This window comes from Kocuria oceani, assembly GCF_029524215.1.
Lineage (GTDB): Bacteria > Actinomycetota > Actinomycetes > Actinomycetales > Micrococcaceae > Kocuria > Kocuria oceani.
The window spans coordinates 1-111,904 of the sequence record NZ_JARAMH010000004.1 but is presented as its reverse complement, the minus strand read 5'-3'; the positions used below and the strand labels follow the sequence as shown (position 1 = coordinate 111,904).

The 111,904-nt window shown below is 73.9% G+C and carries 106 protein-coding genes, 2 tRNA genes and 1 riboswitch (1 of these 109 cut by a window edge); of the genes, 43 read left to right on the top strand and 65 right to left on the bottom strand.

The features are described 5' to 3' along the window. Together PU704_RS05845 and dnaK are read right to left on the bottom strand one after the other, a co-directional pair. Positions 1-108: the beginning of a nucleotide exchange factor GrpE gene (locus PU704_RS05845; RefSeq protein ID WP_047804443.1), read on the bottom strand. It extends 528 nt beyond the left edge of the window; only the first 108 of its 636 coding nucleotides appear in the window; its start codon is at positions 106-108; the stop codon falls past the left edge of the window. Positions 109-110: 2 nt separating this feature from the next. Beyond that, positions 111-1,967, bottom strand: a complete 1,857-nt coding sequence (dnaK, locus tag PU704_RS05840; protein WP_277550608.1) for a molecular chaperone DnaK — start codon at positions 1,965-1,967, stop codon at positions 111-113. A 338-nt stretch (positions 1,968-2,305) separates the two neighbouring features. Here dnaK and PU704_RS05835 point away from each other — a divergent pair, with 338 nt between their 5' ends. The 4 genes from PU704_RS05835 to PU704_RS05820 all read left to right on the top strand — a co-directional run bounded on the left by PU704_RS05835 (position 2,306) and on the right by PU704_RS05820 (position 6,492). Further along, complete coding sequence (locus PU704_RS05835) at positions 2,306-4,300, top strand: BCCT family transporter (protein ID WP_277550607.1); 1,995 nt, start codon at positions 2,306-2,308, stop codon at positions 4,298-4,300. 85 nt (positions 4,301-4,385) lie between these two features. After that, on the top strand, positions 4,386-4,922 hold the full coding sequence (locus PU704_RS05830; protein ID WP_277550605.1) for a low molecular weight protein-tyrosine-phosphatase: 537 nt from the start codon (positions 4,386-4,388) through the stop codon (positions 4,920-4,922). Then, positions 4,919-5,512, top strand: coding sequence for a uridine kinase family protein (locus PU704_RS05825; RefSeq protein ID WP_277550604.1), 594 nt, complete (start codon positions 4,919-4,921; stop codon positions 5,510-5,512). The genes PU704_RS05830 and PU704_RS05825 overlap by 4 nt, the downstream gene beginning before the upstream one ends. A gap of 29 nt (positions 5,513-5,541) precedes the next feature. Further along, positions 5,542-6,492, top strand: coding sequence for an aminotransferase class IV (locus PU704_RS05820; RefSeq protein ID WP_277550603.1), 951 nt, complete (start codon positions 5,542-5,544; stop codon positions 6,490-6,492). Here the strand turns inward: PU704_RS05820 and PU704_RS05815 are convergent. The 10 genes from PU704_RS05815 to PU704_RS05770 form a co-directional block, all read right to left on the bottom strand. Beyond that, entirely contained in the window at positions 6,479-7,276 is a 798-nt protein-coding gene (locus tag PU704_RS05815; protein ID WP_277550602.1) for an energy-coupling factor transporter transmembrane component T family protein, read from the bottom strand. The two genes, PU704_RS05820 and PU704_RS05815, sit on opposite strands and share 14 nt — an antisense overlap. Then, a complete protein-coding gene (locus PU704_RS05810) occupies positions 7,273-9,039 on the bottom strand; it encodes an ABC transporter ATP-binding protein (RefSeq protein ID WP_277550601.1) in 1,767 nt (588 codons plus the stop codon). The genes PU704_RS05815 and PU704_RS05810 overlap by 4 nt, the downstream gene beginning before the upstream one ends. Continuing rightward, positions 9,036-9,656, bottom strand: coding sequence for an ECF transporter S component (locus PU704_RS05805; protein WP_047804448.1), 621 nt, complete (start codon positions 9,654-9,656; stop codon positions 9,036-9,038). Before PU704_RS05805 ends, PU704_RS05810 begins: the two co-directional genes overlap by 4 nt. 88 nt (positions 9,657-9,744) lie before the next feature. Further along, a riboswitch (TPP riboswitch) is annotated at positions 9,745-9,866 on the bottom strand. A gap of 232 nt (positions 9,867-10,098) precedes the next feature. After that, the gene (locus PU704_RS05800; protein ID WP_047804449.1) at positions 10,099-10,377 is read right to left on the bottom strand and encodes a DUF4235 domain-containing protein; all 279 of its coding nucleotides are present in this window, start codon (positions 10,375-10,377) and stop codon (positions 10,099-10,101) included. A 57-nt stretch (positions 10,378-10,434) separates the two neighbouring features. After that, positions 10,435-10,932, bottom strand: a complete 498-nt coding sequence (gene mnhG / locus PU704_RS19990) for a monovalent cation/H(+) antiporter subunit G (protein WP_338130216.1) — start codon at positions 10,930-10,932, stop codon at positions 10,435-10,437. Between the two features lie 5 nt (positions 10,933-10,937). Continuing rightward, a complete protein-coding gene (locus tag PU704_RS05790) occupies positions 10,938-11,210 on the bottom strand; it encodes an MrpF/PhaF family protein (protein ID WP_047804451.1) in 273 nt (90 codons plus the stop codon). Then, positions 11,207-11,926: a Na+/H+ antiporter subunit E gene (locus PU704_RS05785; RefSeq protein WP_338130215.1), complete on the bottom strand. Its 720-nt coding sequence runs from the start codon at positions 11,924-11,926 to the stop codon at positions 11,207-11,209. The genes PU704_RS05790 and PU704_RS05785 overlap by 4 nt, the downstream gene beginning before the upstream one ends. Next, on the bottom strand, positions 11,923-13,563 hold the full coding sequence (locus PU704_RS05780; RefSeq protein WP_277550600.1) for a Na+/H+ antiporter subunit D: 1,641 nt from the start codon (positions 13,561-13,563) through the stop codon (positions 11,923-11,925). The genes PU704_RS05785 and PU704_RS05780 overlap by 4 nt, the downstream gene beginning before the upstream one ends. Beyond that, positions 13,560-14,087, bottom strand: coding sequence for a Na(+)/H(+) antiporter subunit C (locus tag PU704_RS05775; protein WP_277550599.1), 528 nt, complete (start codon positions 14,085-14,087; stop codon positions 13,560-13,562). The genes PU704_RS05780 and PU704_RS05775 overlap by 4 nt, the downstream gene beginning before the upstream one ends. Continuing rightward, on the bottom strand, positions 14,084-17,194 hold the full coding sequence (locus PU704_RS05770) for a Na+/H+ antiporter subunit A (RefSeq protein ID WP_277550597.1): 3,111 nt from the start codon (positions 17,192-17,194) through the stop codon (positions 14,084-14,086). Before PU704_RS05770 ends, PU704_RS05775 begins: the two co-directional genes overlap by 4 nt. A 272-nt stretch (positions 17,195-17,466) precedes the next feature. Here PU704_RS05770 and PU704_RS05765 point away from each other — a divergent pair, with 272 nt between their 5' ends. Then, a complete protein-coding gene (locus PU704_RS05765) occupies positions 17,467-18,816 on the top strand; it encodes an MFS transporter (RefSeq protein WP_277550595.1) in 1,350 nt (449 codons plus the stop codon). A gap of 142 nt (positions 18,817-18,958) precedes the next feature. Here PU704_RS05765 and dcd read toward each other — a convergent pair whose 3' ends face one another. After that, the gene (gene dcd, locus PU704_RS05760) at positions 18,959-19,534 is read right to left on the bottom strand and encodes a dCTP deaminase (RefSeq protein WP_047804492.1); all 576 of its coding nucleotides are present in this window, start codon (positions 19,532-19,534) and stop codon (positions 18,959-18,961) included. A gap of 124 nt (positions 19,535-19,658) precedes the next feature. Between dcd and PU704_RS05755 the strand changes: the two genes are divergently transcribed. The 7 genes from PU704_RS05755 (at position 19,659) to PU704_RS05725 (ending at position 26,058) form a co-directional block, all read left to right on the top strand. After that, positions 19,659-19,729: transfer RNA gene (locus PU704_RS05755), tRNA-Gly, on the top strand. Between the two features lie 168 nt (positions 19,730-19,897). Further along, positions 19,898-20,344 (top strand): aspartate 1-decarboxylase, encoded by a 447-nt coding sequence (panD, locus tag PU704_RS05750; protein WP_277550593.1) that lies wholly within the window; start codon positions 19,898-19,900, stop codon positions 20,342-20,344. A 111-nt stretch (positions 20,345-20,455) separates the two neighbouring features. After that, positions 20,456-21,382, top strand: coding sequence for an AEC family transporter (locus PU704_RS05745; protein WP_075873148.1), 927 nt, complete (start codon positions 20,456-20,458; stop codon positions 21,380-21,382). A gap of 212 nt (positions 21,383-21,594) precedes the next feature. Continuing rightward, positions 21,595-22,917 carry an extracellular solute-binding protein gene (locus PU704_RS05740; RefSeq protein WP_277550592.1) on the top strand — a complete coding sequence of 441 codons (1,323 nt, stop codon included), beginning with the start codon at positions 21,595-21,597 and terminating at the stop codon, positions 22,915-22,917. After that, positions 22,914-23,906 carry a carbohydrate ABC transporter permease gene (locus tag PU704_RS05735; protein ID WP_062735166.1) on the top strand — a complete coding sequence of 331 codons (993 nt, stop codon included), beginning with the start codon at positions 22,914-22,916 and terminating at the stop codon, positions 23,904-23,906. The genes PU704_RS05740 and PU704_RS05735 overlap by 4 nt, the downstream gene beginning before the upstream one ends. Before the next feature lie 6 nt (positions 23,907-23,912). Further along, positions 23,913-24,746, top strand: coding sequence for a carbohydrate ABC transporter permease (locus tag PU704_RS05730; RefSeq protein ID WP_062735167.1), 834 nt, complete (start codon positions 23,913-23,915; stop codon positions 24,744-24,746). Positions 24,747-24,798: 52 nt separating this feature from the next. Next, the gene (locus tag PU704_RS05725) at positions 24,799-26,058 is read left to right on the top strand and encodes an ABC transporter ATP-binding protein (protein ID WP_277550590.1); all 1,260 of its coding nucleotides are present in this window, start codon (positions 24,799-24,801) and stop codon (positions 26,056-26,058) included. Between the two features lie 78 nt (positions 26,059-26,136). Here PU704_RS05725 and PU704_RS05720 read toward each other — a convergent pair whose 3' ends face one another. Continuing rightward, on the bottom strand, positions 26,137-26,787 hold the full coding sequence (locus PU704_RS05720; RefSeq protein ID WP_277550589.1) for a hypothetical protein: 651 nt from the start codon (positions 26,785-26,787) through the stop codon (positions 26,137-26,139). A 281-nt stretch (positions 26,788-27,068) separates the two neighbouring features. Here PU704_RS05720 and PU704_RS05715 point away from each other — a divergent pair, with 281 nt between their 5' ends. Next, positions 27,069-28,049 (top strand): zinc ribbon domain-containing protein, encoded by a 981-nt coding sequence (locus PU704_RS05715; RefSeq protein ID WP_277550588.1) that lies wholly within the window; start codon positions 27,069-27,071, stop codon positions 28,047-28,049. 138 nt (positions 28,050-28,187) lie between these two features. Here PU704_RS05715 and PU704_RS05710 read toward each other — a convergent pair whose 3' ends face one another. The 12 genes from PU704_RS05710 to PU704_RS05655 form a co-directional block, all read right to left on the bottom strand. Then, positions 28,188-30,083, bottom strand: coding sequence for an NHL domain-containing thioredoxin family protein (locus PU704_RS05710; RefSeq protein WP_277550587.1), 1,896 nt, complete (start codon positions 30,081-30,083; stop codon positions 28,188-28,190). A 40-nt stretch (positions 30,084-30,123) separates the two neighbouring features. After that, entirely contained in the window at positions 30,124-32,286 is a 2,163-nt protein-coding gene (locus PU704_RS05705; protein ID WP_277550586.1) for a bifunctional copper resistance protein CopD/cytochrome c oxidase assembly protein, read from the bottom strand. Between the two features lie 307 nt (positions 32,287-32,593). After that, positions 32,594-33,172 carry a copper resistance CopC family protein gene (locus PU704_RS05700; protein ID WP_277550585.1) on the bottom strand — a complete coding sequence of 193 codons (579 nt, stop codon included), beginning with the start codon at positions 33,170-33,172 and terminating at the stop codon, positions 32,594-32,596. A 171-nt stretch (positions 33,173-33,343) separates the two neighbouring features. Further along, complete coding sequence (locus tag PU704_RS05695; protein WP_277550584.1) at positions 33,344-33,979, bottom strand: hypothetical protein; 636 nt, start codon at positions 33,977-33,979, stop codon at positions 33,344-33,346. 334 nt (positions 33,980-34,313) lie between these two features. Then, the gene (locus tag PU704_RS05690) at positions 34,314-34,598 is read right to left on the bottom strand and encodes an HU family DNA-binding protein (protein WP_047804493.1); all 285 of its coding nucleotides are present in this window, start codon (positions 34,596-34,598) and stop codon (positions 34,314-34,316) included. Between the two features lie 72 nt (positions 34,599-34,670). After that, positions 34,671-34,976, bottom strand: coding sequence for a 30S ribosomal protein S14 (gene rpsN, locus PU704_RS05685; RefSeq protein WP_277550583.1), 306 nt, complete (start codon positions 34,974-34,976; stop codon positions 34,671-34,673). 4 nt (positions 34,977-34,980) lie between these two features. After that, positions 34,981-35,148 carry a 50S ribosomal protein L33 gene (gene rpmG / locus PU704_RS05680; protein ID WP_017832642.1) on the bottom strand — a complete coding sequence of 56 codons (168 nt, stop codon included), beginning with the start codon at positions 35,146-35,148 and terminating at the stop codon, positions 34,981-34,983. Position 35,149: 1 nt separating this feature from the next. Further along, the gene (rpmB, locus tag PU704_RS05675; protein ID WP_047804470.1) at positions 35,150-35,386 is read right to left on the bottom strand and encodes a 50S ribosomal protein L28; all 237 of its coding nucleotides are present in this window, start codon (positions 35,384-35,386) and stop codon (positions 35,150-35,152) included. A gap of 258 nt (positions 35,387-35,644) precedes the next feature. After that, positions 35,645-36,544: an SGNH/GDSL hydrolase family protein gene (locus PU704_RS05670; protein ID WP_277550582.1), complete on the bottom strand. Its 900-nt coding sequence runs from the start codon at positions 36,542-36,544 to the stop codon at positions 35,645-35,647. Between the two features lie 42 nt (positions 36,545-36,586). Beyond that, a complete protein-coding gene (malQ, locus tag PU704_RS05665; RefSeq protein ID WP_277550581.1) occupies positions 36,587-38,797 on the bottom strand; it encodes a 4-alpha-glucanotransferase in 2,211 nt (736 codons plus the stop codon). Between the two features lie 57 nt (positions 38,798-38,854). Beyond that, a complete protein-coding gene (locus PU704_RS05660) occupies positions 38,855-39,901 on the bottom strand; it encodes an NAD(P)-dependent alcohol dehydrogenase (protein WP_277550580.1) in 1,047 nt (348 codons plus the stop codon). A 71-nt stretch (positions 39,902-39,972) separates the two neighbouring features. Further along, positions 39,973-40,965, bottom strand: coding sequence for an LLM class flavin-dependent oxidoreductase (locus PU704_RS05655; RefSeq protein ID WP_277550579.1), 993 nt, complete (start codon positions 40,963-40,965; stop codon positions 39,973-39,975). A 135-nt stretch (positions 40,966-41,100) separates the two neighbouring features. Here PU704_RS05655 and PU704_RS05650 point away from each other — a divergent pair, with 135 nt between their 5' ends. After that, positions 41,101-41,817: an HAD family hydrolase gene (locus PU704_RS05650; protein ID WP_075873138.1), complete on the top strand. Its 717-nt coding sequence runs from the start codon at positions 41,101-41,103 to the stop codon at positions 41,815-41,817. Between the two features lie 34 nt (positions 41,818-41,851). On the opposite strand, the gene PU704_RS05645 is transcribed toward PU704_RS05650, so the two are convergent. Further along, complete coding sequence (locus tag PU704_RS05645) at positions 41,852-42,697, bottom strand: HpcH/HpaI aldolase/citrate lyase family protein (RefSeq protein ID WP_047804475.1); 846 nt, start codon at positions 42,695-42,697, stop codon at positions 41,852-41,854. A 120-nt stretch (positions 42,698-42,817) separates the two neighbouring features. Continuing rightward, positions 42,818-43,897, bottom strand: coding sequence for a glutathione S-transferase family protein (locus tag PU704_RS05640; RefSeq protein WP_277550577.1), 1,080 nt, complete (start codon positions 43,895-43,897; stop codon positions 42,818-42,820). A gap of 184 nt (positions 43,898-44,081) precedes the next feature. Here PU704_RS05640 and PU704_RS05635 point away from each other — a divergent pair, with 184 nt between their 5' ends. After that, positions 44,082-44,759: a hypothetical protein gene (locus PU704_RS05635; protein WP_277550576.1), complete on the top strand. Its 678-nt coding sequence runs from the start codon at positions 44,082-44,084 to the stop codon at positions 44,757-44,759. 59 nt (positions 44,760-44,818) lie between these two features. Further along, the gene (locus PU704_RS05630; protein WP_277550574.1) at positions 44,819-45,301 is read left to right on the top strand and encodes a MarR family winged helix-turn-helix transcriptional regulator; all 483 of its coding nucleotides are present in this window, start codon (positions 44,819-44,821) and stop codon (positions 45,299-45,301) included. Positions 45,302-45,688: 387 nt separating this feature from the next. Here PU704_RS05630 and PU704_RS05625 read toward each other — a convergent pair whose 3' ends face one another. Then, on the bottom strand, positions 45,689-46,594 hold the full coding sequence (locus tag PU704_RS05625; protein WP_277550573.1) for a LysR substrate-binding domain-containing protein: 906 nt from the start codon (positions 46,592-46,594) through the stop codon (positions 45,689-45,691). Between the two features lie 178 nt (positions 46,595-46,772). Between PU704_RS05625 and PU704_RS05620 the strand changes: the two genes are divergently transcribed. Continuing rightward, positions 46,773-47,387 (top strand): flavin reductase family protein, encoded by a 615-nt coding sequence (locus tag PU704_RS05620; protein ID WP_277550572.1) that lies wholly within the window; start codon positions 46,773-46,775, stop codon positions 47,385-47,387. A gap of 10 nt (positions 47,388-47,397) precedes the next feature. Here PU704_RS05620 and PU704_RS05615 read toward each other — a convergent pair whose 3' ends face one another. Further along, positions 47,398-49,104, bottom strand: coding sequence for a long-chain-fatty-acid--CoA ligase (locus PU704_RS05615; protein ID WP_277550571.1), 1,707 nt, complete (start codon positions 49,102-49,104; stop codon positions 47,398-47,400). Between the two features lie 74 nt (positions 49,105-49,178). Between PU704_RS05615 and PU704_RS05610 the strand changes: the two genes are divergently transcribed. The 5 genes from PU704_RS05610 (at position 49,179) to PU704_RS05590 (ending at position 54,289) form a co-directional block, all read left to right on the top strand. After that, the gene (locus PU704_RS05610) at positions 49,179-50,195 is read left to right on the top strand and encodes a hypothetical protein (RefSeq protein ID WP_277550570.1); all 1,017 of its coding nucleotides are present in this window, start codon (positions 49,179-49,181) and stop codon (positions 50,193-50,195) included. Positions 50,196-50,331: 136 nt separating this feature from the next. Further along, complete coding sequence (locus PU704_RS05605) at positions 50,332-51,048, top strand: LuxR C-terminal-related transcriptional regulator (protein ID WP_047804482.1); 717 nt, start codon at positions 50,332-50,334, stop codon at positions 51,046-51,048. Between the two features lie 33 nt (positions 51,049-51,081). Then, positions 51,082-52,377 carry a sensor histidine kinase gene (locus PU704_RS05600; RefSeq protein WP_277550568.1) on the top strand — a complete coding sequence of 432 codons (1,296 nt, stop codon included), beginning with the start codon at positions 51,082-51,084 and terminating at the stop codon, positions 52,375-52,377. Then, positions 52,374-53,387: a hypothetical protein gene (locus tag PU704_RS05595; protein ID WP_075873132.1), complete on the top strand. Its 1,014-nt coding sequence runs from the start codon at positions 52,374-52,376 to the stop codon at positions 53,385-53,387. Before PU704_RS05600 ends, PU704_RS05595 begins: the two co-directional genes overlap by 4 nt. Before the next feature lie 128 nt (positions 53,388-53,515). Further along, positions 53,516-54,289: a DNA-3-methyladenine glycosylase I gene (locus PU704_RS05590; protein ID WP_277550567.1), complete on the top strand. Its 774-nt coding sequence runs from the start codon at positions 53,516-53,518 to the stop codon at positions 54,287-54,289. Here the strand turns inward: PU704_RS05590 and PU704_RS05585 are convergent. The 5 genes from PU704_RS05585 to PU704_RS05565 form a co-directional block, all read right to left on the bottom strand. Then, entirely contained in the window at positions 54,255-55,484 is a 1,230-nt protein-coding gene (locus PU704_RS05585; protein WP_277550566.1) for an aminotransferase class I/II-fold pyridoxal phosphate-dependent enzyme, read from the bottom strand. The genes PU704_RS05590 and PU704_RS05585 overlap by 35 nt on opposite strands. A 497-nt stretch (positions 55,485-55,981) precedes the next feature. Continuing rightward, positions 55,982-57,580 carry a dihydrolipoamide acetyltransferase family protein gene (locus PU704_RS05580; RefSeq protein ID WP_277550565.1) on the bottom strand — a complete coding sequence of 533 codons (1,599 nt, stop codon included), beginning with the start codon at positions 57,578-57,580 and terminating at the stop codon, positions 55,982-55,984. 85 nt (positions 57,581-57,665) lie between these two features. Next, complete coding sequence (locus PU704_RS05575; RefSeq protein ID WP_277550564.1) at positions 57,666-58,649, bottom strand: alpha-ketoacid dehydrogenase subunit beta; 984 nt, start codon at positions 58,647-58,649, stop codon at positions 57,666-57,668. Further along, positions 58,646-59,962, bottom strand: coding sequence for a thiamine pyrophosphate-dependent dehydrogenase E1 component subunit alpha (locus PU704_RS05570; RefSeq protein WP_277550563.1), 1,317 nt, complete (start codon positions 59,960-59,962; stop codon positions 58,646-58,648). The genes PU704_RS05575 and PU704_RS05570 overlap by 4 nt, the downstream gene beginning before the upstream one ends. A gap of 56 nt (positions 59,963-60,018) precedes the next feature. Further along, positions 60,019-61,182: a histidinol-phosphate transaminase gene (locus PU704_RS05565; RefSeq protein WP_277550562.1), complete on the bottom strand. Its 1,164-nt coding sequence runs from the start codon at positions 61,180-61,182 to the stop codon at positions 60,019-60,021. 167 nt (positions 61,183-61,349) lie between these two features. Between PU704_RS05565 and purB the strand changes: the two genes are divergently transcribed. Further along, a complete protein-coding gene (gene purB, locus PU704_RS05560) occupies positions 61,350-62,777 on the top strand; it encodes an adenylosuccinate lyase (RefSeq protein WP_277550561.1) in 1,428 nt (475 codons plus the stop codon). A 91-nt stretch (positions 62,778-62,868) separates the two neighbouring features. On the opposite strand, the gene PU704_RS05555 is transcribed toward purB, so the two are convergent. Next, the gene (locus tag PU704_RS05555) at positions 62,869-63,132 is read right to left on the bottom strand and encodes a DUF3892 domain-containing protein (protein WP_277550560.1); all 264 of its coding nucleotides are present in this window, start codon (positions 63,130-63,132) and stop codon (positions 62,869-62,871) included. A 320-nt stretch (positions 63,133-63,452) separates the two neighbouring features. On the opposite strand from PU704_RS05555, the gene PU704_RS05550 reads away from it, so the two are divergent. Beyond that, positions 63,453-64,160, top strand: a complete 708-nt coding sequence (locus tag PU704_RS05550; RefSeq protein ID WP_075871323.1) for an AfsR/SARP family transcriptional regulator — start codon at positions 63,453-63,455, stop codon at positions 64,158-64,160. Between the two features lie 76 nt (positions 64,161-64,236). Here the strand turns inward: PU704_RS05550 and PU704_RS05545 are convergent, their stop codons facing one another. From PU704_RS05545 to PU704_RS05510, 8 genes are all read right to left on the bottom strand, one after another. Beyond that, positions 64,237-68,304 (bottom strand): Pls/PosA family non-ribosomal peptide synthetase, encoded by a 4,068-nt coding sequence (locus PU704_RS05545; protein WP_277550559.1) that lies wholly within the window; start codon positions 68,302-68,304, stop codon positions 64,237-64,239. Positions 68,305-68,701: 397 nt separating this feature from the next. Then, positions 68,702-69,604: an FAD:protein FMN transferase gene (locus tag PU704_RS05540; RefSeq protein WP_277550558.1), complete on the bottom strand. Its 903-nt coding sequence runs from the start codon at positions 69,602-69,604 to the stop codon at positions 68,702-68,704. Between the two features lie 124 nt (positions 69,605-69,728). Continuing rightward, positions 69,729-70,682: a glycerophosphodiester phosphodiesterase gene (locus tag PU704_RS05535; protein WP_277550557.1), complete on the bottom strand. Its 954-nt coding sequence runs from the start codon at positions 70,680-70,682 to the stop codon at positions 69,729-69,731. 160 nt (positions 70,683-70,842) lie between these two features. Continuing rightward, positions 70,843-71,634: a di- and tripeptidase gene (locus PU704_RS05530; protein ID WP_075871327.1), complete on the bottom strand. Its 792-nt coding sequence runs from the start codon at positions 71,632-71,634 to the stop codon at positions 70,843-70,845. A gap of 105 nt (positions 71,635-71,739) precedes the next feature. Next, complete coding sequence (locus PU704_RS05525) at positions 71,740-72,714, bottom strand: acyl-CoA thioesterase (RefSeq protein WP_047802934.1); 975 nt, start codon at positions 72,712-72,714, stop codon at positions 71,740-71,742. Positions 72,715-72,749: 35 nt separating this feature from the next. Continuing rightward, positions 72,750-74,579 (bottom strand): pyruvate kinase, encoded by a 1,830-nt coding sequence (locus PU704_RS05520; protein ID WP_277550556.1) that lies wholly within the window; start codon positions 74,577-74,579, stop codon positions 72,750-72,752. Further along, positions 74,576-75,838 carry an endonuclease/exonuclease/phosphatase family protein gene (locus PU704_RS05515; RefSeq protein WP_380112899.1) on the bottom strand — a complete coding sequence of 421 codons (1,263 nt, stop codon included), beginning with the start codon at positions 75,836-75,838 and terminating at the stop codon, positions 74,576-74,578. Before PU704_RS05515 ends, PU704_RS05520 begins: the two co-directional genes overlap by 4 nt. A 76-nt stretch (positions 75,839-75,914) precedes the next feature. Next, positions 75,915-76,268 (bottom strand): hypothetical protein, encoded by a 354-nt coding sequence (locus tag PU704_RS05510; protein ID WP_075871329.1) that lies wholly within the window; start codon positions 76,266-76,268, stop codon positions 75,915-75,917. Positions 76,269-76,490: 222 nt separating this feature from the next. On the opposite strand from PU704_RS05510, the gene PU704_RS05505 reads away from it, so the two are divergent. Further along, positions 76,491-77,156: a cyclodeaminase/cyclohydrolase family protein gene (locus tag PU704_RS05505; protein ID WP_277550555.1), complete on the top strand. Its 666-nt coding sequence runs from the start codon at positions 76,491-76,493 to the stop codon at positions 77,154-77,156. On the opposite strand, the gene PU704_RS05500 is transcribed toward PU704_RS05505, so the two are convergent. After that, positions 77,122-78,639, bottom strand: a complete 1,518-nt coding sequence (locus PU704_RS05500) for an MDR family MFS transporter (RefSeq protein WP_277550554.1) — start codon at positions 78,637-78,639, stop codon at positions 77,122-77,124. The two genes, PU704_RS05505 and PU704_RS05500, sit on opposite strands and share 35 nt — an antisense overlap. 92 nt (positions 78,640-78,731) lie before the next feature. Between PU704_RS05500 and PU704_RS05495 the strand changes: the two genes are divergently transcribed. Together PU704_RS05495 and PU704_RS05490 are read left to right on the top strand one after the other, a co-directional pair. Further along, positions 78,732-79,502 (top strand): spermidine synthase, encoded by a 771-nt coding sequence (locus tag PU704_RS05495; RefSeq protein WP_277550553.1) that lies wholly within the window; start codon positions 78,732-78,734, stop codon positions 79,500-79,502. Positions 79,503-79,610: 108 nt separating this feature from the next. After that, a complete protein-coding gene (locus PU704_RS05490) occupies positions 79,611-80,009 on the top strand; it encodes a DUF779 domain-containing protein (protein ID WP_380113002.1) in 399 nt (132 codons plus the stop codon). Here PU704_RS05490 and PU704_RS05485 read toward each other — a convergent pair. The 5 genes from PU704_RS05485 to PU704_RS05465 form a co-directional block, all read right to left on the bottom strand. Further along, a complete protein-coding gene (locus PU704_RS05485; protein WP_277550552.1) occupies positions 79,984-80,385 on the bottom strand; it encodes a YqfO family protein in 402 nt (133 codons plus the stop codon). The genes PU704_RS05490 and PU704_RS05485 overlap by 26 nt on opposite strands. Then, on the bottom strand, positions 80,375-81,346 hold the full coding sequence (locus PU704_RS05480) for a cation diffusion facilitator family transporter (RefSeq protein WP_277550551.1): 972 nt from the start codon (positions 81,344-81,346) through the stop codon (positions 80,375-80,377). The genes PU704_RS05485 and PU704_RS05480 overlap by 11 nt, the downstream gene beginning before the upstream one ends. Before the next feature lie 67 nt (positions 81,347-81,413). After that, entirely contained in the window at positions 81,414-81,752 is a 339-nt protein-coding gene (locus tag PU704_RS05475) for an acylphosphatase (RefSeq protein ID WP_082157305.1), read from the bottom strand. Continuing rightward, the gene (locus tag PU704_RS05470) at positions 81,749-82,231 is read right to left on the bottom strand and encodes a pyridoxamine 5'-phosphate oxidase family protein (RefSeq protein WP_047802939.1); all 483 of its coding nucleotides are present in this window, start codon (positions 82,229-82,231) and stop codon (positions 81,749-81,751) included. Before PU704_RS05470 ends, PU704_RS05475 begins: the two co-directional genes overlap by 4 nt. Positions 82,232-82,449: 218 nt before the next feature. Then, entirely contained in the window at positions 82,450-83,109 is a 660-nt protein-coding gene (locus PU704_RS05465) for an SDR family oxidoreductase (protein ID WP_277550550.1), read from the bottom strand. Positions 83,110-83,286: 177 nt separating this feature from the next. Between PU704_RS05465 and PU704_RS05460 the strand changes: the two genes are divergently transcribed. Continuing rightward, positions 83,287-83,454: a hypothetical protein gene (locus PU704_RS05460; protein ID WP_156266881.1), complete on the top strand. Its 168-nt coding sequence runs from the start codon at positions 83,287-83,289 to the stop codon at positions 83,452-83,454. Positions 83,455-83,508: 54 nt separating this feature from the next. Here PU704_RS05460 and PU704_RS05455 read toward each other — a convergent pair whose 3' ends face one another. The 3 genes from PU704_RS05455 to PU704_RS05445 all read right to left on the bottom strand — a co-directional run bounded on the left by PU704_RS05455 (position 83,509) and on the right by PU704_RS05445 (position 84,745). Further along, the gene (locus PU704_RS05455; protein ID WP_062735208.1) at positions 83,509-83,841 is read right to left on the bottom strand and encodes a cupin domain-containing protein; all 333 of its coding nucleotides are present in this window, start codon (positions 83,839-83,841) and stop codon (positions 83,509-83,511) included. Continuing rightward, positions 83,829-84,146 (bottom strand): hypothetical protein, encoded by a 318-nt coding sequence (locus PU704_RS05450; protein WP_277550549.1) that lies wholly within the window; start codon positions 84,144-84,146, stop codon positions 83,829-83,831. The genes PU704_RS05455 and PU704_RS05450 overlap by 13 nt, the downstream gene beginning before the upstream one ends. A gap of 98 nt (positions 84,147-84,244) precedes the next feature. Beyond that, positions 84,245-84,745, bottom strand: coding sequence for a pyridoxamine 5'-phosphate oxidase family protein (locus tag PU704_RS05445; protein ID WP_277550548.1), 501 nt, complete (start codon positions 84,743-84,745; stop codon positions 84,245-84,247). 207 nt (positions 84,746-84,952) lie between these two features. Between PU704_RS05445 and PU704_RS05440 the strand changes: the two genes are divergently transcribed. After that, positions 84,953-85,795, top strand: coding sequence for an SDR family oxidoreductase (locus PU704_RS05440; protein WP_277550547.1), 843 nt, complete (start codon positions 84,953-84,955; stop codon positions 85,793-85,795). On the opposite strand, the gene PU704_RS05435 is transcribed toward PU704_RS05440, so the two are convergent. Further along, positions 85,753-87,051, bottom strand: a complete 1,299-nt coding sequence (locus tag PU704_RS05435) for a cytochrome P450 (protein ID WP_277550546.1) — start codon at positions 87,049-87,051, stop codon at positions 85,753-85,755. The genes PU704_RS05440 and PU704_RS05435 overlap by 43 nt on opposite strands. Before the next feature lie 44 nt (positions 87,052-87,095). Here PU704_RS05435 and PU704_RS05430 point away from each other — a divergent pair, with 44 nt between their 5' ends. Beyond that, positions 87,096-87,224: a hypothetical protein gene (locus PU704_RS05430; RefSeq protein WP_277550545.1), complete on the top strand. Its 129-nt coding sequence runs from the start codon at positions 87,096-87,098 to the stop codon at positions 87,222-87,224. Positions 87,225-87,385: 161 nt separating this feature from the next. Here PU704_RS05430 and PU704_RS05425 read toward each other — a convergent pair whose 3' ends face one another. Beyond that, a complete protein-coding gene (locus tag PU704_RS05425; protein ID WP_277550544.1) occupies positions 87,386-87,871 on the bottom strand; it encodes a hypothetical protein in 486 nt (161 codons plus the stop codon). A gap of 87 nt (positions 87,872-87,958) precedes the next feature. Continuing rightward, a complete protein-coding gene (locus PU704_RS05420) occupies positions 87,959-88,945 on the bottom strand; it encodes an alginate O-acetyltransferase AlgX-related protein (RefSeq protein WP_277550543.1) in 987 nt (328 codons plus the stop codon). A 189-nt stretch (positions 88,946-89,134) separates the two neighbouring features. Between PU704_RS05420 and PU704_RS05415 the strand changes: the two genes are divergently transcribed. The 3 genes from PU704_RS05415 (at position 89,135) to nhaA (ending at position 93,293) form a co-directional block, all read left to right on the top strand. Then, complete coding sequence (locus PU704_RS05415; RefSeq protein ID WP_277550542.1) at positions 89,135-90,055, top strand: ABC transporter ATP-binding protein; 921 nt, start codon at positions 89,135-89,137, stop codon at positions 90,053-90,055. Continuing rightward, complete coding sequence (locus PU704_RS05410; protein ID WP_277550541.1) at positions 90,052-91,656, top strand: ABC transporter permease; 1,605 nt, start codon at positions 90,052-90,054, stop codon at positions 91,654-91,656. The genes PU704_RS05415 and PU704_RS05410 overlap by 4 nt, the downstream gene beginning before the upstream one ends. 212 nt (positions 91,657-91,868) lie before the next feature. Continuing rightward, entirely contained in the window at positions 91,869-93,293 is a 1,425-nt protein-coding gene (gene nhaA / locus PU704_RS05405) for a Na+/H+ antiporter NhaA (RefSeq protein ID WP_277550540.1), read from the top strand. Between the two features lie 86 nt (positions 93,294-93,379). Here the strand turns inward: nhaA and PU704_RS05400 are convergent, their stop codons facing one another. Next, positions 93,380-93,922, bottom strand: a complete 543-nt coding sequence (locus PU704_RS05400; RefSeq protein ID WP_277550539.1) for a type 1 glutamine amidotransferase domain-containing protein — start codon at positions 93,920-93,922, stop codon at positions 93,380-93,382. A gap of 389 nt (positions 93,923-94,311) precedes the next feature. Between PU704_RS05400 and PU704_RS05395 the strand changes: the two genes are divergently transcribed. From PU704_RS05395 to PU704_RS05380, 4 genes are all read left to right on the top strand, one after another. After that, a complete protein-coding gene (locus PU704_RS05395) occupies positions 94,312-95,175 on the top strand; it encodes a sulfite exporter TauE/SafE family protein (protein WP_277550538.1) in 864 nt (287 codons plus the stop codon). Positions 95,176-95,346: 171 nt separating this feature from the next. Then, positions 95,347-95,745, top strand: a complete 399-nt coding sequence (gene trxA, locus PU704_RS05390; RefSeq protein WP_277550537.1) for a thioredoxin — start codon at positions 95,347-95,349, stop codon at positions 95,743-95,745. A 194-nt stretch (positions 95,746-95,939) separates the two neighbouring features. Continuing rightward, complete coding sequence (locus tag PU704_RS05385) at positions 95,940-96,143, top strand: hypothetical protein (RefSeq protein ID WP_277550801.1); 204 nt, start codon at positions 95,940-95,942, stop codon at positions 96,141-96,143. 4 nt (positions 96,144-96,147) lie between these two features. Next, the gene (locus tag PU704_RS05380) at positions 96,148-96,651 is read left to right on the top strand and encodes a metallophosphoesterase family protein (RefSeq protein WP_047802952.1); all 504 of its coding nucleotides are present in this window, start codon (positions 96,148-96,150) and stop codon (positions 96,649-96,651) included. A gap of 36 nt (positions 96,652-96,687) precedes the next feature. On the opposite strand, the gene PU704_RS05375 is transcribed toward PU704_RS05380, so the two are convergent. Together PU704_RS05375 and PU704_RS05370 are read right to left on the bottom strand one after the other, a co-directional pair. Beyond that, positions 96,688-97,257: a hypothetical protein gene (locus tag PU704_RS05375; RefSeq protein WP_047802953.1), complete on the bottom strand. Its 570-nt coding sequence runs from the start codon at positions 97,255-97,257 to the stop codon at positions 96,688-96,690. Positions 97,258-97,483: 226 nt separating this feature from the next. Next, complete coding sequence (locus tag PU704_RS05370) at positions 97,484-97,780, bottom strand: DUF1540 domain-containing protein (RefSeq protein WP_047802954.1); 297 nt, start codon at positions 97,778-97,780, stop codon at positions 97,484-97,486. A gap of 277 nt (positions 97,781-98,057) precedes the next feature. Here PU704_RS05370 and PU704_RS05365 point away from each other — a divergent pair, with 277 nt between their 5' ends. Beyond that, positions 98,058-98,840 carry a cyclase family protein gene (locus PU704_RS05365; protein ID WP_277550536.1) on the top strand — a complete coding sequence of 261 codons (783 nt, stop codon included), beginning with the start codon at positions 98,058-98,060 and terminating at the stop codon, positions 98,838-98,840. Next, positions 98,837-100,507, top strand: a complete 1,671-nt coding sequence (locus PU704_RS05360; RefSeq protein ID WP_277550535.1) for a thiamine pyrophosphate-binding protein — start codon at positions 98,837-98,839, stop codon at positions 100,505-100,507. The genes PU704_RS05365 and PU704_RS05360 overlap by 4 nt, the downstream gene beginning before the upstream one ends. Positions 100,508-100,540: 33 nt before the next feature. Here PU704_RS05360 and PU704_RS05355 read toward each other — a convergent pair whose 3' ends face one another. After that, entirely contained in the window at positions 100,541-101,863 is a 1,323-nt protein-coding gene (locus PU704_RS05355; RefSeq protein WP_277550534.1) for a hemolysin family protein, read from the bottom strand. Between the two features lie 129 nt (positions 101,864-101,992). On the opposite strand from PU704_RS05355, the gene PU704_RS05350 reads away from it, so the two are divergent. Further along, positions 101,993-103,210, top strand: coding sequence for a glycerophosphodiester phosphodiesterase family protein (locus PU704_RS05350; protein ID WP_277550533.1), 1,218 nt, complete (start codon positions 101,993-101,995; stop codon positions 103,208-103,210). A 133-nt stretch (positions 103,211-103,343) separates the two neighbouring features. Next, entirely contained in the window at positions 103,344-104,216 is an 873-nt protein-coding gene (locus tag PU704_RS05345; RefSeq protein ID WP_277550532.1) for an FRG domain-containing protein, read from the top strand. Between the two features lie 23 nt (positions 104,217-104,239). Here PU704_RS05345 and PU704_RS05340 read toward each other — a convergent pair whose 3' ends face one another. After that, positions 104,240-104,452 carry a hypothetical protein gene (locus PU704_RS05340; RefSeq protein WP_047803740.1) on the bottom strand — a complete coding sequence of 71 codons (213 nt, stop codon included), beginning with the start codon at positions 104,450-104,452 and terminating at the stop codon, positions 104,240-104,242. An 81-nt stretch (positions 104,453-104,533) separates the two neighbouring features. Beyond that, positions 104,534-105,691, bottom strand: coding sequence for a mannose-6-phosphate isomerase, class I (manA, locus tag PU704_RS05335; RefSeq protein ID WP_277550531.1), 1,158 nt, complete (start codon positions 105,689-105,691; stop codon positions 104,534-104,536). A gap of 74 nt (positions 105,692-105,765) precedes the next feature. On the opposite strand from manA, the gene PU704_RS05330 reads away from it, so the two are divergent. Continuing rightward, positions 105,766-107,166, top strand: a complete 1,401-nt coding sequence (locus tag PU704_RS05330) for a phosphomannomutase/phosphoglucomutase (RefSeq protein ID WP_277550530.1) — start codon at positions 105,766-105,768, stop codon at positions 107,164-107,166. Positions 107,167-107,256: 90 nt separating this feature from the next. Here PU704_RS05330 and PU704_RS05325 read toward each other — a convergent pair whose 3' ends face one another. The 3 genes from PU704_RS05325 to PU704_RS05315 all read right to left on the bottom strand — a co-directional run bounded on the left by PU704_RS05325 (position 107,257) and on the right by PU704_RS05315 (position 111,021). After that, positions 107,257-108,444: a globin domain-containing protein gene (locus tag PU704_RS05325; RefSeq protein ID WP_277550529.1), complete on the bottom strand. Its 1,188-nt coding sequence runs from the start codon at positions 108,442-108,444 to the stop codon at positions 107,257-107,259. Between the two features lie 57 nt (positions 108,445-108,501). Beyond that, the gene (locus PU704_RS05320) at positions 108,502-108,993 is read right to left on the bottom strand and encodes an RrF2 family transcriptional regulator (RefSeq protein ID WP_277550528.1); all 492 of its coding nucleotides are present in this window, start codon (positions 108,991-108,993) and stop codon (positions 108,502-108,504) included. 162 nt (positions 108,994-109,155) lie between these two features. Continuing rightward, the gene (locus tag PU704_RS05315) at positions 109,156-111,021 is read right to left on the bottom strand and encodes a phosphoenolpyruvate carboxykinase (GTP) (RefSeq protein ID WP_277550527.1); all 1,866 of its coding nucleotides are present in this window, start codon (positions 111,019-111,021) and stop codon (positions 109,156-109,158) included. 287 nt (positions 111,022-111,308) lie between these two features. Here PU704_RS05315 and PU704_RS05310 point away from each other — a divergent pair. Then, a tRNA-Arg gene (locus PU704_RS05310) sits at positions 111,309-111,384 on the top strand. The last annotated feature ends 520 nt before the right edge of the window (positions 111,385-111,904 follow it).

The following is a 111,904-nucleotide window of genomic DNA, read 5'->3' as shown; positions in this document are numbered from 1 at the left end:
GGAGCCGGGACCGGAGTCCTGCGCGGCCTGCTCGTCGGGGTTCCCGGCGGAGTTCTCGAAAGCGTTCTCCGCCGGGTTCTCGTCGGGTCCTGGCGTGGGATCGGGCATGCTCACTTCTTCTCGTTCTCGTCGTCGACGACCTCGGCGTCGACGATGTCCTCGTCGCCTGCCGCGCCGGTGGCGCCGGCGCCGGGGGCGCCCTCGGCGCCGTCGGCCTGCGCCTGCGCGTAGAGGGCCTCGCCGAGCTTGGTCTGGGACTGCTGGAGCTTGTCGTAGGCCGACTTCACGGCCGCCTCGTCCTCACCCTCGAGCGCCTGCTTCAGGGCGTCGACGTCGGCCTGAACCTCGGACTTCACGTCCTCGGGCAGCTTCTCGTCGTTGTCCTTCAGCAGCTTGTCCACGGAGTACGCCTGCTGCTCCGCGTTGTTGCGCAGGTCGGCGGCCTCCCGGCGCACCCGGTCCGCCTCGGCGTTGGCCTCGGCGTCCTTGACCATGCGGTCGATGTCCTCCTTGGAGAGGGAGGACCCACCCGTGATGGTCATCGACTGCTCGGTGCCCGTGCCCTTGTCCTTGGCGGAGACGTGGACGATGCCGTTGGCGTCGATGTCGAAGGTGACCTCGATCTGCGGCATCCCGCGCGGGGCGGGGGCGATGCCGGTCAGCTCGAAGGTGCCCAGGTTCTTGTTGTCCCGGGTGAACTGGCGCTCTCCCTGGAAGACCTGGATGGACACGGAGGGCTGGTTGTCCTCGGCGGTGGTGAAGGTCTCGGACCGCTTCGTGGGGATGGCCGTGTTGCGCTCGATGAGCTTGGTCATCACGCCGCCCTTGGTCTCGATGCCCAGCGACAGCGGGGTCACGTCGATCAGCAGCACGTCCTTGCGGTCGCCCTTGAGCACACCGGCCTGGATCGCGGCGCCGACGGCGACGACCTCGTCCGGGTTCACGCCCTTGTTCGGCTCCTGGCCGGCCAGGCGCTGCACGGTCTCGGCGACCGCGGGCATGCGGGTCGAGCCGCCCACGAGGACCACGTGGTCGATGTCGGACACGGAGATGCCGGCCTCGGCGATGACGTCCTTGAACGGCTTCTCGGTGCGCTCGAGCAGGTCCCGGGTCAGCTCCTCGAACTTGGCGCGGGTGAGGCGCTCGTCCAGGTGCACCGGGCCCTCGGGGGTCACGGAGAGGTACTGCAGGGAGATGTTGGTGCTGGTCGCGGAGGACAGCTCCTTCTTGGCCTGCTCCGCGGTCTCCTTCAGCCGCTGGAGGGCGATCTTGTCCTTGGACAGGTCGGCGCCGGTCTTGGACTTCACCTGCGACAGCAGCCAGTCGACGATGCGCTGGTCCCAGTCGTCGCCGCCCAGCCGGTTGTCACCGGCGGTGGCGCGGACCTGGATGGTGGAGAAGTCGTCCTCGTCCTTGCCGACCTCGAGCAGGGAGACGTCGAAGGTGCCGCCACCGAGGTCGAAGACGAGGATGAGCTCGTCCTCCTTGCCCTTCTCCAGGCCGTAGGCCAGGGCCGCGGCGGTCGGCTCGTTGACGATGCGCAGCACGTTCATGCCCGCGATCTCGCCGGCCTCCTTCGTGGCCTGGCGCTCGGCGTCGTTGAAGTACGCCGGGACCGTGATCACGGCGTCGGTGACCTTGTCGCCCAGGTAGGACTCGGCGTCGGTCTTCAGCTTCATGAGGATGCGCGCCGAGATCTCCTGCGCGGTGTAGTTCTTGCCGTCGATCTCCTTCGACCAGCCGGTGCCCATGTGGCGCTTGACCGAGGCGATGGTGCGGTCGACGTTGGTGACGGCCTGGCGCTTGGCGATGTCGCCGACCAGGGTCTCGCCGTCCTTGGAGAAGGCGACGACGGACGGGGTGGTCCGGTTGCCCTCGGCGTTCGCGATGACGGTGGGCTCGCCGCCCTCCAGCACGGACACCACGGAGTTGGTGGTGCCGAGGTCGATTCCTACTGCACGAGACATGGAGTGTTCTCCTTCGGGTCGAGCTGAACCGGGCGGGCCGTGGTGGCCCCGTTGAGGTCCCGGAGGTCTCAGGTCTTGAGTTTTCCTGGCTCAAGTCTGCCATGCGACCGGCCGGTGTCAAGTCGACTTGAGTCGACTCGACTCAATTTCTCTGCGGTGCTTGGCGTGAGAGCTGGCCCGCCCCCTGCTGCCGGGAGAGCTCTCCGGTAGACTGGGCTGCTGCGCCCGGGCCTCCGGGCCCTCCTCGACATCCCCGGGCCCGCCCCCGGGTCCGCCCCGCACGCCCACGCTCGCATCCCGACACGACACCGCACGCACCCGACACCGCAGGAGCCTCCGTGAGCACCACACCACCCCATACGCCGCAGTCAGAGAGCCCGAACGGCTCACCCCACCGGCCGAAGCCGCGCGAGGTGCTGCGGGAGATCAACTACCCGCACGGCATCCACCCCGCGCTGGTCCCCGGCATCGCCGTGGAGGACCAGAAGCTGCGATACGGCACGGACAAGGTGGTCTTCCTCGTCACCGCCGCGCTGATCGTGGCGTTCATCGCGTGGGGCGTGCTCTCCACCGAGTCCCTGACCGCCGCCTCCACCGCGGCTCTGGGCTGGGTGACGGGCAACGCCGGCTGGTTCTTCACCGCGCTGTCCACGGCCGCCGTGCTGTTCATGCTCGTCGTCGGCTTCAGCCGCACCGGCCGCATCCCGCTGGGCATGGACGACGAGAAGCCCGAATACTCCTTCTTCTCGTGGCTGGCCATGCTCTTCGCCGCCGGCATGGGCATCGGCCTGATGTTCTACGGCGCCTCCGAGCCGCTGAGCCACTTCGGCGCGGGCGTCCCTGGCTTCGGGGCGGATCCCGGGTCGGAGGAGATGACCGTCTACGCCCTCGTCCAGACGGCCTTCCACTGGGGCCTCAACCCCTGGGCCATGTACGCCGTGGTCGGCTCAGCCGTCGCCTACGGCGCCTACCGCCGCGGCCGTCCCCCGCTCATCAGCCGCATCTTCGTGCCGCTGATCGGCCAGCAGCGCGCCGAGGGCGGCCTGGGCCGGCTCATCGACGTGTTCGCCATCTTCGCGACCCTCTTCGGCACCGCGGCCTCCCTGGGGATCGGCGCGCTGCAGATCTCGCGGGGCCTCGAGATCGTGGCCGGGTGGGGCCCGCTGGGCAACGGCGGCCTGATCGCGGTCATCGCCGTGCTCACCGCCGCCTTCGTGGTCTCCGCCGTCTCCGGTGTGGCCCGCGGCATCCGCTACCTGTCCAACACGAACCTGCTGCTGGCCTTCCTGCTGGCCCTGTTCGTGTTCGTGGCCGGGCCCACCGTCCTGATCCTGGACCTCGTGCCGGCCGTGTTCAGCACGTACCTGCAGGAGTACCTGTGGATGACCGGGCAGACCGGCGGCTGGGGCGAGGACTCGACCGCCTTCGCCGGCGGCTGGACCGTCTTCTACTGGGCGTGGTGGCTGTCCTGGTCCCCGTTCGTCGGCATGTTCATCGCCAAGATCTCCCGTGGCCGCACGCTGCGCCAGTTCGTGACCGTGGTGCTCGTGGTGCCCTCCTCGATGTGCGTGCTCTGGTTCGTGGTCATCGGCGGCACCGCCATGTACCTGCAGCGCACCGGGACCGACCTCGCGGCCGCCGGCGGCCAGGAGGCCGTGCTGTTCGGGATGCTCGACGCCCTGCCCCTGGGCGCCATCACGTCGGTGCTCGCCATGGTCATCATCGGCATCTTCTTCGTGACCAGCGCGGACTCGGCGTCCATCGTCATGGGCACCCTGTCCCAGCGCGGTCGGCCCGAGCCCAACCGCTCCATCGTCGTGTTCTGGGGCCTGTCCCTGGGCGGCATCGCAACGGTCATGATGCTCGTGGGCGGCGACGACGCCCTGACCGGGATGCAGAACCTCGTGACTGTCTCGGCCCTGCCGTTCGCGGTGATCGTCGCCTTCCTGATGGTCTCCTTCTACAAGGACCTGCGCAGCGACCCCGCCACGATCCGGCACGAGTTCGCCGTCACGGCCGTGCGCAAGGCCGTGATCCATGGCATCGAGGAGCACGGCGACGACTTCGCCCTCCAGGTGGAGCACGCCCCGGGCGCCCGCGCCGCCGGCGAGACGTTCGACTCGCACGACCCCGCCGTGACCGACTGGTACCGGCGCGTCGACGAGAACGGCCAGGAGATCGACCTCGCCGCGGAGACCGGATCGCGTGCGGCCCCGGACGGAACGGTCCTGAACCCGGACGGATCCCGCCAGCACCCCGATCGGTCGCACCCGGAACCGGAACCGGCACCGGACGCGGATCTTCCGCTCCGTCAGGACCGGGACCGGACCTGACCTCCCGGGACGAGAAGTGCGGCCGTCGCCTCCGGGCGGCGGCCGCACTTCTCGTCCCGGCCCCGTCCGGCTTAGACTGCCCGCTATGTATTCGATCGTGGCCGTGTGCACCGGCAACATCTGCCGCTCGCCCATGGCGGAGCTCGCCCTGCGCCGCGCCTTCGAGGCCGCCGGTCTGGGCGAGCGCGTGCGCGTCGACTCGGCCGGCGTGAGCGACGAGGAGCTCGGCAACCCGGTCGACCCGCGGGCCGGGGACCTGCTGCGCCGCGAGGGGCTGGACGCCTCCGCGCACGCCGCCCAGGTCTTCGACCCGGCCCGTTTCGCGGACCGCGACCTCGTGCTCGCCCTGGACCTCGTCCACTGGCGGCGCCTGCGCGCCCTCGCCCCCGACGCTCCCGCCGCCGAGAAGGTGCGCCTGCTGCGGGAGTTCGACCCCGCCGTCGCCGGCTCCGAGCACACCGAGCTGGGCATCTACGACCCCTGGTACGGGGGCGCCGAGGACTTCGAGACCACGTACGGCATGATCGCCGCCGCCGTGCCGGGGGTGGTCCGCGCCGTCGCCGGGGAACTGGACGCCGGCCTCCCCGGCACCGGCCGCGCCCGGGACGCCGGACACGCGTGATCGACATCGAGCTGGAGGTGGACGCCGCGGTCGCCGCGGCCCACCCGGCCGGCACCAACCTGGCCCGGCTGCTCCCCACCCCCACCCGGCGTCCCTGGCTCATCGGCATCGACGGGCGCTCGGGCGCGGGGAAGACCACCCTGGCCGAGCAGCTCGCCGAGGTGCTCCGTCCCGTGCGGGACGTGACCCTCTTCCACATGGAGGACCTCTACCCGGGCTGGGACGGTCTCCGCCCCGGCACCCGGACCTACGTGGAGGAGGTCCTCACCCCTCTCCGCGCCGGCCGGGACGCCGAGTGGAGCGCCTGGGACTGGGTCACCGGGTCCCCGGGCACCCCCCGCCTGACACGCGTCGCGGAGGTCGTCGTCCTGGAGGGCGTCGGGGCCTGCTCGGCCGCCGCCCGGGCCCTGCTGGACGTCTCGGTCTGGGTCGAGCTGCCCACCGCGCTGCGCTACGACCGGGCCCTGAGCCGGGACGGCGCCTACTACGCCGAGCACTGGGAGCAGTGGGCCGCCCAGGAGGACGCCTACCTGGCGGAGGACCACGTCTGGGAGCAGGTCGACGTCCTGCACCCCGGCCCCGTCCACTGAGCGGGCGCCCGCACCGACAGGAGACAACCGTGACCAGCACCGTCGTCGTCCTCGACGCCGCACACCCGGAGGGGGTCCTCGCCGACCCGGCCGTCCCGCTCGTGCGCGTCGACGACCAGGGACTCACCCGCGGGGACGGGGTGTTCGAGAGCCTGCGCGCCGTCGACGGGCGGGTGCAGAAGTTCGCCGTCCACCACCGGCGCCTGTCCGCCTCGGCGCGCCTGGCCCGGCTCCCCGTGCCCTCGGCGCAGGTGCTGCGGCAGGCCGTCGAGCTGGGGCTCGCCCACGCGGCCCCCGGCGGGGACGGAGGGCTGGGCGCCGAGCACAGCGTCAAGGTGGTCGTCAGCCGCGGCACCCCCGAAGCCGGCCCGTGGTCGTGGGTGGCCGTGAGCCCCGTACCGGAGTCCACCTTCCGGCAGCGCCGGGAGGGAGTCTCCGCGGTGCTGCTGCCCCGCGGCCACGACCCGGCGCAGGACGCCGCGTATCCGTGGCTGCTGCCCGGCGCCAAGACCCTGTCCTACGCGATCAACATGGCCGCCCTGCGCCATGCCCGTTCCCTCGGCGCGGACGAGGCGATCTTCACGGCCCCGGACGGCCGGGTCCTGGAGGGCGCCACGTCCTCCGTGGTCTGCGCCCGCGTTCGCGAGGGCGTCCGCACCCTCGTGACCCCGGAGCCCTCGCAGGGAATCCTCCCCGGCACCACACAGGCCACGATCTTCGACGCCGCCCGGCGCGACGGCTGGGAGCTGGGCCACGGGCCCCTGCAGTCCACCGACCTCCTGGCGGCGGACGCCCTCTGGCTCGTCTCCAGCGTGCGGCTCGCCGTACCGGTGCGCCGGCTCGACTCCCACCCGCTGCCCGTGGACCCGGAGCTCACCCGCCTCGTGACGGGCTGGGTGGCCCGGGCCCGACGGGTGGGACACGCGAGCCGGCCGGACGGGCACCTACGGGCGCGGCGCCCCGGCCTCAGGCCCAGATGAACCGGTGCGTCCCGAGCAGGACGGAGACCACCGGTCCCGCCACGGCCACGGCGGCGCACCCCGCCAGCACCACGGCGTCCCGCCAGGAGTGTCCCGGAACCCGGGCCCACGTGCGCGGGCCCGCGCCGAAGCCGCGCGCCTCCATGGTCACCGACAGCCGCGTGGCACGGCGCAGGGACTGGACCAGCAGGGTGAACGCCTGCCCGCCGAACTCCCGCAGCACGCCCACCGGGCCGTGCCCCGAGCCGGCGCCGCGGGCCCGGCGGGCCATCGCCAGCGTGGACCACTCGGTGAGCATCACGCCCACCAGGCGCAGTGCCGCCAAGGAGGCCAGCACGAACCGGGCGGGCAGCCGCAGCGTCTGGGCCAGTCCGTCGGCGAGGTCCGTCGGATCCGTGCTGAGCACGACGAGCAGGCCCGACAGCGCCAGCGCGAGCCCACGCAGGGCGATCGCCGCGCCCGCGGCGACCGACCCGGCCGAGAGCTCGGTGATCCCCAGGTCGAGCAGCACGGGCCCGGAGTCCTCGGCGAGCAGCGCCGTGCCCCACCCGCTCACGAGCGCCGCGAGCAGCAGGGGCCAGGCGCGCAGCAGCTGCGCCGGCGGGCGCCGTCCGGCCAGCGTCAGCAGCAGCACCTCGCCCAGCAGCACGATCCCCGACGTCACGGGATCCGCGCTGAGCAGCAGCGTCACGGTCAGGGCCAGGGCACCGGCCAGCTTCACCACGGGATGGGCGCGGCCCAGCAGGGAGGCCCGGGCCGCCGGGCCGATCACGGGCGCGCTCACCGGACCTGCTCCGTGGCCGGCCGGAGCCCCGGCACGGGCGTGCCCGGCTCCACCACGACGCCCTGTGCGGGCGCACCGGACTCCACCACGGCACCGCGTCGAGGAGCACCCGGCTTCAGCACGACGCCCCGTCCAGGAGCACCGGACTCCACCACGGCGCCCCGTGCGGGAGCGACCGGCTCCGGCACGATCCCGGGGGCGGACGTTCCCAGCTCCAGCACCTCGGCCCCGAGCGCCCGCACGAAGTCCTCGTCGTGGGTGACCGCGAGCACGGCCGTGCCGGCATCCACGACCTCCAGGAGCAGGTCCACGAGCTCGGCCCAGGTCAGGGCGTCCTGGCCGAACGTGGGCTCGTCGAGCACCAGGACGTCCGGATCGGTGGCCAGCACCGTGGCCACCGACAGCCGCCGCTTCTCACCGCCGGAGAGGGTGAAGGGGTTCGCGTCCGCCAGGTGGGTCAGCCGCAGCCGGTCGAGCAGCTCTCCCGTGCGACGGTCCCGGTCGGCCGCCGGGGTGCCCGCCAGACGGGGGCCGAGCTCGAGCTCGGCCCGCACGGTGGCGCGCAGGAACTGGTGCTCGGGCTCCTGGAAGACCGTCCCGACGCGGGCCACCAGGTCCGGTCCGGCCCACTCCAGCGGGTCCGGTCCGGCGCCGCGGGCCAGGGCCGGGTGCGCGGTCACGGTGCCGCGCACGGGCGCCAGCAGGCCCGCCAGCGTGAGCGCCAGGGTCGACTTCCCGGCGCCGTTGGCGCCCGTCACGGCCAGTGCCCGGCCACGGAGCAGGTCCACTCCCACGCCGGTCACCGCGGCCGGGAGGTCCCGGCCCGCCGCGGCATCGCTCAGCGCCCGGCCCCGCCGCCGCGCCCGGCGCCGGGCGCGCAGCTGCCGCGCGGAGGGCTGGGTGCGCGAGACGGCCAGCGCGGCCGCGCTCAGCAGCGGCTCCGCGTCTCCCCGGGGACGGGCGGGCGCGCGGGTGGGCGGGACCCGCCCGGGAACCCAGACCCCGGCGCGGCTCAGCTCGTCGGCGGCCTCCCCCAGGACCTGCGCCGGGGACCCGTCGTGCGTGATCCCCCCGTCGCGGCCGAGCACGACGACACGGTCCACGACGTCGGCCCACACCGCCACGCGGTGCTCCACGACCACCAGAGTGGCCCCGCTGCGGTCCAGGCAGCGTGCCACCGCGTCCCGGACCTGCCGCACCCCTGCGGGGTCCAGGTTCGCGGTGGGCTCGTCGAGCAGGAGCAGCCCCGGGCTCATCGCCACGGCACCGGCGAGCGCCAGGCGTTGCTTCTGCCCGCCGGACAGGGCGGCGGTGGGATGGTCGAGCGGCAGGGTCAGCCCCACGTCGTCGAGGGCGGCGCGGACCCGGGGCCAGATCTGTTCCCGGGGCACGGCGAGGTTCTCGAGGCCGAAGGCGGTGTCGTCCCCGATACGGGACAGGACCACCTGGGACTCGGGGTCCTGCTGCACGAGCCCGGCGCGTCCCCGTGCCCGGTCCGGGTCCGTGCCGTCGAGCAGCAGCTCCCCGTGGCGGGAGAGCCCGTCGTCGTCGTGCAGCACCCCCGCGAGGGCGTGCAGGAACGTCGACTTGCCCGCCCCGCTCGGCCCCAGCAGCAGCACCCGCTCCCCCGGCTCGACCACCAGGTCGATGCCCCGCAGGGCGGGGGCCTCCCGGCCGGGGTGGTGCCAGCCGAAGCCGCGGGCCTCGACGCGGGCCCCCGCGGCGGCGGGCGTGCCGGGAGGACGCACCGCCGCGGCGGTCATCGCCGTGCGACCCGGCCCGAGGCCAGGCCCTGCAGCACGCCGGTGGCTGCGAGCGCCTTCACCACGGCCCACATCAGCAGGCCGGCGAGCACCGCGCCCGAGAGGGCTGCGAGGACCACGTAGACCACCTGGTGGCCGAGGGCCCACTCGTAGTTGTAGATGATGCTCTCGTTGACGCCCAGGAAGATGCCGCTGACCGCGCCCGCCGCGGCGGCCACCGCGGCGTTGTAGCGGCGGTAGCGCACCGCGGCGAAGACCAGCTCGGCCCCGATGCCCTGGAGGAGGCCGGACAGGATCACGGTCCAGCCGAAGTGGGTGCCGAGGAAGCCCTCGATGACGGCGGCGAGCAGCTCGCAGAACAGCGCGGCGCCCGGCTTGCGGATGATCAGACCGCCGAGCACGCCGGCCACGAGCCAGCCGCCGGCGATCAGCCCCACGGCGGGCGGATAGGTCACCGCGGCGGCTCCGACCACGGGATAGAGCAGGTTCGACCACGCCCAGAAGACGACCGCGCACACGGCGGCGAGGACGGCGGCCACGACGATGTCGACGACCCGCCAGGACGAGGACCCGGGCGCACGGTTGCGGCCGGCGGGACGGTGCGTGGTGGTGTTCATGGTGCGTTCCTCCTGGGCTCAGCGAGCCATCGGTGCCAGGAGGGGAGGGGTCCGCGCGGACACGGCCGGAGCTCACGTCCGCGAGTCACCCCTGAGGTGCTCGACTCCCTTCGCCGGTGCTAACCGGAGCAGGTTCGAGGGTCTGCGGTGATCCGCACTCTCAGCGCTGTGCCGCCGTTGCCGGCGGGGTGCGCTCCCCTGTCGTTTCAGTGGCACCGAGTCTACCCCTCCCCTGCCCGCACCGCCGCACGCACTGACATCCGGACTGTCGCCTGGACTGTCGCCGGTGCTGCCGCCGGCACGTCCGCCGTTCCGTTCCTGCCCGCGGGGCGTCCGGCGCTCCTCCCGCGGCGCGTCCGCCGGACGGCGAAGGGGCCCGTCCGCCCGGACACCGTTGCGGTGTCCGGGCGGACCGGCCCCTTCGTGAGGTGGTCCCCGGGGATCAGACCTCGGCCTGGCTGGAGGCCTTGGGGTTGTTCCGGGGCTGGTTCTCCATCTTCGCGACCTGGCGGGAGATCGCGACCTTGATCACCGTGCCGACGAGTCCGGTGACGAGCGACCAGATGATGATGCCGGTCCACGCCTCGTCCGGGTCCGGGTTCTTGGCGGGGGGCGGGTCCCCCGTGATGCGCGTCCACGCGGCGCCGAGCACCTTGTGCGAGAGCGCCACGCCGCCCAGCGAGAGGCCGGTGCCGGCGAGTTCGAGGATCTTCGTGTTCATGGACTGCTGCTCCTTGTCGTCGGGGCGGCGCGGATGCGCCCGTCGATCGTGCCCAGCCTAACGCGTCCTCCCGGATCCGTCAGTCTGCTGTCCGTCGGCGTGCTGCCCGTCCGCGCCCGGCGGGTCCGTGAGGGCCGCGTCGGTGAGGGCCGCCCCGGCCGCGTCGGTGAGGGCCGCCCCGGCCGCGGCCTGCCCGCCGCCGTTCTGCTCACCGGCACGGTTGAGCACCTCCTGCAGGTCGTCCTGCGTGAGGGTGGCCCGGTTGAGGTGCTTGGTGCGGTAGGTGGAACGGCCGACCATGTGCGCCGAGACGGGCACGGTGAGCAGCTGGAAGACCCAGCCCAGGATGATCAGCGGGATCATGACCGGGTCCCGGTTCTCCAGGGCGACGGCGGTGAGCATGAGCAGCAGCCCGAACACCTGCGGCTTTGTCCCCGCGTGCATGCGGGTCAGCAGGTCCGGGAACCGGACCAGCCCGATCGCCGCGGCCAGGGACATCAGCGCCCCGAGGACCAGGCACACGGCCGCGGCGGCGTCCAGGACGGTGTCCAGCACGGGGCTCACTTCCCGTGCTCGGCGGTCTGGGTGGCGAAGCGCGCCACCGTCACGGCGCCGATGAACCCCACCAGGGAGACGATCACCATGAGGATGAGGTTGTCGAGATGGCCGTGGTAGGCCATCTCCACGGCGAGCGACGCCGCCACGATGGCCAGCAGGACGTCGGTGGCCACCACCCGGTCCAGCAGCGACGGCCCCTTGGCCAGCCGGTACAGGGTGCCCGCGGCGGCCGTGCTGAGCAGCACGGCCGCGACGGCCACGGCGATCTCCATCACGAGCGGTCCTCCTCGGTGGTCTGGGGGTTCTCGGCGGCCCGGGGATTCTCAGTGGTTCCGGTGCTCCCGGCGGGGACGTCTCCTCGCCGGCCGCCGACGATCTGCTGCTCGGCCGTGACCGGGGAGCCGATCGCCGCGCTGTCCCCCTGCTCGGACTGCGCCGCGCCTCCCCCTCGGCGTTCGGCCCGCAGGGCGGTGAGCTCCTCCCGGGTGCCCATGATGCGGATCCACGCGGCCTCGACCTGCCGCACGGATCGCCGGAAGGACTCGGCCTCCTCGGGGGTGCGGACGTTGAGCGCGTGGAAGTAGAGCGTCCACCGGGAACGGTCCACCTCCACGAGGATGGAGCCCGGGATCAGGGCCATGGTGTGGCCGGTGGCGGTGAGCAGCAGGTCCGAGCGCGTGCGCAGCTCCACGCCCACGACCGCGTTGCGGGCCCGCGGGCCCACGAGGATCGCGACGAGCATGACGCCCACGCTGGCCTTGGCGACCTGCCACACGAAGGTCACGGCGAAGAGGGCGAACTGCAGCAGGTTGAACCGGCCCGAGAGCTGCACCGGGGGCAGGTAGAGCACCCAGGTCACGAGCAGTGCCAGCAGCGCGCCGAACAGCAGGTTGCCCACGCCGAAGTCGCCCCACAGGGCACCCCAGACGAGCACGAGCCACACCAGCAGCGGCAGCTCGACGAGCAGGGAGTTCTTGGGACGCGAGCTCACGGGGCCTCCTCCACCACGGGGCGGGGAACCGATCCGGGGTCCAGCACGGCGGTGACGTAGCGCTCGGGGTGGACGAGGTTCTCGGCCGCGTTGTCGGCGAGCTGGAAGATCGGGCCGGCGAACACGGTGAGGGCCACGCCCACGACGACGAGCGCGGAGGCGCCGCCGAGCATGGAGGGCGACATCAGCCGCACGTCGCCCTTGCCGGCGAACTGCCCCTCCTGGTCGTCGACGGACCCGGAGGTCAGGAGGAAGCGCGAGCCCGCCGGGACCGGGGCCAGCAGGATCGGGTCCGGGTACTCCGCGTCCTCCGGGGTGCGCAGGAACACGCGGTTCCACACGCGGATCATGGCCAGCAGGGTCAGCAGGGACACCGCCACGGAGCCCGCCACCAGGACGTAGGCGAGCGGGTCGCCCCGGTTCACACCGGCCTGCAGCAGCCCCGTCTTGCCGAGGAAGCCGGAGAACGGCGGGATGCCGCCCAGGTTCAGCGCGGGCACCAGGTAGAGCAGCGCCAGCAGCGGCGAGATCTTGGCCATGCCCGCGAGCCGGTCCACGTTCGTGGACCCGCCGCGGCGCTCGATCAGCCCGGCCACCAGGAAGAGGCTGGTCTGGATCACGATGTGGTGGGCCACGTAGTAGACCGTGGCGGACAGCGCCTCCTGGCTGCCCACGGCCACCCCGAAGATCATGTAGCCGATGTGGCTGATGAGGGTGAAGGACAGCATGCGCTTGATGTCGATCTGGGCGAGCGCGCCCAGGATGCCCACCACCATGGTGAGCAGCGCGACCCACATCAGCAGGGTGTCGAGCCGGTCCCCCGGGAAGAGCACGGTCTCCGTGCGGATGATCGAGTAGACGCCCACCTTGGTCAGCAGCCCGGCGAACACGGCGGTGACGGGGGCGGAGGCCGTCGGGTAGGAGTCCGGCAGCCAGAAGGACAGCGGGAACACCGCCGCCTTGATGCCGAAGGCGATGAGCAGCATGACGTGCAGCTGCATCTGGGTGCCCACCGGCAGGTCGGCGAGCTTCACGGAGAGGTCGGCCATGTTGATGGTGCCCGTGGCCGCGTAGATCATGGCGATGGTGATCAGGAAGAGCACCGAGGAGATCACGGAGACCACCACGTAGGTGACGCCCGTGCGGATCCGCTGGACCGTTCCGCCCATCGTCATGAGGACGTAGGACGCGGTGAGCAGGATCTCGAAGCCCACGTACAGGTTGAACAGGTCACCCGCGAGGAAGGCGTTGGAGACCCCGGCCACGAGGATGAGGAAGGAGGGGTGGAAGATCGAGATCGGGCCCTCCTTGTCGCCGTCGGCCACGCCCTGCCCGCTGGCGTAGACCAGCACCGCGAGCGAGACGACCGTGGAGACCACGAGCATCAGCGAGGAGAGCTGGTCGACGACCATGACGATGCCCCAGGGCGCCGCCCAGCCGCCCAGGTGGACGGCCTGGGGACCGACGTCCCACGTGCCCACCAGCACCGCGGCCTCGACCACGAGGGTGAGCACCAGGGAGCCGATCGCCACGGCGCGCTGCAGGGCGTTGCGCCGCAGCAGCACGAGGCTCAGGGCCGCGCCCAGGAAGGGGATGATGACCGCCAGCGGGGCCAGCTGGGCGAGGTGGAGGGTCATCGGGTCCCCTCCCGCCGGGGCCCGGGGAGACCGGGCGTCTCGAGGTCCTCGCCGAGGTCCTCAGCGGGGTCGCCGTCGGGGTCGTCGTCGGGGTCGCTGCGGCGGGGCGCCTCCTCGAACTCGGTCGTCTCGGCGGGCACCTCGGCGTCGTCCTCGAGGTCGTAGGAGGACTGCCGGGCCACGCGCCGGTCCTCCACGTCGTCCTGGATCTCGTCGCGGCGGCCGAGCACCCAGGAGCGGTAGATCATCCCGAGCAGGAACGCGGTGACGGCCAGCGAGATGACGATGGCGGTGAGGATGAGCGCCTGGGGCAGCGGGTCGCTGTAGTCCTCCGCGGCGATCGAGCTGTCGTAGAGCGGAGCGAGCCCGGGGATGCCGCCCGCGTGCAGGATCAGCAGGTTCGTGCCGTTGGTGAGCAGCATCAGTCCCAGCAGCACCCGGGTGAGCGAGCGCTCGAGCAGGAGGTACACCCCCACGGCGTAGAGCACGCCCATCACGACCAGCAGGGTCAGGTTCACGCTCATCGGTGCTCGTTCCCTTCGTCGGGCCCCGCCCCGGCGGTCGTGACCGGGGTGGGTGAGGTCGCCGACGTCGCCACGGACGACCCCGCGGTGACCCGGCGCTGCCGGGTGACCCTGATGCGGGTGCCGCGTCCGGGCGTCCTCCGGCGCCGGCGCACGGCGTCCTCCTCGATCCGCTCGTCGATCCGCCCGCCCAGCGAGCGCAGGATGTCGAGGACGAGCCCGACGACGATCAGGTAGACCGCGATGTCGAAGACCAGTGCGGACACGAACTTCTCGTGCCCGAAGACCGGCAGCTCCACCTCCACGGTGTAGCTCTGCATCACGGAGCCGCCCAGGAACACCGGGGTGAGGGCGTAGAGGGCGGCGAGCGCCAGCCCCGTCCCCAGCATCGTGCCGGCGTTGATGGGGGTGGCCCGCTCCAGCTCGAAGCGCCCGCCCGCGAGATAGCGCACGGTCAGGGCCAGTCCGGCCATGAGCCCACCGGAGAACCCCCCGCCCGGGTCGTTGTGCCCGGCGATCAGCAGATAGAGCGAGACCATCATGAACGTGTGGAAGAGCAGGCGGGTGACCACCTCGAAGACGATCGAGCGCCGCTCGGGCGCCAGGGTCCGCCCCGCCAGCAGGTAGGGGTCCTCCGGGTCCTCGGGGAAGCGCCGGTCGACCACGGCGTCCAGCTCCGCGCCGGACGGGGCCACGGCCGCGGCGCTGCGCCGGCGCAGGATCCGCAGCTGCTCGGTGTCCGGGTCGTCGCCGGAGCGCACGATCCGGTCCCCGCGGCCGGTGACGAAGATCAGGGACGCCACACCGGTCGCGGCGAGCACCAGCACGGAGATCTCCCCGAAGGTGTCCCACGCCCGGATGTCCACCAGGATGACGTTGACCACGTTCTGCCCGTCGCCCAGCTCGTAGGCCATCCGCGGCAGCTGCAGGGAGATGGGCTCGGCCGTGCGCGAGGAGATGCTGAAGGCCGCCAGGGCCATCATGAACAGCCCGAAGGTCACCGCGATGGTGCCGCGCAGGAGCCGGCGCCCGGCGGGGTTGCGGTGCCACAGCGGCGCGGGCAGCGAGCGCAGCGCCAGCACGAACGCCACCAGCAGGATGGTCTCCACGAGCGTCTGGGTCAGGGCGAGGTCCGGGGCCCCCTGCAGGGCGAACATCAGCGCCAGGCCGTAGCCGGTGACCGAGACCAGGAGCACGGCCAGGAAGCGCTTCTTCGCCAGGGGCACCAGCAGGGCCGCCACGACCATGGCCGCCCCGGTGATCAGCTGGGCCGGCCCGTCCGAGAGCCGCAGGGCGCCCAGCGGCGGGGTCTCCTCCACGACCAGGGCCACGAGGGGCACCACGATCGCGGTGACGAGGATGACCGAGAGGTAGAACATCAGCGAGCCGCGCTGGGTGCGCCCGGTGATCCACACCGCGATCAGGTCCAGGACGTTGACGGTCCGCCGGTAGAGGAGCTCCCCGGGCGGCAGCGAGGGCAGCGCGCGCTGGAGGTCGGCGACAGGGCGCCGGGCCAGGAACATGAGCAGCCCGCCCGCGACGACGACCGCCGACAGGCCCAGGGCCGGGGTGATTCCGTGCCACAGGGCGAGGTAGAACTCGTGCTCGCCCGGGTCGGGGAACTGGTCCACGTAGGGCTGGAGCATGGCGGTGACCGGCTGCGGCCAGAGCCCGTAGGCCACGGTGAGGACGGCGAGCACGAGCGGGGCGGCCAGGAAACCGGGCTCGACGCGCTCCATGTCGCTGATCACGGCCTTGCCGTCCGCCCCGGCGTCGAGCTCGGAGAACTCCGCGGACTTCTGCGCGAAGCCGCCCCACAGGAAGCGGGCGCTGTAGGCGAAGGTCAGCACCGAGCCGAGCACCAGCCCGGCGAGCACCACGATCCCCGCCGCGCTGTCCGCCTCGTGGGTGAACGCGGCCAGCACCGACTCCTTGGCCACGAAGCCCGCCAGCGGCGGCAGCCCGGCCATGGAGGCGGCGGCCACGGCGGAGACGGCGAACAGCACGGGCACGCGGCGGGCCAGGCCGGAGAGCCGCCGGATGTCCCGGGTGCCCGCCCGGTGGTCGATGATGCCGACCACGAGGAACAGCGTGGCCTTGAACAGGCCGTGGGCCAGGAGCATGGCCATGCCCGCCTGCGCGGTGTCGGCCGCGCCCCGGCCCACGACGACGACGAGGAAGCCGAGCTGGCTGACGGTGCCGTAGGCGAGGATGAGCTTGAGGTCGTACTGCTTCAGCGCGGCCCAGCCGCCGAAGATCATGGTGCCCAGGCCCAGGATCATCACCGTGGGCTGCCACAGCGCCGTCTCGGCGTAGCCGGGGGCGAACCGGGCCACCAGGTACACGCCGGCCTTGACCATGGCTGCGGCGTGCAGGTACGCGGACACGGGCGTGGGCGCGGCCATCGCGGCGGGCAGCCAAAAGTGCAGCGGGATCAGGGCGGACTTGGTCACGGCGCCGACAAGGAGCAGGAACACCGCCACGTCCACCACGGTGCCGCGCTGGGCCAGCTCGGGGGCCGCCGCGAGCACCTCGGAGATCCGGTAGGTGCCGGCGGCCTGGCCCAGCATCACGATGCCCACGAGCATGGACAGACCGCCGGCCGTGGTCAGCACGAGCGCCTGCAGGGCCGCGCGCCGGGCGGACAGCCGGGCCCGGCTGTAGCTGATGAGCAGGAAGGACAGGACGGTGGTGATCTCCCAGAAGACGAACAGCACCAGCATGTCGTCGGCGGTCACCAGCCCGAACATGGCCCCGGCGAAGGCGAGCAGCTGGGCTCCGAAGCCCCCGAGATCACCGGCGCCGGGCTTGAAGTAGCGGGCGCAGTAGAAGAGGACCAGGGACCCGGCCCCGAGCACGAGCAGGGACATGGTCCATGCCAGGGCGTCCATCCGCAGGGCCAGGTCCAGTCCCAGGGAGGGGATCCACTCCACCGCCTCGGTCCACCCGCCGTCCGGGCCGTACACCCGCGGGGCGGAGGACAGCAGCCACAGGAACCCGGCGAGGGGAACTGCCGCCAGCAGGTAGAAGGCGCTGCGTCCCATCCGCGCGAACAGCAGGGGCGCGACCGTGGCCACCACCGCGTGGAGCAGGAGCACAACGGTCATCAGGCGCCTCCGGGGAGCGGTGAGCAGTTCAGCGGGCGGGCGTCGAGGGGCCCGGACGCGGGGCACGGAGGACCTGTGCGAGCACGGGGATGCCGGGGCGCGCCCGGGGCGTCCAGACTATCAAAGGAGCCCTGCGGCCCTGCGCGGATGCCCGCGGACGAGACCTGGACGCTCCCGGTCAATCGGCTGGGCAATCGCTCCGCAGCGCCGGAGCGCGCGGTCACGGCGAGGCCGACGCCCCGGCGGGGCACCGCGGGCCTAGCATGACTGCCATGGACACCGCGCCCCCTGGTTCACCCTCCCCTCCGTCCGCGCCGCCCGCGGCCCCCTTCACGCCGCGCCGCTCCCACGTGTGGGCCTGGAGCCTGTGGGACGCCGGCTCCGCGGCCTTCAACGCCGTGATGACCACGTTCGTGTTCACCGTCTACCTCACCGGCGACCCGTTCGGCGGGGAGGACCACGCGTCCCAGGTCCTGGGGTACGGGATCGGTGCCGCGGGCGTCGTCGTGGCGCTGCTCGCCCCCGTGGTCGGGCAGCGCAGCGACGGCGCCGGGCGCCGGAAGCTGTGGCTGGGCGTCAATACGATGCTCACCGCGCTGCTCACCGCGCTGTGCTTCCTGGTCTACCCGGAGTACCCGTTCCTCTACCTGGGCGTGGCGCTGCTGGCCCTGGCCAACGTCTTCGACGAGTTCGCGGTGGTCAACTACAACGCGATGCTCCCCGGCATCGCGGGCCGCGAGCACATCGGCCGGGTGAGCGGGCAGGGCTGGGCGCTGGGCTACTTCGGCGGGATCGTGGCCCTGTCCATCGTCCTGTTCGGCTTCGTGAGCCCGGGGTTCCTCGGCCTGCCCGAGGAGGAGGCGCTCAACATCCGGGCCGTCGCACTGTTCTCGGGCCTGTGGATCGCCCTGTTCTCGATCCCCGTCCTGTTCGTGGTGCCCGAGATCCGCCCCACGCACCGGGGCCCGCGCCCGTCCGTGCTCCGGTCCTACCGGCAGCTGTGGGCGAGCCTGCGGGAGCTGTACCGGGACGCCCCGCAGACGCTGTGGTTCCTGCTCTCCTCCGCGGTGTTCCGGGACGGGCTCAACGCCGTGTTCACGTTCGGCGGCGTGATCGCGGCCGGGACCTTCGGCTTCACCCTCACCGAGGTCATCGTCTTCGCGATCGTCGGGAACGTGGCCGCCGGCGTGGGAGCGCTCGCGGGCGGACAGCTCGACGACCGGGTGGGCCCCAAGCGCGTCATCGTGGCGTCCCTGGTCTGCATCCTGCTGGCGGGCACCCCGCTGCTGTTCCTGGACGGCACCGCCGCGTTCTGGGTCTGCGGGCTGCTGCTGTGCCTGTTCGTGGGTCCGGCGCAGTCGGCCTCCCGGACGTTCCTGGGCAGGCTCACCCGCACCGGCCACGAGGGCGCCCTGTACGGCCTCTACGCCACCACCGGCCGGGCCGTGAGCTTCCTGGCACCCACCCTGTTCGCCGTGTTCGTCTCCGTGCTCGGCGCCCAGCGCTGGGGGATCCTGGGGATTCTCCTGGTGATCGGCGCGGGCCTGCTCCTGCTCCTCGGCGCCCGTGACCCCGAGCGCGTCGGGGACCTCGGCGGCGCCGGGACCACGCGGCGCGCCTGAGCCCCGGCGCGCCTGAGCCGCGGCGCGGAACCGATCACCGCAGCGCCGCCCACGGTGCGCGGCGGGGCAGGGAGCCGGTGCGCGGACGGACCCGGCGCGAGGACGGGGCCGCCGGGCCGGGGCCCGGAGCGGGCGCCGGGCCTCAGATGCGGGTGCGGGAGAACCCGAGGTGGCTGCGCGAGGCCGTCGGGCCCCGCTGCCCCTGGTACCGGTTGGCGTAGGCGCCGTCCCCGTACGGGTGCTCCGCGGGCGAGGACAGCCGGAAGAAGCACAGCTGCCCGATCTTGGAGCCGGGCCACAGCTTGATGGGCAGCGTCGCCATGTTGGAGAGCTCGAGCGTGACGTGCCCCGAGAAGCCCGGGTCGATGAACCCGGCGGTGGAGTGCGTCAGCAGCCCCAGCCGCCCCAGGGAGGACTTGCCCTCCAGCCGGGCGGCGATGTCGTCCGGGAGGCTCACCTTCTCGTAGGTGGAGCCCAGGACGAACTCCCCGGGGTGGAGCACGAAGGCCTCCTCCGGGTCGACCTCCACGAGGCGCGTGAGCTCCGGCTGCTCCACCGAGGGGTCGATGTGCGCGTACTTGTGATTGTCGAAGAGCCGGAACCAGCGGTCCAGCCGCACGTCGATGCTGGCCGGCTGGATCAGGGCGGGGTCGTAGGGCTCGAGGACGACCCGGCCACCGTCGAGCTCACGGCGGATGTCGCGGTCAGAGATCAGCACGGTCCCCAAGGTAGCGCACGCCGCTCCCCCGGGCCCTGTTCCCCGGTCCTGCCCGGTCCCGGCAGATCGTGTACAGTGTTGTGGTGTCCCCGTCCGGTGCACACACCGGACGGACCACGGATGCGCGGCTGTAGCTCAATGGTAGAGCGCACGCTTCCCAAGCCTGATACGCGGGTTCGATTCCCGTCAGCCGCTCTCGCACCGAACGCCCCGCGCCCCCACGGCCGGGGCGTTCGTCGTGCCCGGGGCGGCCCGGTAGAATGTCCTCGCGCCCCGGCCCTCCCCGGACGCCGGCGCCCGACGCTCCGGCGCTCGACCGGAGCCGAACCCCGCACCCCGCCCACGAGGAGCAGATCTCCCGTCATGCTGCGCACCATGTTCAAGGCCAAGATCCACCGGGCCGTCGTGACCCAGGCCGATCTCCACTACGTCGGCTCGGTCACCGTGGACCAGGACCTCCTGGACGCCGCCGACATCCTGCCGGGCGAGCTCGTCTCCATCGTGGACGTCACCAACGGCGCCCGGCTGGAGACCTACACCATCGCCGGCGAGCGCGGCTCCGGCGTCGTCGGGATCAACGGCGCCGCCGCGCACCTCGTGCACCCCGGCGACGTCGTCATCCTGATCAGCTACGCCCAGATGGACGACGCCGAGGCGCGCACCCACGTGCCCCGCGTGGTGCACGTGGACGCGCAGAACCGGATCGCCGACCTCGGCGCGGATCCCGCCGAGGCCCTGCTCGACGGCGTCGCCCGCCCCCCGCTCTCCCGGACCCTCGCCGCGGCGCGGGCCGACCTGCCGCTCGGCTGACGCGACCGTCGCCGCCCGTCCTCGGGGACGTCCTGCCCGGAGGGCCCTCCGCCATGGGATAGAACTGTAGGGGCCCGATCCCGCGGGTCCCGACAGTCCGAGGAGGAGCCCGTGGCCGGAGTGTTCTCGGGGTTCTTCATCGTGTGGGCCGTCATCGGCGCCGGATACGTGGTGGGCCGCCGCCGGGTGCTGGGACCGCAGGGGCAGCTGGTGCTGAGCAAGTTCGCCTTCTACGTGGCCAGCCCCCCGCTGCTCTTCCTCACCATCTCCGAGGCCGACATCGGACGCCTGCTCTCCGCTCCCCTGCTGGTGGCGGCCGTCTCGGCGGTGGCCACCGCCCTCGTGCACGCCGGGCTCGCCCGGTGGGTGCTGCACCGGGACGCGGCGACCACCGTGATGGGCGCCCAGGCCGCCTCCCAGGTGAACTCCGCCAACCTCGGCATCCCGATCGCCACGTTCGTGCTCGGGGACGCGACCATGGTGGTGCCGGTCATCCTGTTCCAGCTGGCCCTGAACACCCCCGTGTACCTGACGATCATGGACGTCCTGACCGACGGCCGCCGGCCGAGCCTCGGCAGCATCCTCGGCAACGTGGTGACCAACCCGATGATCATGGGCTCCGGGCTCGGGATCCTGTTCGCGGTGACCGGCTGGCGGCTGCCCGAGGTCGTGCACGAACCGGTGGAGCTGGTGGCCGGGGCCTCCATCCCGGCGATGCTGATGGCCTTCGGCGTCTCCCTGGTGGGCGCCTCCCCGCTGCGGGCCGGGACGAGCCCGCGCCGGGACGTGGTGCTCGCCGCCGCGCTGAAGCTGCTGCTGCACCCGGTGCTGGCCTTCCTGTTCGCCCGCTACGCCCTGGGCCTGGAGGGGCACCTGCTCTACGCCGTGGTGGTGATGGCGGCGCTGCCCACCGCCCAGAACATCTACGTCGCGGCCGTGCGCTACGGGAGGGCCGAGCAGCTGTGCCGCGACACGGTGCTGCTCACCACGGTCGTGGCCATGCTGACCATGGCAGGCGTGGCCCTGCTCCTCGCCTGACCCGCGGCCCGGCACCCCGCCCGCGCAGCCCGCGCCCGTTCGCAAAAACACAGGTTACTGGTCTGTGAGGTAGCGCACTCATAGACTGAAGCTCCGCGCAGGGGTGGTCACCCGGCAGCACGCACCACCGACCGTCCCGCCGAGCAGGTCCCACCGGACCCTTTCGGCGCCCCTCGCGGGCCGCCACATCGCCGAAGGGGAGGAACAGACCGTTGACCACCACCTCACACCCCCACAGGGCCCCCGGGAGGCGACGGCGCAGCGCTGCCGCCGCCCTGGGCGCCGTGGGCGCCCTGATCCTGACGGGATGCGGTGACGCCGACGCCGGCGGCACCCCCACCCTCACCTGGTACATCAACCCCGACGCCGGCGGGCAGGCGGAGCTGGCCCAGCGGTGCTCGGAGGAGTCCGGGGGCCGGTACAACATCGAGACCTCGTTGCTGCCCCGCGACGCCGCCTCCCAGCGCGAGCAGCTCGCCCGGCGTCTGGCCGCCGGTGACACCTCGATGGACATCATGAGCCTGGACCCGCCCTTCATCCCCGAACTGGCCGAGCCCGGCTTCCTGGCCCCCGTGCCCGGCGACGTCGAGCAGGCCACCACCCAGGACGTCCTGGCCGGTCCCCTCGAGGGTGCCAAGTGGAAGGACGAGCTGGTGTCCGTCCCGTTCTGGGCCAACACGCAGCTGCTCTGGTACCGGGAGTCCGTGGCGGAGGCCGCCGGCCTCAACATGGACGAGCCGGTGACCTGGGACCAGATCATGGACGCCGCCCGGGAGCAGGAGAAGTACCTGGGGGTGCAGGGCACGCAGGCCGAGTCGATGACGGTGTGGGTCAACGGCCTCGTGGAGTCCGCCGGGGGGTCCATCGTGGAGAACCCGGAGGCGCCCTCCGACGAGATCTCCATCGGCCTGGACAGCGAGGCGGGCCGGAAGGCCGCGGAGATCGTCGGCACCATCGGCCGTGACGGGCTCGGCGGTCCGGGCCTTCCGACCGCCGACGAGAACGCCTCGATGATCCAGTTCCAGTCCGACGACGGCTCCTTCATGGTCAACTGGCCCTTCATCTACGCGGCCACCGCGGCCGCCGTGGAGGGCGGGACGGTCGACCAGTCCGTGTACGAGGACATCGGCTGGGCCCTGTGGCCGCGGGTGAACCCGGACGAGCCCTCCGCTCCCCCGCTGGGCGGCATCAACCTGGGCGTGGGCTCCACCTCCGAGAACCAGGAGCTGGCGTGGGAGGCCGTGGAGTGCATCGTCCAGCCCGAGAACCAGGCCTACTACTTCGTGAGCAACGGCAACCCGGCCGCGTCCGAGGCCGCCTACGAGGACCCCGAGGTCCGGGAGGCCTACCCGATGTACGAGACCATCCGGGAGTCCCTCGACAACGCGGCGCCGCGTCCCCAGACGCCGTTCTACAACGAGGTCTCCACCGCCATCCAGCAGGAGTGGACCCCGCCGGCGTCCGTCACGGAGGACACACCCCGGATGACCGCCGAGTTCATCGAGTCCGTCCTGAAGGGAGAGCAGCTGCTATGAGCACCGTCGTCAACCCCAATGCTCCCGGCACCGGTCCACGGGAGGCCGCACCGGCACCCGTGACGGGACGGCGCAGCGCCAAGCCGGTGATGTCCGACCGGGCCCGGTCGGAGCGCAAGCTCGGCTGGATGCTCGCCGGCCCGGCGTTCATCATGATGCTGCTGGTCACCATGTACCCGATCCTGCAGGCCCTGTGGGACTCCCTCTTCTCCTTCCGCCTCACGGCCCCCGGGGAGAAGGAGTTCGTCTTCCTCGGCAACTACGCCACGGTCCTCACCGACCAGGTGTTCTGGCGGGACCTGTGGATCACGGTGCTCATCACGATCGTCACCGTGGTGGTGGAGCTCGTCCTGGGCTTCGCCCTCGCCCTCGTGATGAACAACGCGATCCGCAACACCCGCGGGCTGCTGCGCACCGCGATCCTGGTGCCCTACGGCATCATCACGGTGGTCTCGGCCTTCGCCTGGTTCTACGCGTTCGACATCACCACCGGCTACATCAACAACTGGTTCTCCTGGCTGCCGGGCATCGGCCCGGACTTCAACTGGTTCGCCTCCCAGTGGCCGGCCCTGTTCGTGATCATGGCCTCCGAGATCTGGAAGACCACGCCGTTCATCTCGCTGCTGCTGCTCTCGGGCCTCGCCCAGGTCCCCAGCGAGTACACCGAGGCCGCCCGCGTGGACGGCGCCACGTGGTGGCAGCGCATGTCCCGGGTGATCCTGCCCAACATGAAGGCCGCGATCATGGTGGCGGTCGTGTTCCGTGCCCTGGACGCGTTCCGCATCTTCGACAACATCTTCATCATGACCCAGGGCCAGTACGGCACCGAGACGCTGTCCCTGCTCGCCTATCGCACCTCCATCGGCCGACTGGAGATCGGGCTCGGCTCCGCGATCTCCGTGATCCTGTTCGTCTGCGTGCTGCTGATCGCCTTCATCGCCATCAAGGTGTTCAAGGTCGACCTCGCCGGCGCCGGGAAGGGAAGGTAACCGCCCATGTCCACCAAGCAGAAGGTCGGCTGGGCCGTCGTCTCGGTCCTGGTCCTGTTCTACGCCCTGTTCCCCGTCGCCTCGATCCTCATGACGTCCTTCAAGACGCCGGCGGACCTGACGTCCGGGAAGTTCCTGCCCACCCAGTGGGTCGGGGAGAACTATTCGTCCATCTTCGTGGGGCAGGCCCGTGACCTGTTCGTGCCGTCGCTGATCAACTCGATCGGCATCTGCCTGATCGCCACGGCCATCGCCGTGGTCCTGGCCACGCTGTGCGCCTACGCGATCGCCCGCCTGGACTTCCCCGGCAAGAAGATGATCCTGACGGTCGCCCTGGCGGTGTCCATGTTCCCCGTGGTCTCCATCGTCACCCCGCTGTTCAACCTGTGGCGCCAGATCGGGCTCTACGACACGTGGCCCGGCCTCATCATCCCCTACCTCTCGCTCACCCTGCCGATCTCCATCTGGACCCTGACCGCGTTCTTCCAGCAGATCCCGTGGGACCTGGAGCGGGCGGCCCAGGTCGACGGCGCCACCACCTGGCAGGCCTTCCGCAAGGTGATCGTGCCGCTGGCCCTGCCGGGCGTCTTCACCACCGCGATCATCGCGTTCTTCATCGCCTGGAACGACTTCGTCTACGGCATCGGCCTGACCTCCACCGAGGCCGCCCGTCCGGTGCCCGCGGCGCTGGCGTTCTTCACCGGCGCCTCGCAGTTCGAGGACCCGGCGGGCGCGATCTCCGCGGCGGCCATCGTCGTCACCATCCCGGTGGTCCTCCTGGTGCTGCTCTTCCAGCGCCAGATCGTCTCCGGCCTGACCCAGGGCGCGGTCAAGGGCTGAGCCCGCCCGCCGCCCACGCATTTCCCGAACCGAACGAAGGACTGAGTCCCAGATGGCATCCATCACCCTCAACCATCTCGTCAAGAAGTACGGCGACGGCTTCCCCGCGGTCAACGACGTCTCCATCGACATCGCCGACGGCGAGTTCCTGATCCTCGTGGGGCCCTCCGGCTGCGGCAAGTCGACGCTGCTGCGGATGATCGTGGGCCTCGAGGACATCACCTCGGGGGACCTGCTGATCAACGGCCAGCGCGTCAACGAGAAGGAGCCGCGCGAGCGGAACCTCTCGATGGTGTTCCAGAACTACGCGCTGTACCCGCACCTGACCGTGTACGAGAACATCGCGTTCCCGCTGCGGCTGTCCAAGGGCAAGTTCTCCGACGAGGAGATCGACCGGAAGGTGCGCCACGCGGCGTCGACCCTGGACCTGGACGAACACCTCGAGCGCAAGCCGGCCAACCTCTCCGGCGGTCAGCGCCAGCGCGTGGCGATGGGCCGGGCCATCGTGCGGGACGCGGACGCGTTCCTGTTCGACGAGCCCCTGTCCAACCTGGACGCGAAGCTGCGCGGGCAGATGCGCACCGAGATCGCGCAGCTGCAGCGGCGGATGGGCATCACCTCCGTGTACGTGACCCACGACCAGACCGAGGCCATGACCCTCGGCGACCGGGTGGCGGTGCTCAAGAAGGGCATCCTGCAGCAGATCGCCTCGCCGCGGGAGCTCTACGAGCAGCCCGCCAACCTGTTCGTGGCGGGGTTCATCGGCTCGCCGTCGATGAACTTCCTCCCGGCGCACGTGCGGGGCGACGTGTTCGCCACCCCGCTCGGCGACTTCCCGGTGCCCGACCAGGCCAGGGGCAAGCTGCCCGCGGACGGCAGGATCGTGCTGCTGGGCCTGCGCCCGGAGCACTTCGAGGACGCCAAGTTTGTGGACGAGGCGAAGGTCTCCCGCGGGACGACCTTCGACGCCGAGTTCACCCACACGGAGTGGATGGGCAACGAGCAGTACGGCTACATCAACTACGAGCAGGACCCCGAGGTCAAGGCGAAGCTCGACGAGCTGGCGCAGGACCTGGACGGGGACGAGATGCACCCGCAGATCGTCGTGGAGCTGGACGCCACCTCACGCATCCGCGGTGGGGCGAAGGGACGGATCTGGGTCGACACCCGCCGGATGCACGTCTTCGACCCCGAGACCGGGGAGAACCTGACCCGGGACGCGGAGGCCGGCGCCGAGCTGACCCGCGAGGCCGTCGAGGAGCGCAAGGCCGAGATCGAGCGGGCCCGCCAGGAGCTGGCCACGGCCGGCTGAGCCACAGAGCCGACAGCAGAGGAGCCTGTCCCCGGCGTCGCCGGGGACAGGCTCCTTCGCCGTGGTGGCTGCCGTCCGTCAGCCCGTGCCGGGCAGGTCCAGCGAGAGCCACACGGCGAGCGCGAGGACAGCGATCACTGCCGCCGAGGACGCGGCCGAGCACAGCCGCTGGTGCCGCAGCCGCCACGGCACCAGCCGCGGCCAGCGCGCGGCGGCCTGTCCGGCCGTGAGCTGCTCCACGTGCGTGCGGGGCGCGTCCAGGGCCTCGGCGACCTCCCCCAGGGATCGTGCGTCCCACACGTCGCCGTCCAGGGCGAACACGCGGCGGCCCGTCCGGTCGGCCGCCCACAGGTGGGGCCGGCCGGCGCGCCGCGGGCTGTCGGCCGAGCGGTGCAGGGCGCCGACCGTGACCACGGAGTCGAGCCGCGCGAGCGGCGTGGCCGCGAAGCCCACGGCGCGGGAGCGCAGGAGGTGGCTGTCGGTCCGCACCACGAGCGCCGGGCGCAGCCGCAGCCAGCAGGTCAGGGCGGACACCAGGACGAGCCCCAGCAGCACTACCGCCACGGCCGGGCCCGGCCGCCGGGACCAGAGCAGCAGCAGGAGCACCGCGCCGGCGAGCATCGGGGCGAGGCAGGCCAGCAGGCGCCGGCCGTAGGAGCCCAGCCGCGGGCGGAGCACGGCGCGGACGGGACCGTACTTCTCGGGGACCTGCCGGACGGCATCGGCCATGGGATTCAGCTCCAGACGGGGACGGGGACGGGGAAGGGGCAGCGCAGGAGGACCGGGAACGGCGAACGGGGCGGCGGGCGACGACGGCGTCGCGGGAGCGCGCACAGGGACGACGCACGGGGACGACGGACAGGGAGAGCGCACAGGGACGGCGCAGGAGAGCGCGGCGCGGGAAGGGCCGCGGCACGCCAGCGTACCCGCCCGGGCGGGCCCGTGCGTCCCCGGCTGCCCGCGCGGCCCCGTGGCGGACGGGCAGGAGGGGGATCGGTTAGCGTGAACGGATGGAGTCCAACGCCCGCGTGCTCAAGGCCCTCGGGGCCTGGCTGTTCCTCGTGCTGCTCGGGGTGGCCGCCGCCGCCGTCACCATCGCCCTGGTCAACAAGTACATGTACGGCCCCGAGACGGACGTGCGGGCCTACTTCGAGGACCTGCAGGACGGCGACGGCGGGCGGGCCCTGGGGCTGCTCAACGCCAGCGTGCCCGAGGCCAACGCCGCGATGCTCGACGGCGACCCCCTGGAGGCCGCGGCCGAGGAGCTCGAGGACCTCGAGGTGTCCACCGTGAGCAACGACGGCGAGCAGGCCGTCGTGCGCGCCGACTACAGCCTCGGCGGCGAGCGGCACAGCTCCGAGTTCAGCCTGCACCCGGTGGACACGCAGTGGGGCTTCTTCACGGTCTGGGCCTTCGACGAGACCCCGCTGCCCACGCTGACGGTCAGCCTGCCGGGCGTGTCCTCCGTGGACCTCAACGGCATGTCCGTGGCGCTGCCCGACTCCGCCGGGAAGTTCTCGGCGTTCTTCCCGGGGACCTACACGGCCTCCTACACCTCCGAGCTGGTGGAGGCCGATCCGGTCAGCACCACGCTGACCGTCCCCGGCCAGGAGGCGGAGGTCGTGCTGGAGCCCCGGCCCACCGCGGCCCTCGAGGAGGAGGTGGACCGGCAGCTGAAGGAGCACCTGGACGGCTGTGCCGGGCAGAACACCCTCTTCCCCGCGGGCTGCCCGTTCTCCTACGAGTTCGACGGGCGGGTCCAGGGGGACGTGCGGTGGACGATCGAGTCCTATCCGGACCCGCGGATCGAGGTCGGCACGCAGGGCGGCGGCTGGTCCCTGGAGTCGGCGCGGGGCACCGCGCGGATCGAGTTCGACTCCCTGGACCTGTTCACCGGCGAGGTCGAACGGCTCGAGCGGACGGTGCCGTTCGAGGTCGCGGCGGACCTCGCCGTCGACGGCTCGACCGTGCGGGTCACCCCGCGCGGCTGACAGGGCCGCGCGGGACGGACCGGAACGGCGCGCTCCGGGGCGGCCGGCCCCCGAGCGGCAGGCCGCCCAGCGGGAGCCCCGGGGCCGGCCCGGGACCCCCGAGGAGGACGTCCCGGAACGGCGGCCCGCCGGGCAGGCTCAGTTGACGCCGCGCAGGTCCAGGACGAGCCCGGTCTCCCCCTCGGTGTCCAGCACGAACGGGATCCCCCAGTCCTGCTGGTACAGGTGGCAGGCCGCGTGGTCGGGGATCTCCCCGCCGGGCTCGCCGTCGCAGGCCGCGGCGCGCGCGGTCAGGTGCAGGACGCCCTCGGTGACCCCGTCCGCGAGCACGAGCTCCCGGCGCAGGCCCTGCGCCGTGCCGGCGCCCGCCGCGAGCGCCCCCTCCGGGGAGGAGGAGATCTTCAGCTGGGTGGGGTCGCCCCAGCGGTCGTCGAGCTTCTGACCCGTCGGCGCCGCGAAGCGCACGTCGATCGTGAGTGCCCCCGGGGCCAGCTTCGTGCGGGCGCGTTGGGTCTGCGAGGCCCCCTCGTCCACGCGCTGGGCGGCGGCGGGGATCGGCACGCGGACCAGGCGGTGCGCATTGGCCTCGACGACCACGAGCAGCGGCTCCCCGCCCGAGACGTCGAGCAGCACGTCCGAGGGCTCCGCGAGTCCGCGCGCCAGGGTGGCCACCTGCCCGGTCCGCGGGTCGTAGTGGCGCACGGCCCCGTTGTAGGTGTCGGCCACGGCCACGGAGCCGTCGGGCAGCTGGGCCACCCCGAGGCAGTGCTGCAGCCGCGCCTGCCCGGCGTCGCCGTCGCGGAAGCCGAAGTCGAACAGCCCCTCGCCCACGGCGGTCTCGACCGCCACGGCGCCGTCGTCGTCGAAGCGCAGCACGCGCAGCGCCGAGGTCTCCGAGTCGGCGATCCACACGTTGCCGAGGTGGTCCTCCGCGAGCCCGGAGGACTGGGCGAACCACGCCTCCGCGGCAGGCCCGTCCTTGAGGCCCTCGTCCCCGGTGCCGGCCAGCACGGCGAGCTGCCCGCTGCGCGGGTCGAAGGAGAACAGCTGGTGGGTGCCGGCCATGGCCACCAGCAGCCGGCCGGCCCGGGTGGACCACACGACGTCCCAGGGGGAGGACAGCGCCACGGTCAGCGGATCCGCCCCCACGGGCACGGCGTTGGGCTCCGCACCCCGGGCACGCTCCTCGTCGAGGAGCCGCTGGACGCCGCTGCCGGCGACCGTGCGCACCGCGCCCGTGGCCAGGTCCACGCCGCGCAGCCGGTGGTTCACGGAGTCGGCGACGACCACGTCGTAGCCGACAGCGGCGCGGACGTCCTCGGGCAGCAGGGTCAGGCCCTGGGGCTCGGTGAAGCGGGCCGTCGCCGCGTCCCCGTCCTCGTGGCCCTTCTGCCCGGCGCCGATCACGCGCTGGACGGTCTCCAGGTCGTTGCCGAGCTGGACGAGGCGGTGATGGCCGGTGTCCGAGACGAGGAAGGAGCCGTCCGGCAGCGGGAGCACCTTGCCGGGGAAGCGGAGGTCGCCCTCGGGCGCGGGGCGCGGGACGTAGGGGCCGTCGCCGCGGTGCAGGGTGCCGCGGGCCTCGTGCTCGGCCACGAGCTCCTCCACCAGGGAGACCAGGCCCTGCACGTGGCCCTCCCCGGACAGGTGCGCCACGATGTAGCCCTCGGGGTCCACCACCACGAGGGTCGGCCAGGCCCGGGCGGTGTAGGCGTCCCAGGTGGTGAGCTCGGGGTCGTCGAGCACCGGGTGGTGGACCTCGTAGCGGTCCACGGCCGCGGCCAGCGCCTCGGGGTCGGCCTCGTGCTCGAACTTCGGGGAGTGCACCCCCACGGTGACGAGGACGTCGGAGAAGCGCTCCTCGAGGGGCCGCAGCTCGTCGAGCACGTGCAGGCAGTTGATGCAGCAGAAGGACCAGAAGTCCAGGATCACGACCTTGCCGCGCAGGGCGGCGAGGTCCAGGTCCTGGCCGCCGGTGTTGAGCCAGGCGCGGCCCTGCAGTTCGGAGGCGCGGACGCGGGAGGTGAGGCGCATGGAGGTGGGGTCCTTTCGGGTGGGTGCGATGGGGCGGGGCTCAGCGGCGGGCGGCGCGGTCGTCGCGCTCCGCGAGCCGGGCCATCATGTCGTTGTAGGCCTTGAGCTCGGCGTCGTCGGTGCGGTCCGCCTGGCGGTCCACGCGGCGGTTCTCCTTGCTGCCGGCCAGCGCCCACAGGACGGCGACGACGACGGCGACGACGACGGTGGGGAACTCCCCGATCCCCCACATGAGGGCCCCGCCGAACTGCTGGTCCTCGATGGCCGACCGGCCCCAGTCCCGCCCGGTGTTGCCGAACCAGGAGGCCTGCAGCAGGGTGTCCGAGCCCATCAGGGCCACCCCGACGAAGGCGTGGTAGACCATCGTGGCGAGCAGGAGGATGAGGCGCATCATGTAGCCGGGACGGTACGGGATCGGGTCGCTGCCGATGAGCACCAGCATGAACAGGTACCCGGTGATCAGGAAGTGCGTGACCATGAACACGTGGCCCACGTGGTAGTGCAGCGTGAAGTGGAAGACCGGGGTGAAGTAGAAGACCACGATCGAGGCGGCGAAGTTCACGGCGGCGAAGATCGGATGGGTCACGATCCGGCCGAACGTGGAGTGCACGAGGCGCAGGATCCACTCGCGGGGCCCGCGGGTGCCGTCACGGCGGGGTTCCAGGGCCTTGAGCAGCAGCGAGACCGGGGAGCCCAGGACCAGGAAGATCGGCACCACCATGGTCAGGGCCATGTGCTCGACCATGTGCGCCGAGAACAGCACCCGGCCGTAGACGGCGACCCCGCCGGAGGTGACGTAGAACAGGCCGAGGAGGCCGGTCAGCCAGGACAGGGTGCGCAGCACCGACCAGGAGTCCCGGCGGCGACGCACGCGCACGAACGCCCAGAGGTAGACGAGGGCGAGGAACAGGCACACGGCCAGCCACAGCCAGTCGACGCGCCACGTGGTGAACCAGGAGGCGGCGGTGGGCTCCGGCGGCAGCTCGTACCAGGTGAGGATCAGGGCCGGGGAGGCGTCCGGGGCCAGCTCCTCGGGCACCGGCGGAGCCGTCCGGGACAGGGCCACCGCGACCCCCATGACGGCGCCCATGAGCAGCAGCTCCCCGAGCACCAGCTGCCACACCGCGCGGCGGGCCGTGAGCCGGCCGGCCTCCAGCGCGGGCACCAGCCACCGGCGGTGGGCCAGCCCCGCGGCGCCCAGGGCGAGCGTGAGGGCGGCCTTGACGAGCACCAGGGCCCCGTAGCCGCTCGTGAGCTGGTCCCAGGACCCGATCCGCACCGCGGCGTTGACGGTTCCGGAGAGGAACACCAGGAAGAAGGCGCCGAACGCGACCGCGGAGAAGCGGCGCAGCACCACGGCCGCGATCGGTGCCCGGTCCCGGGGACCGGCCGCCGACCGGCCGCGGGCGGCGCCCTCCGGCAGCGTGCCGGTGCCGGCGTCCGGGGCGCTCAGCTGCGGCGAGAGCCAGGCGAGCACCACCAGGCCGCCGGTCCACAGGCACACCCCGAGCAGGTGCAGGCCCAGGGAGTTGACGGCGCCCATGTGGTCGTTGCCGCCCGCGGAGTGACCGTTGAGGGCCATCGCCACGAGTGCCGTGCAGGACAGGGCCAGGGTGAGCAGCAGCCCGAGCCGCGCCCGGATCCCGAACACGAGGGTGGTCACCACGGCCGCCGCCACGACGATCGCCGTCTGCGCCTGGCCCGTGGGGATGTCCGTGGCGTAGTGCAGCAGCTGCTGGGTGTAGGTGCCGTCCCCGCCCACGGGCACGCCCGCGACGTCGGAGTAGGACAGCACGAGCACGGCCAGGGCCGCCACGGTCCACACCGCGGCCGCGGCCTCGGCCAGGCGCAGCGTCGTCGTGAACAGCGGGTGCTCCGGTGCCGCGTCCCCGCCGTCCGTGTCCGTCCGGGCGCGGCCGGCGCGCCGGGTTCTGGGCACGATCCCGACGGCGAACAGCAGCGCGCCGATCACCACGACCAGGGCGCTGTTGTGCACCAGCTCGGCGGCGGGCAGGCCCCAGCGCACCAGCGCCCCGGGATCGGCGGCCAGCCGGGCGGCGCCCGACCCGGTCCAGGCCATCGCCACGACGAGTGCCGTGAGGGCCACGACGGGCACGGCCGCGAGCAGCCAGGGATCCACCCCGCGTCCGCCCGCCGGCGCGGCGGTGCCGTGGTCGGCGCGCTCGGCCGTCCTCGTGCTCATGGTGCGTCTCCTTCTTCCGCCTCCCCCATCGGGGCGGCTCCATCCATTGTCCCCCGCGGCGCAAATCCGCCCGGACCCGGGGGCAGCGCCCGGGCGCCGGTCCGGCGGCCCCGTCCGGGCGCCGGGCCCGTGCTGTGCCGGCCCGGCGCCGAGCCCGGTTCGGCGGCCGTCGCAGGGCTCCTGCAGGCTCGGGGAACCAGCCCGACCGCCGGCCCAGGAGTTCTGGCGGCTCCACGGCCCGGTCCGGGATCCTGCCGGCTCCGCCACCGGGCCGGGGATCCCGCCCCGCTGATGCCCGGCGGCCCGGTCAGTCCCCGCGGCGCCGCCGGGAGACGACGCTCACGGCGCCGAGCACGGCCAGGGCGACCGCCGCTCCGGCAACGGCGACCAGCCAGAGCGGGGTGTCCCCGGTCGAGGCCTGGGCAGCGGCGTCCTCGGCCGGCGGCTCGGGGACCTCGGCGGTGGGCGTCACGCCGGGGGACGGCTCCGACCCGGCGCCGACCTCGTAGGCGAAGGTGCCCTCGATCGGGTGCCCGTCGCTGGAGACGACGCGCCAGACGACCTGGTAGGTCTGGTCCTCCGCGCCGGGGTCGGTCAGGGGCTGGACGATCCGGTTCCCCTCGGTCTCGAGCGGTCCGTCCGTCACGGAGCGGCCCTCGGAGTCGGTGACCTGCACCTGGTGGCCGATGTCCATCACCTGCCCGGAGAAGGTCAGCTCGAGCTCCTCGGGGGCTGTCGTCAGGGTGGCGCCGGGTTCCGGGCTCACGCCGGTGAGCTCGTCGTGGGCGGAGGCGGGCAGGGCGGTCAGGACGGTGAGGGCGCCCGCCGCCAGCAGCGCCGCGGCGCCTCGTGTGCTGGGTCGTGCGGTGTGTCGTGCGGTGCGCATGGGTGGTCTCTCCTCGGGGGGCCCGGGCAGGGCATCGGTCGGCTGTCGGTGCGGGGCGTCGGTGTGTGCCGTCGGCACGGTCCGCGGACCGGGACGGCCGGCGGCGTGCACGGGGGCGCCGCTCGTCCCGCCGCGGGCCGGTTCCGGGACCCCGCCGCGGCACCGGCCGGATCAGCCGACGGGCAGCGGGGCAGGTCCGGCCGGGAGCAGGAGCCGGCGCCGAGGCCGGGGCGGACCGCGGTGGGAGCGCACGGGGCGCAGCAGGGACTGGTCGGTGAGCGCGTGCGGGCGCCCCGGCCGCACCGCGCGCGGACGGCGGGCGACCACCGGGGAGGACAGGGACCGCCACAGCCGCCGGACCCGCAGCCGCAGCGCCTCCAGGAGGACCACGGCCGCGACCTCTCCGTGGCGCGTGAGGGCGTAGCCGGCGAGCGCGGCCAGCAGGTGGGCCGTGAGCATGACGGACCCGCCGTGCTCCGGATGGGGGCCGGCCTGCAGCACGAGGACGGGTCCGCCCCCGGCCGCCCCGTGGTGGGAGGCGCCCCGAGGGGCGCTGACGGTGCCCGACGCGGCGAACAGGGCGTGGAACAGGGACTGGCTGAGCAGCACGCTCAGCGCCAGCGCGGACCGGGACAGCGCCCGGCCCGCCAGCGCCATGCACAGCGGCCCGGACAGCGCCAGGGACAGGAGCACGAGCAGCGGCGGCGGGGGCTGTCCGCCCGCGACGGTGTGGGAGACCGCGGCCGCCGAGGTGGCGAGGGCCGCACCGGCCCAGCCGCGGGCGAGACGGCGTGCACGTGGGCTCACGCGCCCCCTCCCCTCGGATCGCCGGCCGGTCGGCTCGGTGCTCCCATTATGCGCGGCACCGCGAGGGCCGGGCCAGTCGCGGCGGGCCGGCCCGGGTGCCCTGCAGTCACGACCCCGACCGGACCACGGCCCTCCGGCGCGGCGGAGAGGCCGAGCCGCCCCGGCCGGGCGTCCGGGCAGCACGCCGGAACGACCTCGCGCGGACCGGGCGCCGGGCACGAGGAGGACCGCGCCCGCGCACCGGGTCCCCGGCACGGCGAAGGGGCGGCCCCGGTGGGGGCCGCCCCTTCGGACGAAGCCATGGAGAAGGTCCAGGACGGACCCGCGGGTGTCCCTACTTCTTGGACACGGCCGCCTTGAGCTTGGAACCAGCGGTCAGCTTGACGCCGTGGCCGGCCGGGATCTCGATGGTCTCACCGGTCTGCGGGTTGCGGCCCGTGCGCGCGGCGCGGTCGGTGCGCTCGACGGCCAGCCAGCCCGGGATGGTGATCTTCTCACCGGCGGAGACGGACTCCTCGAAGACCTGGAACAGCGCGTCCAGCACCCCGTTGACGGCGGCGTTGGTGGTGCCGGCCTTCTCGGCGACCTCGGCGACGAGTTCACTGCGGTTCTTAGCCATGTTCATGTCCTCCTGGACTTGGGGTCGTGGGGAAGCGCGCGCCGGGGACCGGTCGCGCTCCTGCGTCAGAAATTACCAGCTGGACTTCGAGATGCCGGGCAGCTCGCCACGGTGCGCCATCTCGCGGAAACGGACGCGGGAGATGCCGAACTTCTGGAGGGTGCCGCGGGGGCGCCCGTCGATCTGGTCGCGGTTGCGCAGGCGGACCGGGGAGGCGTCGCGGGGCAGCTTCTGCAGGCCCAGGCGAGCGGCCTCGCGGGCCTCGTCGGTGGCGTTCTCGTCGACCAGGGTCTTCTTCAGCTCGGCACGCTTCGCGGCGTAGCGCTCGACGACGACCTTGCGCTGCTCGTTCTTGGCGATCTTGGACTTCTTGGCCATGGATTCAGCGCTCCTCGCGGAAATCGACGTGCTTGCGGACGACCGGGTCGTACTTCTTGAGCACCATGCGGTCCGGGTCGTTGCGGCGGTTCTTGCGGGTCACGTAGGTGAAACCGGTGCCGGCGGTGGACTTCAGCTTGATGATGGGACGAACGTCCTTGTCCTTGGCCATGCTAGATCTTCTCCCCACGTGCGATCATGTCGGTCACGACAGCGTCGATGCCGCGGGCGTCGATGACCTTGATGCCCTTGGCGCTGACGTTGAGCGTCACGCTGCGCCGCAAGGACGGCACCCAGTAACGCTTCTTCTGGATGTTCGGGTCGAACCGGCGCTTGGTACGGCGGTGCGAGTGCGAAATGCTGTGCCCAAAGCCCGGCTGAGCTCCGGTCACCTGGCAGTGCGCTGCCATAGTGTTCTCCTCCAATGTTGACGAAATGACGGCACGCAGTGGGAGCCGCAGGATGATCACTCACCTGCGGCCGCGAGCGTCCCGTCACCTTCAGAATTGCCACCGTTCGCCAACCGGGCCCTCTCGTGAGACCCGCGGTCGGAACCGGCGAAGGCCTCGCCACGATGAAGACGGTGAAGATCAAGGTGCCGGACGGTGGACTCCACCCCACGACAGCCTTGAAGTCTAGGCCCGTACGGACTTCCCCGCAACCTGACGTCAGGCGTGACCAGCTTCTGGCCAGTCTACCGGCTCCCCGGACCCCCGCAAACCGGCGGCGGCGCGGGGGGCGGGCCCGGCGGGGACCACGTCCCGCGGGAACAGGGTCGTCCACCGGGGGTGCCGGGCGGCGACCGTGTCCCCGGAGGAGGTGCCCCGCAGCCGGCGCCCGATCCAGGGCAGCAGGTACTCGCGGGCCCAGTACAGGTCCTCCTTGAGCACACCCGGGCTGGCGGTGACGGGCAGCTGCTCCGTGGGCGGCAGCTCCAGCGCGTGCGCGACGCCGAGCAGCTCGAGCATCCGGGCGGCCACGTAGGTGTGCCCGGCGGCGGACATGTGCAACCGGTCCACCGCCCAGTAGCGCCAGTCCTGCAGCGTGCGCATCCGCCAGTAGTCGAGCACCCGGCACCCGTGCCGGTCGGCGATCTCGCGGACGTGCTCGTTGTACAGGGCCTGCCGGGGACGGGTCCAGGACGTGGGCGCGTCCCGGCCGGGGTCGAATGCCGTGAACAGGACCACCTCGGCGCCGGAGGCGCGCAGCCGGGCGACCGCCTGCTCGTAGACCTCCATGAGGGCGTCCACGTCCGCCCGCGGGCGGAGCATGTCGTTCCCGCCGGCGTAGAGGCTCACCAGGGTCGGCTCCAGGGCCAGGCACGCGTCCAGCTGCCCCTCGACGATCCCGCGCAGCAGGCGTCCGCGGACCGCGAGGTTCGCGTAGCGGGTGTCCGGGTGGGCGGCCGTCAGCTGCTCGGCCACGAGGTCCGCCCAGCCGCGCACGCCGTTGGGACGGGCGGGGTCGGGGTCGCCCACGCCCTCGGTCATCGAGTCGCCCAGGGCCACGTACCGGATGGGCCGGGCGGGCGGGACAGGGGCAGGGCGGGACGCCGTCGGCTCCGTCATGCGGTGTGCTCCGTTCGGGGGGGGGTGCGGGGCGGCCCGGGCTCAGGGCGCCGTGCGGTCGGTGTGCTGCGGCTGCGCCGGCTCCCCCACGCCCTGGAAGCGCGGACGGGTGCCGAGGGCCTCGTTGATCGCGCGGACCAGCGAGTTGGCCCGCGCGTTCTCCGGCAGCGTCTCGATCAGGACGGGGTTGCCCGCCCCGTCGGCCAGGGGGATCCGCCAGTTGGGGTACTCGTCGCCGGTGCCGGGCTGGTTCTGCATCCGCCGCTCGCCGACCGCGTCCACGAGGGAGACGTTGAACAGCAGCGCCGGCGCCTGGCCCAGCCAGCGGTGCAGCGCCTCGACCCGGGCCTGCTCGCCCGTGGCCCTGCCCTCGGGCAGAAGCCCGTCCGCGGCCACGGCGGCGAAGAACGTGTCCAGCTGCTTCCGGGCCTCGGCGCGCTCCTCCTCCACCGGGCGGGCCAGCAGACCGAGCTGCTCGCGCACGTCCACCTGCACCCCCTGGAGGAAGCCCGCGGTGGGCGGGAAGTCGTGGGTGCTGACGGAGGCCATGCTCAGCTCCCGGTACCGCGCCGGCGGCAGGGGCTCGTCGCCGTCCGTCTCGAACCACAGGATCGAGGTCCCGAGCACGCCGCGCTCGGCGAGGTACTCCCGCACCCACGGCTCCAGGGTGCCCAGGTCCTCGCCGACCACCACGGCCCCGGCGAGCTCGGCCTCGAGCGCCAGGATGCCCACCATCGCCTCGTGGTCGTAGTAGACGTAGGCGCCCTCGGAGGCCTGCTGGCCCTCCGGGATCCACCACAGCCGGAACAGGCCGAGGACGTGGTCCACCCGGATGCCGCCGGCGTGCCGGAAGATGGTGCGCAGCATGTCCCGCCAGGGCAGGTAGCCGGCCTCGGCGAGGCGCTCGGGGTGCCACGGGGGCTGGGACCAGTCCTGGCCCTTCTGGTTGTACATGTCCGCGGGCGCGCCCACGCTGACCCCGGAGGCCAGCACGTCCTGCAGCGTCCACGCGTCGGCGCCCTGCTTGTGCACCCCGACCGCGAGGTCGTGGATCACGCCGATGTCCATCCCGGCCAGGTGGGCGGCGCGCTGGGCGGCCTCGAGCTGCTCGTCGAGCAGCCACTGCATCCACACGTAGAAGTCGACCCGGTGGGACAGCCGGGTCCGCGCCGCGGCCGCGTAGGGGGAGTCCGGGGCGGCGGCGACGTCGTCCCACTCGGGGGCGTCCTCGCCGAGCTCCTCCCGCAGCGCGCACCACAGGCCGAAGTCCTGCAGGCCCTGCCCGCCCTCGGCCACGAACCGGCGCAGCTGCTGCTGGCGGTGCGGGGAGCGGCGGACCGTGAACAGCAGCTCGAGGCTCTTCAGCTTGGCGGCGTACGCCTTGTCCCGGTCGATGGTGCTGGTGTCGAGGTTCTCCCGGCGCTGGATGGCCGCGAGCGTGTTGACCACCTCGAGGTCGGCCGGGCGCAGGTAGGCGTACTCGGGGACCTCGGCGATGCGCAGGTAGAGAGGGTTGAAGAAGCGGCGGCTGGTGGGCAGGTACGGCGAGGGCTCCACCGGCGGAGCGGGCTCGGCGGCGTGCAGCGGGTTGACCAGCAGGTAGTCCGCCCCCTGCTCCCCGGAGACGGCCGCGAGGCTCGCCAGGTCCGAGACGTCCCCCACCCCCCAGGAGCGCCCCGAGGTCACCGAGTAGATCTGCGCCATGTAGCCCCAGCGGCGCCGGCCGTGCAGCCGGTCGGTGATGGAGAGCCGGCGCGGGGTCACCGCCAGCGGCGTGGTGACGGCCTGCCCGCCGTCGACGTCGGGGCACTCGGCCCGGACCTCGTACCAGCCCGGGCCGAGGTTCTCGGGGACCTCGAAGGTGACCTCCCCGGTGAGCACGCCGTCGACGTCGCGCGGGGAGCGCCAGCTGTCCGTCTGCGCGGCCGTGGTCCGGGTCCCGTCCTCCCCCACGAGGGAGACGTGCACGGCCGAGCCGTGCGGGACGTGGACCGCGAAGCGGGTGCGGGCGCCCTCGACGGCGACGACGACGGGCGGCAGCACCCGCCGCCACGGCGCCAGCTCCCGCCGGGCCAGGCAGGCCTCTACGGCGTCGTCGTCGCCGGCGTCGGCGCCCAGGGCGTCGAGGACGGCGCGCAGGGTGGCGGCCGGGACCTCTCGCTCCTGGCCGTCGAACCCGGAGTAGGTCGTGGAGACCCGGTACGCCTCGGCGAGCCGGTGCAGGGGGTCGGCAGTGCTGGTGGTGTCGGCCATGGGGACCACTCTAGCCAGAGCCCGCCCCGAGTCGCAGGGTGCTGATGATCCCGGCCGCTACGCCAGGGTGCGGGCGACGTCGACGACGAAGCGGTACCGCACGTCCGAGGCGACCACCCGGTCGTAGGCGGCGTCGACCTCGTCGGCGCCGATCAGCTCGATCTCCGCCTCGACGCCGTGCTCGGCGCAGAACTCGAGCATCTCCCGGTGCTCGGGGATGCCGCCGACCATCGACCCGGTGAGCACGCGCTGCGGGGCGATGAGCGCGCCGGGGCGGACGCTGTACGGCTCGGTGGGCAGCCCCACGGAGCACAGCACGCCGTTGACCCGCAGCAGGGACAGGTAGTCCTCGATGGGCAGGTCCGCGGAGACGGTGTTGATGATCAGGTCGAAGCGGCCCCGGTTGCGCTCGAACGTCTCCGGGTCCTTCGTGGCGAAGTAGTCCGTGGCCCCGAAGGCGAGCCCGTCCTCCTGCTTGGACAGGCTCTGGCTCAGGACGGTGACCTCGGCGCCCATGGCCGCGGCGATCTTCACCGCCACGTGGCCCAGCCCGCCCATGCCCAGGACCGCGACCTTGCTCCCGGGGCCGGCGCCCCAGCGCTTGAGCGGGGCGTAGGTCGTGATCCCGGCGCACAGCAGCGGGGCGGCCTTCGCGGGGTCGAGGGCCTCGGGCACGCGCAGCACGAAGCGCTCGTCGACGACGATGCCCGCGCTGTAGCCGCCGCGCGTGGCGCTCCCGTCGGGCAGCGCGGTGTTGTAGGTGGCCACGACGCCCTCGGCGCAGAACTGCTCGAGGCCCTGGGTGCACTGCTCGCAGCGCCCGCAGGAGTCGACGAAGCAGCCGACGCCGACGGTGTCACCGGCCGTGAAGCCGGTGACCTGCTCCCCCACCGCGCGCACGCGGCCCACGATCTCGTGGCCGGGGGTGACGGGGTACCGGGCGCCGCCCCACTCGTCGCGCACGGTGTGGATGTCGGAGTGGCAGATCCCGGCGTAGTCGATCTCGATCTCGACGTCGTGGGCGCCGACCCGGCGGCGCTCGATCGTGGTGCGGCGGAAGCCGGAGTCGGCGGAGACGGCCTCGAGGGCGGGGAACGTGGTCATGGGGTGCTCCTGTCGTGGGACGGGTCGTGCGGAACGTCGTGGGGGTGCGGTGCGGGCTGTCGCGCGGGCGCCTACCAGGCGCGGGCCACCAGCTCGTAGGAGCGGGCGCGCACCTCGGGGTCGTGAGCATAGCTGTTGAGCATCAGCTCGTCGGCCCGGGTGATCTCGACGATCTGCTCGAGGTCGGCGACGACCCGGTCGGGTGTGCCGACCGCCGAGACGGCCAGGTGCTCCTCGACCATGCTCGCCTCCGCCGCGGTCAGCTCCACGCGCCCGGTGGGCGGCTGCAGCGGGCGCCGGTCGTTGCGGGCGATCCCGCGCACGAGCAGCTGGTGGGTGCTGAACTGCCGGCGCGCCTCCTCGTCGGTGTCCGCGGCCAGGACGTTCGCCGCGACCACCACGTACGGGCGCTCCACCGTGGCGGTCGGGGCGTCCGCGTCGAACCGCTGCCGGTAGAGGGCGATCGCGTCCATGATCATGGCGGGGGCGAAGTGCGAGGCGAACGCGTAGGGCAGGCCGAGCCGGGCGGCGACCTCGGCGCCGCCCGTGGAGGAGCCGAGGATCCACAGGGGCACGCCCGTGCCCCGGGCCACGGGCGCCCGCACGACCTCCTGCTCCTGGCCGCCGAACAGCCGCACCAGCCGGCGGACGTCGGACTCGAAGGTGTCGTGGCCGGCGTGCCCGCGCCGCAGCTCGAGCGCGGTGCGCATGTCGGTGCCCGGCGCCCGGCCCAGGCCCAGCTCCACCCGGCCCGGGTAGAGGTTGGCGAGCGTGCCGAAGGCCTCGGCCACGGTCAGCGGGACGTGGTTGGGGAGCATGATGCCGCCCGAGCCCACCCGGATGCGCTCGGTGGCGGCCAGGGCCTGGCCGATCAGCACCGCCGTGGCGGAGGAGGCGAACGCCTCCGTGTTGTGGTGCTCGGCGTACCACAGGCGCCGGTAGCCGGACGCGTCGAGCCGGCGGGCGAGGTCCACGGCCTCCCGGAGGGCGTCCGCGGTGGTGCGCCCCTCGGACACGGGCACGAGGTCGAGGGCGGACAGCGGGACGCGGGGCGGGGTGGGCAAGGGCGGCTTCTTCCGTCGGGGAGGGGCACGAAGGGGTCCGCTGGCGGCAACACCCCGGGTCGGGGCGCTTATTCCGGGCCGTTGTCCTCCTCACATCCCGGCGACGGCCCGATCCCGGTGAGGCACGATGGGACCATGACGACTTCCCCGCACCCGACCACCTCGCCGTCCCCGGCCCAGCCCGGGCCGCCCGCGCCCGCCGCGGACTGGTCGCCGGCGTGCGTGGTCTTCGACTGCGACGGGATCCTGATGGACACGGAGGCCAACTGGGCCCGCGTCCAGCGTGCCGTGGCGCAGCGCCACGGGCTGGCGTACACCGACGCGATGGAGCGCGCCATGATGGGCTGGTCCGCGGCGGACGTGGCCACGGCGATCGCGGACGCCGCCGGCGCCGACCGCGCCCTGGTCCACGCCGACGTGCTGCGCACCGAGGAGCAGACCCTGACCGGGCAGATCGTCCCCCTGCCGGGGGCGCTGGAGACCGTGCGGGAGTTCGCGGAGCGGCTGCCGGTGGCCGTGGCCAGCAACTCCACGCGCACGATCCTCGGGGTGAAGCTGGAGCAGGCGGGCTTCGCCCCGCACCTCGCCACGTGGGTCTCCTCGGAGGACGTGGCGCGCGGCAAACCGGCCCCGGACATCTACGCCGAGGCCGTGCGGCGGCTGGGCTTCGCCCCGGCGGAGGCGCTGGCCGTGGAGGACTCCGTGGTGGGCGCGACCTCGGCCGTGGCGGCGGGGCTGGTGGTCGTGGCCGTGCCCTCGGTCCCGGACGGGGACCCCGTGCCCGCCCACCACCGGGTGGTGTCGCTGACGGACCCGGCGTTCCGGTCGCTCGTGGCCCGCTGGCTGGGCTGAGCGGGACGCCGGCCCGGCGTCCCGCCCGGCCGGCTCAGCGGTTCCAGATGCCGTAGGTCTGGGCCAGCTCGGAGACCTTGCGCGCCCGGGCCAGGCGGGGCAGGTAGCTGCCGTCGCCCACGACGTGCCCGGAGTCGTGCTGCGTGATGAGCTCGCGCGCCCAGGTGATCTCCTGCTCGCTCGGGGCGAGGTTGCGGTTGATCCCGTCCGTCTGCTCCGGGTCCAGGCACAGCTTGCCCGTCATGCCCATCGACTGGGTCACGGCGCACGCCTGCGCGAGCTCCTCCCCGGAGGCGCCGAGGGTCGGCCCGTCGATGGGGCCGGGCAGCTCGCCCACGCGCGAGGCCACCACGAGGCTCGAGCGCGCGAAGGCCAGGGCCATCGGGTCCGCGCTGACGCCGGTGTCCCTGCGGAAGTCGCCGACTCCGAACGCGAGCCGGAACACGCCCGGCGCGCGCGCGATGTCGTTGGCGTTCATGATGCCCACCGCGGACTCGATCAGCGCCACCACCGGTGTGCCGGCGGGCGCCATCATGGCGGTCTTGGTGATGTGGTCGGGGTGCTCCGTCTTGGCGAGCATGATCCCCCGCAGGCGCCCCACCCGGCTCAGCGCGGCCAAATCCTGCTCCCAGTACGGCGTGGTGATGTCGTTGATCCGCACCCAGGCGCTCGCGCCGGCCTCCAGGGCCTCCACGACGTTGCGCCGGGCCTGGTCCTTGCCGTCGGCCGGGATCGCGTCCTCGATGTCGAAGACGACCGAGTCGGCCTCGGACGCGAGCGCCGTCGGGAAGGCGGACGGATCGGCGGCGGAGGTGAGCAGCCACGAGCGGGACAGGCGGGCCGGCAGCGCGGCGGCGCGCTGGTTGCGGTAGGGGGCCACGAGAGGTCCTTTCCGGGACGAGAGGCGGAGGGCGGAGGGCCCGGCGGTCCGCCTCCTGGTGCGCGGACCCGGACCGCACCAGCTGACCAGTCTAGGCGGCGCGCCGCGGCGGGGCGCCGCTCAGACGGCCAGCGGAGTGTGACGTCGGTCAACCCGCTCCTCGGGCCGGACGGGGCCCGGCGCCGTCCCCTCCCCGAAGGGCGAGCCGCCGAGAGCCTCCCGGCCGTGCGCGGAGACCCAGTTCCGCAGGTCGGGCCCGACCGGCACGATCTGGGACGGGTTGATGTCCTCGTGGACGATGTAGTAGTGCTCCTTGACCTGCTGGAAGTCCACGGTATCCCCGAAGCCGGGGGTCTGGAAGAGGTCCCGGGCATAGCCCCACAGGTGCGGCATCTCGGTGAGCTTGTTCCGCGAGCACTTGAAGTGGGAGTGGTAGACCGGGTCGAAGCGCACGAGGGTGGTGAACAGCCGCACGTCGGCCTCGGTGATGTGCTCGCCCATGAGGTAGCGGCGGGTGGCGAGGCGCTCCTCGAGCCAGTCCAGCGCCGCCCACAGCCGCTCGTAGGCCTTCTCGTGGGCCTGCTGGGAGCCCGCGAAGCCACACCGGTACACGCCGTTGTTGACCTCGGTGTAGACGCGCCGCATGACCTGCCGCATCTCGTCCTCGAGCCCGGCCGGCCAGAGGTCCGGGGCGCCCTCCCGGTGGAAGGCGGTCCACTCCTTGGCGAGGTCCTCGGTGAGCTGGGCGAAGTCGTTGGTCACCACCTTCCCGCTCGCGACCTCCACGACCGCCGGCACGGTGATGCCCCGCGGGTAGTCCGGGTAGCGGGCGAGATACGCCTCCTGGAGCCGCTCGATGCCCAGGACGGGGTCCCGGCCGTCCGGGTCGAGGTCGAAGGTCCAGGACCGGGCGTCGTGCACCGGACCGGGCAGTCCGACCGGGAGGGCGTCCTCCAGCCCCAGCAGACGGCGCACGATCAGGGTGCGGTTGGCCCAGGGGCAGGCCCGGGCGGCGACGAGCCGGTAGCGCCCGGCCTCCACCGGCCAGGCCCGGGCCCCCTCGCTCAGCCGGGCGCGCTCCGGGTCGCGCACGATCCGATCCTCGATGTAGGTGGTGTCCCGGGTGAACTCCTCCCCCGGGTGCACGTAGGCGCCGGCGGTGCTGTGCTCGTCGGACTGACGGGTGCTGCGTGGGGACATGCTGGCTCCTCGGGGCTGCGCTGCCGGACGGCGGGTCGCCGGCGGACCGGTGGCGGAGCGGCCGCTGGGCCGCCCCCAGTTTTGATGATACGTCAATGATGTGCTCGGGCACCAGCCCCGGTTCCGTCGGGGGTGAGGTCTACAGTAGAGCCGTCCAGCAGCCCTCCACCACGGGACCCCGCCCATGAGCAGCCACGGCCACGAGCCCGAGTACGGGCAGCGCATCCCTCACCGGGACCTCCCGGCGCCCGCCCCGGCGCCGCGGCCCTCCCCGGCCTCACCGCGGGCGACCCGCCGGATGGCCCGCGGCCTCTCGTTCACGCTGATCATGCTGGGCGTCCTGCTGGGTGCCGGGCTCGCCGCACAGGAGGTGGTCTGGGGCTGGGTCGTCGGCGCGCTGCTGGCCGTGCCCGGGGCCGCCGGGTTCGTCGCCGTCCAGGCCCAGCTGCACCCCGCCCTGCGGGACCCCGCGGTGCCGCCGCTGCGGAGCCGCTCGAGGTGGTGGCTGGTCCCCGCGGCCCTGCTGCTGCTCGGCCTGCTCCCCCTCGCCGGGGCGTTCGCGGTGGGGCCCGCCCTCGAGGGCACCGCACGCGCCGACCTGGTCGACGAGTACGTCAGCGTGCTGGTCGTCGCCGGCATGACACTGGTGGTCTCGGCAGCCCTGGGCTTCGGACTGGTCGCCATGGCGACGTTCACCCGCCCCGACGACGACGACTCCCCGCTGCGCCCCACCGGCTACGCCGAGCGCCTGCGGCGGACCGACCCGCGGGAGCACTACGACTCGGACTGGATCCGGCGCGGCCGGGGACCCCGGCACGGCCCCGACGGCGGTCCCTCACCCGGTGGACCGCCCCGCGTTTGACTTTAGTTGACACGTCAATATAAGCTGGGAGGTCCTGCCCCGCACGAGAGGATCCCCGCATGAACACCCCGGAGCCCACCGAGGTCAACTGGCTGACCGCCGAGGAGCAGTGCGCCTGGCGGAGCTTCCTCGCACTGAGCCGTGGCATGCAGACCGCGATCGACCGTCAGCTGTCCCGGGACAGCGCGCTGTCCGGCTCGGAGTACGAGGTCCTCGTGCCGCTCTCCGAGAGCGGCACCGGGGTGATCCGGTCCCGGGACCTCATGCACACGCTCGGCTGGGAGCGCAGCCGGCTGTCCCACCTGCTCTCGCGGATGGCCCGCCGCGGCCTGCTCGAGCGCCTGCCGTGCGACAGCGACGCCCGGGGCCTCGACGTGCGGATCACCCCGGAGGGCCGCCGCGCCATCGAGGGCGCCGCCCCCGGCCACCTCGAGATGGTGCGCGCGGCGTTCGTCGACCACCTGACCCAGGAGGAGATGGACACCCTGCGCCGGGTCTCCGGCAAGGTCATCCCCCGGCTCGAGGAGCTGGGGCTGTGCTGACGCCGGCCGCCTGACCCGCTCGGGTCCCTCCCGGGCGGAACCGTCCGGCCGAGGGTGCCCGGACGCGGCGAGGATAAGGGACAGGCCCTGCCGCATGGGGGGATCGGCAGGGCCTGTCGGGCATCCCTATCGGGGGGAACGGGACGCCGGTCATCGGCAGGAACCATCCGGGCGCCGATGGGGGGATCGCGCCCGGGCCATCGCCGACGACAGATTCACTTTAGACCCAGTGATCTGCATGGGCAAGCCACCTCCGGGGTCGCGTCCGGAAAACGCACCGGGTGCCGCGAGGGCGTCCTCCCGGCTGCCGTTGCGCCCCGGTTCCCGGCGCCGGTCGGGGCGGAGGAGCCGTGCCGGACGACGGCCCACGGGGCGGCGACGGGCGGCCTACGGGTCGGCCACGGACCCGAGGTCGGCCACGGACCCGAGGTCGGCGACGAGGTCGAGGAAGCGGTGCAGCAGCGCGGACCGGTCCTCGCGCCGCCACGCGACGGCCAGCTCGAGCTCCGGGGCGTGCTCGATCTCGCGGTACTCGACGCCCGCCAGCTGCACGGCACGCGCTCCGGCGGGCACCACGGCCACGCCGCCGCCGGCGGCCACGAAGGACAGCAGCGCGGACGTCCCGCCCGCCACGCGGGCGATCCGGGGCTGGAACCCGGCCTGGCGGCAGAGGTCCGCGCCGGCCCGGTAGAGCACGGAGTCCGGCGGGCAGGCCACGAAGTCCTGGTCCTGCAGCTCGTGCACGGCCACGGGGCCGTCCTCGTCCAGCGCACCGCCGGAGGGCACCGCGACCACGAGCGGTTCGCGGGCGACGACCCGGTGCTCGAGCTCCGGGGAGGCCACCGGGGGGCGGAGCAGCGCGGCGTCCAGCGTGTGCCCGCGGAGCCCCTCCTCCATGGCGGGGGTGAGCATCTCCCCGTGCAGCGCCAGGGAGAGCCCCGGCAGCACCTGCGCGGCCCGCCGCACCAGGCCGGGCATCGTCCCGTAGGTGGCGGAGCCGCAGAAGCCGACCCGCAGCACCCCCGTGGTGCCCTGGCCCACCTGGTGGACGTCGGCCTCGAGGGCCTCTAGCTCCCCGACGATCCGGCGGCCCCGGTCGAGCAGCACCTGACCGGCGGCGGTGAGGTCCACCCGGCGGGTGGTGCGGTCCAGGAGGCGCACCCCGAGCTGCTCCTCGAGCTGGCGGATCTGCTGGGACAGTGGCGGCTGGGCCATGTGCAGGCGCTTGGCGGCCCGGCCGAAGTGCCGCTCCTCGGCCACGGCGATGAAGTAGTTGAGCTGCCGGAGCTCCATCGTGGACGGCCGTCCTTCCGCTCGTTCCGCGGGATCGTCGTCGACCCCGGGCACCCGTTCCCCCGCAGACTACCCGGGGAGGACGCCGCGGTGACAGCGCCCTGGGCCACGTCCGGGTCGCCGGTCCCGGCCCGGCGGTGTCCGTGACCGGGGCGGGCCGGGGTGGTGGAATGGGCGCATGCGCACCGACATCCCCGCCGACCGGCACGGCTCCTTCGCCAGGGCGGTCAAGTCCCTGGTCGTCCCCCGCCCCATCGCGTGGATCAGCTCGCGGTCCGCGGCCGGTGTGGACAACCTCGCCCCGCACTCGTTCTTCACGGTGGCCTCCAGCACGCCCACGATCGTCCAGTTCGTCTCGGTCGGGGAGAAGGACAGCCTCCGCAACATCCGGCAGACCGGGGAGTTCGTGGTGAACTTCGCGTCCGCGGAGCTGTTCGAGCAGATCAACGCCACGGGCACCGACTACCCCCCGGAGGTCAGCGAGTTCGACGCCGTCGGGCTCACCCGCGAGCCGTCCCTGACCGTGGGCGTGCCCCGGGTGGCGGAGTCCCCCGCGGCCATCGAGTGCCGGCTGCACGCGGAGCCGATGCCGATCGGCGACTGCTTCCTCGTCTTCGGCGCGGTCACGCACGTGGCCGTGGACGGGACGGCCCTGGACGGGCGGGGCCCGCTCGTCCAGGCCCTGCAGCCGATCGCCCGGCTCGGGCGCGACGAGTGGGGAGAGCTCGGCCGGATCCGCTCGATCCGGCGCGTGCCCTACCGGGAGGCCGAACCGGAGGCCGACCTGCCCTGAGCGCCCGGCCTCAGAGCCGCACGCCCGTGCGCTCCAGCTGCCGGCGGACCTCCCGGCGCTGGACCTTGCCGAGCATCGTGCGCGGGAGCTCGTCGACGGCCACGATCCGCCGGGGCACCTTGTAACGGGTGACCTCGGTGTAGCAGTGCTCGCGCAGGGCGCCCTCGTCGAGCTCGCGGCCCGGCGCCAGGACCACGGCCGCCACGACGACCTCGGTGCCGCGCGGGTCGGTGAGCCCCACGACGGCGGCGTCCTCGACGTCCTCGTGCCGGCGCAGCGCGTTCTCCACCTCGGTGGGGGCCACGTTGAACCCGCCGGTGATGACGACCTCCTTGAGCCGGTCGACCACCCGCAGGAAGCCGGCGTCGTCGACCGTGACGATGTCCCCGGTGCGCAGCCAGCCGTCCGTGCTCAGGGCCCGGGCCGTCTCGTCGGGACGCCTCCAGTACCCCTGGAAGACCTGCGGTCCCCGCACCCACAGCTCGCCCTCGTGGCCGCGGGGGACGTCCTCGAGGGTCTCCGGGTCGACGAGCCGGATGTCGGTGGAGGGGAAGGGGACGCCGATGGACCCGGCGCGGCGGGAGTCGTTGAGCGGGTTGCACGCCACGAGCGGGGAGCACTCGGTGAGCCCGTAGCCCTCGATCAGGATGCCGCCCGTGGCCTGCTCCCACCGCTCCACGAGCGGGACGGGCAGGCTCATGGCCCCGGAGACGGCCACCGAGATGCCCCGCAGGTCGGTGCGCTGCTCCTGCGCGGCGTCGAGCAGCTTCTCGTAGACCGGCGGCACGGCGGGCAGCACGGTGGGCAGCGAGCGCTTCATCGCCCCGAGGACGAGGTCGGCCCGGACGGTCGGGAACAGCACGAGCTCGGCCCCCAGGGACATCGCGAAGGTCACCCCCAGGGTCAGGCCGAAGGCGTGGAAGAGGGGCAGCACGCCGTGCACCACCTCGTGCTCCGTGGAGTCGAGCCAGTGCCGGCCCATCAGGGCGTTGGACTCGAGGTTGCGGTGGGTGAGCATCGCCCCCTTGGGCAGTCCGGTGGTGCCGGAGGTGTACTGCAGCAGGGCGAGGTCGTGGGCGGTGGGCCGCGGGTGGTCCACGGCGATCGGGTGCGCGGCCAGCAGCTCGCGCCACCGCATCGTGCCCGAGGCCGGCCCGGTGAGCTGGGCGCGCGAGGCCCGGGCCGCGGGCAGCGGCAGGCGCAGAGCCATCCGCTGTGCACGAGGCATGGCCGCGGTGATGTCCACGGCCACGACCGTGTCCACCGGCAGGTCGGGGCCGAGGGACCGGACCCGCTCGGCCGCACGGTCCCACACGATCGCCACGCGCGCGCCGTGGTCCTCGAACTGGTGGCGCAGCTCGTGCGCGGTGTAGAGGGGGTTGTGCTCCACGACGACGGCTCCGAGGCGCAGCACGGCGTAGAACGCCACGATGTGCTGCGGGCAGTTCGGCAGCACGAGCGCCACCCGGTCCCCGTGCCGCACGCCGAGCCGGCGCAGGCCCTCGGCCGCGCGCTCGACCTGCCGCCCGAGGTCGGCGTAGCTGGTCCGGGCCCCGAAGAACTCGAGCGCGGTCTTCCGGCCGTGCCGGGCCACCGACCGCTCGAGCATGTGCGCGAGCGAGGTCTCCGGCAGGTCCAGGTCCGCGGGGACCCCAGGGTCGTAGCTGGCGGTCCAGGGGCGGGCACGCAGGAAGTCGCGGGCGGATTCGGCAGGCATGGCCCGTACCCTACTCGGCGGTCGCCGCGGGCTCCCAGTCCCACCGGGGGCGCCCGCCCGTAGACTTCGATGACATGACTCCCTCCTCGACACCCGGCTCGCCCTCCGCCGACGACCCGATGCCCTGGTCGGACACCGGCCCGCACGACGCCGGCGACGACGCCACGCGCCCGCTGCCGCCGGTCAGCCGGTTCCCCGCGACCGGCTCCTCCGGCCACGGCGCCGCCCCGCAGGACCGGGCGCCGGACGCCGGGTCAGGGTCCGGGAGCGAGGACGAGGACTGGTCGTGGTACGACGACGACACCCAGCACACCCGGCCGCTGCCGGCGGTGAGCGCCCAGCGCCCGGTGCCGGAGGACCCGCCGCGGGCGCCCGAGCTGGGTCCCCGCACCGATCCGACGCCCGCGGTGGGCACCGGCGGGGCCGCGCACCCGTTCCCCGGCGGCACCGCCGGGGAACAGCCGCCCTCCGGACACCCCTCCCCCGGCTATCCGCCCTCCGGGTACCCGGCCCCCGGAGCCGGCCCGGTGCCGGCCGACCCCGCGACTCGCTACGCCCGGCAGCGGGAGGAGTTCGGCGGCCTGCAGCTCGTCCCCGGCTTCTTCGGCTGGCTCAGCGCCCTGGCCGTGACCTGGCTGCTGCTGGCGCCGGCGGGGCTGGCCGCGGCGGCCCTGGGCTTCCGGGTCGATAGCGGCATGGGCGGGGTCGTCGACGACCTGGCCGCCGGCTCCGCGGCGGCCTGGACCGGGGCGGCGGTGCTCGGCGTCGTCGAGCTCCTGGCCTTCCTCGCCGGCGGGTACGCCGCCGGCCGGATGGCCCGGTTCTCGGGCGCCCGGCAGGGCGTGTCCGTGTGGCTGTGGTCCCTGTTCGGCCGGTCCGTGGCGACCGTGGCCGGGCTGCTGTGGGCGGACACCGTGGGCCTGGCGCCGGTCGGCGTCTCGGCGCAGGCGCTCATCGGCGACCTGCTCGTCCCGGGCCTGCTCGCCGTGGCCGCCGTCCTGCTCGTCGATCTGCTCGGGGCGGTGCTCGGCGGGATGTGGGGCATCCGCTACCACCGCCGGGTCGACCGCTGGGGGGACACGGGGAGGTAACGTTCGCACCCGGAGCCGTGTCGGGTTCGCTTCCCCCGGGACGAAGGGGGACAATCGGAGCACCTCGGTGAGATCCGTCACCCCCACGCAGAAATCTGCGGACCGGCCCACCGAGCAGCACCCGGAGGAAACACCCATGCCGTCCACCCTTGTCGCCGTCGTCGATGACCACGAGGTCGTCCGGGAGGGCGTCCGCCTCGTCTCCATGACCTCCCAGGCGGACGTGAAGCTCGTCGGATCGGCCTCCAGCGTGCCGGACCTGCTCGACCAGCTGGGCCGGGACCCCGAGAACCCGGCCCTGACCGCGCAGGGCGCGAAGCGGATCGAGTGCGAGGTCGTGCTCCTGGACCTCTCCCTGAACGACCTGTCGCGACCCGCCGCCAACGTGGAGCTGCTCCGGGCCGCGGGCATGAAGGTGCTGATCTTCAGCATCGGCGAGAACGCCGCGCTGATCCGCGAGGCGCTGCGGGCGGGGGCACTGGGACTCGTGCGCAAGTCGGACCCGCTCGAGCACGCCATCGAGGAGGCCCGCAACATCGCCGAGGGCAAGCCGGTGATCACCAAGGAGCTGGCCGCCGCGATCGACGGCGACGTCGAGTTCTCCCGGGCGAGCCTCTCCCCGCGCGAGCAGGAGACCCTGCGGCTCTACGCCTCCGGTTTCGCCCAGGTCCAGGTGGCCCGCCGGATGGGGATCAAGCAGAGCGCCGTGAAGACCAACATCGACCGGATCCGCGAGAAGTACGCGCGCGTCGGCCGCCCGGCCCCCACCAAGATCGACCTGCGCATCCGGGCGATCGAGGACGGTCTCGTGGAGCCGACCGCGGACATCACCACGGCGGAGAAGCACCTGTGAGCCGCCCCCGGCGCCGCTGAGGACCGCCGCTCCGTGAGCCACGTCGCACCCCGGTCCCCGCTCGCCTACCGGAAGGTCCCGGCCCGGCGGCGCCGCACCAGCCTGCTCGTGCCGGCCTCGCCGCAGGAGCTGGGGATGAACTCCTACCGGCTCCTCCTGCTCGCCAACATCTGCCACGGCCTCGTGGCCGTCGCACTGTTCCTGGAGTCCCTCACCATCCTGGAGGACCAGCTGCGCTCCTTCGGGCGGTGGCACCTGGTCTTCCTGGTCGCGCTGCTGCTCAACGGGTCCGTGCTGCTCCTGCAGTCGGCCCGGCAGCGGGTCCGCACGTGGCCGATCATCGTGGCGCCGGTGCTGGTGGCGCTCGCCGTCGTCACGCTGCCGTTGGCCTGGACGGGCCAGGCACCGCCGCAGGACCCGTGGGTGGAACCGTTCATCCTGCTCGCGGCCTGCGCCACCGTGGTCGTGTGGAGCCTCGAGCTGGCCGTGGCCTACCTGACGTCCGTGACGGTCCTCTACGTCCTCGTCATGGTGCGGACCGCAGCCGTCCCGGACATCATGGACGTGATCTTCGACGCCACGAGCCGGATCGCGTTCGGCGTGGTGCTCGTGGTGCTGATCAGCTTCGTCCTCCGGGGCGGGAAGAACGCGGACCAGGTCTACGCGGACGCGATCGCCCAGGAGCTGCAGCTCACCCGCTCCCGCTCCCAGGCCGAGGAGCAGGAGCGGCTGGACCGCCTGATCCACGACAACGTCATGGCGGCCCTGCTCGACGCCGGCCGCGCCACGGGCCCGGTCCAGCGCCGCACCCGGGAGCTCGCCCAGCGCGCCCTCGACGTCCTCGTCTTCGAGGAGCGCCGCGCCCAGGGCAAGGACACCACGATGGTGCACACGCTGCTGGACGACCTGCTGGAGTCCCTGTCCCCGTGGCGCAACCGGGTGCGCTTCAACAGCATCACGCCCTACATCCGGCCGCCCGGCGAACCGCGGCCCCTCATCCCCGTGGAGACGGCGCAGGCGCTGGTCCAGGCCATCACCGAGGCCGTCTCCAACAGCGCCCGGCACTCGGGCACCGACGTCACGTTCGTGACCATGGACGGGGGGGCGTGCCCGCCCACCGCGATCAACCCGGAGGGCTTCTACCTGCGCTTCCAGGTGGTCGACCGGGGCCGGGGCTTCCAGCCGCGCAGCGTCGACTCCCGGCGGCTCGGGGTCCGCGTGTCCATCCTGGGCAGCGTGCGGCAGGTGGGCGGGGAGGTCGAGGTCGACTCCGCACCCGGCCGGGGCACCAGCGTGACGATCCTCTGGCCGCGGGACGCCCGCCCGTGATCTCCCGCGCCTTCTTCCATCCGCTGACCCTGGTGGCCGCCGCGGTCTTCTTCCTGATCCCCGTGGTGCTCGGCATCCTGCAGACCCAGAGCATGGACAAGCCGGAGCTGATGCAGGCCGCGCTCGTGACCTATGTGATCGCCGTGGCGCTGGTCGTCTACCCGTACGGGCGGCGGCGGCTGCCGGACCTGCCCACCGCTCTGGCCGTGCTGCTCATGCTGGTCTCGATCCAGCGCTCCTACGACGCCCTGGACCCGCGGGCCGAGCTGTTCGGCGGGCAGTGGTTCACCCTCGGCTTCGACGGCTTCATCGTGGCCCTGGGCATCCGTCGCCGCGGCGGCTGGGGGTGGGTCACGCTGGTCATCGCCGTGGCCATCTCCATGACGTGGGGCGCCCGCTCCGCGACCGGGCTGTGGGACGCCGCGCTGAGCAACGCGGCGACCGCGGCGCTGCTGCTCGCCAGCCAGCTGATCGCCCGCGAGTACGACCGCGCCTCCATCGCCTTCGCGGAGGCCCGGGACATGGTGATCTCCGCCCGCTCCCACGACGAGGCCGAGAAGGACACCGTCAACGCCTCCGTCCAGCGGGTGCACGAGGTGCGCCGGCTGGCGGGAGGACTGCTCGAGCGCATCGCGCACGACCCCTCCCCGGTCTCCGACTACGAGATCGAGCAGTTCCGGCTCACGGAGGCGCAGCTGCGGGACTCCATCCGGGGCCGCTCCGTGGCGACCCCCTACCTGCTCGAGGTCACCCGGGCGGCGCGGGCGCGCGGCGTGCAGGTGGACATCCTGGACGAGCGGGGCAAGCCCCTGCCCACCGCCGTGCTGCGGTCCGCGACCCGCCGGTCCATGGAGGTGCTCAACGCCGCGACGTCCGGGTCGGTGACGATCCGCGCCTTCCCCGAGGGGGACCCCACCGCCGTGTTCATCGTCCACGACGGCAACGCGGGGGACGAGGAGCCCGTGGCCATCGAGATCGCCGACGTGACCGGAGAGGTCTCCCGCTTCTGAGCCGGCCCGCCGCGGGCACCGTGCCGGTTCCACTGCACCGGCCCGCCGGCTCGGGCGGACCGGCACGGACCGTCCACAACCGGGTGCCCGCCGGTCGGGACCGGCGCGGCCGCTCCTACGGTGGGCGCATGGACACCGTCTCCGCCGGGCACGGCCCCGGCCGCACCGCCGATCTCCCCGACCCCGACGACCCCGCGCGCACCGCCGGTCCTCCTCACGACACCGGCCGTGCCCGCACCGCTGATCCGCCGCGCACCACCGGCTCCCACGACAGCCCCGACCGTGCCCGCAGCGCCGGCTCCCACGCCGACGACGCCTTCCGGGCCGTGCTCTGCGGAGACGGCCTGCGCCGCTGCCCCTGGGCGCCCACGGGCCCGGCCGCCCTCGAGGAGCACGACCACCGCTGGGGAGCCCCGCCCGTGGACTCCCCCGGCTGGTTCGAGGCGCTCAGCCTCGAGATCTTCCAGGCGGGCCTGGCCCGGTGGAGCATCGCCCAGCGGCGGGACGGGCTCCGCCGGGCGTTCCGCGGCTTCGTCGCCGAGGACGTGGCGGAGCTGACGGAGGACGCCGTCGACGAGCTCCTGCTCGACCCGGCGATCATCCGCAACCGCGTCAAGATCGAGGCGGTGGTGCACAACGCGCGGGCGTGCGCGGGGCTCGCTCCGGCGGACTGGGCGGAGCTGGCCGGCGAGCCGCCGGCGGGCGCGCAGCCGCCCGGGACCGTGCTGGAGCTGACCCGCCGGTCCCCGGAGGCGGACCGGCTCGCCGCCCGGCTCAAGGATCTCGGCCTGGTCTTCGTGGGCCGCACGACCGCCCACGGGTTCCTGCTGCGCACCGGGGTGCTCCCCGGTCACCTCGCGCAGTGCTTCAGGACCGGGCCTGGAAGCGCAGGATCCGGGTGACGGCCTCCTCGACCTGGGCGGGTCCCGCCGCGAAGGACAGCCGGACGGTGCGGTGACCGCGCGCGGCGTCGAAGTCCAGTCCCGGCACGACCGCCACGGCCTCCGCCTCGAGCAGGCGGCGGCACCACTCCAGGGAGCTGCCGTGGCGCTCGAGCTGCTCGCCGAGGTCCGCGTAGAGGTAGAACGCCCCGTCCGCCGGAGCGCTCTCGCCCCAGCCGAGAGCGGGCAGGGCCTCCAGGAGCAGGCTCCGGGAGCGGGCGAACTGCTCCACCGCCCGGTCGGCCTCGGCATAGGCCTCCTCCGAGAACGCCTCCACGGCGGCGTACTGGGCGGCGGCCGGCGGGCAGAGGCTGAGGTTGCCCGCGAGCGCGTCGACCGGAGCCACGAGGTCCCGGGGCAGCAGGGCCCAGCCCAGCCGCCACCCGGTCATCCCCCAGTACTTGGAGAAGGAGGAGATGACCACGGCGTCGGGGTCGTGCTCCCACGCGCTGGTGCCGCGGTACGGAGCCCCGTTCCGCGGGCCGCTCCCCGTGGGGGCGGCGTGCACGATGCCGTGGTAGATCTCGTCGCTGATCAGCCGCGTCCCGTGCTCGGCGCACCATCGCGCCAGCGCCGCCAGCTCGCCGGGCTCGAGCACGGTGCCGGTCGGGTTGGCGGGACCTGCCACGACCAGGCCGTGCAGCGGGCCGTGCGCGGCGACCGCGGCGTCGAGCATCGTAGGGGTGGGCTGGAAGCGCGTCGCCGCACCGCAGTCGAGCTCGACGACCTCCGCGCCCAGCGCGGCCAGGGTGTTGCGGTAGGCCGGGTAGCCCGGGCGGCAGACGGCGACCCGGTCCCCCACGTCGAAGGCCGCGAGGAAGGTCAGGACCAGCGCTCCCGAGGCGCCCGTGGTGACGGCCACCTGCTCCGGCGCGACGTCCAGGCCGTACCACCGGGCGTAGTGCCCGGCCACGGCGCGGCGCAGCGGCTCGATGCCCAGGGCGGGGGTGTAGCCGAGTCCCTCGTTGCGGGCGTGCACGCGGGCGGCCTCGCGGGCGACGGCCCGCGGGGCGCCGCCGGAGGGTTCACCGGCGCAGAGCGAGACGACGTCCCGGCCGGCGGCGCGCAGCCGTTCGACGTCGGCGAGGATCTCCATCACCCGGAACGGCGGGACCGTGGAGCGTGCGGACGGGCGGGGCGGCGGGTGCGGCAGCATGGCCCCAGCCTACGGCCGCGGCCGGCGTCCGGGCCGGGTGCGGTCCGGGGACGACCTCCCGTCCGTGCGGCCGCCGGCGATCGGGCCGGGTGCACATCGGGGGACAGACTTTCGTCCAGGCCGGTGGCCATAATGGACGCAGTCCTGGATCCCCGAGGACCGCGCTGAGGCGGTCGTCCGGGGGCGTGGACCAGGTCGCCGGTGGCAGCACCGGGGGCCGATCGGGCAGGTCGCCACCGCGGCCGGCGTCGCACGAGTGATCCGTCGTGAATGAGATGTGTGATTGTGTCTGGGGGGATTTCAATCACGGGTCCACGAGCGCTGCGGCACCGCGCGGTCGGCGGCGACCACCCCGTTCCGCGTCCGCGTGACGCCGGGCACCCGCCCGGTGGGGAGAGCCGCAGACGTGGAGACGCGCTCGTCGACGACGCAGCACACGGCCCCGCACCGACCGGTGCGGGGCCGTTGCCGTGCCGGCCGGTCCGGGGCTCCGGAGCTCAGTCCAGCAGCAGCGCGGGCTCCTCGAGGATCCGGGCGACGTCCGCGGTGAAGCGGGCGGCGAGGTCGCCGTCGACCACCCGGTGGTCGAAGGAGCCGCCCAGCGTGGTGACCCAGCGGGGCACCACGGCTCCGTCCACCACCCACGGCTTCTGCTTGATGCTGCCGAAGGCCACGATGGCGACCTCTCCCGGGTTGATGATCGGCGTGCCGGTGTCCAGGCCGAGGGCGCCGATGTTGGTGATGGTCAGGGTCCCGTTCTGCATGTCCGCCGGCTGGGTGCGCCCGGCCCGGGCGGTGCGCGAGAGCTCGTCGAGCGACACGGCCAGCTCGCGCAGGGACAGGTCCTGGGCGTCCTTGATGTTCGGGACCATGAGCCCGCGCGGCGTCGCGGCGGCGATGCCCAGGTTCACGAAGTGCTTGACGAGGATCTCCTCGTCCGTCCACGTGGCGTTGACCTGCGGATTGCGCGCCACGGCCCAGATGACGGCCTTGGCCAGCACCAGGAGGGGCGTGACCTTGACCCCTTCGTAGTCCGGGGCGGTCTTGAGCCGCTGGACGAACTCCATGGTGCGCGTGGCGTCGAGCTCCACGAACACCGAGGCGTGCGGGGCGCTGAACGCGCTGCGCACCATGTTCTGCGCGGTGGCCTTGCGCACGCCCTTGACGGGGATCCGATCGACCCGCTCCTCGGGGGCGGACGGGCGGCGCCGGGTCGCGGCCTCGCCGAGCCGGGCGACGTGGGCGAGGAGGTCCTGCTTGGTGATCTGCCCGGCGGCGCCGGTCGCCGGGACCTCGGCGAGGTCGACGCCCAGGTCGCGGGCGGCCTTGCGGACGGGCGGCTTCGCCAGCGCGGGACGGCGCGGGACGGCGGCCGGAACCGCGCCGGCCGGGACCGCGCCCGTCGGCACTGCGCCCGTCGGCACTGAGCCAGCCGGCACCGCATCGGCTCGGACCGCGTCGGCCCGGACTGCGCCGGCCGAGGCCGTGCCCGGCGTGCCGGCGCCGTCCGGGCGGCCGGGCCGGCGCCAGACGCCGCTGTCCTCGGCGAGCCGGGCGGCGCGATCGGCGATGCCCTGGGCGGCCGTGCCGATCCCCCCGATCCCGCCGCCGAGCCCGGTGCCCAGCGGACCGCGGCCGAGCTTCTCCGCCCACCCCGCGGGGCGGGCCGGCTCCGGGGCCGGCCCGGCGGCGGCCCGCGGAGCCGGCTCCGGGGCGATCCGGCGGCGCCGGCGCACGGGGTCGGCCTTGGGCCCGGAGCCCACGAGCGGGCGGTCGCCGTCGGCCTCGGGCGCCGCCGGGGTCTCCCCGAGGATCCCCGGCGTCCCCTCCGGGGCGGGTCCCGTGCCGGCGGCCTCCTCGGGGGAGCCCACGGCGATGATCGGGGTGCCGACCTCCACGGTGCGGCCCTCGGGCACCAGCAGGTCGAGCACGGTGCCCGCGTACGGGGACGGCAGCTCCACCACGGACTTGGCGGTCTCGATCTCGACGAGCACCTGGTTGACCGTGACGGTCTCCCCCGGCGCCACTCGCCACGCGAGGATCTCCGCCTCGGTCAGGCCTTCGCCGACGTCGGGCAGGTTGAAGATCTGCGGCATGTCAGTACTTCCTCTCTCGCGCGGCCCCTCCGGGTCGGCGACGGCGCCGCCGGCCCGGAGGGGCCGGCGGCCGGGGTCGGCGGGGTCAGTAGGCGAAGGAGCGGTCCAGCGCCTCGAGGATCCGGTCCAGGTCCGGCACGTACTGGTCCTCGACGGCCGCCACGGGGTAGGGCAGGTGGAAGGCGCCCACCCGGAGCACCGGCGCCTCGAGGGAGTAGAAGGCCCGTTCGGTGATGCGGGCGGCGATCTCCCCTCCGAGGCCGCCGAAGGTCGGGGCCTCGTGGGCGACGACCAGGCGCCCGGTCCGGCGCACGGAGTCCTCCACGGTGTCGAAGTCGATCGGCGACAGGGACCGCAGGTCGATGACCTCCACGCTGCGGCCGTCCTCCTCGGCGGCCCGCGCCGCGGCGAGGGCGACCGGCACGAGCGGGCCGTAGGCCACCACCGTGGCGTCCTCCCCCGGCCGGACCACCTGGGCGGTGAACGGGTCGGCGGCGGGGCGCTGCGTGTCGACCGCGCCCTTGAGCCAGTACCGGCGCTTGGGCTCGAAGACGATCACCGGGTCGTCGCAGGTGATCGCCTGCCGGGTCATCCAGTAGGCGTCCTGGGCGTTGGACGGCGTGATGATGCGCAGCCCCGCGGTGTGGGCGAAGAGGGCCTCCGGGGACTCGGAGTGGTGCTCCACCGAGCCGATGACCCCGCCGTAGGGGATCCGGATGGTGACGGGGACCGTGACGTCCCCGTTCGTGCGGTTGCGCATCTTCGCGAGCTGCGTGGTGATCTGGTTGAAGGCCGGGAAGGAGAAGCCGTCGAACTGGATCTCGCACACGGGCCGGTAGCCGCGCAGGGCGAGACCCACGGCGGTGCCCACGATCCCGGCCTCCCCCAGCGGGGTGTCCATCACGCGGTGTCCGCCGAAGTCCTTCTTGAGCCCCTCGGTGACGCGGTAGACGCCGCCCAGGGAGCCGATGTCCTCGCCCATGAGCAGCACCCGGGGGTTCTCCTCCATGGCCCGGCGCAGGCCGGCGTTGACGGCCTTGGCGATCGTCAGGTCGGGAGCGGCGTTCATGCGAGGTCCTCCTCGGTGCCGGCGGAGCGCTCGTCGGGGACCCCGGTGACGGGATCGGCCGCGACGGTCAGGCTCGAGGCCTGCGTGCCGCGATCGGGCCCGGCGGTGCCGTCGACGCCGGGACTGCCGTCGGAGCCGTCCTCGGGGCCGTCCTCGTCGAACCCGGCCTGGTAGGCCGCGTACCAGGCGCGCTCCTCCTCGATCAGCGGATGACGCTCGGCGTAGGCCTTGTCGAAGAACTCCTCGAAGGAGGGCGGGGCCATGGACAGGACGTGGGCGCGGGTCTGGTCGGCGAACTCCTGCGCGGCCGCGGCGACCTCGTCGAAGAAGGCGTCGTCCGTGCCGTGGTGCCGGCGCAGGTGCGTCTCGAGGCGCAGCAGCGGATCGAGCTCGGCCCAGTGGCGCTCGTCCTCCCGGCGGCGGTACTTCGTCGGGTCGTCGGCGGTGGTGTGGGCGCCCAGCCGGTAGGTCTCGGCCTCCACGAGCACCGGGCCGCGCCCGGCGCGTGCCTGATCCATGGCGTACCGGGAGACGGCCAGGACGCCCAGGACGTCGTTGCCGTCCACCCGGATCCCCTCGAACCCGTAGCCGGCGGCCCGCTCGGCCAGCGGCAGACGGGACTGGGTGGAGAACGGCACCGAGATGGCCCACTGGTTGTTCTGCACGAAGAAGACGACCGGGGCGTCGAAGGAGGCGGCGAAGACCATGCCCTCGTGCACCTCGCCCTGGGTCGAGGTGCCGTCCCCGAAGTACGCGATGGTGGCGGCGGGCTCGACCTCGCGCCCCTCCTCCTCGGCCGCGCGGCGGTCCAGGTCCATGCCCATGGCGTAGCCCACGGCGTGCGGCACCTGGGAGCCGAGCACGATCGAGTAGACGTTCATGCCGTGCTCCGAGGGCTTCCACCCGCCGGCGGCGTGCCCGCGGAAGACCATGAGCAGCTCGGCGGGGTCCACCCCCCGCTCGATCGCCACCGCGTGCTCGCGGTAGGTCGGGAAGATGTGGTCGGTCGGGCGCAGGGCACGGACGGAGCCCACCTGAGCGGCCTCCTGCCCGCGCATCGGCGCCCAGAGCACCAGCTGGCCCTGCCGCTGCAGGTGGGTGGCCTCCTCGTCGAACCGGCGCGCGAGCGCCATGGACCGGTAGAGGTCCCGCAGCTCCTCGGCGCCGACGTCGGCGACGTACGGCGAGAAGACCGGGTCCTCGGCCGGCACGCCCTCTCGGTCGAGGAGCCGCACCAGCCGGGTGCGTGGCTCCGGGGTCGGCGCGTGACGGTCCGGCGCGTGGGCGGCCGGGGTGAACGGGGCGGCATCCATGGTCAGGACGTCCTTTCGGTGTGCTCGGGTGGGAGCGGAGCGCTCGTGCCCGGGGTTCAGAGCACGGGTGCGTGCGGGAACTGCGCGCAGAGCTCGAGGAACCGGGTGTTGGCCTCCGGCTCCCCGACGGTGACGCGGACGCCCTCGTCGCCGAAGCGGCGCACGGCCAGGGCGTGGGCGTCGCACAGCTCGGCGAAGCGCCCGCTGTGCTCGCCGAGGTTCAGCCACACGAAGTTCGCCTGCGTCTCCGGGTACGGCCAGCCCAGCGCGTCGAGTCCGGCCAGCACCCGTTCCCGCTCGTCGACGACCCGCTGGACGCGCTCGGCGACCTGGTCGTAGTGGCGCACGGAGGCGATGGCCGCGCGCTGGGCGAGGTCGGTCACGGAGAACGCGGGGGAGCTCTGGCGCAGGTACTGGGTGATGCCCTGGCCCGCCACGGAGTAGCCGATCCGCAGGCCGGCGAGCCCGTGCGCCTTGGAGAACGTCCGCAGCACGACGACGTTGGGGTGCCGGCGGTAGACGTCGATGCCGTCCACGAGGTCGTCGCGGCGCTGGAACTCCTGGTAGGCCTCGTCGATGACCACGAGGACGTCGCGGGGCACCGCGGCGAGGAACTCCTCGACCTGGGCGGTGGTGAGGCTGGGGCCCGTCGGGTTGTTGGGCGTGCACAGCAGCACGACCCGGGTGCGGTCGGTGACGGCGGCGGCCATGGCCTCGAGGTCGTGTGAGCCGTCGCGGCGGTTCGGGACCGGGACGCTCAGCCCGCCCGAGAGCCCGATGCTGATGGGGTAGGCCTCGAAGGAGCGCCACGCGTGGACCACCTCGTCCGGGGCGCCGTCCTCTCCGGTGCCCACGAAGGCGCCCAGCAGCTGGTTGAGGGCGCCGAGGCTGCCGGCGCCGGTGACGACGTCCTCGGCGGGCACGCCGAGGAACTCGCCCAGGACCTCCCGCAGCTCCGCGGAGGTGGTCTCGGGGTAGCGGTGCACGGCGTCCCAGTCGGCGAGGACCTCGCGGACGGCCGGGACGGGCCCGAACGGGTTCTCGTTGGAGGACAGCTTGTAGGAGGGCAGTCCCTCGACCACGAGCGGCGGTTTGCCGGCCACGTAGCGGGGAAGCCGGGACAGAGCCGGGCGCGGCCGGACCGCCGGGGTGGTGGCGGGGGCCGCGTCCTGTGCCGGGGCGTCCCCGGCCAGGGTGCGGGTAGCGTCGCTGGTACTCATGGGGGCCATGCTATCCCCGCTCCCCCGGGGTTCCCGGGTGGATGACGCCCCTCCGGACGACCCGGCATTTTTTGGGCGCGAAAGCTACAACCGGGTCCCGCGAAAGTTGGTGGCCGACGACAATTCGTCCGCCCGGGGCGGCCCGGACGCCGTGGGAGAATGTGCCCATGCCCCACACCGATCGCATCCTGTCCTCCGGGCGCGCCTCGCTCGCCGCCGCCGTTCCGCCCGTCGCGCTGGGCCCGCTCGACGGCCGGTACCAGCCGGCCGTGGCCCCGCTCGTCGACCACCTCTCCGAGGCCGCCCTCAACCGCAATCGCGTGCACGTGGAGGTCGAGTGGTTCATCCACCTGGCCGAGCACGCGGTGCTGCCGGGCCTGGCGCCCCTCGGCGACGAGCAGAAGGCCGGGCTGCGCAGGATCGTCACGGGCTTCGACGCCAACGCGGTCGCCGAGCTGGCGGAGATCGAGGCCGTGACGGTGCACGACGTGAAGGCCGTGGAGTACTACATCGGCCGCCGTCTTCCCGCCCTGGGCCTCGGGCACCTGGTGCCGCTCGTGCACTTCGGCTGCACCTCCGAGGACATCAACAACCTCGCCTGGGCCCTGGGCGTCAAGGACGCCACGACCGACGTGTGGCTGCCGGCCGCCCGGGCGCTCGTGGCCGACGTCGCGGGCCTCGCCGAGTCCGCCGCGAACACGCCGATGCTCTCCCGCACCCACGGCCAGCCCGCCACGCCCACCACGCTGGGCAAGGAGATGGCGGTGGTCGCCCACCGCCTGGGCCGCCAGCTCTCCCGGATCGAGCGCACGGAGTACCTCGGCAAGATCAACGGCGCCACGGGCACCTACGCGGCGCACTACGCCTCCGTCCCGGACGCGGACTGGACCGAGGTCTCGCGCGGTTTCGTGGAGGCCCTGGGCCTGACCTGGAACCCGCTGACCACCCAGATCGAGTCGCACGACTGGCAGGCGGAGCTCTACGCCGACGTCGCGCGGTTCAACCGGGTCCTGCACAACTTCTGCACGGACGTGTGGTCCTACATCTCGATCGGCTACTTCCAGCAGGTCCCGGTGGAGGGGGCCACCGGCTCCTCGACCATGCCGCACAAGGTCAACCCCATCCGGTTCGAGAACGCCGAGGCGAACCTGGAGCTCTCCAACGCCCTGCTCGACGTCCTGGGCGCGACCCTGGTGACGTCGCGGTGGCAGCGCGACCTCACGGACTCCTCGTCCCAGCGCAACATCGGCGTGGCCTTCGGCCACTCCCTCCTCGCGGTCTCCAACGTGCGCAAGGGCCTGGCCCGCCTGGACGTCGCGGAGGACGTGCTGGCCGCCGATCTCGACCAGAACTGGGAGGTCCTCGCGGAGGCCGTCCAGATGGTCATGCGCGCCGAGGCGATCGCCGGGGTCGAGGGCATGGACAACCCCTACGAGCGGCTCAAGGAGCTGACCCGCGGGCGGCGGGTGGACGCGGACCGGCTCCAGGAGTTCGTGGCGGGCCTGGGCCTCTCCCCGGAGGCCGCCCGGCGGCTCTCCGCACTGACCCCTGCCACCTACACCGGCATCGCCACCGAGCTCGTGCGCTACCTCTGACCCCCGGCCGGCGGCGGGCCGCCCGGGCGCACGGCCCGGTCGGCCCGCCGTGGGCGCCGTCCCCGCGGAAGGGGGTGAGGGCACAGGGGGCTCAGACGGAGGGCAGGTCGTGCAGGTTGTTGCAGACGGTGTCCTCCGGTGCGGCCCACAGGCGCTTCTCGCACCCCGCCGAGACCACGCGGACGCGGAGCCGGCCGGTCGTGCCGGGGACGTAGTAGTCGTGCACGCCGCACTCGATGTCCCGGATGACCCGGGTCGTGGAGCGGGGGGACCACACCTCCGCGGGGTTGCACAGGGCGACGATGTTGCCGAGGGGGTCCGTGCGGACCCCGGTGACGGGTCGATGGTCGGTCATCGGTGATCTCCTGAGTAGGTGCCCGGTCCGGCGAGGCCGGCCCGGGGATCAGCCTTGTAACACTGTCCGGGGTGCGGCACAAACCCCGGGTCGGTTTACGAACGTCAACCCGTGTCGATCGTTTGCTTTCGACGACATCCGGCCGTTCGCTTTTGACTCACAGCACGTCTGCCGGGATCATCGGTGCTGACCCCTCTCTTCCTGCGGCCCCCGATCCGGCGCCGCGGGGCCGGGGGGAGGATGTCCCGCCCACGGTCTTCGGGGGAAGACCGGCAGGGCGCACCGGGGCAATCGGCTCATGACAGTGGGGGATCATGGCAATGGATGGGGAACACTCGATCACGCTGCGGCTGCTGGGCAACGTCGAGGTCGAACTCGACGGCTCGGTGCTGGCCCTGGGTCAGCGGCAGCAGCGGCTGCTGGCAGCCCTGGCCGTCCTCGGCCCCAAGCCGCGGCGCTTCCTCGGCGAGCTGCTGTGGCCGGACCGCACGGCCGAGCGCGCCATGGGCAGCCTGCGCACCACCGTCTTCAACCTCTCCCGCCAGGTCCCCGGGGCGGTGGGCACCCGCGGCAACAACATCGCCCTGGCCGACCCGGTCGTGGTGGACCTGCACGAGCTGCGCGAGTCGCTGCACGAGGCGGCCGCCGCGACCGCGCCCCCCACGGAGGACCCGTGGTTCCTCGACCCGGCCGGCGCGCAGCTGCTGCCCGGCTGGTACGACGGCTGGGTGATGGCCGAGCAGGACCGGCTGCGGACGCTCTACGTCAACGCCGTGGAGCACCTGGCGCGGCTGTCCCTCGAGCACGGGGACTTCTACCGGGCGCACCTGCTGGCCGCCAACGTCCGAGCCCTGGACCCCCTGCGGGAGAGCGCGGTCCGCGTCCTGATCGAGGCGGATCTCGGCCTGGGCAACAACGCCCCGGCCCTGCAGACCTTCCGCAGCTTCTGCAGCACGATGGCCGACGAGCTCGGCGCCCCGCCCTCCCCGCAGATCACCCAGCTGATGGGCTACATGCGCAGCGCTTGAGGCGTCCTCGCCCCGGTGGGCACGGTGTCCCCGCGACCAGGGTCGCGGGGACACCTGTGTGCCGTCCACGGCCGGCTCAGCGGCCCGTGGTGAGCGCCGCCGAGGCGGAGCGCACCGGGATGCCGCGCCAGTTCGTCCGGGGCAGCAGCTGCTCGCCCTTCATCACCAGCGACAGCCCGTCCACCGTGGCGCCGGCGCCGACCGTCGTGTCGTAGAGCACGATGGAGCGCGCTCCGACGCTGGCGCCCTCGCCGATCTCGACGTAGGACATCTTCATGACCCGGTCCTCGAACAGGTGCGTCTGCAGGGACACGTCCGTCGAGACGGCGGCGTCGTCGCCGATGTGCACGAGGTCGAACTCCGTCAGGTAGGTCGTGCCGATGTAGGTCCGCCGGCCGATCTGCGCTCCGAACAGGCGGAGCACCGGGCCGATCAGCGGGGTGCCCACCAGGCCGCCGACGAGCGCGGGGACCGCGGCGGACTCGTAGACGCCGGTGACGAACTCGCTGCGCCGCACGAAGTTGTCCCACAGGGGCTCGATCCGCTGCCGGTACCGGCCCACGATGGCCCACTTGAGGACCACGACGGCGAGCACCACGGTGAACCCGGTGGCGAGCGCGACGAACGGCAGCACCGCGACGAAGCCGAGCAGGCTCAGCTGCGGCACGAGGCTCACCGAGGCCAGCAGGCCGAGGTAGCCGATCAGGCCGATCAGGGCCGGGGGCACCGTGATGCGCAGCGCCTCGATGATCAGCCGGGCGGCCACCTTGCCGCGGGACGGCCGGAAGGTGAGGCTCTCGTCGTAGTTGCCGCTGTCCTGCCGGCGGGGCAGGAACATGGCCGGCGAGCCCAGCCACGAGGTCCCCTCCGGCACGTCGGCCGGGGGCACCGAGGCGACGCCCACGAGGGAGCCGTCGCCCATCCGGGTCCCGGACGGGACGAACGCGGCGTTGCCCACGAACGAGCGGTCGCCGACGACGGTGCGCTCCATGTGCAGGTGCCCGTGGTGGTACACGGCGCTGCCCACGCTGGCCATGTCCGCGACGAAGCTGCCCTCCCCGAGGGTGAGCAGGTCGGGGTCGATGTGGCCCACCGTGGACACCTCGGAGCGGGGACCGACCCGGGCGCCGAGAACGCGCAGCCAGGGCACGGTGTACAGCGTGGCGTACAGGGCGTTGGTGCTCTCCAGGCTGGTGCTCAGCAGCTGGTCGGCCATCCACTTGCGCACGCCGAGACCGCTGCGGACCGGGTGGATGCCCGTGGGGGTCCGGCGCAGGACGATCGCCCGGCCCACGGCCACCACGGTGCACACCGTGAGGACGTAGACCACGCCCACGGCCGGGGTGAGCGCCAGGCCCACCGGCAGACCGAACTCGATGGCCGCGATCCAGATCATCAGGAAGGACGGGAGCACCAGGACGAAGGGCAGCACCTCGAGGGCGGCCCAGCCCAGCAGCAGAGCGGCCACGAGCGGGGCCGGCCAGCGGCCGCCCGGCAGGGGACGGCGCTCCATCCGCTCGAGCAGCTCGTCGTCCCCGTCGGCGGGCCGGGACGGGGAGCCCAGCCAGTGCTCCCCGGCGGGGATCACCTGGTTGCGCGCGGCCAGGGACTGCTCCGCCAGCCGGGCGCCGTCCTCGACCCGGGAGCCGGGTTGCAGCAGGGCGTTGGCGCCCACGAACGCGTCGTCGCCGACCCGCACCGGGGCGATGGTCACCCAGCCCTCCTCCACCTGCGCGGTCTGCACGGAGGACCCGTAGCCGATGCTGGCGCGGGAGCCGATGCTCACGAGGGAGGGCAGGCCCACGGCGGCGGTGCCCACGTGGGCACCGGCGCCGACCTCGGCGCCCAGCAGGCGAAGGTAGCCGGCGGCCATCGGCGTGCCGGTCAGGAGGCTGAGCGGGGAGAGCCGGGTCAGTCCGTCGATGCACCACAGCAGGAAGTACTGCCTCCCCCAGAGCGGGTGGTGCCCCGGCCGGACGAACCGGCCCAGCACCCGCGAGCCCAGGAACGGCAGGAAGAAGCGGGCGAGCACGGAGACCAGCACGCCCACGAGCAGCATGTCCCACATGAGCGGGTAGCTGAACTGCCCGCCGTAGGAGTAGAGGACCGCGGCGAGCGGGGAGCCCACGACCATGGCCGCCAGGACCATGGTCGTCACCTGGGCCGTCCCGCAGAGGGCCACCCGCCCGCTCGTGTGGTGCAGGGCGGTGGGGCGGTCGTCCGGGTCGGCCGTGGCCGGGACGGCCGCCGGGGCGGCGTCGAGGTGGCGGGCCAGGTCCCGGACGGTCGGGTAGGTGTAGATGTCCGCGATGGAGATGTCCTGCTCGGGGAGCTCCCGGCGCAGCTCGGAGGTGGCGGTCGCGGCGAGCAGCGAGTGCCCGCCGAGCTCCAGGAAGAAGTCCGCCTCCGCGGAGAGCTGGTCGACGGGGATCCGGAAGACCCGGGACCAGACCTCCGTGAGCTGCCACTCCGACTCGGTCTGCGGCGGGACCAGGCCCACCGTCGTCACGAAGCGGGGCGAGCTGGGGTCGGGGAGGTTCTTCCGGTCCACCTTGCCGCTGACCATCATCGGCATGGCGGGCAGGATCTCGTAGAAGGAGGGCACCATGTACGGCGGCAGGGCCGCGGTCACGGAGTCGTGGAGCAGCTCGAACAGGGCGCGCTCGTCGCGGACCTCGCCGCGCAGCGTGAGGAACGCCGCCACGTCGTCGCCCCCGGAGACGAGCTTCACGGCGGCGTCCGCCACCGCGTCGTCGCGCCGGAGCACGTTCTCGATCTCCTGCAGGTCGGCGCGGTGGCCGCGGATCTTCACCTCGCTGTCGGCCCGGCCGAGGTACTCGATCTCGCCGTCGGGCAGGATCCGGCCCAGGTCGCCGGTGCGGTAGATCCGCCCGGCCCGGGGTCCGTCCGGGTGCGGCCGGAAGCGCTCCTCGGTCACGTGCGGGAGGTTGACGTAGCCGCGGGCCACGCCCGGGCCGGCGATGCAGATCTCCCCGGGCTCCCCCTCGGGCACCTCGTTCATCGACTCGTCGAGGATGCGCACCTCGTAGGTGGGCAGGGGCTTGCCGATGGTCACGGGCCGCCCGGGGGTCAGCTCGCCCCACGTGGCGGTCACGGTGCCCTCGGTGGGCCCGTAGGTGTTGAGCATCCGGCGCCCGGGCGTGGACCAGCGCTCCACGAGATCCGCCGGGCAGGCCTCTCCGCCCACGAGGATGCTGCGGATGCCGGGCAGGTCGTGCTCGAGGGTGGCCAGGACGGTCGGCACGCAGTACAGCACGGAGATCTCCATGCGCTGCAGGAACTCGACGAGTCCCCGGCCCAGCCGCGCCTCGTCCGTGGGGCCGGCCACCAGGGCGGCGCCGACGGCCCAGGTCGGCCAGATCTCCTCGATGGAGAAGTCGAAGGCGATGGTCATGCCCTGGTAGACCCGGTCCTCGGGACGGACGTCGTAGACCTCGGGCACGATCTCGATGAAGTTGCAGATGCTCGAGTGCGCGACCTCCACGCCCTTGGGGCGCCCGGTCGAGCCCGAGGTGTAGATGATGTAGCAGGTGGGGTCGCCCTCGTGGCGGACCTCCGGCCGGTGGGCGGGCGCCGCGGCGAGCTGCTCCTCGATCCGCCCGACGTCGACGACGTCGACGGCCGCGTCCTCGACGAGCGGCACGAGCTCCGCCGAGGTGAGCAGCAGGGCCAGGTCCGAGTCCTCGGCGATGAACTGCACGCGGTCGGCGGGCAGGTTCGGGTCGATCGGGACGAAGGTGGCACCCGTCTTGAGGACGGCCAGCAGCGACGCGTACAGCATCGTGGAGCGCTGGAGGAGGATGCCCACGCGGTCCCCGACGGCGAGGCCGTAGCTCGCGATCAGGTGGGCCATGCGGTTGGCCAGCTCGTCCAGCTCCGCGTACGTGTAGGCCTGGCCGTCGGCGTGCAGGGCCTGGGCGTGCGGCGTGAGGTCGCAGCTGCGCTCGAAGAAGTGGTGGAGCCGGCTCGGCCTCGTCCCGGCGCCCCGGGCCTCCCGTGCCGAGGAGTCCGGCCTCGACCGCGCCCCGGCGGCGCCCCCCTTCACCGCAGCCTCGCCCCACAGCACTCGCTCTGCCGACGACCCCCCGTCGCGGCGGTGTGAGCGTTGTGGTGCTGAGGTCATGTCCAACTCCTTTCGACGCGCGAACACCGGTGTTACCGGCAGGTCCGTTCTACGCAGGGGGCTGTTATGCCCCCCTCACGCCGCCGTCACCGCGGCGTTATCGATGCGTCATCGTCGAGTCGGTCCCGGGCGGCGGCGGGGCGCGCCCGGCAGAGGCGCGGGCCCGACGTGGGCGAGATCACAGGACGCAGCCCCGTCCGAGGGGTCGTTTTCGACTGCAATCGAGCGGTTCCCGGGCCGGCGGCCGTCGGCGGGAGCGGGTCGCCGCGCGCGCCGGGTCCGGCAGGCGGGTCCTCGGGCCTCGCCGGCGGGCACGGTCCCCGGAGGAGAAAAACCCCGCCGTGTTACTTTTCGTGAACGCAGGGGCACGCACACGGGCGCCCGCCGGCGGCGCCGGTCAGGCGGCCGCGTGGCCCGTCCGGCCGGGCCAACCGGGTGTCCGGAGCCGGCGCCGGAGCGTGCTTCCGGGCCGCGAGCCGGCGAACTCGCCCTCCGCGCCGCACGCCGCGACCCAGCCGGGAGCGTCCCCGCCGAGCACGTGGGCAGCGCGGGCGTAGGCCTGGGCCTCCACCGCGTTCCGCGCGGCCACCACGACACGGTCCCACGGACTCTCCGCCGCGGCACCGGTGACCGGGTTGACCAGGGCGCTCCCCGGCCGGGGAAGCACGGCGAGACCCCGGTGGCCCGCCGCCAGGAGGCCGGCCCAGGCGGCGGCGCCCAGGGCCGGGTCCGGGGCGGGGCCCGGACCGGTCCCCGGTGTCGCGGCCAGGGCGGCGGCCTCGGCGGGAGGGCCGGCGACGGCCAGCACCGCGCCGGTGCGGGCGACGAGCCCGTGGCCGGGGAAGGTCTCCTCGAAGATCCGGGCCGTGCGGTCCGCGGCCCAGGCGTCGGCGACCTCGGCGAGGTCCAGCACGGTGCCCCGCCGCATCCGCAGGCGGCGGGCGGGCAGGTCGAGGTCCAGGTGGGCGATCCCCGGGGCCGGGCGGGCTGGCAGACCGTCCTGGGCCCGCCATGCGGCGTCGCCGGTGGTGGGGTCGACCAGTCCGCTGGTGAGGCGGGTGGCCCGCAGCGCCGCGGCGAGGATCTGCGCGAGCACGGGACCGACGACCACGTCGACGTCCTCGTGCTCGGCGAACCGGTTCAGCAGGGACAGCTCCGAGTCGATGCGCTCGGGCGCCACGGCCGCGGAGACCTCACGGTGGACGCGCTCGGCCACCCGCCGGGCCTCCTCCTGGAGGTCCGGGGCGGGGGCGCGGACGGTGTCCCGGCTCGGCGCCCCGGGCGGGATGGGGGTGGACATGGCCGTCTCCTGGCGGTCTCGTGTCGGCGCGTGCCGGAGGACGCGGAAGGCCCTGCGCGACAACGGGCAGGTGGTGCCGAGCATACGCGCGGCGGGGCCCGCCGGACGGTGACGTGACCGCTCGTTACCTGACCGTCATCGCGGCGGAGCGGGGGCGCCCCGGTCCGGGCGCCGGCACCGGCGGGCCGGCGGGGATCCCGGCGCCGCCGTCCCGCCCGCCGGCCGCCGCGGTCCAGCGCAGCACGTCGGCCGGACGGTTGGAGGTCAGCTGCTGGATGCCCAGGGCGCGGCACAGGTCCACGTCCCGCGCCGTGTCGATCGTCCAGGCCCGCAGCACGCGCCCGTCGGCGGCCCACCGGCGCACCAGGTCGGGCCGGGCGCGGACGAAGTCGATGCCGGGTCCCACGATGTCCACGAGCCCGGTCGCGATGACGGGCAGCGCCGGGGGCACCACGAGCCGCATCCCGGCGTGCAGCACGGCGGCGGTCGTGCGGTTCACGCGCAGGCTCTCCCGGACCGTGCGGCGGGTGGTGGTCTCCACCAGCTGGCACACGTGGCGGGCGGGCACCGTCTCGAGCAGGTGGCGGACGGCGTCGGGGTGGAAGCTCATCAGCGAGACCGTGATCCGGCCCAGCCGGCCGGTCTCGGGGTCCCACCCCTCCCGCATCAGCACGTTCAGGACCTCCTCCTCGAGCTGGTGGCCGTACGGGCTGGGGTGCTTGGTCTCCACGGCCAGGCCCACGGGCCGGCCGGCCCCGCGCAGCAGGTCCAGCAGCTCGGGCAGGGTCAGCAGCTGGCGGTCGCGGGACCCGTGGCTCGGCGGGATCGGCACACCCTTCCAGGACACCCAGTCGAGGCGGCGCAGCTCGGCGAGCGTGCGCGCCGAGACCGGACCGCGGCCGTCGCTCGTGCGCCCCAGCTGGGCGTCGTGGTGGAGGACGAGATGGCGGTCCCGGGTCAGGTGGACGTCGCACTCCACGCCGTCCGCCCCGTCCAGCAGCGCCTGGACGTAGGCGGCCCGGGTGTGCTCCGGGTAGGCCGCGCTGGATCCCCGGTGGGCGTAGACGATCGGTCGCACGGCGCTCCCTCGGCTCCGGGCGGGGCGGTGACCCCGCTCTCGGCGCCACACTAGGGAGGCGCGGTGAACGGGCCGCCACGTCCGGGCGGATGGGCCGTGAACGGCGACGACGCCCCGCCGGAGGGCGGGGCGTCGTCGGAGCGCGGGGCCGGTGCGGCGGCTACTTCCCGCCGGAGATCTCGCCGTGGGCGGTCGTGTCCGCGGTGCTGTCCCCGCCGCCGAACCGGGGGGCCCGCTCGGAGAGGGCGAGCTCGGCGGGGAAGTCGGCGGGCAGCGGCCCGAACGCCTCGTGGGTCGCGCTGATGACCTGCTTGGACATGGCCAGGTTCGCGCCGCCGCCGACGATCGCGCCCACCCCGAACGGCAGGGCGCGGCCGAAGACCGCTCCGGTCTGCTTGAGCAGGAAGCGCTTGACGAACATGTTGCGGATGATCCGGCTGACGTCGAAGGTCTTCGAGTCGTCCTTGCCCATCATCAGGCCCCAGGACGACATCATGCCCTTGCCCTTGGTGCCGCTGGCCAGGATCTGGTTCATGACCTGCCGGCCGTCCTCGCCGAGCATGAGGGCCATGACCATGGTGCGGGTCCTCTCGGGGTCCTCGGTGTGCACCCCGTGCAGCTCGGCGATCGCCTGGGCGTAGAGGGCGGTGGCCTCGAGGTAGCCGACCACCGCGAAGGAGGACAGCCCGAGGGAGGCGACGGTGCCGACGCCGGGGACCACCGCGGTGGCGCCGACCGCGCCGCCCTCGACGGTGACGGACCGGACGTAGATCTTCTCCAGGCGCCGGGCCAGCTGCTCGGGCGTCTCGTCCGGGTACTTGGCGCGCACCTTCTTCACGAACGCGAGCACGACCGGGCGCTGGGCGCGCAGAACGGTGTCCAGGAACTTGTTCATGGCCGGCTTGGGCTTGCCGTGCTCGTCGAAGGCCGAGCTCAGGGGGTTCAGGTCCATGGGGGTGCTCTCCTCGTGCAGTGCCGGGACAGTGGTCTGCGGCCCACTATATGCACAGCCCACTGAGCAGGCGCCGGGATTCGCCGACGGCGGAGGTGAGGACCCTCAGTCCCCCGGCAGCAGGGAGACCGAGGGGTCGACCCGCTGGAAGGAGTCCGGGAACTCGGCGCGCAGCCGGACCAGCTCGCGGGCGAAGGCGTCCAGGTCCCGGTCCTCCTGGCTCACCGGGTGCCACTGCCGGGCGGGCAGGGCGTGCCCGGTGTCGTCGAGGGCGACCATGACCATGAGGCAGTTGGTCGTCAGCTGGAGCTCGCCGGTGGCGGGGTCCCCGGACCAGCAGTTGACGGAGATGTGCAGGCCCCGGGCCGCGGTGTGGATCAGCCGCGCCCGGACCTCCACGAGGTGGCCGATGTGCATGGGCCGGTAGAAGCGGACCCCGCCCGCGTACACGGCGATGACCGGGCGCCCGGCCCACCGGGACCCGCACACGAACGCGGCCTCGTCGATCCAGCGCATGGCCGTGCCGCCGTGCACCTTCCCGCCCCAGTTGATGTCCGTGGGCGCGGCGAGGAAGCGCAGCACCGTCTCCTCGGCCGTGCCCTCGTCGGTGTACTTCTGCTCCGCCATCAGCGCCTCGATGCTGTTGCGCAGCTCGATCCGCCGCTTCGTGACCGCCTGGTGCCGGCGCTCGTGCTCGGTCTCGGGCGTCCACTGCGGGACCGGGGTGGGGCGGCCCTCGCCGTCGACGGCCACCATGATGATCAGGCAGGTGTCCCGCAGGGTGACCCCCTGCTCGCGGGGGTCCGCGGAGGCCACCTCGACCCGGATGTGCATCGAGGAGCGGCCGGTGTGCACGATCTGCGCGGCGACCTCGACCATGTCCCCCACGCTGACCGGGCGGTCGAAGTGGATGTTGCCCACGTAGGCGGTGACGCAGTAGGCCCGCGACCAGCCGACGGCGCACGCGTACGCGGCCTTGTCGATCCACTCGAGCACGCGCCCGCCGTCCACGGTGCCGGTGCGCCCGGCGTCGGTCGGGGCGGCGAGGAAGCGGAGCACAGCGGTGTCACGGGCGGCCATGGCACCAGTGTGGCACGGTCGCCCCGGGCCGGGGCTCACCGGGCGAACGGCGCCCAGGCGTTGAGCCGGCGGAGCATGTCCGACTTCTTGTGCGCGTGCCCCTCCATGCGCACCAGGATGTCGTCGAGCGCCTCGATCGCGTCCACCACGAACGGCCCCTTGTTCAGCATCACGCACTCGGCGCGCTGGCCCATCGCCGCGTCGGTGACCTCGGCCCGGGAGGGCAGGCCCTTCTTGGCCAGCGACTCGAGCACCTGGGTGGCCCACACGACCGGGACGTGCCCGGCCTCGCACAGCCACAGGATCTCCTCCTGCACCTCGGCCAGTCGTTCGAACCCGGCCTCGACCGCGAGGTCGCCGCGGGCGATCATCACGCCCACGTCCTGCCAGCGCATCGCCTCCAGGAGCATCGACGGCAGGGCCTGGAAGCCGCCCACCGTCTCGATCTTGAGGGTGATGTCCAGCTCGCGGCGGCCGACGGCCTCCAGCTCCTCCAGCAGGTCGGTCACGTCCTGGCGCGAGCGCACGAAGGACATGTTGACGGCGTCCGCGTGCTCGGCCACGAAGGGCAGGTGCGCGCGGTCCTCGTCGGTGAGCGCCGAGATCCGCAGGTCGGTCTCGGGCAGGTTGATGCCCTTCCGCGCCCGGAGCTTCGCGCCGCCGGGCGCGGCCTGCAGCACCGCGAGCTCGATCTCCTCGGGGGACACGGCCGTGATCCGGCACCGGATCTTCCCGTCGTCGAGCCACACGGGCTGCCCCTCCCGGGCGTCGGTGAAGGCCTCGGGCAGCGAGCAGCCGATCCGGTGCGGCCCCTGCGCCCGGACCGGGGCGGGGGCCATGTCGCGGGTCAGCACGAGCACGTCGCCGGTGCGCACGCGCAGGTGCTGCTCGACCGCGGGCAGCTCGCCGAGCACGCCCTCGGTGCCGTCCTCCGCCTCGACGGCCAGCCCGGTGGCGAAGTACACGGTCTTGGAGCACTCCACCAGCACGCCCGGGCCGGTCGCCTCCAGCACCCGCAGCGTCCGCCCGGAGCCGCGCGCGTCCTTCAGCCGCAGCCTCTCCCCCGGCACGCGCGCCGCGATCCAGGCGGGGTCGGCCACGGGAACGGCGGGGGCGTCGTCGTCCACCCCCGGGTCCGGGTCCCCCAGCCACAGGCGGGCCGGTACGGTGACCCGGCCGCGGCTGTCCCGGACCGGCTTGATCTTCTCGACCTGCGGGCCCGGCTCGACCGGCCCGGTGCGCAGCTTGGGCCCGGCGAGGTCCATCGCCACGCGCACCTCGTGCCCGGTCGCGCGCTCGGCCGCCCGCACGTGCCCGATCATGGCCTCCCACCGCTCCGGGCCGTCGTGCGCGCAGTTGATCCGGGCCACGTCCATCCCGGCGCGGACCATGGACTCGACGAGACGGCGGTCCCCGGCCGCCTCCGCGGGCAGGGTCACCATGATGCGGGTGCGCCGGTCCTCCCGGCCCGGTCCCAGCAGGGCGTCGGTGTTGCGGCGCAGGACCTCGGTCCCGGGGAGCTCCGGCTCCTCGAGGGGGACCCCGGGGTCGGGGGCGGCGAAGACCTCGTCGGTGCGGGCCGCCAGCATCTGCAGGGTCTCCACCACCGCGGTCAGGTGGGTCATGACGCCCGCCTCCATCCGTCCGAGCGAGGACACGCCCAGACGGCTGAGGTCGCGCTGCAGGTCCCGGACGTCCTGGCTGCGCACGGCCACGTAGTCCACGAGGTTCAGGGCGGAGCGGCGGTGGCGGGGGGTCACCCGCTCCAGCTCCGGCACCGCGGCGCGGCGGGCCGCGGCGACCACCTCGACGAGGGCGAGGAGGCGGTCGAGCAGCTCCGCGGCGCGCTCCTGCCGGGCGGTCATCGCCGGCCTCCGGGGGCCACGTCGACCCACACGGGGCGGTGGTCGGAGGTGGGGAACGGGTGCTCGCCGGTCAGCTCGGCGCCCGGCTCGCCGGGGACGGGCCAGAACACCCCGGCGCCGGTCACCCGCAGGTTCCGCGAGGGCAGCACGTAGTCGGCCCGCAGGTTGCCGGGGGCGGGGTCGTCGGCGAAGTCCGCGGTGTCGTGGGCGGGGTCGGAGCGGTGGGCGAGGTTCGCCCCGCCCTGCCGGGCGGCGGCCTCGGGGCCTCCGGCGGAGGCGGGCAGGGGGTCCTGCACGCGCGGGTGCTCCAGGAGCTGCTGGATCGCCCCGGGCCACGAGTCGCCGTCGAGCGGGTCCGCGTTCTGGTCGCCCATCACCACGAACCGCTCCCCCGGCCGCAGCCCGCCGCGCGCGCCCTCGTCGTCGTAGACGTAGGAGGACGCCGCGGGACCGCGCACGTAGTCGGCCCAGAACCGGATCTCGTCGGCGTTGCGCCGGCCGTTGCGGTCCTCGGGCCCGTCGAAGGTCGGCGGAGTCGGGTGGGACGCCAGCACGTGCACCGTCGTGGTCCCGATGCGCACCGGGACGTCCCAGTGGGACTTGCTGGACAGCCGCAGCCGCTCCGCGTGCCCGGGGGCATAGTGCTCCGCGGGCAGGCGGCTGCCGGGCATGTCCGCCCACCGGAAGTCCCGGAAGGTGCGGATCCGGTCGGTGTCGAGCGGGTGCTTCGAGTAGAGGACCATGCCGTACTGGCCGGGGAAGAACCCGAAGCCCCACGCGTCCTCGGGCCCGCCCACGACCCCGTCCCGGTTCAGGTCCAGGCCCGAGGGCTCGCCCGTGTTCACCGGGGCGGTGTAGACGTACGGGTAGTGCACGGGGTCCTGTCCGCGCTGCGGGACCTCCAGGTAGTTCGTGCGGAACAGCTCCGCCGAGCGGCCCGCCGCGTCGTGGTCGAACTCGTTGACGAGCAGCACGTCCGGGGCGGTCCGCTGGACCACCTCGGCCACGGCCCGTGCCTGGGCGTCGTCCGGGGTGGCGAGGTCCTGCCGCAGCTGCCCCGGGGCCGCGCGGTTGAGGGACGCGTTGTAGGTCATGAAGCGCACCGGGTCCTGTGCCGCCACGGCCTGCTCCCTCCCGTGTCCGGGGGCCCGGTCGTGGCCCTGCGCCCGGGCCGGGCCCTCTCCGGCGGCGGCCGGGAGGCCGGCGCCCATCAGGAGCGCCGCGAGCCCCACTGCCGCCGTCGATCTGCTCGGTCCCAATGATCCTCCTCGTCCGCCCGGCTGTCAGCGCCGACGGTAGCGGGTCCGGGCGAACAGCGGTTGAACGGAGAGCGGCTCAGGCGGCGCGGGCGAGCGGTGACCGGCGCAGGCGGTAGCCGTGGACCGGGACGAGCCGACGGGCGCCGGTTCCCGCCTCCAGGATCCAGAGCAGGCCCAGGTGCGGGGCGGACTGGCCCACGGTGCCCACGTGGCAGAGGGTGCCCTGCTCCCACACCTCGATCCGGTCCCCGGGGCGGATCAGGGCCGGGTCCCCGAGCCAGGTCTCGTCGACCGGGGTCGCCTCGGCGGGAGAGCCGGCAGGAGAGTCGGCGGGAGGAGCGGCGGGGACGGGGACGATGTCGGCGGGTGCCGCGGCGATCGTGGGGCCGGCGGGGATCGTGGGGCCGGCGGGGGCGGGAAGAGCGGTCATGGGGCACGTCCTCTCGGGGCCGGGCCCTGTGGGGGCCGGGGCCGTCGACTGCGGTTTCGTCGGACGCCCCCAGGATCGTCCGCCGATGTGGCCGGGACGTTTCGGTCCGGTTGACGGAGCGTGCCGTCACGCCGGGAGGCCTGTGAGATCGGCCACGGGCCGTTAGGCTCGTGCGGACGCCGCGCCCGTCCCGGCGCCGGCCCGCCACCGGAAGGATCCGCCGTGAGCAGCTCGCAGAACACCGGTCCCGAGAGGACCAGCCCGGAGATGACCAGCCCGCAGAAGATCAACTCGGAGAACATCAGGACCTACGTGCAGCGCATGGCCTCGGACGCGCCCGCCCCGGGCGGCGGCGCCGCCGGGGCGCTGCAGGCGGCGCTGGGCGCGGCCCTGCTCGCCATGTCCGCGCGGTACTCCACCGGCTCGGAGCACGCGGCGGACGCGGCCGCCCGCGCCGAGGAGCTGATCCCGGCCGCGCTGCGGCTCGCCGACGCGGACGCGGAGGCCTTCGGGGAGCTCTCCGCGGCGTACGGGCTGCCCCGGGACACCGACGAGCAGCGGGCCGCCCGGTCGCGGGCGGTGCAGGAGGCCACCGCTGGGGCGGCCCGGCCGCCGCAGGAGCTGATCGGCGTGGGCGCGGAGGTCCTGGGCCTGGCCCGGGAGCTGACCGGCTGGTGCAACCCCAACGTGCTCAGCGACGTCGCGGCGGCCGTGGAGGCCGCCCGCGCCGCCGTCGCGACCGCGCTGGTCACCCTGGAGATCAACGTCCGCGCGCTCAAGGACGAGTCCGTGGTGGAGGGGCTGCGGGCGGAGGCGGCCCGCGGCGAGCGGGCCGTCGAGGACGCCGCGGAGCTCAGCCGGCGGATCCGGGAGCGGGTCCAGGACTGAGCGCGGGCCGGCGCACCGCGAAGGACCCGGCCACGGCCAGCAGCGAGATGATCCCGCCGCACAGGAAGGCACTGCGCACGCCCGCCTCGGTGGCCTCGGGCCCCGCGGCCCCGGAGGCCGCGGCACCGGCGGCTCCCAGGGTCAGGACGGTGACGAACAGGGCCGTGCCCGCGGCCCCCGCCACCTGCTGCAGGGTGCCCACCATGGCGGAGCCGTGCGAGTACAGCCGCTCCGGCAGGGAGCCCAGGCCCGCGGTGAACAGCGGGGTGAACATCAGGGCCAGGCCCGTGCTGAGCACCACGTGGGCGAGCAGCACCATCGGCACCGGCGTGGCCGCCGAGGTGGACGCCAGGTACCACAGGGACCCGCTCAGCAGGACCGAGCCCGGCACGAGCAGCACGGTGGGGCCCGAACGGTCGTAGACCCGCCCGACGACGGGCGCGAGCAGGCCCATGACGAGCCCGCCGGGCAGCAGCAGCAGGCCCGTGCCCAGGGGGTCGAGACCGTGCACGGTCTGCAGGTAGATGGGCAGCACGATCAGCGTGCCGAAGAGGGCCATCATGCTGACCGCGAGCACCGCCGTGGACGCCGTGAACACCCGGGACCGGAACGTCCGCAGGTCCAGCAGGGCCCGGTCCGTGCGCTGCAGCCGGGTCTGGCGCCGCACGAACACGGCCAGCGCCGCCAGTCCCACGGCCAGGGGGGCCCACGCCGGGACGGCGGCCTCCCCGCCCTCGCCGAGCGTGCTCAGGCCGTAGACCAGGCCGCCGAAGCCCAGGGCCGAGAGCACCACGGAGACCACGTCCAGCGGCGCCGGGCGGGGCTCGGTGACGTTCTGCATCCGCCACGCGCCCAGCAGCAGGGAGCCCACCGCGATGGGCAGCACCAGGATGAACATCCACCGCCACTCGAGCACGCTGAGGATGACGCCCGAGATGGTCGGCCCCACGGCGGGGGCGACCGAGATGACGATGGAGATGTTGCCCATGACCCGCCCGCGCCCGGCCGGCGGCACGAGGGTCAGGACCGTGGTCATCAGCAGCGGCATCATGATGGCGGTGCCGCAGGCCTGCACCACCCGCCCGGCGAGGAGGGTCCCGAACCCGGGCGCGGCCGCGCAGACGAGGGTGCCGAGGCTGAACAGGGTCATGGCGGTCAGGAACACGGGCCGGGTGTGCAGGCGCTGGAGCAGGAACCCGGTCACCGGGATGACCACGGCCATGGTGAGCATGAAGGCGGTGGTCAGCCACTGGCCGGCGACCGCCGTGACGGAGAGGTCGGCCATGAGACGGGGCAGGGCCACGCCCATGATCGTCTCGTTGAGGATCACCACGAACGTGGAGACGAGCAGCAGCCCGATCACCAGGCGGTTGCGGGCGGAGTGGTCGGTGCCCGCGGCCGGGGCACCGGTGCCCGGGACGCCGGCGGTGGGTGCGGGGGCGGGGACCGGCGCGGTCTCGGACACGGGGACGTCGGGGCTCATGGGCAGGGGATCCTTCGGGACGCAGCAGGGGTACACCGGTGCAGCCACCCCGCGCCCCGGTTCATTCCCGTCCGGGACGTGACAATGGGCTCATGCGCAGATATCTCAAGGACGCCGGCGTGCACGCCGAGATCATCCCGGACGGCTTCACCGAGGGCGGGTTCGTCCTGTCCATCGGCGGGGCCGAGCAGTCCCACGTGAACCTGGCCCGCCCGGAGGAGATCTTCTACGAGTACCTGCGCCGGGTCGCCAACGTGGTCGACGTCGTGGCTGCCCCGGGCGCGCCGGTCACCGCGGTGCACCTGGGCGCCGGGGCGCTGACCCTGGCCCGGTACGTGGCGGCGACCCGGCCCGGGTCGCCGCAGGCGGCCGTGGAGCTCGAGCGGGAGCTGCCCGCGTTCGTGCTCGAGGCGCTGCCCCTGCCCGCGGGGGCGGAGGTGCGCGTGGTCGTCGACGACGCCCGGGCGGCGCTGCCGCACGTCGTGGCCCCCGGGACCGCGGACCTCGTGGTCCTCGACGTCTTCTCGGGCCGGGACGCGCCCGGGCACCTCACGGAGCCGTCCTTCTACGCCGAGGCCGCCGGACTGCTGGCGCCGGGCGGCGCGCTCGTCGTCAACGTGGGCGACGACCCCGGGCTGGACTTCTTCGCCGGCCAGGCCCGGGCCGCGCGCTCGGCGTTCGCGGACGTGTGGTGCCTGGCCGAGGCGCGGCTGCTCACCGGCCGCTACCCGGGCAACCTGGTCCTCGTGGCCGGCCGCCGCCCTCTGCCCCGGGAGTGGGCGGACGCCTTCGCGGCGGCCGGGCCGCACCCGGCGGGGGTGCTGGACGGGCTGGGGCTGGAGGAACTGCTCGCCCGCCTGTAGCCTGGCTCACACCGCCGAGCCGAGGAGCGCGCCGTGAGCAGCACCGACCACACCGTGCCGGGCACCGCCGGGAGCGGCGCCGCGGACCGCTCCGCGGGCACCGCCGTCCTGGAGTCCTCCCCCGCCGTCGAGGGCGAGACCTTCTCCCGGGTGGCCCTGACCCCGGCCGCCGTGGAGCTGCTCGGGACGCTGCGGGAGCGGCACGGCCGGCTGATGTTCCACCAGTCCGGCGGGTGCTGCGACGGGTCGGCGCCCATGTGCTATCCGGCCGGGGACTTCCTCACCGGTCCGGCGGACGTGCTCCTGGGCGTCTTCCGGCTGCCCGGCGACCCGGCCACGGCCGAGCTGGAGTTCTGGATGTCCCGGGAGCAGTTCGAGTACTGGAAGCACACCCTGCTCACGGTGGACGTGGTGGTGGGGCGCGGCTCGGGCTTCTCGGTGGAGGCCCCGGAGGGCAAGCGGTTCCTCATCCGCTCCGCGCTCATGCCGGACCCGGCCGCCTCCTGAGCCGGCCCTGCTCGTCGAAGGACGGGCCCCGGTCGTGGACCGGGAAGGTGGCGAAGGCCGGGACCTCGTAGGGGTGGGCCCCGGCCATCGCCCGCAGCACGCGCTCGCGCTCGGCCGCCGGGTAGAGGGTCTCGATCCGGACCTCGTCGACCTCCTCCGGCCGGCCGACCTCCCCGATCGTGGGGTCGGCCCCGGGCAGCGGCGTGAAGCGGCCGGTCCCCGGGCTGACGAAGGCCACGTGGGAGTAGTGACCGGCGCGGCCGGCCCCGGCGTCGCCGAGGGCCTGCAGGACCTGCTCCGCGTGCGTGGCGGGGACGTAGACGACCAGGCAGTGCTGCCCGGCGCCCGGGGGCTCGCTCGGGGGCTCAGGGGTCATGGGGCGCGCACACCTCCGGCTCGACGTGGTCGGCGGGTTCCAGCTGGATCGTGGAGTGCTGCACGGAGACCGGGAAGTGCTCGGCCACGCAGCGCTGGATCCGGCCCAGGGCCTCGGCTGACCCGCCCGCGTAGAAGTACTCCTCCTCGAGCACCACGTGGGCGGTGAGCACGGGCAGGTCCGAGGAGATCCGGGAGGCGTGCAGGTCGTGGACCTCCACCACGTGGGGCAGGCCGAGGATGTGCCCGCGGACGTCGGCGAGGTCCAGGCCGGGGGGCGCGCTCTCCAGCAGCACGGACAGGGACTCCGTGAGCAGCCGGATGGTGCGGGGCACGATGAGCAGCCCGATGAGCAGGGCCACGACGGCGTCCGCCTGCACCCAGCCGGTGAGCGTGATGACCACGGCCGCCACGATCACCGCCACGGAGCCCAGCGCGTCGTTGAGCACCTCGAGCATCGCCGCCCGCAGGTTGAGGTTGGAGCGGCGGCCCCCGAAGAGCACGACCATCGCCACGAGGTTGCCGAGCAGCCCCAGCACGCCGAAGACGATCAGCTCGGCGGAGGCCACCGGCTGCGGCTCGACGAAGCGGCGCACCCCCTCCACCAGCACGAACAGCCCCACGGCCAGCAGCACCCCCGCTTGCAGGGCCGCGGCCACGATCTCGGCGCGCCGCCAGCCCCACGTGCGCCGGGCGGTCGGCGGGCGCAGGCTCAGCTGCGCGGCGACCAGGGCGAGCAGCAGCCCCCCGGCGTCGGTGAGCACGTGCGCGGTGTCGAGGAGCAGGGCCAGGGACCCGGTCCAGAGCGCACCGGCGAGCTGGACGACGAACAGGGCGGCGGTGATGCCGAACGCGGTGGCGATCCGCCACCGGTCGGTGCCTGGCCCGGCGTGCGAGTGCCCGGGCCCGTGGTCGTGCCCGTCCGCCGCGCGCCCGCGGACTCCGGTGTGGTCGTGCGCCATGCCTCCATCGTAGAACGGCGGGGGCGTGCCTTCGCCGCAGCGCGGCGGGGCCGGCGCACCGGTGGGCTCAGCCCGTGCCGAAGGCGCTGAACTCGCCGGTGGCCGGGCCGTAGTGCGAGTCCACCTTCATGACGGCGCCGGGCGCCTCGCGGCCGTGCAGGGCCTGGAGCAGGTCCCGCACGGCCCGCCGGGGACCCTCGGCGATGATGCCCACGGTGCCGTCGCTGTTGTTGACGGCCGAGCCGACCAGGCCCAGCTCCTCGGCCCGGTGCGCGGTCCACCAGCGGAAGCCGACGCCCTGCACGGCGCCGTGCACCACCGCGGTGAGCCGCAGCGGCTCGTCGAGGTCCAGCTCGTCCGGGTCCCGGCCCTCGGAGGCGCCCTGGTGGACCGGCGGCAGGCTCACAGGTCCACCACCGTGGACTCGCCGGGGTCGATCTGCTCGCCGGTGGCCCGGGCCTTCGCCCACCGCAGGGCGGTGGCGACCGTTCCCGGGCCGCGCCAGTGCTCCGCGGTCTCGGTACGCACGCGCAGCACGACCAGGCCGGGGGTCGAGGGCCCGTCCGGGTAGTAGGCCCTCAGCGCGTCCGACCACAGCCCCTCGACCACCGCAGGGTCCTCGACCACCTCGGCGGCGCCGGAGATCGACACCCACTCGTGGTCGCCCACGAAGGCGACGTTGACGGCGTCGTTGGCCCGCACGTCCCGCACGGCGGAGGTGTCCCGGCTCGTGAAGAAGTCCAGGTCCTCCCCGGGGGCGACGTCGACCACGGTCATGGGCCGGCTGACGAGCTTGCCGGTGGGCTCCCGGGTGCCGAGCATGCCCACGCGGGTGCGGTTCACGAACTCGACGATGTGCTGGATGTCATCCTGGTGCGTGCTCATGAGCCCAGCGTAGGGAACGACCGTGCTCCGGGGCACGGCGGGGCGCGGGAATTCTTCGTGGGCGGAACCGTGTGTCGGCCGCCGGGCCGCCCGGGCGGCCCGGCTCGACGCCGCGGTGGGCGCCCGGGGGGGGCGTCCCGGGGGCCCGCGCGACGAGGGGCGGCGCCGGGACCCGTGCGGGCCCCTGCGCCGCCCCTGGTCCGGACGGGATCAGCCGCTCAGCCCACGACCTCGAGGGCGTCGGAGATCAGCGTGTCCCCGTCGGAGAAGTCGATCTTCTTGCCCACGGTGGAGGGGTCGTCCAGCACGGCCCCGACCACCAGCGCCACGTTGGCGCGGGAGGTCTTGCGCTCGCCGTCGCGCTCGCCCGTGGAGACGTCGATCTTGCCGCTGGCCTCGTCCTCGGTGAGGCTGCCCGGGCCCACGATGGTCCAGTTCAGCGCGGAGGCGCGCAGGTGGTCGTCGGCGTCGGCCTTGGCCTGGGCGTAGGCGTAGAAGGGGTCGTCCTCGGGGATGCCGTGATCCTGGCCGGCCCCGAAGTAGGAGACCATCACGAAGCGCTTGGCGCCCGCCACCTCGGCGGCGTCCATGGCGCGGATGGCCGCGTCGCGGTCCACGGCGTAGGTGCGCTCGGGGCTGCCGCCGCCGGCACCGGCGCTCCACACCACGGCGTCGTGGCCCTCGAGCAGGTCGGCGATCTGCGCGACCGAGAGCTGCTCCACGTCGGCGACCACGGGGGTCGCCCCCGTGTTCTCGACGTCGTCCGTGTGGTCCGGGTTGCGGAAGATGCTCGTGACGTCGTTGCCGCCGGTCTTGAGCAGCTGGGAGAGGATGAGTGCGACCTTGCCGTGGCCGCCGATGATGGCTACGTGGGACATGGGGGTGCTCCTAACAGTGGGGAGGGAGTGCGTCTTCCTCCCCGACGCTAGCCGTGTCCGGGCCACAGGGACACGGCTCACGCGCAGGGCGAAACCGGGAATGCGCGCAGGCCCCACCGCCGCGGGGTCCGGCTCGGGTAGCCTCGGTGCGGCCCTGTTCCCGACCGAAGGCTCCCCGTGCTGATCTTCCAGGTCCTGCTGTCCACGATCGCCCTGGTCCTGCTGGTCGCCGCGCTGATCGACGGCGCGGCGACCCTCGCGCTCATCGCGGCGATGATGCTGATGATCGCGCTGTCCGGGGTGTTCATCGCCTACCGCAGGGAGAAGCAGCTGGGCCGCCGCTGAGCCGTCCCGGGGGCGCTCCGGGCGCTGGGCCGCGTGCCGGCGGTCCGGCCGCGGCTACTCGGCGGCGTCCTCGATGCCCGTCACCGCGGTGAGCAGGAGGACCGCGTCCTCCAGGGCCTCCACCGAGTGCCGCTCCACGGGCAGCACGTGCAGCTGCCCGGCCTCGAGCACCAGGTCCTCGCCGGAGGTGACGCGGATGCGTCCGTGCAGGATCTGGAGGCTGCCGGCGTACGGGGCGTTGTGCTCGGCCAGCACCGTGCCCTCCTTCAGGGCCACTAGCGTCTGGCGGAGCACCCTCTGGTGCAGCAGGCGCTCCGAGCTGCGGCCGTGGCCGTTGTGGCGGGCCTCGTTGAGGTGCTGCAGGGCGATCTCGTTCAGGTGCCGCATGGTTCTCCTCCTAGGTGGGTGATCCGGTCGCCGTCGCCGCGGAACGAGGCATTGCGCCAGGCGGTGCTCACCGGGTTCTTCGACGCGCGGCGCAGCCCACCCGGCCCCCGGCAGCGATTGTGGCCGGTCCCGGCGCGCGCGGGCGTGGCAGGCAGCCGGTCGAGGTCGAACTGCGGATCGGTCCGCGAGCGCGGCGCCGTGCGGATGCCGGCGACGCGCTGCCCGCCGAACTCCCGCAGCAGCTCCCCGCGCTCCCCCGCGGAGCGGGTGGAGTGCCCCACGGTGTGGAGGGTGTGCGCTGCCATGCCCCCACCCTACTGACCGCCCCCCCCGGGAGCCCTCCGGGGCCGACACGGCCGGCTCCGCGGCCGCTGGGGCGGGCGGCTGCGGCCGCCGCGGAGTCTCACGGCTCGCCGGGCCCGGCCTCGGTCCAGCGGGCCGAGCCGCCCGGGGTCCGCCGGTCCACGGCAGCCGGGCTGTTCCACGCGGCCGGGTCCACCACCGGGAAGCGGCGCCCCGTCACGGCGTCCGGGACGATCCGCACGAACCGGTCCTTCATCCCGGCCTGCCACGGGAACAGCGGGAGCTCCAGCACGGCCATGAGCGCGTGGCCGCGCTGCACCTCCTCGGCGGGGCCCTTGAGGACCACGCTCCACGCCGTGGAGGTCGCCGGGTCGTGCCCGTCGACCTCGAAGGCCACCGGAGCGGCGGCCATCGCGGCGGCCGTCTTCGTGCCCGCCGCGGAGCGCAGGACCACCGACTCCCCGTCCACGGCGTAGTTGACGGGGAAGATCTCGGGCGCCCCGTCCACCACCACGGCCAGCCGGCCGAGCCCGGCCGTGCTGAGCAGCTGCCAGCAGGCCCCGGCCGGGAGCTCCTCCACGTCCTTGCGGTACCACTCCATCACCGGCTCCTGCCTCTCGCGTCCCGCCACGGCGCCTGCCCGCGGCGCCTGCCCGCGGCGCCTCCCCCGCGGTGCCTTCCGCGAGGCTTGCCTGTGCCCAACCTATGCCGGGCCGGGCGCGGAGGGAACGGCATGACGCACCGGCCCGGCGGAACGGGCCGGCGGAACGGTCATGCGCAACCGGCGGGGAGTGCGAGAATGGCCGGCATGAGCGTGGTGATCGCGGGATGCGGAGACCTGGGCACGGAGATCGGGCTGCGGCTGGCCGACCAGGGGCACGAGGTGCTGGGGCTGCGCCGCCGGGCGGAGCTGGTGCCGCCGCCCCTGGCGGGGGTGCCCGTGGACCTGAGCGCGGAGGTGCCCGAACTGCCCGGCGACGTGGAGCTGCTGGTCGTGGCCACGGCCGCGGACGGGCGCGCCCCGGAGGCCTACCGCGCCGCCTACCTCGACGGGCAGCGCCACCTGTTCGACGGGCTGCGCGCCGCCGGGGCGCTGCCCCGCCGGGCGCTGCTGATCTCCTCGACCGCCGTGTGCGGGGACGCCGACGGCGCCGAGGTCACCGAGGACGATCCCCCGGCCCCCGCGACCCCCACCGCGCAGATCCTCCTGGAGGCCGAGGAGCTGTTCCACGAGCAGTTCCCGCACGGCACCGTCCTGCGGCTGTCGGGGATCTACGGGCCGGGCCGGACCCGACTGATCGACAAGGTGCGCTCCGGGGACACGGCGGCCGGGGCCGCCTGGACCAACCGGATCCACCGCGACGACGCCGCCGCGGCCGCCGTGCACCTGCTGACCATGGAGGCCCAGCCGCTGACGCTGTACCTGGGCACGGACGACGAGCCCGTGCCGGAGCGGGAGGTCCTGGAGTTCCTGGCCCAGGAGCTCGGCGCCCCGCTGCCCGAGGACGTGCCGGAGGCCGACGCGCCGCGGCGGGGCTCGAAGCGGCTGTCCAACGCCCGGCTGCGGGCGTCCGGGGTGCAGCTGCGCTATCCCACCTACCGGGAGGGCTACCGGGCGGTGCTCGCTGGGGAGGGTTCGCGCCACCCCTGAGCGGCGCCCACCCGCAGCACCACGTCCCGCACCTCGTAGGCGGCGATGAGCTCCACCCAGGAGACCCGGGGCGGGTGCGCGAACTCCAGGGGCAGCTGCAGCAGCCGCTGCAGGAAGACGTCGGTCTCCTGGACCGCGATGAACCCGCCCGGGCAGCGGTGGGCGCCGTCGCCGAAGGACATCACCTCGGGGCGCACGCCCTTGGGCCGGGAGCGCTCCGGGCACAGCTGCCGGGCGTCCTCCCCCAGCTCCTGCGGGTCCGCGTTGGCCTGCCGGACGTAGAGGTCCAGCAGCGCCCCCGCCGGCACCTCGTGGCGCTCCTCGCCGTCCTCCAGGACCAGGTCCTGGGTGGTGCGGCGGTAGAGGTGGCCCACCACCGGCTCGAGGCGCAGGATCTCGTGCAGGATCCCGTGCCGGGCCGGCTCCTCGGCGGCGAGGTACTCCGCGCGGAGCCCGTCGTCCTCCAGCAGGTGCCAGGCCGCCACCGCGATGAACTCCCGGGTGGTGGCCATGCCCGCGGCGGCGTAGGTGAGGCACTCGACGAGGATCTCCCCGTCCGTGTAGCCCTGCTGGAGCAGGTGCGAGATCACGTCCTCCCTCGGCTGCCTCCGCCGCGCCCGGACGGCCGGGCGGACGTCCCGGAGCCGGAAGGCGCTCATCGCCCACACCGGCCGCACGGCGCCGACGACGGCGCCCAGCCGCCCCGGGAGCCGGCGCTGCGGGGCCCCGGAGGAGCCGGTGACGGGGCCGCTGAAGAAGCGCTCCAGGCGCCGGGACATCCCGCCGATGTCCGAGTTCGTGAGTCCCACGACCTGGGCGGCGACCTCCACCGAGTAGCGCAGCGTGACGGCGGAGAGTTCCGCCCCGCCATCCCTCCGGATCCGCTCGACCAGTTCGTCGGCCCGCTGCTCCATCAGGTCCCGGTAGCGGCGGCGCACGGTGGCCGGGGTGAAGAACTTGGCGGTGGCGCTGCGCTGGCGCCGGTGCTCCGGGCCGTCCGCGTAGAGCACGGGCGGGTGGTCGCCGGTCAAACCCTGCCGGGCGGTCTCGGCGCTGAACCCGGCCTGCACCGTGGCGTCGGCCTCCCGCAGCACCTGGCGCACCAGCGGCAGGGCGCGGACGTGCCAGACGCCGTCGCGCACCTCCACCCGGGGTGTGGCCCGCTCCCCGGGCGGCGCGGTCCGGCGCCGGTCGCTGTGCGGATCGCTGTGCGGATCGCCGTGCGGGACGGGGCAGCGGGCGTCGTGGTCGCTCATGCGGCCATGCTAGCGGCGGGTGTGACGCCGCACACGGAACGGGCATGACGGGTTCCGTGGAACACACCGCGCGCGTGGACGAGCACTACGAGCTGTGGGTCGAGGACGTCGGCCCGGCCGACGCCGTCCCGGGGCTGCTGGTCATGGGGGCCAACGCCTCGGCGACGGGCTGACCGCAAGGTCTCGTGGACCGGCCGGCCGACCAGTCCGGTCTGGACCGGGCCGAGGAGACCGTCGCGGCCGAGGACCGGCCGAGGCCCAGCGCCCGGCTCGCCTGCTCGCCGACCCGTTCGGCCGGCACCGGGTCCGGGCCCCTCCCGCCGCGGACACCGCCTCAGATGCGGTCGGCCCGGTCGTTCTCCACCTGGGCCAGGCCCGGCAGGATCAGGGAGGAGGCCGGTCCGGCGAGCACCACCAGCAGCACCCGCAGCTCCGCCTCGGCGCGGTAGGCCCCCACGATGCGGTGGTTCGAGTCCAGGACCACGAGGTTGTCGTCGGCCCGGTAGACGGGCAGGGTCAGCACCACGGGCTCGTCGTCGTCCGCGAGCTCCTCACGGATCCCGTCGAGCTTGGCCTGCCGGTCCTCCGGCCAGCCGGTCCCGGCCGCCTGCTCGACGGTCAGCGGCCGGTGCCGGGGGTGCGACCACTCACCGGGATTGCCCTCGGGATCCACGTGCCACACGGTGTAGAGCGCGCCGATGTCCTCCCGGGACGAGAGCACCAGGTCCTCGACCCGGGCGTTCTCGTCGTCGAGCGCGTCCCAGTCGAGCCAGGTGCGGATGCTTTCCCCGAAGAGGGTCTTGAAGTCCGAAACGTCCATGCCGCCATCTCAGCAGACTCACGGTCCTGTCGCCATGGGCCGTGGCGTTCCGGGGACGGTCCCGTGGGGCGTGCGCGGGAGGGGACGTCAGGAGCCGGCGGCGCTGCGGCCGTTGCGCGGCACGTGCTCGCTCCGGACGTTGAACGCCGAGGCCGAGCGGTCGCCGGGCTCGAGCGGGAAGACCGTGTGGCCCTCGGTCCAGTGGTGCCGGGCGTAGTCGTGCAGCCGCTCCGCGAACGCCCCCTCCCGCCACTCCAGGTAGGGCATGTCCTGGCTCGCGTCGAGGAGGTAGTAGCTGGTGAAGGCCCGCACGATCTCCGGCCTGGCGGGGACCTGCTCCGCCGCCGCGCCGGCCTCCGCTGCGGCGCCCTCCGCCGGGGCGGACTCCCCGAGGACCAGGAACATCGGCGCTCCCGGCGGACCGTCGTGGACCCGCACCGCCAGGCGCTCGGCGACCACGGGGTCGGTCTCCCCGAGTGCCCGGAGCTGGTGGACCAGGGTGTCGAAGCTGCGGCGCAGGTCCATCGGGGAGAGCCCGTAGTGGTGGCGGATCTCCCGCAGCCGGGCCGCGAGCGCCGGCGACCGCGGGTCCAGGACCAGCAGCCGCACCCGGACCCCGGCGCGGAGCGCGCGGTGGATGGCGTCGAGATCGCCGGCCAGGGTCAGCGGGAAGGTGTCCATCCACCACAGCTCCTGGCCGGGGCGCACGCTCCGGAGCACGTCGACGACGTCGAGCTCCTCGCGGACCCCTACGAGGCCCAGCTGGTCGCCGCGGGGCACGGCCGGCTCGGCAGCCGGACGGGCCGGCACCTCGGCGGGCACGGGGGCGGACCGGCGCGCCGGGGCGGCGGCGAGCAGCACGCCCACCCCGCCCACGGTGAGCAGCACGATGCCGGCGTCCCGCAGGACCCCGGACCACGTCGCCCCGCCCAGCGAGGCGCCGACGACGAGCGCCGCGCCGAGCACGACCAGTGCCACCGGCACCGCGGTGGGCCGTTCCCGGGCCGCCGGTTCGGCGGCTCGCCGGGGCTCGGCCGTGGCCCGGTTCTGGGCGGCGCCTCGGATCTCCAGCACGGGGTTCCCCTTCCTCGGGCGGATCTGCTGACAGGTTCGCACGGGCCCTGACCAGCGCGTTAGCCCCGCGGCGTCCCGGGACGTTTGTGACAGGGGGCGGGCCGGGCGGCGCGTCCCTTGTCCGCCGCCCGGCCCGTGCCTAGCGTGGGACCGAGCCCGTCACCGGCACCGAGTCCGTCAGGAGAGCCCATGGAGACCCCGGTCATCGAGGCCCGCGGGCTCGTCAAGACCTTCGGCAGCACCACGGCCCTGGACGGCTTCGACCTGACCGTGGACGCGGGACAGGTCGCCGGCTTCCTGGGGCCCAACGGCTCCGGCAAGTCCACCGCGATCCGGGTGCTGCTGGGGCTGCTCCGGGCTGACGCCGGGACGGCGCGGGTGCTGGGCCAGGACGCCTGGGCCGACGCCGTGCGGATCCACCGCCGCACCGCCTACGTCCCCGGGGACACCAGCCTGTGGCCGGGACTCACCGGCGGCGAGATCATCGACCTGCTCACCGGCATCCGCGGCGGCCGCCGACGCCGGCGCCGCCGGGACGAGCTGGTCGAGCGCTTCGAGCTCGACCCCACGAAGAAGGCCCGCAGCTACTCCAAGGGCAACCGGCAGAAGGTGGCGCTGGTGGCGGCCCTGAGCGCCGAGGCGGAGCTCTACGTCCTGGACGAGCCGACCTCCGGTCTGGACCCGCTGATGGAGGCCGTGTTCACGGACGAGGTCCGCCGGCTCAGCGAGCAGGGCAGCACGGTGCTGCTCTCCAGCCACATCCTGGCCGAGGTCGAGAAGCTCTGCGACACCGTGACCATCATCCGGGCGGGCCGGGACGTGCAGAGCGGGACGCTGGCCCAGCTGCGCCACCTGACCCGCTCCTCCGTCACCGCGACCACGGCCGCGGACCCCGCCGGGCTGGCGGCGGTGGCCGGGGTCCACCACCTCGTACACGAGGACGGCCGGCTGTCCTTCGACGTCGACGACGCACGGGTCGGCGAAACCCTCCGGGTGCTGGCCGACCTGGGCGTGCAGAACCTCACCGTGGCCCCGCCCTCCCTGGAGGAGCTGTTCCTGCGGCACTACGGCGACCGGCTCGACGAGCACGGGGCCGGGGCGCCGCGATGAGGACCGCCGAGCCGTGGGCGGCCACCGGCCGGCTGTTCCGGCTGAACCTGCGGCTGGACCGGGTGCGGGTCCTCATCTGGGTGCTGGCCCTGGCCGGGACCGTCTGGGGGACCGTGCGCACCCTGGAGACGACCTTCCCGGACGACCAGGCCCGCCAGGCCAGGGCGGCGCTGCTGGAGAACCCAGCGGCGGTCATGATGACCGGCCCGGCCTTCGGCGCCGACGACTACACGCTGGGCGCCATGACGGTCAACGAGCTGAGCCTGTCGGTGCTCGTGGCGACCGCCGTGATGAGCATCCTGCTCGCGAGCCGGCACGTGCGCGCGGAGGAGGAGTCCGGGCGCCTGGAGACCGTCCGCGCCCTGCCCGTGGGCCGTTTCGCCCCGCCGGCGGCCGCCCTCGGGGCGGTCGCCGTGGCGGACGCGGCGGTCGGCGCCGCGGTCGTGCTGGCGCTGACCGCCGCGGGGCTCGGCGGCCCCGACGCCGTGGCCTGGGGGCTGGCGACGGCGCTGACCGGGCTGGTCTTCGGCGCGGTGGCCGCCGTGACCGCCCAGCTGACGGAGCACGCCCGGGCGGCGTCCGGCGCGGCCCTGGCCGTGCTGGGGGCGGCCTTCCTGGTGCGCGGGACCGGGGACGTGCTCGAGCCGACCGGATCCTGGCTGTCCTGGTTCTCCCCGCTCGCGTGGGCGCAGCAGACCCGGATGTACGTGGACCTGCGCTGGTGGCCTCTGGCGCTCTCCGCGGCGCTGACCCTGGTCCTCCTCGCGGCGGCCGTCGTGCTCGCCCAGCACCGGGACCTGGGCGCCGGCCTGCGGGCGGCCCGGCCCGGTCCCGCGGCGGCCCGCGGCTCCCTCCTCTCGGTGACGGGGCTGGCCCACCGCCTGCTCCGCGGCGCGTTCCTCGGCTGGACGGCCGGGCTGGTGCTGTTCGGCCTGGCCTTCGGCACCCTGGCCGACTCCCTGGAGGACAGCATCGCGGACATCCCGGCGATCACCGACATGCTCGTGGTGGACCTCGACGCCCTCACCCAGTCCTTCGCCGCGGCGATGCTGTCCTACCTGGCGCTGGGCGTGGTCGCGTTCGCCGTCTCGGCCGTGCTCCGGCTGCGCGGCGAGGAGGAGGCCGGGCGCACCGGGCTGGTCCTCGCCGCCGGGGTGCCACGGCTGCGCTGGTGGCTGGGCTGGCTGGCCGTCGTCGGGGTGCAGGCCCTCCTGGCGCTGCTGCTCTCGGGGGCCGCCCTGGGCGCGGGGGTCACCGCGACCACCGGCGAGACCTCCTGGACCGGCGAGCTGGCCGTCGGTGCGCTCGCCTACGCCCCGGCGGTCCTCGCCGTGGGCGGTCTCACGGCCGCTCTGGTGGGCATCGTGCCCCGGGCGGCGGGGTTGAGCTGGGCCGTGGTCGCGTACGTGGTGTTCGTGGCCTGGTTCGGCATGCTCCTGGACCTGCCCGAGTGGGCGATGAACCTCTCCCCGGTGCAGCTGACGCCGCTGCTGCCCTCCGAGGGCTGGGCGGCCGCTCCCCTGCTGGGGCTGGCCACCGCCGGGCTCGCGCTCGTGGCGGCCGCCGCCGCGGGCTTCCGGCGCCGGGACCTGATCGGCTGACCCGGGCGCGCCCGCCCGCGGTCCTCGGGCGGGCGGGACGCGGGGAGACGGCCGGGTGCGTGGCCCCTCGGCCGGTCGCGCGGGCGCCTCCGCGGGCGCGGCCGCCGGCCCCGGATCGCGCACGCCACCGGGTTCCGTAGACTGAGCACCAGGTGAGCCGGGAAGTCTGGTCGGCATGAGCACATTCAGCGACCCCGGACGAAGGAGCCACCATGTCCAGCCACGACCCCACGGTCCGCCCCGAGGACCACCCCGACCACCGCGCGCAGAACCACGGCAACGACACGCTGCGCCGGGGCAGCTACCGGGAGGCGCTGCGCGTCGGGGAGATCCTGCGCAAGGAGACCGTCGGCGGACTGCTGCTCGTGGCGGCAGCCCTCGTCGCGATCGTCTGGGCGAACTCCCCCTTCGCGGACAGCTACTTCGCCCTGCGCGACCTCGAGGTCGGCTACGAGCCCTGGCACCTGAAGCTCAGCCTCGGCACGTGGGCGGCCGACGGCCTGCTGGCGATCTTCTTCTTCCTGGTGGGCCTGGAGCTCAAGCGCGAGTTCGTGGCCGGTGACCTGCGCGAGTTCCGCAAGTCCGTCGTGCCGATCACGGCAGCGGTCGGCGGGGTCGTGGTGCCGGCCGCGATCTACGCCGCGATCAACCTCTCCGACCCCGAGACCTCCGGCGGCTGGGCCATTCCCACCGCCACCGACATCGCCTTCGCCGTGGCGGTGCTGGCCATCATCGGCTCGCACCTGCCCACCTCGCTGCGGCTGTTCCTGCTGACCCTCGCGGTGGTCGACGACCTGCTGGCCATCACGATCATCGCCGTCTTCTACTCGGAGGACGTCTCGGTCCAGCCGCTGCTGCTGGCCCTGATCCCGTTCGCGCTGTACCTGTTCCTGGCGCAGAGGTACCGGCGGTTCTTCGGCCTCAGGGCCCCGGCCGCCTGGCTGATCCTGCTGCCCCTCGGCGTCGTCGTCTGGGCGCTCGTGCACGAGGCCGGCATCCACGCCACCGTGGCCGGCGTCCTGCTGGGCTTCGCCGTTCCGGTGATCCGCAGCCAGGCCAGCGGCGGCCCCTCGGCCGGGCCGGGCCTGGCCGAGGTCTTCGAGCACCGCTTCCGCCCGCTCTCCGCCGGCTTCGCGGTGCCGGTGTTCGCCTTCTTCTCCGCCGGCGTGGCCGTGGGCGGCTGGGACGGCCTGACCTCCGCGCTCTCCGCGCCGGTGACGCTGGGCATCGTGGCCGGACTGGTGCTGGGCAAGCCGATCGGCATCGTGGGCGCCACGTGGCTGGTCACCAAGCTCACGCGCGCCCGGCTCGACCCCGCCTTCCAGTGGATCGACCTCGTGGGCGTCGCCCTCCTGGCCGGCATCGGCTTCACCGTCTCGCTGCTCATCGCGGAGCTGAGCTTCGACCCGGGCAGCCTGCCGGGCGACCAGGCCAAGGTGGCGATCCTCACCGCGTCCCTGCTGGCGGCCACGCTGGCCTCGGTGCTGCTGCGGGCCCGCAACAGGCGCTACCGCGAGATCGAGCGGCTGGAGTCGGTCGACGCCGACCACGACGGCATCCCCGACGTCTACGAGGAGGACGAGGCGCGGCAGGACGCCGCACAGGAGGCCGAGGTCCGGCCGGACGGCAGCCGCTGAGCCGCCGGGCCGCCGCGCCCGGTCCCCGCACACGAGAGACCCCCGCCCGGGATCCCGGACGGGGGTTTCTCGCGTGCTCGGTGCCGTCAGTCCGCGAAGAGCTTCAGGGCCTCCCGGTTGAACGCCTCGAGGTCACCGGGGTTGCGGGAGGTCACGAGCCGGCCGTCGACGACGACCTCCTCGTCGACCCACTCCGCGCCGGCGTTCTTGAGGTCCGTGGCCAGGGAGTTGTAGGACGTGAGCCGCCGCCCCTGGGCGAGCCCCGCCTCGATGAGGATCCAGGGGGCGTGGCAGATGGCCGCGATCGGCTTGCCCGCGGCGTCGAACTCCTTGACCAGGCGCAGGGCGTCCTGGTCGACGCGCACGTTGTCGGCGTTGAGAGTGCCGCCGGGCAGGACCAGGGCGTCGAACTCCTCGGCCCTGGCGTCGGCCAGCGTGGCGTCGACGTCGTAGCTGCCGGCGTGGTCCCAGTCGCCCTGCATGGCGGTGATGCTGCCCTGCTCCGGGGACAGCAGCACGGGCGTGCCGCCGGCCTCCTGCACGGCCTTCCAGGGCTCGGTGAGCTCGGGCTCCTCGACGCCGTTCGTGGCGATGAACGCGATCTTCTTGCCGGTGATGTCGGTGGTCATGCGCATACCTCCTGCTGGGTGGACGGACATGGACGGACGGACGCGGGCGGGTGGGCACGGACGCGCGGTCACTGGGAACCGCGGCACCGGCTGCGGTGCCGGTCCCGCCGCGGCCTGTCGCGCGACCGCTTCTCGCCGGTGCGTCCCACGGGTTGCGTCCCGCCCGGTCGTACCCGTCCACTCTCGCCGCAAGGGCCCGATTCGGGAAGCCTGCCGGCGGCCCGTTCTCGCACGGCGATCATCCGGGCCCCCGGAATACCCCCAGCGGTACCTGTATACCCCCCGGGGTATCTGCCAGACTGGCGTCGACTCCCTGAGCGGCACCCGGAGCCCGCCGCACGACCCGCGCCGGGCGACAGGCGCCGGACGAAGGCAAAGGACGACGACCCATGACTCTCACCCTCGTGCTGACCCTGCTGCTGGCGGTGCTGATCGGAATCTCGCTCGGACTGCTCGGCGGCGGCGGGTCCATCCTCACCGTGCCGATCCTCACCTACGTCACCGGCCTGGACCCCAAGGAGGCCATCGCGGCCTCGCTCTTCGTGGTCGGGGTGACCTCGGCCGTCGGGGCCGTGCATCACGCCCGCAACGGCCGCGTGAGGTGGCGCACCGGCCTGGTCTTCGGCGCCGCCGGGATGGCCGGGGCCTTCGCCGGCGGCCTGCTCGGCGGACGCATCCCCGGCGCCGTGCTGATGGTCGCCTTCGCCCTGATGATGGTCGCGACCTCCCTGGCCATGCTCCGCGGTCGCAGGAACGGGCCCGCCGGCGCCCACGACGGCGAGCTGCCCCTTCTGAAGGTCGTCGCCGAGGGCCTGGTCGTGGGCCTGGTCACCGGCCTGGTGGGGGCCGGCGGCGGCTTCCTCGTCGTCCCGGCCCTGGCCCTGCTCGGCGGTCTGTCCATGCCCGTGGCCGTCGGCACCTCACTGGTCGTCATCGCCATGAAGTCCTTCGCCGGCCTCGGCGGCTACCTCACCACGGTCTCCCTGGACTGGGTCCTGGTCGGGGCCGTGACCGTCGCCGCCGTCCTGGGCTCGTTCGCGGGCGCCCGGCTCGCCGGGCGCATCCCCGAGGCCGCACTGCGGCAGGGCTTCGGCGTCTTCGTCCTGGTCATGGGCGTCCTCGTCCTGGTCCAGGAACTGCCCGGCGCCGCCGGGGCCGTCGTCGGGGTCACCGCCGCGGCGGCCGGCGTGGCGGCCGCGGTGTGCTGGTTCGCGGTGCCCCGGTGCCCGCTGCGCACCCCCCTCACCGCCTGACCCGGGCCGCACCGCGCCCCGGCCGCACCGCCCGGCCGCCCCCTGGCACCCCGGAGCACCGGCAACCCACCGAGCCCCCGACCACCGCCCTCCCACCGCCCTCCCACCGACAAGCCCGAGCACCGACAAGCCCGAGCACCGACAAGCCCGAGCACCGACAAGGAGAATCCCATGGCCACCATCGACCTCACCGAAGCCGACTTCGCCCCCACCATCGAGCAGCACGACATCGTCCTCGTGGACTTCTGGGCGTCCTGGTGCGGCCCGTGCCGCATGTTCGCCCCCACCTACGAGGCCGCCTCGGCAAAGCACCCGGACGTGGTGTTCGCCAAGGTCGACACCGAGGCCGAGCAGCGCCTGTCCGCCGCCGCCGGCATCAGCTCCATCCCGACCCTGATGGCCTTCCGGGAGGGCGTGCTCGTCTTCTCCCAGCCCGGCGCGCTGCCGGCCGCCGGACTCGAGCAGGTCGTCACCGCGGTGCGGGACCTGGACATGACACAGGTCCACGCCCAGCTCGCCGCCCAGCGGTCCGCCGCCGGGACCACCCGCGGGCAGTCCGCGCGGGCCTGAGCCCGGCCGCACCGCCACCGGCCGGACCGGCATCCGGGCGCCACCCGGCCACCGTCCGGGACGACACCCGCACCGAGGCCGCGGCCGGCGCCGACACCGTGCAGGTGTCGGGCCCGCGCCGCACGACACCATGAGGAACGCACCATGGACATCACCGTCATCGACACCCCCAGCTCGGCGACCGCAGCTACATCGTGCACGACGGCAGGGTCGCTCTCGTCGTCGACGCGATGTTCGACGAGGCCGAGCGGTCCGGCGTCCTGCTGGCCGCGGTCGCCGCCGTGGACCTGAACGTCCTCGGCATCGGCGTGCTCGCGTTCTCCGTCCTCTCCTGGCTCGCGGCCCGCCTGGTGGAACGGGTGCGGCGCGACGGCGACCCGATGCCCGTGCGAGGCTGAGCGCATGGTGAAACTCCTGCTGCTCGCCGACACGCACGTCCCCAAACGGGCCCGCGACCTGCCGGAGCCGGTGTGGCGGGCGGTGGACGAGGCCGACGTGGTCCTGCACGCGGGCGACTGGGTCGACCTCGCCACCTTCGAGCGGCTCCGGGAGCGGGCCGCGCGGCTGGTGGGGGTGTGGGGCAACAACGACGGCCCCGAGCTGCGCGAGCGGATGCCGGAGGTGGCCCGCGAGACGATCGGGGGCGTGCGCCTCGGCATGGTCCACGAGACCGGGGCCGCGGCCGGCCGGGAGGCCCGCATGGACCGGACCCATCCCGGTCTCGACGTCCTGGTCTTCGGCCACAGCCACATCCCGTGGGACAGCACGACCCCGCGAGGGATGCGGCTGCTCAACCCGGGCTCCCCCACGGACCGGCGGCGGCAGCCGTACTGCACCTACGTCACGGCCGTCGCCGCCGGCGGCCGGCTCACCGACGTGGAGCTCCTCCGCCTCCCGCGGCGCTGAGCCGGCGGACCGGACCGGCGGGAGCGGGACCGCCGGTCAGCGCAGGCCCCGCAGCCCGTAGTAGCGCCGGCCCACCACGGTCCCGTTGACCCGGATCGCGGCCCATACCAGCACCAGGAGCAGCGCCACGACCACGACGGGCGCCGGCACGAAGATCGCCCAGACCACCAGCGCCATGCCGGGCACGGCGAGCGCGATCGGCCAGGCGTACTGCACCATCTCCACCGCCATGTAGTCCTGCATCTCCCGCAGCACCGGGTCCTGCGGGATCGCGCCCCGGCGCACCGACATCCGCAGTCCCTTGCTCGCCCGGGCGCGGGCGTCCATCAGGTCGTTGCGGGGGGCGTCGTCCGCGCGGACCAGGGACAGGACGACGCCGCTGAGCAGCAGGGCCGCGCCACCGGCCAGGAGCCCCCACTGCGCCGGGCCGAGCAGGCCGTCCGGGCCGAGCAGCAGCGCCGCGGCGATGCCGCCCAGCAGGCCGACGACCAGGCTGAGCACGGCGGCCAGGACGATCCGCCGCGCCCAGATCGCGTCGAGCTCCCCGAGCCGTGGGATCTGCACGTGCGGGTGGTCGGCTCCGCTGAGCCGGATCTCCTCGTCCATGGCCGTACCGTCCTCTCGTCGTCGGTGGTTCCCGTTCGGACACCTCCATTGTCCCGCGCCGGGCGCACCGGGGCCCGCCCCGGAGCACCCGGCGTCCGGGGCGGCCCCGTCCCGGGCGCCGACGCGAGGCCACCCCGGGGCGCGGAACGCCACGGCCCCGGGGACGACGCCACCCCCTGGTCCCGGCAGGCTGCCGGGACCAGGGGGTGGCGTCGGGCGGACGGGCTCAGGCGGCCTGGTAGGTGAGGCAGTCGGCCTCGTCCGCACCCGCCCCGATCTTCACGTCGTGGGCGGTGCACATCAGGTGGGAGTTGTGCACGCACTCGGCCCGCTGGCAGGCGCCGACCTCGGCGTGGACGGTGGGCAGACCGCCCTCCTTGCCCAGCGGGATGAAGGTCCCGCAGTGGGCGTGGCCGGAGGACCCGGCGACGGTGATGGCGTGGGCGGTGCACTCGTGGTCGTGGTTGTAGGAGCACTGCCCCACGCTGCAGTCGGAGACGGGAACGAACTCGGTGGTGGCCATGGCTGATCCTCCTGGGGATGTCCACGAGACCGGGCCGGCGGCGGCGGCCTCTTCGTCCTTCCAGGATGCGCCGCATCGGCGGCCATGGATAGCACAACTTTTCGTGCCCGATTCCCGGCCGCGCGGACCGGGTGCCCGGACCAGGTCTCGGGCCGGGTGCCCGGGCCGGGCCGGGCGGGGCACAATGGCGGGGACCGCACCATGGCGAGGGCACCGGGCCCGCGACGGAGGCCACGGGCGCAGAGGGCCCCCGCTGGGGGCGGAGGAGGACCGTCCCATGCACGTCCTGACCGAACTGGGCGCGGCGCTGGCCGCCGGGACGGTGGAGGTCGTCGACCTCACCACGCCGCTGACGCCGGAGACGCCGATCCTGCAGCTGCCCGCGCCCTTCGCCAACACGGTGGGCCTGTCCATGACCCCCGTGAGCGCCTTCGACGACGCCGGGCCGGGCTGGGCGTGGAACGACCTGCGGCTGGGCGAGCACGCCGGCACGCACCTGGACGCCCCCGTCCACTGGATCACGGGCCGGCACGGGAGGTCGGTGGACCGGATCGAGCCGGCCCGACTCGTCGGGCCCGCCGCGGTGGTGGACTTCACCGCGGAGGCCGAGGCGGACGCCGACGCCCTGCTCGAGCCCGAGCACCTGGAGCGGTGGGAGGCCGAGCACGGGCGGTTCCCGCGGAACTGCTGGGTGCTGCTGCGCACCGGCTGGTCCGCGCGCGGGGAGGACCCCGCGCGGTTCCTCAACGCCGACGAGCACGGCCTGCACGCGCCGGGGCCCTCCGTGGCGGCCGCGCAGTGGCTGGCCGCGCACCCGCACGTCAGCGGGTTCGGGGTGGAGACCGTCGGCATCGACGCCGGCGTCGCGGGCGGGTTCGACCCGCCCTTCCCCGCCCACCACCACCTGCTCGGCGCCGACAAGTACGGGCTGACGTCGCTGCGCGGCCTCGACCGGCTGCCGGTCCTCGGCGCCCAGCTGGTCGTGGCCCCGCTGCCGGTGGTGGGCGGCACCGGCAGCCCCGCCCGGGTGCTCGCCCTCGTCGAGCGGACCGGGGCGTGACCGGCACCGTCGCCCAGCTCGTGGGCCGCACGCTCGCCGAGCTGGGGGCCGGACACGTCTTCGGCGTGGTCGGCAGCGGCAACTTCCACCTGACCAACGCGCTGATCGCGGCGGGCGTGCCCTTCACCGCGGCCCGGCACGAGGGCGGGGCCGCGACCATGGCCGACGCCTGGGCCCGCACCAGCGGGCGCGTCGCGGTGCTGAGCACCCACCAGGGCTGCGGGCTGACCAACGCGGTGACCGGCATCGGGGAGGCCGCCAAGTCCCGCACGCCGCTGGTCGTGCTCACCGCCGACGCCCAGGCCGCGGCCGTGCACTCGAACTTCCGGGTCGACCAGGACGGCCTCGCCCGGTCCGTGGGCGCGGTGGCCGAACGGGTGCACTCCCCCGCGAGCGCCGTGGCCGACGTCGTCCGGGCCTTCCGCCGCGCCCGCAACGACCGCCGCACCGTGGTGCTCAGCGTGCCCCTCGACGTCCAGGCCGCCGCCGCGCCGGAGACCTCCGAGGTCCCCGTGCTCCCGCCCGCCCCGCGGGTGCGCCCGCACGGCGACGACGCCGGCCGGCTCGCCGCGCTGCTGGCCGCCGCCCGGCGGCCGGTGTTCGTGGCCGGCCGCGGGGCGCGCGGGGCGCGGGCCGAGCTGGCCGCCCTGGCCGAGCGCACGGGCGCGCTGCTGGCGACCTCCGCGGTGGTCAGGGGCCTGTTCGCCGGCGAGGAGTTCGACCTCGGCATCTCCGGCGGCTTCTCCACGCCGCTGGCCGCGGAGCTGATCGGCGCGGCCGACCTCGTGGTGGGCTGGGGCTGCGCCCTGAACATGTGGACCACCCGGCACGGACGGCTGCTCGGCCCGGAGGCCGCCGTGGTGCAGGTCGACCTCGAGGAGACCGCGCTGGGCGCGCACCGGCCCGTGGACCGCCCGCTGGAGCTCGGGGTCGTGGGCGAGTGCGCGCAGACCGCCCGCGACGTCCTGGCCGCGCTGGAGGGCGCGCCCGCGGCGTCGTCGTCCTGGCGCACCCCGGAGCTGGCGGCACGGATCGCCCGGGAGGGGCGCTGGCGGGACGTGCCGTTCGAGGACCTCTCCACGGGCGAGCGGATCGACCCGCGGGTGCTCTCCCGCGAGCTGGATGCGCTGCTGCCCGCCGAGCGGGTCGTGGCGGTCGACAGCGGCAACTTCATGGGCTACCCCAGCCAGTACCTCTCCGTGCCGGACGAGCGCGGGTTCTGCTTCACCCAGGCCTTCCAGTCGGTGGGCCTGGGCCTGGCCACCGCGATCGGCGCGGCCCTGGCGCAGCCGCACCGGCTGCCCGTGCTGGGCACCGGGGACGGCGGCTTCCTCATGGGCGTCGCGGAGCTCGAGACGGCGGTGCGGCTGGGCCTGCCGCTGGTCTGCGTGGTCTACGACGACGCCGCCTACGGCGCGGAAGTGCACCACTTCTCGGGTCCGGGCGCCGGTGACGTCCCGCTGGACACGGTCGTGTTCCCCGACGTGGACATCGCCGCGGTCGGCCGCGGCTTCGGCGCCGAGGGCGTGGTGGTGCGCACGGTCGGGGACCTCGCCGCCGTGCGCGCCTGGGCGGACGGGCCCCGGGACCGCCCGCTGGTGGTCGACGCGAAGATCGCCTCCGACGGCGGGGCGTGGTGGCTGGCCGAGGCCTTCCGGGGGCACTGAGCCCACCGGGTCCGCGCCGGGCGCGGGCCCCGGTCAGGACGGCCCGTCGTCCGGCAGCCGGGTGATCCGGACGCGCTCCACCCGGCTGCGGTCCACGGCCAGGACCTCGAGCCGGCACCCGTCCACCTGCACGGCGTCGCCCGGGCGCGCCACCCGGCCCAGCCGGTCCATGACGAACCCGCCCACGGTCTCGTAGTGCCCCTCCGGGATGGTGAGTCCCGTCTCCTCCGGCACCTCCTGGATGATGAGCCCGCCGTCGACCAGCACGGCCTCGCCCGAGCGCAGCACCGTGTCCTCGTGCTCCCGGACCCCGGCGTCGAACTCGTCGTAGATCTCGCCCACGAGCTCCTCGACCAGGTCCTCCAGGGTCACGATGCCCGCGGTGCCGCCGTACTCGTCGACCACGAGCCCGATGTGCTGCCCGTCCTTGCGCATGGCCTGGAGGGTGCGCAGCACGTGGTTGGTCTCCGGCAGGAAGGGGATGGGCCGCACCACGTCCCGCAGGGTGCGGGGCGGGGCTTCGATCACGCCGTCACCGTCGGCGTCGGCCCGCACGAGGTCGCGGATGTGCACGAAGCCGAGCACGTCGTCCACGGTGGCGCCCGTGACCGGGTAGCGGGAGTGCGGCAGGCCCAGCGCCGTGCGGTACGCCTCGGTGATGGACAGGGTGCCGTCGAGGAACTGCACGTCGGGGCGGGGCCGCATGACCTCGGCCAGGCGCCGCTCCCCGGCCTCGAAGACGTCCGTGAGGATCGAGCGGGAGACGGGCCCGATCCCCCGGGTGTCCACCACCAGCTCGCGGATCTCCTCCGCCGAGACCTCCTCCCCGGCGGCGTGCGGGTCCCCGCCGACCAGCCGCACCACGAGGTTCGTGGACGCCGAGAGCAGCCAGATGACCGGGCGCATCAGCTTGGCGAACAGGTTCAGCGGCGGGGCCAGCAGCTGGGTGAAGCCCACCGAGCGCTGCATGGCCAGGCGCTTGGGCACGAGCTCCCCGAAGACCAGGGACAGGTAGGCGATCACCAGGGTCATCCCGATCAGCGCGGTGGTCCGGGCGGCGGACTCCGAGAGCCCGGCCCGCTCGATCAGCGGGGCGAGGTCCGGGGCGATGGTGGAGGCGCCGTAGGCCGAGGAGAAGAACCCGGCCACCGTCACGCCGATCTGCACCGCCGAGAGGAACAGGTTGGGGTCGCGCACGAGCGCCGCGGTCCGGGCGCCCTTGCGCCCGGAGCGCTCGATCCGGCGGATCTGGCTCTCGCGCAGGCTCACGATCGCCATCTCGGTGCCGGCGAAGACTCCCCCGACCGCCACGAACAGCAGGACCAGCAGCAGGTTGACCAGGGTGTCGGAGTCCATGCCGCCCACGGTACCGGCCGGTCCCGGGACGCCAGGAGATCACCGGCGCTTCACCTCGCGTCGGCCACGCCGTCACCCGGCCCGGCTGGACTGGCGGGGCACCGTCCCCGAGCTCGAAGGAGCACCCCCGTGTCCGATCCCCTCGTTCCCGTCCTGCGCGCCGTGACCGCCGGAGCCCTCGGCGCGGCGACCGTGCTGACCGTCGCGGCGCCGGCCGTCGCGGCCCCCGCCGAGGCCGACCGCCCGCTCGTGATCGGCCACCGCGGCGCCGCCGGCACCGCCCCCGAGAACACGGTCTCCGCGTTCAAGGACGCCCGCGCCGCCGGCGTGGACTACCTCGAGATCGACGTGCAGCTCAGCGCCGACGGCGTGCCGTTCCTCTTCCACGACGACACCCCGGCGCGCACCACGGACGTGGCGGAGGTCTTCCCGGGCCGGGAGAACGACCCCGTCACCTCCTTCACCTGGGCGGAGCTGCAGCAGCTCGACGCCGGGTCGTACTTCGGCCCGCGGTTCGCCGGCGAGCGGATCCCCCACCTCGACGACGCCGCGAAGGTCGCCACGGTCAACACCGGGGTCTACATCGAGATCAAGTCGCCGCGGAACTCCCCGGGCATCGAACAGGTCGTCGCCGACGCCCTGGCGCAGGACAAGGACTGGTCGAAGCTGCTGGCGGCCGGCAAGGTCACCGTGATCGGCTTCGACGAGGCCTCCAACCGCACCTTCGCCGGTCTCGCGCCCGAGGTCCCCCTCCAGCAGCTGACCGGGTCCGTGCCCGACGCGGCCACGATCCAGCGCTGGGCGGGTTTCGTGGACTCGGTCGGCACCAACTACCGCGCCCTGGACGCGGAGGACGTCGCGCGCGTCGACGCCGCCGGCCTGGACCTGGGCGTGTACACCGTCAACTCCCCGGAGGCCGTCCAGCACGTGCTCGAGCTCGGGGTGGACATGGTCACCGGCGACTTCCCGATCCAGACCGACCGCCTCCTCGACGGCCTGGACCCCTACCCGGGCGACCACGGCGTGGAGATCTCCGGCGCCGTCAACGACGTGCCCGGCGACGACGTCCAGTTCGGGACCGGTGAGCACGTGGTGCTCACCAACACCGGCCCCCGCGCCGTGGACGTGAGCGGCTGGATCCTGCGCGACGCGGCGAACAACGTCCTGTCCGTGGGCGCCGGCTACGAGCTGGCCCCGGGCGAGCAGCTGCGGGTGTACACCGGCCCCGGCACCGACACCGCCGACGCCTCCTACAACGGCCGCTCCGCCTCAGTGCTCAACAACGGCGGCGACTCCGTGGCCCTGTGGACCGACGAGGACCGGCTGCAGGACGTCTTCGCGAACTGAGCCGCCCCGGTCCGGGGGCCGTCCCGGACCGCGGGTCCTCCGCTGACCGCGGGTCTTCCCCGGACGGCGGGCGCGCACTGCGGTGGAGCGCACGCTGTCGAGGGAGACCCGCGGAGAGGCAGGGACGCCGTTCATGGACCCGGTCATCGAGATCGCCGAGGACGACCTCTACGGGCTGATCGACGCCCTCACGCACAGCGACTGGCAGCCCTCCCGCGGGCAGTTCCGGATCAACGTGGTCCACCGCGGGCACGCGCTGGCCGACCACGACCTGCACACCAGCCTGTACCGGCTCCGGGGCGGGGCCAGCGACCGGGTCGAGTCCCACATCCTGCGCAACTTCCGCAAGTACGCCGCCCGGGACACCTCGCCGGGGGACTCCGACTGGAACTGGCTGTCCGTGGCCCAGCACCACGGGCTTCCCACCCGGCTGCTGGACTGGACGAACTCCCCCTACGTGGCGCTGCACTTCGCCACCGCGGACCCCCGCTGCTACGACGCCCCGGGCGCTGTGTGGTGCGTCGACTACGCCGCGGCCCACGAGCTCCTCCCCGCCGAGCTGCGCCGCGAGATCCGCGCGCACGAGGCGGGCCTGTTCACCACCGGCATGCTCGGCCGGATCGCCTACACCCTCGAGGACTTCGACCGGTGCGTGAGCGGCGGCGCGCAGGCCGCGCCCCTGTTCTTCGAGCCGCCCTCGCTGGACGAGCGGATCGTCAACCAGTCGGCCGTCTTCTCCGCGATGCCCGGGGCGAGCGCCTCCCTGCACGACTGGCTGGGCGAGCACCCGGAGCTCTACCGCAAGGTGATCATCCCGGCGGGGCTCAAGTGGCGGATCCGCGACCACCTGGACCAGGCCAACGTGACGGAACGGGTGCTCTTTCCCGGCCTCGACGGACTCTCCCGGTGGCTGCGGCGCTACTACGGGCCGCGACCGGAGATGTCCCGCTTCGAGGGCCCGGCCGCGCCGGGCATGACCGAGGGCCCGCAGGCCCCGGTCGGCTGAGCCGGCCGAGTGGGTCCGCCGGCTCACCAGAGGTGGCGGCAGGCCCCGTTCTGGCAGGAGAACTCGGGGGCGCGCCCGTCGGGCAGCATCATCGACGGGGACGCCAGTTCGACGTCGCGCGCGGTGTCCCAGTCGTCGGGCATGATCTGGACGTAGACGAGCTCGAAGCCCGTGGCGCCGCAGCGCGGGCACGGCGCGGTGGTGCCGCGCAGACCGTCGGACGGGGTGGTGCTCATGGCGGGTCTCCCGGGGAGAACAGGCACCGGGCGCTCCGGGGCCGGTGGGCCCAGTCTAGTGACCCCGGACGGGGACCGGCCTCAGCCGCAGGAGACGGTGAAGACCCGGGCGTCCCCGGACAGCTCCACGGCCGTCGGGGCGCCCCGGTGGAGCAGCGACTCCCCGCCGCCCAGCGTCCACTCGGCCTCCGGGGTGCGCACCACCGCGCGGTCCCCGACGGCCAGGAGCACGGCGGTCCCGCGCAGCTCGAACGGCACGGCGCGGCCCGGCACGAGCTCGTGGGCGACCAGGGACAGCCGCTCGTCCCACAGCGGGTAGACGCGCGCGCCGTGCTCGTCGGCCGGGGGCTCCACCACCTCGGGGTCGGACTGCACCTCGGCCAGCACCGCCAGCAGCTCCGGCACGTCCACGTGCTTGCCGGTCAGACCCGCCCGCAGGACGTTGTCCGAGGAGCTCATCACCTCGACGGCCGTTCCGCAGAGGTAGGCGTGGACCTGTCCCGCCGGGGTGTGCAGGGCCTGGCCGGGGGCCAGGCGCACGTGCCGCATGCACACGGCCACCAGCAGGCCGCGGTCGTCCGGGTGGCGGTCGTGCACGTACCGGACCAGCGCGGCCGCCGGGTCCTGCGGGCCGGCGGCGCGGGCCGCGGCGACGGTCTCCGCCACGGCGTCCGCGGCGGCGTCGTCGTCGAGGGCGAGCACCCGGGGCAGCACGGGACGCTCGCCGTCGGCGGCCGCGCGCAGCCAGGCCAGGCCGAGCCGGTCGGCCGTGGCCCGCAGCCGCTCCGCCGGCTGCACCCCGGTGAGCAGCTCCACCTCCGTGAGCGCCACCACGGTCTCGGGCTTGGCCGAGCGGTCCTTGTAGTTGCGCCGCGGGTCGTCCCGGGGGATCCCCGCCCGCTGCTCGCGCTCGTAGCCCTCCTCCGCCTGCTCCGGGGAGGGATGGACCTGGATGGACAGGGGGGCGTCGATGGCCAGGATCTTCAGCAGGTAGGGCAGTTCGCCGCCGCGCGCCGCCGCGGGCAGGAAGCCCTCGGGGTCCTCCTGCACGAGCTGGTCCAGCGGCCGCTCGCGGCCGTCGAGCAGGACCACCGACGGGGCGGAGGGGTGCGCTCCCACCCACAGCTCGGCCTCGGGCTCGGGGCTCGGCACGGGCTCGCCCCGGAGCCGGGCCAGCACCTCGCGCGAGCCCCAGGCATAGTGCTGGACCGGATTGCGCATGCGGAGGATCTCACCCATGCCCGTCATCCAATCACAGACCACCCGCCGGTCCGGCGGCGACCCGGGACGGTCGTGGCCTAAGATCGGCGCTTGTGACTATCGATCTCTCAGCTTCGTTCAAGGCCTACGACGTCCGCGGCATCGTGGGCGAGTCCATCACCGCGGAGACCGTCCGGGCCACCGGCGCCGCGTTCGTGGACGTCCTGGACCTCGCCGGCCGAACGGTCCTGGTCGGAGGGGACATGCGCCCCTCCTCCCCGGAGTTCATGGACGCCTTCGCCGAGGGCGCCGTCCGCCGTGGCGCGGACGTGCTGATGATCGGGCTGATCTCCACCGACGAGCTGTACTACGCCTCCGGCACCCTCGACGCCGCCGGGGTGACCTTCACGGCGAGCCACAACCCCGCCGCGTACAACGGCATGAAGATGTCGAAGGCCGGGGCCGTGCCGGTCTCCTCCGAGACCGGGCTCTACGACATCCGCGACCTGGCGCAGCGCTACCTCGACGAGGGCGCGATCCCGGCCGCCCCGGCTCCGGGCACCGTGACCGAGCGGGACGTCCTGACCGGCTACGCGGAGTACCTGCGCTCCCTGGTGGACCTCTCCGGGACGCGCCCGCTCAAGGTGGTGGTCGACGCCGGCAACGGCATGGCCGGACTGACCACTCCCGCCGTGCTGGGCGACGCGGTCCTGCCGGCCCTTCCCCTGGAGATCGTGCCCCTGTACTTCGAGCTGGACGGCACGTTCCCCAACCACCCCGCCAACCCGCTGGAGCCGGAGAACCTCGTGGACCTCCAGCGCGCCGTGCAGGAGCACGGGGCGGACCTGGGCATCGCCTTCGACGGCGACGCCGACCGCTGCTTCGTGGTCGACGAGCGGGGCGGGACGGTCTCCCCGTCCGCCGTCACCGCGCTCGTGGCCGAGCGGGAGATCGAGCGGGCCCGGGCGGAGGGCGTCGAGACGCCGGTGATCATCCACAACCTCATCACCTCCCGGGCCGTCCCCGAGCTGGTCACCGCCCGCGGCGGCCGGCCGGTGCGCACCCGGGTGGGCCACTCGTTCATCAAGGCCGTGATGGCGCAGGAGTCCGCGGTGTTCGGCGGCGAGCACTCCGCCCACTACTACTTCCGCGACTTCTTCAACGCGGACACCGGGATGCTCGCCGCGATGCACCTGCTGGCGGCGCTGGGCGAGCAGGAGCGCCCGCTGAGCGAGCTGATGCACCAGTACGACCCGTACGCGGCCTCGGGGGAGGTCAACTCCACGGTCGAGGACAAGGCGGGCGCCGTCCGCCGCGTCGTGGACGCTCTCGCGGACCGGGACGTGGTGGTGGAGACCCTGGACGGGACGACGCTCAGCTGCCCGGACGAGGGCTGGTGGTTCAACCTGCGGCCCTCCAACACGGAACCGTTCCTGCGCCTCAACGTCGAGGCGAAGGACGTCGAGACCATGGAGCGGGTCCGCGACCGGGTGCTGGGGCTCGTGCGCTCCTGAGCGCGGCGGGACCCGCAGGCCTTCCGGGGCCGGCAGCACGGAGCCCCGCGGGACAGCCCGTCCCGCGGGGCTCCGTGCTGCCGGGGCGGCTCAGGCGACGGCGGCCTCGCGGGCGTCGTCGTGCAGCATCCACTGGTCCGGGCCGAGGATCTCGTAGGCGATGCTGCGCCCGGGCACGCCCTGGGCGACCGCGGCGGAACGGGCCGCCCGCATGAACGGCAGCGGACCGCACAGCACCACCTGGGCACCGGAGGGGAGCCGCACTCCGGTCAGGTCCATGAACCCGTCGTGGTCGCCCTCGCCGGGGGTCTCCATCCAGGTCTCCAGGCGCGCACCGGGCAGCTCGGCCACGAGCAGCTCGTGCAGCTCGCGCAGGGGCCACGTCGCGGCCGAGCGGTCGGCGTGCAGCACCAGGACCTCGCGCCGCGACTCCTGGCGGACGAGCCGGTCCAGGAACGCCAGCATGGGCGTGACCCCGATGCCGGCGGAGACCAGCACGAGCGGCCGGTCCCCCTCCGGCAGCACCACGTCGCCGTAGGGGTTGGAGACCTGCAGGACGTCGCCCACCCGGACGTCGTGGTGCAGCACGGGGGTGACCTCACCGCGCTCGTCGAGGCGGACGGCGATCCGGCGGGTCCCCTCGGGCCCGGGCACCAGGGTGAACTGGCGCGGCTGGTGCACGCCGTCGGGCATCCGCACCTGCACGGTCACGTACTGCCCGGCCACGGCGGGGGTCATGGGGGTGCCGTCGGCCGGCTCGAGGGTGAGGGCGACGGTGCCGACCCCGGCCTGCTCCTTCGCGGCGACCCGGAACGGGGCGACGACGACGTCGTTGGCCCGGGACCCGTACAGCCCCTCCTCGATCCTGATCATGGCGTCGGCCATCAGCCAGTACACCTCGTCCCAGGCGGCGACCACCTCGGGGGTCGCCGCGTCGCCGAGGTCCCGGGCGATCGCACCGAACAGGTGCTCGTGGACGACCGGGTAGTGCTCCGGGAGCACGCCCAGGGACGCGTGCTTGTGCGCCACGCGGGAGAGCAGCTCGTCCGGGTAGCCCTCCGGGTGGGACAGCAGCCAGGACGCGAACATCGCGATGGAGCCCGCGAGCGCCTGCGGCTGGCTCCCGTTCTCCTGGTTCGCCCGGCTGAACATGCCGTCGAGCAGATCCGGGCGCGCCGCGAACATGGAGCGGTAGAACTCGGGGGTGATGAACGGGATCCGCTCGGCGACCACGCCGATGGTCTGCTCGATGACGGGGCGGGACTTCTCGGACAGCATCGTTGCCTCCTGGGTGCCGGTATCTGACACCCTGAAAGTAGCATTTGAGATGCTTTATTAAGGAATCGGTGCCGCCGGGACCGCCGGCCGGCCCTCCGGCTCTCCCGGGGGCCGCATCCCGATGGACAGGAGCACCGGCCCCACCTGCCGCTCGCTCACGAGGTCGCGCACCCGCACGTCGTCGAGCGCCCGGTAGAAGGCCTCCCGGGCGTCCGCGAGCGCCCGGCGCAGCCGGCACTCGTGGTCCAGGGGGCAGTGCCCGTCCGGGGCCTCGCACGCGACCATCGCCGAACCGGCCTCGAGCTCGCGCAGCAGGGTGCCCACGCCGGTGTCCAGCCCCGCGGAGGTGATGGACACCCCGCCGGTGCGACCGCGGCTCGAGGCGAGCAGACCGAGCCCGCTCAGCCGGCCGACCGTCTTGGTCACGTGGTGGTAGGGCGCGCCGACCCCCTCGGCGATGGCACGGGTGGTGAGCCTCTCCCCCTCGGGGGCGCCCCCGGTCAGCAGCAGGACCCGCAGGGCGATGTCGGAGAATGCTGTCAGCCGCACGACCGGCCCCTCCCGTTCCTCATGGCGGGTCCTTCCCGGATCCCGGCGCTCCCGGCCGTCCGCGGGAGCTCCCCCATTCTCCCACGCACGGAGGAGGGGCCCCCGGTGCGGGGACCCCTCCGTGGGTGCGAGAGCCCGGGCCGCGCCGCCCGGGCCACCGGCTCAGGCCTGGTGCAGACGGTCCTCCAGGCCCGCGCGCTGCTCCAGGATCGACTCGGGCACGTGGCCCAGCCGGTGGAACCACTCGTCGATGCTGGGCAGCTCCGCCTGCCACTCCTCGGGGTCCACCTTCAGGGCGGCCTCGAGGTCCTCGGGGGCCAGCTCCAGACCGGTCAGGTCCAGGTCCTCCGGGGTGGGCACGGTCCCGATCGGGGTGTCCTGCCCGCCGGCGGTGCCGTCGAGGCGCTCCGCGATCCACTTGACCACCCGGGAGTTCTCGCCGAAGCCCGGCCAGGCGAACCCGCCGGTCGGGGTGCGGCGGAACCAGTTGACGTAGAAGACCTTCGGCATGTTCTCCTCGCCCACGCGCTCGCCGATCTCGACCCAGTGGGCGAGGTAGTCGTTGGCGTTGTAGCCGATGAAGGGAAGCATGGCCATCGGGTCCCGGCGCACCACGCCCACGGCGCCCTTGGCGGCGGCCGTGGTCTCCGAGGACAGCGTGGCGCCCTGGAAGACGCCGTGCTCCCAGCCGAAGGACTGCGAGACCAGCGGCACCGTGGTCTTGCGGCGCCCGCCGAAGACGATCGCGGACAGCGGCACGCCCTCGGGGTCGTCGTACTCGGGGGCCAGGATGTCGACCTGCTTGATCGGGGTGCAGAACCGGGAGTTCGGGTGCGCGGCCGGACGGCCGGACTCCGGGGTCCACTCGCGGCCCTTCCAGTCGGTCAGGTGCTCGGGGACCTCCTCGGTCATGCCCTCCCACCAGACGCCGCCGTCGTCGGTGAGCGCCACGTTCGTGAAGATCGTGTTGCCCCGGGCGATGGCGCGCATCGCGTTGGGGTTCGTGGGCCACCCGGTGCCCGGGGCCACCCCGAAGAGGCCGGCCTCCGGGTTGGTCACGCGGGCCTGACCGTCCTTGCCGAAGCGGATCCAGGCGATGTCGTCGCCGACCATCTCCGCCTTCCAGCCCTCGATCGTGGGCTCGAGCATCGCGAAGTTGGTCTTGCCGCACGCGGAGGGGAACGCCGCGGAGATGAAGCGGCTCTCCCCCTGCGGGTTCGTGACCTTGAGGATGAGCATGTGCTCGGCCAGCCAGCCCTCGTCGTGGGCGATGGCCGAGGCGATCCGCAGGGCGTAGCACTTCTTGCCCAGCAGGGCGTTGCCCCCGTAGCCGGAGCCGAAGGACCAGATGGACCGGTCCTCGGGGAAGTGCACGATGTACTTGGCCGGGTTGCAGGGCCAGGGCACGTCCTCCTCGCCCGCGGCCAGCGGAGCGCCCAGGGAGTGCAGGCACTCGACGAAGAAGCCGTTCTGCGCGGTCAGCTTCTCGAGCACGGGAGTGCCGATGGTCGCCATGATGCGCATCGAGCACACCACGTACGCGGAGTCGGTGATCTCCACGCCGTAGCTGGGCCGGGCGGCGTCGAGGTGGCCCATGACGAAGGGGATGACGTACATGGTCCGCCCGCGCATGGCGCCGCGGAAGCGCTTGCGCAGCGCCGCCTTCATCACCTCCGGGTCCTCCCAGTTGTTGGTGGGACCCGCGCCCTTCTCGGTCTTGGTGCAGATGAAGGTGCGCTCCTCGACGCGGGCGACGTCGTCCGGGTCGGAGAAGGCCGCGAAGGAGTTGGGGAACTTCTGCTCGTCCAGGCGCACGAAGGTGCCGGCGTCCACCAGCTCGTCGGTGAGCCGCTTCCACTCCTCCTCCGAGCCGTCGACCCAGTGGATGCCGTCCGGCTGGGTCAGCTCCGCCGTCTCGCGCACCCAGTCGAGAAGGTGCGCGTGGGTGGTGGGCGCGTTCTCCAGCGCGCTCGTCACAGCCTCGTTCAGCCCGGTGGTCTCCGTCGTTGCAGTGGGGTTGTCAGCCATTGACATGTCTCCTCGTTGAGGCCGTCAGCCGACCGCCCGGGGCTCTCGTGGTGGTGCTCGCCGTCGAACACACGACCCGGTCGCGCCGGGCCCACAGTGAGCGGCAGGGAGATGGGCGGCCGGTCTCTACTGTGATGTGGGCTCATCCTATCGCCCGGGCGGGGACCGCCCCAGCAGGGTTACGCGCGCGGCGGCCCGGGGGCCGGGACGGCCGGCGATTTTGCGCTCCTGCGGCCCGCATGTAGAGTTGTACCCGGCTTGGACGGCGGTGACGCCGGGAAGCCGATGCGCCTGTAGCTCAACGGATAGAGCATCTGACTACGGATCAGAAGGTTGGGGGTTCGAATCCCTTCGGGCGCACCATCCACGAGAGCCCCCCTCGGCACCACCGCCGAAGGGGGCTCTCGTGCATTTCGAGCCGGAGGTTCGGCATTCCACCCGCCGGGAATTCACTTTTCTTTGCGAATTCCTGAATTTGCACTCGTTATTGACGGAATGCGGCAGCACGTTCCGTGCGACAGGTAATCCGCCCGGCGAAATGCCACCGGCACGCACCGGCTCCGACGGCACCCCAGGACTGTCGCCAGGAGACCGGCGGCACCGGCCGGTCCCTTCCGTCCAGGACCCGCCCCAGCACGGAAGGCCATTCCGACCTGCGGCGTCGCTCGGAACGTGCACGATCGGCTCCGGCCACCGCCGCACGTCCGCGCCGGCCCGCCGGGACGGAAGCGCCCGGTCCGGGTGACCTCACGTGCCTCACTGCCCTCTTTCTCGGTCTTCGCAGCGGCAATTCTTAACTTTGTGAATTTCGCTTGTGCACATGAATGTGCCGTCCCTAGCCTGATCCCACCTGATTCGCCTTGGGGAATCAGGTTCATTCACG

Coding starts and splice junctions, on each gene's coding strand:
- dnaK (WP_277550608.1), bottom strand. CDS start 1,967: ATGTCTCGTGCAGTAGGAATCGACCTCGGCACCACCAACTCCGTGGTG.
- PU704_RS05830 (WP_277550605.1), top strand. CDS start 4,386: ATGTATTCGATCGTGGCCGTGTGCACCGGCAACATCTGCCGCTCGCCC.
- PU704_RS05810 (WP_277550601.1), bottom strand. CDS start 9,039: ATGACCGCCGCGGCGGTGCGTCCTCCCGGCACGCCCGCCGCCGCGGGG.
- PU704_RS05805 (WP_047804448.1), bottom strand. CDS start 9,656: ATGAACACCACCACGCACCGTCCCGCCGGCCGCAACCGTGCGCCCGGG.
- PU704_RS05800 (WP_047804449.1), bottom strand. CDS start 10,377: ATGAACACGAAGATCCTCGAACTCGCCGGCACCGGCCTCTCGCTGGGC.
- PU704_RS05780 (WP_277550600.1), bottom strand. CDS start 13,563: ATGACCCTCCACCTCGCCCAGCTGGCCCCGCTGGCGGTCATCATCCCC.
- PU704_RS05775 (WP_277550599.1), bottom strand. CDS start 14,087: ATGAGCGTGAACCTGACCCTGCTGGTCGTGATGGGCGTGCTCTACGCC.
- PU704_RS05770 (WP_277550597.1), bottom strand. CDS start 17,194: ATGACCGTTGTGCTCCTGCTCCACGCGGTGGTGGCCACGGTCGCGCCC.
- PU704_RS05765 (WP_277550595.1), top strand. CDS start 17,467: ATGGACACCGCGCCCCCTGGTTCACCCTCCCCTCCGTCCGCGCCGCCC.
- panD (WP_277550593.1), top strand. CDS start 19,898: ATGCTGCGCACCATGTTCAAGGCCAAGATCCACCGGGCCGTCGTGACC.
- PU704_RS05735 (WP_062735166.1), top strand. CDS start 22,914: ATGAGCACCGTCGTCAACCCCAATGCTCCCGGCACCGGTCCACGGGAG.
- PU704_RS05730 (WP_062735167.1), top strand. CDS start 23,913: ATGTCCACCAAGCAGAAGGTCGGCTGGGCCGTCGTCTCGGTCCTGGTC.
- PU704_RS05725 (WP_277550590.1), top strand. CDS start 24,799: ATGGCATCCATCACCCTCAACCATCTCGTCAAGAAGTACGGCGACGGC.
- PU704_RS05720 (WP_277550589.1), bottom strand. CDS start 26,787: ATGGCCGATGCCGTCCGGCAGGTCCCCGAGAAGTACGGTCCCGTCCGC.
- PU704_RS05715 (WP_277550588.1), top strand. CDS start 27,069: ATGGAGTCCAACGCCCGCGTGCTCAAGGCCCTCGGGGCCTGGCTGTTC.
- PU704_RS05710 (WP_277550587.1), bottom strand. CDS start 30,083: ATGCGCCTCACCTCCCGCGTCCGCGCCTCCGAACTGCAGGGCCGCGCC.
- PU704_RS05705 (WP_277550586.1), bottom strand. CDS start 32,286: ATGAGCACGAGGACGGCCGAGCGCGCCGACCACGGCACCGCCGCGCCG.
- PU704_RS05700 (WP_277550585.1), bottom strand. CDS start 33,172: ATGCGCACCGCACGACACACCGCACGACCCAGCACACGAGGCGCCGCG.
- PU704_RS05690 (WP_047804493.1), bottom strand. CDS start 34,598: ATGGCTAAGAACCGCAGTGAACTCGTCGCCGAGGTCGCCGAGAAGGCC.
- rpsN (WP_277550583.1), bottom strand. CDS start 34,976: ATGGCCAAGAAGTCCAAGATCGCCAAGAACGAGCAGCGCAAGGTCGTC.
- rpmG (WP_017832642.1), bottom strand. CDS start 35,148: ATGGCCAAGGACAAGGACGTTCGTCCCATCATCAAGCTGAAGTCCACC.
- rpmB (WP_047804470.1), bottom strand. CDS start 35,386: ATGGCAGCGCACTGCCAGGTGACCGGAGCTCAGCCGGGCTTTGGGCAC.
- PU704_RS05670 (WP_277550582.1), bottom strand. CDS start 36,544: ATGACGGAGCCGACGGCGTCCCGCCCTGCCCCTGTCCCGCCCGCCCGG.
- malQ (WP_277550581.1), bottom strand. CDS start 38,797: ATGGCCGACACCACCAGCACTGCCGACCCCCTGCACCGGCTCGCCGAG.
- PU704_RS05660 (WP_277550580.1), bottom strand. CDS start 39,901: ATGACCACGTTCCCCGCCCTCGAGGCCGTCTCCGCCGACTCCGGCTTC.
- PU704_RS05650 (WP_075873138.1), top strand. CDS start 41,101: ATGACGACTTCCCCGCACCCGACCACCTCGCCGTCCCCGGCCCAGCCC.
- PU704_RS05640 (WP_277550577.1), bottom strand. CDS start 43,897: ATGTCCCCACGCAGCACCCGTCAGTCCGACGAGCACAGCACCGCCGGC.
- PU704_RS05635 (WP_277550576.1), top strand. CDS start 44,082: ATGAGCAGCCACGGCCACGAGCCCGAGTACGGGCAGCGCATCCCTCAC.
- PU704_RS05630 (WP_277550574.1), top strand. CDS start 44,819: ATGAACACCCCGGAGCCCACCGAGGTCAACTGGCTGACCGCCGAGGAG.
- PU704_RS05625 (WP_277550573.1), bottom strand. CDS start 46,594: ATGGAGCTCCGGCAGCTCAACTACTTCATCGCCGTGGCCGAGGAGCGG.
- PU704_RS05620 (WP_277550572.1), top strand. CDS start 46,773: ATGCGCACCGACATCCCCGCCGACCGGCACGGCTCCTTCGCCAGGGCG.
- PU704_RS05615 (WP_277550571.1), bottom strand. CDS start 49,104: ATGCCTGCCGAATCCGCCCGCGACTTCCTGCGTGCCCGCCCCTGGACC.
- PU704_RS05610 (WP_277550570.1), top strand. CDS start 49,179: ATGACTCCCTCCTCGACACCCGGCTCGCCCTCCGCCGACGACCCGATG.
- PU704_RS05605 (WP_047804482.1), top strand. CDS start 50,332: ATGCCGTCCACCCTTGTCGCCGTCGTCGATGACCACGAGGTCGTCCGG.
- PU704_RS05590 (WP_277550567.1), top strand. CDS start 53,516: ATGGACACCGTCTCCGCCGGGCACGGCCCCGGCCGCACCGCCGATCTC.
- PU704_RS05585 (WP_277550566.1), bottom strand. CDS start 55,484: ATGCTGCCGCACCCGCCGCCCCGCCCGTCCGCACGCTCCACGGTCCCG.
- PU704_RS05580 (WP_277550565.1), bottom strand. CDS start 57,580: ATGCCGCAGATCTTCAACCTGCCCGACGTCGGCGAAGGCCTGACCGAG.
- PU704_RS05575 (WP_277550564.1), bottom strand. CDS start 58,649: ATGAACGCCGCTCCCGACCTGACGATCGCCAAGGCCGTCAACGCCGGC.
- PU704_RS05570 (WP_277550563.1), bottom strand. CDS start 59,962: ATGGATGCCGCCCCGTTCACCCCGGCCGCCCACGCGCCGGACCGTCAC.
- PU704_RS05565 (WP_277550562.1), bottom strand. CDS start 61,182: ATGAGTACCAGCGACGCTACCCGCACCCTGGCCGGGGACGCCCCGGCA.
- purB (WP_277550561.1), top strand. CDS start 61,350: ATGCCCCACACCGATCGCATCCTGTCCTCCGGGCGCGCCTCGCTCGCC.
- PU704_RS05555 (WP_277550560.1), bottom strand. CDS start 63,132: ATGACCGACCATCGACCCGTCACCGGGGTCCGCACGGACCCCCTCGGC.
- PU704_RS05550 (WP_075871323.1), top strand. CDS start 63,453: ATGGATGGGGAACACTCGATCACGCTGCGGCTGCTGGGCAACGTCGAG.
- PU704_RS05545 (WP_277550559.1), bottom strand. CDS start 68,304: ATGACCTCAGCACCACAACGCTCACACCGCCGCGACGGGGGGTCGTCG.
- PU704_RS05540 (WP_277550558.1), bottom strand. CDS start 69,604: ATGTCCACCCCCATCCCGCCCGGGGCGCCGAGCCGGGACACCGTCCGC.
- PU704_RS05530 (WP_075871327.1), bottom strand. CDS start 71,634: ATGGACCTGAACCCCCTGAGCTCGGCCTTCGACGAGCACGGCAAGCCC.
- PU704_RS05525 (WP_047802934.1), bottom strand. CDS start 72,714: ATGGCCGCCCGTGACACCGCTGTGCTCCGCTTCCTCGCCGCCCCGACC.
- PU704_RS05520 (WP_277550556.1), bottom strand. CDS start 74,579: ATGACCGCCCGGCAGGAGCGCGCCGCGGAGCTGCTCGACCGCCTCCTC.
- PU704_RS05510 (WP_075871329.1), bottom strand. CDS start 76,268: ATGACCGCTCTTCCCGCCCCCGCCGGCCCCACGATCCCCGCCGGCCCC.
- PU704_RS05500 (WP_277550554.1), bottom strand. CDS start 78,639: ATGAGCCCCGACGTCCCCGTGTCCGAGACCGCGCCGGTCCCCGCCCCC.
- PU704_RS05495 (WP_277550553.1), top strand. CDS start 78,732: ATGCGCAGATATCTCAAGGACGCCGGCGTGCACGCCGAGATCATCCCG.
- PU704_RS05485 (WP_277550552.1), bottom strand. CDS start 80,385: ATGACCCCTGAGCCCCCGAGCGAGCCCCCGGGCGCCGGGCAGCACTGC.
- PU704_RS05480 (WP_277550551.1), bottom strand. CDS start 81,346: ATGGCGCACGACCACACCGGAGTCCGCGGGCGCGCGGCGGACGGGCAC.
- PU704_RS05470 (WP_047802939.1), bottom strand. CDS start 82,231: ATGAGCACGCACCAGGATGACATCCAGCACATCGTCGAGTTCGTGAAC.
- PU704_RS05465 (WP_277550550.1), bottom strand. CDS start 83,109: ATGTCCCACGTAGCCATCATCGGCGGCCACGGCAAGGTCGCACTCATC.
- PU704_RS05455 (WP_062735208.1), bottom strand. CDS start 83,841: ATGCGGCACCTGAACGAGATCGCCCTGCAGCACCTCAACGAGGCCCGC.
- PU704_RS05450 (WP_277550549.1), bottom strand. CDS start 84,146: ATGGCAGCGCACACCCTCCACACCGTGGGGCACTCCACCCGCTCCGCG.
- PU704_RS05445 (WP_277550548.1), bottom strand. CDS start 84,745: ATGGAGTGGTACCGCAAGGACGTGGAGGAGCTCCCGGCCGGGGCCTGC.
- PU704_RS05440 (WP_277550547.1), top strand. CDS start 84,953: ATGAGCGTGGTGATCGCGGGATGCGGAGACCTGGGCACGGAGATCGGG.
- PU704_RS05435 (WP_277550546.1), bottom strand. CDS start 87,051: ATGAGCGACCACGACGCCCGCTGCCCCGTCCCGCACGGCGATCCGCAC.
- PU704_RS05430 (WP_277550545.1), top strand. CDS start 87,096: ATGACGGGTTCCGTGGAACACACCGCGCGCGTGGACGAGCACTACGAG.
- PU704_RS05425 (WP_277550544.1), bottom strand. CDS start 87,871: ATGGACGTTTCGGACTTCAAGACCCTCTTCGGGGAAAGCATCCGCACC.
- PU704_RS05415 (WP_277550542.1), top strand. CDS start 89,135: ATGGAGACCCCGGTCATCGAGGCCCGCGGGCTCGTCAAGACCTTCGGC.
- PU704_RS05410 (WP_277550541.1), top strand. CDS start 90,052: ATGAGGACCGCCGAGCCGTGGGCGGCCACCGGCCGGCTGTTCCGGCTG.
- nhaA (WP_277550540.1), top strand. CDS start 91,869: ATGTCCAGCCACGACCCCACGGTCCGCCCCGAGGACCACCCCGACCAC.
- PU704_RS05400 (WP_277550539.1), bottom strand. CDS start 93,922: ATGACCACCGACATCACCGGCAAGAAGATCGCGTTCATCGCCACGAAC.
- PU704_RS05395 (WP_277550538.1), top strand. CDS start 94,312: ATGACTCTCACCCTCGTGCTGACCCTGCTGCTGGCGGTGCTGATCGGA.
- trxA (WP_277550537.1), top strand. CDS start 95,347: ATGGCCACCATCGACCTCACCGAAGCCGACTTCGCCCCCACCATCGAG.
- PU704_RS05380 (WP_047802952.1), top strand. CDS start 96,148: ATGGTGAAACTCCTGCTGCTCGCCGACACGCACGTCCCCAAACGGGCC.
- PU704_RS05375 (WP_047802953.1), bottom strand. CDS start 97,257: ATGGACGAGGAGATCCGGCTCAGCGGAGCCGACCACCCGCACGTGCAG.
- PU704_RS05370 (WP_047802954.1), bottom strand. CDS start 97,780: ATGGCCACCACCGAGTTCGTTCCCGTCTCCGACTGCAGCGTGGGGCAG.
- PU704_RS05365 (WP_277550536.1), top strand. CDS start 98,058: ATGCACGTCCTGACCGAACTGGGCGCGGCGCTGGCCGCCGGGACGGTG.
- PU704_RS05355 (WP_277550534.1), bottom strand. CDS start 101,863: ATGGACTCCGACACCCTGGTCAACCTGCTGCTGGTCCTGCTGTTCGTG.
- PU704_RS05345 (WP_277550532.1), top strand. CDS start 103,344: ATGGACCCGGTCATCGAGATCGCCGAGGACGACCTCTACGGGCTGATC.
- PU704_RS05340 (WP_047803740.1), bottom strand. CDS start 104,452: ATGAGCACCACCCCGTCCGACGGTCTGCGCGGCACCACCGCGCCGTGC.
- manA (WP_277550531.1), bottom strand. CDS start 105,691: ATGGGTGAGATCCTCCGCATGCGCAATCCGGTCCAGCACTATGCCTGG.
- PU704_RS05325 (WP_277550529.1), bottom strand. CDS start 108,444: ATGCTGTCCGAGAAGTCCCGCCCCGTCATCGAGCAGACCATCGGCGTG.
- PU704_RS05315 (WP_277550527.1), bottom strand. CDS start 111,021: ATGGCTGACAACCCCACTGCAACGACGGAGACCACCGGGCTGAACGAG.